Below are 115,343 nucleotides of genomic sequence, written 5' to 3'. Positions count from 1 at the left end.
TGGGCGGTGCATTACTGAGTCATTTTTGGTGGGGTTCGGTATTTTTAATTAATGTTCCCGTGGTTTTGCTGGTGCTACCATTTGCTTATTACTTAATCCCTAAATGTGGAGAAGCTAGCCAGAAAAAAGTTGACTATATTGGCTCGATACTTGTACTGATCGGTTTAATCAGCTCTATCTATGCATTAAAAGAGCTAGGTAAACCTTATACAGATTGGTTAACGGTGATAGTTTCTGGTGTTGTCGGTGTCTTCTTTTTGGCTATTTTTAGTCGTCGGCAAATAATGTCTGAATCACCCATGATTGATTTTGCACTTTTGGGAAATCCAAGATTTAGTGCGGGGATTATCATGGCGATATTGTCTGTGGTGATAATTGTTGGTGTTGAATTATTATTAAGTCAAAGGTTACAACTGGTTTTAGGTTATTCACCGCTTGAAGCTGCCTTATATATTATTCCAATTCCAATTGCATCCGTACTTGCATCACCCTTGGCTGGCGTGTTTTTACATAAAATCGGCGAACGTTGGCTGACTATTTTAGGCTTCTCTTTAACCCTACTGGGTGTGATTGGCTTAGCTTTTGTTTATCAAAACACCACCGGTATTTTGTTAATAATATTCTTGTTTTTCATTGGTTTTGGATTAGGCATGATTTTTACAACAGCATCAACGACAGTGATGTTAAGTGCGCCCGATGAAAAAACAGGTATGGCTGCATCGATTGAAGGCGTTGCCTATGAATTAGGTAGTGTGCTCGGAGTGACCTTTATGGGCGGCGTAATGAGCGCGATTTACACGTTAAAACTTTCGCTACCCGAAAGCCTAAATGTTTCTGATAAAGTTTATGACAGTATTGATGAAGCTTTAATTGTTGCAGAGAACTTACCTAAAGATAGTTCTAGCATATTGATTAATCAGGCTAATATTGCATTTGATCAGGCCTTTGGGGGCGTTATGGTGGCAACTGCGATTGTGATTATTGTCAGTTTAATTTTTATTCCGACACTTTTTCGTCAAAAATCAGCCTCTACAGTCCGTTAATTTATTTGGGGGGTAATTTAGCTCCCCCCTGTTTAAAAATTACGGATTGAGTGTGATAAGAGGAACTGCATGGTTAGGATCAGGTAACACTGATATATCGGCTTGATAAATGTCGCTTAGCATGGGTTTTGTTAGGATGTCGCAGGGTAATCCATTTGCCACAATTGTCCCTTTTTCCATGAGTATTATTCTATTGGCAAAACGTGCAGCAAGATTCAAATCATGTAATACACAACAAACATTTAATTCACGGGTCTCAACTAGATGTCGCAATAGTCTAAAAAGATGTTGTTGGTGATGAATATCAAGGGCAGAAGTCGGCTCATCAAGAAATAGCCATTTTGGTGAAGGGACTGGTTCCCAGAGTTGGGCGAGTAAACGCGCAAGCTGAACACGTTGCTGCTCCCCACCTGACAGACTCATATAATCTCGTTGGGCTAAGTCTTCGCAATCACAAAGTGCCATAATATGTTGTGTATCGTCAGCATTGTTTAACGATAGATGACCTGATGATGCATAAGGATGGCACCCCATTCGCACAATTTCATGAACCCGAAATGAAAAAGCCATATGGCTATTTTGCCGCATGACGGCTCGAACACGAGCGAGTGCATCGGGTTTCCATTCTGCGAGTTGTTTTCCTAATAAAGAACAACTCCCTGAATCCGAAGGTAGATAACCCGTTAGCTGACGCAGTAACGTGGATTTCCCCGCACCATTAGGACCAAGGATCGCCACTATTTCATTTCCCGGTAACGTGAGCGAGACATTATTGGTGATTAACCGGCCGCCTGCACGGTAGTTTAAGTTTTTTGCCTCAATCATTATTTTTTCCGTATGCGTAAAATTAACCACAGAAAATAAGGACCACCAATAAGGCTGGTGAGTAAGCCAACAGGCATTTCTGCGGGTTGCACTAATGTTCTTGCGAGAGTATCCGCACCTAATAATAAACAAGCGCCTGCGAGGGTAGAACAAGGCAGTAGCCAGCGATGATCGGCACCGATGGTCATACGCACTAGATGAGGAATCACTAAACCAACAAAGCCAATCACTCCACTCACGGCAACTGAAGCGCCAACAAGTAGTGAGCTTATTAATAATAATTGCTGACGAGTTCGACGGACGTTTACGCCAAGGTAATGCGCTTCCTCATCGCCCAATTGCAGTAAATTAAGAGATTTGCTCAGATAGTTTGCTGCAATAATGGCAGGAAAAATAATTGAGGCACAAACGAGTAATGTTGGCCATTGGGCTTGCCCCAAATTGCCCATCATCCAAAGAGTGAGCTGACGCAATTGTTGTTCATCACCAATATAACTGAGTACGCCAATCGCTGCGCCACATAGTGCATTGATGGCGATACCTGCAAGTAATAATTGCATCACTCCGCCTGATGAATGGCGACGACTGATGAGATAAATAATAGTACAAATGACTAAGCTACCTGCGATGGCATAAATCATTTGTTCATATAGCAGCAAAATAGCAGGAAAAGAAAACGGAAATACGATTGCAATGCCAACCATTAAAGCGGAACCACTACTGACTCCAAGTAGCGCAGGGTCGGCCATTGGGTTTCTAAATAAACCCTGCATGATGACACCAGACGTTGCGAGTGCGCCACCCACTAAAACCGCGAGCAATACGCGGGGCAGTCGAATATTTAACCATATATCAAGATATTGCTCATCTTGTAATGATGAAAAGGTAAGCTTGATAGCGCCTTGTCCTGAAGCAAAAAATGTTAAAATAGCCAAAGCAACAAGAAGGGTTATTAGTACATGTGGTGACGACCGTAAATCGCGCATATTCCATTATCTCAATCAAAATAATGCGGGCACTTTTTAGGGTGACCGCAATGTTTTTAAGCTGGAGTTAACCCCGGCTGGATCAGGCTGTAAATTTGTTGTTTAAGGGATGGTTCTAAATCTAATTGATTAATATGTGCAGCAACATCTTCTCGCATCACAAAGCCGTGCGCTTCCTTGTCTTGTTCGCGTATTGCTTGACCTGTGGCTTTGCCGTTGAGCAGTCCACCTGGACGCAAAATGGCGAAATCAAGTAAACTGGTTTGTAGCCATGATTCAGCTAATGATTTTTCTCGAACGGCTTGACCAAATGCAGCGCGAGCGCGCGGTGACAAATATTGCCATGAATCACCGCATCCTAATGAAGTGACTAAGATCATACGCGATATATTAGCCTGTTGAGCGCAGTCAATTACCGTGCGATGAGCTAAGTAATCTTGTGAGCCTCCCATGGTGGAAATAATGGTGGCGTTTGTTCCTGCTGCTTCACAAGCGGCTGCGACAATTGAAGCATCGCAAGCGTCACCGATAAATACTGTAGCCCCCAGAGCTGTGAGTCTATCTGCGGCTTGTTGATTTCGGACTAGGGCAATAACAGGGCGTTGTTGCGATAAGGCCAGATTGGCTGTCATCGCGCCAATACCTTTTCCTCCAGCCCCATAAATGAGCCATGGGTTCATTGCGTCGCCTCAGTGAGTTGTGTTTTTTCAATAAATCTTTGTGCTAGAGAGCGAAAAGCATTTAGTTGCTCTGGGAGTAATTGGCGATGATCATCACGGCCTAAAAATATTTTGAACATAGCGTTGCCTGATTGGTTAAAAAACAAAATTGAGGCAGTATCCATCCCCATAAACTTACGTTCAACCAGCGCGATATGTGTGCAATTTTCAGCTTTGATATGACCTGTCATGCCCTTTTTACCGCGTAAGTTAAAGTAGCCATGGCGATGGAAACCAGAAGGGAGTTCACCTGAGAACTCTAAAATCACATCATTAGTATGCACTAAGGTCGTGACATTTCCCCATTCTTGTACACTATCCCAAACCAAATCAAAAGACTCACCCTCGGTTAATGCATGGGTCGGAAGGTTTTTAACGACTTCAAATAACGTTGTATCATACTGTTTTGCGATAGCTTCTAACGTACCATCTGGTTCAGTTTTCAAAAAGTCAGACAAAGAAACATTGCTCATTAAAGGCTCCTTTAAATTATTTTCTCAGCAGTAGGTTGCGGTAAATTAAGTTCGGTAATCAGCTCTTGAAGAGACTGTAAAATATTGCTCGCCCAGAAACGCCCTTCATTGGTTAGCCGAAGGCAGCTAGAGGCATCTAAGGTCAGCCCTGCTTGGTACCATTGTTGTAATAACGGGGCGAGTTGTTGTGCATGGGGGGTAAATTTATCAAGAGTGACACGCGCCGTTTCAATTCCGGCCTGCAACTGATGACGCCATTGATATTGTGGGTCTGTCGTTTGCATCATCATCATTAACGGCTTTTTGCCTGCATCAATGGCGTTATAGTAAGCTTCTAAGCTACGTTCCCCCATCCATGAAAAGCCGTCGACTGAGCCGCCAGCGCCTGAGCCAAAAGCCAGACAATCAGCGCCTTGCTTAATCAATAAGTTATACAGATTTCGCTCTCGAGTGGTGCGCGCCCAATGGCTATTGCTGATGCAATGCCAACCTTCTTTATCCATAAAATCACAACCTTGTAGATAGAGGTCGCGACGTTCAGCGGGGGATGGAATGGTTGTTCGGCCATTTTCAACGGCTTTACCCAGTGGTGTATTGGGAATAAGGTTCAATGCGTATAAATCGACACCATCTAGACCGATATCTCGTGCAATTTCCAGATCTTCCCCCCAAAGTTTGGCATCTTGTTCTGGTAAACCAAATAATAAATCGCACACAACGGCGGCATTGTCGCGGCGGCACAATTTTTCCATGAAGATTCTGGCTTCTTCACCTGTTGAGGTGCGCGCCATTTTTTTACGAATTCTACTGTTAAAAGATTGAATTCCAATTGAAAAACGATTGGCTCCAGAATCCAAACATGCGTCGATGCGCTGGTCGTCAAAATTTAAAACACGTCCCTCGATAGTAATTTCGCAGTCAGGAGCAAGGGGTAAGCGACGTCTAAGTGTTGTAATAATGCGAGAAAGATCATGGGCACTCAGCGCTGATGGCGTACCACCACCAAAGTAAACTGCATGAATGGGTGCCGATTGATGTAACTGGCTATCGGCCTCGGCTTCAATTTCACGTAATAGCATATCGGTATAGTGATGGCTTTGGTCTGCGTCATCACGGTTTTGATAAAACCCACAAAAAGTACAGTGGGTGGCACAAAAAGGGATATGTAAATAGACTAATCGCTTACGAGCCGCTGTCGTTGAGGTGATTAATTTTTGCCATGTTTGTTCACGTTTATCGGGACTAATCGGCATCGCGCTGCGCCATGGCATAGTTGCGTGTCGGTCTTTAAAAGGTTGATGACCGTCTAGTGCGTAATGAGGGGCTAAATTGAGTTCAGGTTTCATAATAATTGCTCACTATTGGTCAGTATTAGGCCACATTTGTTGATGTAATTGTTCCACTGCATCGGCAATACGTGGTCCCATGCCTAAGATAAGGGCTTGATCAATGGCGATAATGCGTTTGTTTTTCCATGCCGCTGTTCGAGTGATCCCCGGAATATGGCTAAGTTTCTGGATATCCCCATCAACCATTTGTGTGGTAACAATTATGACGTCAGGATTTGCTGCAATAATTGCTTCGGCACTATAACTTTTGTACTGTTGATGCTTCGCGAGGTTATTTGCTCCTGCTAAGGTTAAAATAGTATCGGCAACGCTACCTTGCCCTGCGACTTGAGGTGCGCTACTTCCTGCGGATAAGATGAATAACACCTCGACAGGCTTAGCCTTGGTTGCGTTTTTTTGTGCGATGGCAGCTAAGCGATCACGCAGGTTATTAACTAGTTTTTTACCGTTATCAGGGCGTTGCAGTGTTTGTGCGAGTGACTCTATATTGTTGTACATCTGTTCAACCGTTGCTGGAATTCGCGGTAATGTCAGAACTTGAAGCTTTTGTGGCTTTAATTGCTCAAAAATAATCTGTGGGCCAGCATCCTGCCAAGTGATAAACAGCGTTGGTTTTAGAGATAAAATGCCTTCTGCGCTCAGTTGTTTCCAATAGCCAATGTGCGGTAAATCTTTTGTTTCAGGGGGCCATGTTGTAGTTTCATCAACCGCAATAACCTGCTCACCAGCACCGAGCGCATAGACTAGTTCGCTAATTGAACCTCCTGCGATAACGATACGTTCTTTAGCTTGAATGAAGAATGAGCAGCTTAATGCTAACAGGCCGATTACGATTTTTTTCATCATTAAAATTTCCATACAAAGCCAGTTGCAGCATTAAAGCCCGCAGCAGGAATGGATTCATGGGCTGTTTGATACTTTTTATTGGTCAAATTATTGAGTGATAAATTGACTTGATATTGGTCTTCTTGACCAAATTCCGCATTGAAAGCCAGATTGAGTGTCGCCCATCCCGCTGAATTTAGTGGTTTATCGCCAGTGTTGTCTTTTGCCTGAGATGCTACACGTACAAAGAGATCAGATGTTAGGTTCATTTGATTGAATAATAAGGTGTTTTTCGCACCGATACGTCCGTTTAAGGTCGGTTCGCCGGTATCCCATGTTTTAATCGTCGCACCATCGTATTGACGGCGAATATAGTTACCGATGACATATGGTCTGATTTCCCAACCTTGATACTCCCCTGATAGCTCAAGGCCATAGGTTTTAGCGCGGTCAACATTGTCATAGTAGTAATAACCGGTGCGAGAGGAATTGCTATTTCCGTTACAAATGGATTGCCCAGCACATGCGACGGAGGCTATATAATCTTTCGCTTCGGAATAATAGACAGCACTGTCGACGTACCATTGGTTGCCTTGGTAGCGGGCGCCAATTTCGTAGTTATTTGAACGTTCAGCCTTTAGGTCTGCATTGCCATAATTGATGCCACCACCCGCTGAGGTTTGCATAAATTGCTGGCTAAGTGTTGGGAATACATAGCCTTGAGCAAAAGCTAGGCGTAACTCTGTGTTTTCAAAACCCGAATAACGCAAGCTACTGGAGGTGATAAATTGATTATCATGAGTTTTGGCTTGGCCTAAATCACGATAGCTATCACCGGTTTTTGAGTGATGGGTATTTTCAGAGCCGCTTTTGAGTTCAGATGTTAGCCAATACTGGCGAGCGCCTAGGCTCCAAGCCCAGTTATCGGCAAAGGTAAATTCATTTTGGGCAAATAACGACCAATTTGATTGCTCGGTACGGTTATGGCTTTGAGTCTCTTTGGTATAGTTAACAGCCGATGGAAAACCCGTTGTACTGTTTGATGTTGTATTACTGTCGGATGTTTGTTTAACGCGATCTCGCTGATATTGTGCGCCCAACACGAGTTCATTGTTGGCGGGAAGCGTTAAGTTAGATTGTAAGATAATTCCTTGGGTATATTGCTTATCGTTGGATTGTGTTTGGTTAGCAACCCGCAAATTACCAATCATTGGACTGCCTGATGGAGTATTTACCGCGACTTTATTAGCAAAATCACGTTCGATAGTTTGCTCGTAGGCATCAAAATGTAAGTTTTTTAGATACTGCCCATCAAGGTTATAATCATAAAACACCCCGATTTTTTCTCGAGTTAGATCAGGGATTTTAACGCTAAAGTGTTCATAAGATGGGTCATTGTGCCAAGTTTGGGTTGATAACTTATATCTGTCTAACGATAAACCGAATTTGTGTTTATCCAAAGTATAACCTAGCCACATACCTTGGCTGTTATTGCGGTAATTAGTGTTATTAAGGCGGCCGTCAGGGGTATCACGATTGCCTTGATCTGAATAGCTGCCATTGAGACGATAATCAAAATTTTCAATGCTTCCCCAAGCCGCCGCGGACTCTTGCCAACCCGCAGTTGCCGAGCTATATACTGCTTTGAGTGTGCCGCCAAAGGGTTTATCTCCCCCTTTTTTGGTAATGAAATTAACTATACCGCCAATTGCTCGTGAGCCATAAAGTACCGAATAAGGGCCTTTGACCACTTCGATTCGTTCTAAAGAAGACTCATCAATTAGTAAACCTGCACCGTAGTCTTGCCCTGCACGCTGATAGGTGACTTCTTGTCCATCAATCAAGATTAATACACGAGAAGAGGCTTCCCCTCGAATACGAATTTGTTTGCGTCCTGCTAATGCAGAATCTGTAATTTCGACACCGGGAATATCCTGTAAATCATCGGCTAAAGCGGGGCTTGTAGAGTTATCGAGTGTTTGTTTATCAATTACTTGGATAGTTGTAGGGCTATTCCATAAACTGGTTTCACCACGATTAGAGGTAACCACAATTGTGTCATTAGCATCACTATTAATTTTTGCTGGTGGTGCCTGTGCGGCAATAACCGCTTGGCTGACAAATAGCGCTAATGTTGAGAGTAACCATTTTCCTCTAATGACCGTTTGCATAACTATCCTTTATGAGAATGATAATTCGTATCATTCCGATTTATAATTAAAGGCTGGTTAATGGTCAATCATTAAAGTTGTAAATCATCTGCATCTTTGATTTGTATCAAGCAAGCTTTTAAAGTGGGCTTTTTTTTCGTGATGAGTGTCACTTATTAAAAATAAGCCTCACTATAGCTATGAAGTGGATGAAAAGTGGTTTTATATACTATTGGGCATCCTTGCCCAAGGGAATTATTTTACTTTTCGGATTAATATCGCACCAAATAATGGGAAAATTGCAAATAAGGCGAACAGCCAAATCGAGGCTTGTTGTGCACCTTCAATTCCACCGGGACTAATTAATCCACTGTTGTTTACAACGACACCGACCAGTGCGGCCGATAACGCAGTGGCATACAGTTGAATGGTAATGACAGATGAAGAAGCCAGATTTTCTTCCCCTTTTGGAGCTGCATTGAATACACGCAGCACAAGATGAGGCCAACAAATACCGATACCAAAACCCACTCCGGTCATCGCAATTAAGTAAATAATGAATAATGGGATTGAATTAACGAGTGCTAAATTTGGCGTTAAAATCGCAAGAATAATTAGCGAAATAAATATGATGACCGGTCCTGCTCGTAGAATACGTAAAACAATATCACCTGTTTTATTGGCGCTAAATAGTGCCCCAATTGTCCAACCGGCTGCCATGACTGCGGTGAGGTAGCCTGCGACAAGCGGTGAAAATTGATGAATAGTTTGTAAGAAATAAGGTACATAAATTTCGGTTGTCATTCCACCTACGAGTAGTGTCATTGTTAGGAATAACACACCGAGAGTACTTTTTAGAGAATAAGATCCTGTCGGAAGTAGACGTTTTCCGTTTTTACCATCAATAAAAATAATGGTGATTAGAATGGCAATACCGATCAATAAACCAACAAGGTTATTGATAAGATTTTCGGACAAACTACCAATAGAAATCGCTAAAACAGAAGCCACTAGCAATGAGATAGCCAGAAATGGAATTTTGTTGTTTTGTTGCTGCTGTGATTTTTTTCCCGGTAATTGACCGAGTACGATAATAGCCAGTAAAACCGCGACTGGTAATAGTGCCCAAAAAGCCCAGCGCCAATGACCACCTTGAGCGAAAATGCCACCAATAGCAGGACCACATAAGGTGGCAATACCCCACATACCGGAAACAACTCCCATTGCTCGCGACCATAAATTAGGTGTGAAAACCACACGGATCAACGCATAACTTAGTGCGAATAGAATACCGCCACCAAATCCTTGAAGTGCTCGTCCACCGAGTAAGGTCAGCATTGAAGGTGATGCTGCACACCAAATTGAGCCAAGTGAAAATAGAATTAATGCGGTTAAATACGCAAACTTAGGTCCTAGGCTATCAAGCACTTTACTCGAAAGTGCCGACCCAACAATCGAGGTAGCAACAAATACGGTGGTATTCCACGCATAATATTCGAGTCCACCAATATCATTGACAACACTGGGTAAGATTGTGGTGACGATGTAAATATTAATTGCATGTAGTGCAACACCACCGGTGAGAGCGATTGTCAGTAACGCATTGGTGCCGCTAAGTAAATCAGCCCATCTAGCTTGTGGTTGGGTAGAAGGATCATTGCTCATAGAAGACCTGCTGGACTATGTGGTTAGAAAAAAGGTAATATCCAAGTATCGACTTGGATATTAGAGTGACATAATGATTAATGCAAGTAATTACTTTGATAATCTAAATCTAACTCAGGCTGTTGATAAGGTACTTTTTTGCATAAAGACAAAAGGACCGATATCAACGGCAGTGATTGCGAAAGATTTAGACATGACGGGTGAGGCGGCAAGACAACACATTCAAAAGCTGACTTCACTGGGTTTGGTTGAGGGCGTCCAATGTGCATCCCAAAGTGGAGCGGGTAGGCCAAGACAAAATTGGGTGTTGACTGAGCAAGGGCACCAACGTTTTCCAGATACACATGCACAATTAGCTCTACAGCTTATTGATTCTGTTCGTACTATTTTTGGTGACGAAGGGCTGGAGAAACTCATTAGCCAACGGGAAGAGGAAAGCCGAACTAAGTATTTAGCGCGTTGTGATAATTTGCCTTTTATTGAGCGACTGAATGCATTAGCGGATGTTCGTAGTGAAGAAGGCTATATGGTCAGAGTTGAAAAAGAAGACGATAGCTGGTTATTTATTGAGAACCATTGCCCGATTTGTGCGGCGGCAACAGCTTGTCAAAATTTTTGCCGTTCAGAATTGGCATTATTTCGTGATGTACTAGGTAATGATGCAACTGTCGAGCGTGAGCAATATTTACTTGATGGCGCAGGGCGCTGTGTTTATCGGGTTAAATTGAAGAATTAATTTTCTGACGTTTTTTCAGTAGCCAGGCGTATAGCACACCAGATAGCGCGCCAGTAATGTGGGATTCTGTCGAAATATATTGATGAACGGGTAATAATCCAGCCGCCATCGCGCCAAAATAAAAAAGCACTAATAAGGCGATGATGATATCGGATAAACGGCGGCGGAAAAAACCTTGGGCGATTAATAATCCCCATAAGCCAAAAATCCAACCACTGGCACCAACGTGTATGGCATCCCGACCGATAAGCCAAACAGCAAGACCACAAGTGATAATGATAAATAATGAGGCTTGGATGTACTCTTTGATAGCACGATGAAGTAGCAATGTACTTAGTATGATTAAAGGGGGGAGATTACTGAGTAAATGCCCCCAACTACCATGAATAAAAGGGGCTAAGGGAATACCTATTAATCCATTAATGGTACGAGGAATAATACCTAAGTGAATTAATCCACCTCCCGTAAGACTATTAACTAACTGAATAACCATGAGTAAACCCACTAATATGATTAGTAACTTAATCCGTGGGTTTAGCCAAAGTTTCATTTTATTGCCCTGAATTAGTTTTGTCCTAAAGTCTGAACACTTTCCACTAAATTTGCCAGTTGTGCCACGACTCGATCGCCAATATCTGCATTATCGCCACCGAGGGCTTTATTACGCAGAAAATCTTTTTTGATTTGCTGCCAACGAGCGGCATCTTTTGCTGTTAACGTTCCCCTTAATTCGGCGAGTTTCAATAAATTCTCTTCCGCGCCTGTTGTGAGCAGTTGCGCTTCACCTAAATAGTGGTCATCTAACAGTCTTTCAAGTTCTTCATCATTCATCACTGAAGAGACTTTTTCGCTCAGTTTATTCATATTACGGTAGCTACCTTGCAAGCGGAATGCAGGCTCAGTACGGTATTTATCAGATTGTGCAGCACTGGCAATATATTGCTGATTCACTTTTAATACAATATTACGCAAGGTTATTAAGTGGCTGATTACCGCAGTTATTTCATTAATTTCCGCATCGGAATAAGGGTAGCTTAGGGTATTTGTTGAGACTGATTTTCCCATTGCTTTATCCACTAAAAGATAAAGGTCGTTTAAATCACGTAGTGCAAGAGGGGCCAGTACAGCGTTGGATGTTAAACTATTTTCGATATAGCTTAGTGCAAACGCTTCATCCATTCCCCCGAGTACTTCACCTAAGTTATAAATATCGGCACGGTTAGCTAGCATATCAGGAATACGGAATACTTCCCCTGATTCGGTATACGGGTTACCCGCCATAACAACACAGAATTTCTTACCACGCATGTCATAGGTCTTAGTTTTGCCTTTCCAGATACCCTCAATTCGTCTTGTTCCATCACATAACGAAATGAATTTTTGTAAGAATTCAGGGTGAGTATGTTGGATATCATCCACATACAGCATGACATTATTCCCCATTTCTAAAGCTAGGTTGAGTTTTTCAAGCTCTTGCCTTGCTGTCGCGTTAGGGGCTTGTTCAGGATCAAGAGATAAAACATCATGGCCAAGTGCTGGGCCATTGATTTTCATAAAAATAAGACCTAAACGGTCGGCAACATATTCCATTAAGGTGGTTTTACCGTAACCTGGCGGGGAGATCATCAGTAATAATCCCATTAAATCAGTACGTTTATTTTCACCAAGCGCACCAATTTGCTTCGCCATATTGTCACCAATAATAGGCAGATAAACATTATTGATAAGTTTGTTACGGACAAATGAGCTTAATGGATGAGCTTTAAATTCATGTAGTTTTAGTCGATCACGTTCTTCGGTTACGATGCGTTGGCGTAGTGCTTGATATTGACGAAATGCAGGAATGAACTGCTTTCTTTGCTTGCGCATACGACCAAAGTAGCTATCTAAACTTAATGAAAGTGTTTGGTTTTCAATGGTCGGGTGTTCACCTAATAATCCACTGACTTTAAAGTAGAGATCAACCTCACTGTAGCGAGCTGATGCGACTTTATCTAAGATAATAATAGCTATTGCCCCCGGTACATAAGGCATGAGATGTGCAAATTCAGGCACAGAGCATAATCCTTGTAGCCAGTTTTGAATCAATGCCCAGCGCTGTGCATATCGTTCGCCAAGGTTTTGCTGTGAACGATTAAAATCTACCCACATATGGGCCGCTTCTAGGCGATTTTGTAATGCTGCCACAAGGTCTCTTGCATACTTACTATAAACCAAGTCAATAGATGGCCTTGCTAAGGCAAAACTTAAGTATTCAGCCGCTTGATTCTGTTCATAGCTTTGGCATTCAATTGGATTATCTTGTAAAAACAAGCTGATATCTGCTTCAATTTCTGCTTGTAGGTCGAGCAAGGCATCATCATTGTGAAATAGCTGTTGAATGTTCATCGCCGTTCTAGCGCGTTCAGGCCATAACGCAGGGTAGGTTGCATTTTGTACTTGATCCCAGAAAATCGCTGCAATTGCGCGTGATTTTGGGTTATAACGTAGCAAATCGGCACTTTCACCAATAGGAATTAATTTTTTTAATATGGCGATGGCATCATGGTCATGAATACCTTTTTCGTAGCCTTCTTTATAACGCGGTGCGGCAAAGTCTCTAACTAATTTGTCTAATTTATCCGGTGCAGATAACGCACTTTTTAACGAATCATAATCAAGGCCGTCTTGGCGTTTTGCCGCGGCATAGATAATAGAATAAGCAAGGTATTCAGCACGATAAACACTATCTGATTCAGATTCTAGGGTTGCAGACCAATAAGGTTGTAGCGCTGCCAGTTCTGTATTTTCGATTGGTTCTTGGTAGTCTGTACCGGTCAAATACAACCAAAGTTGGTTATTTTTAGGCAAGATAGTTAGATCAAGCTCTTGGGTATTTACACTAAAGCGGTGGCGAGGCCCCAATTTAATGATATTACCGCCATTTTCAAAAATATCTGTTTTATCGCGTAAAGTACGAATAGCTTGGTCACGAGATGATTTGAGCCGTGCATCAATATCATCAGCCTTAACGTTATCATTAATTTCCCGTAATTTTTCAATGATTTCACGGGTTTTTAAGGCTAACGGATCGGATGCGAAAAAGGCATTCAGCTCATCTTGAGACTGTAAACGAAGCGTTCTACGTTGTAGGCTTTCTAATAGGCGATCAGCGGCAGTTAATAGATTCTGTGAACGACGTTGGCGCTCATCAATTAATATTTGTTTATGAGACTCAAAGGTTTCGAATAATTCATCTCGCTTTGCCAGTATGTCATCAAGAAATTCATCGTGATTGCTAAATTGGCTTTCAAGCTCTTCTAATTGAACTAATAATCGAGATAACTGATCATCGCAACGTTCCGGTGACGTGGCAAGAGACAGCGCGTTGGTGATCCCTTGGCTAAATAAGCGAAACTGTGCGCCAAATTGTGCCACTGACTCAACGCTACTTTGTGATTTTCGTTTTTGCTGTAAGCGGGCACGAGATTGGTTGAGCTGCGCATAGATCTGCGAAATTGAATCAATGATATGAGTTTGTTGGGTCACATCGTTGAACGAGAGGGAAGCCATTAAGTTAGACAGCATATCCAAATCGGCTGACATTTTTTCCATGTCATTCATTGGCACATCTAACTGGGCACTATTTTGTGCGTTTTCAGTTTGTTCTTCGAAGGTGACTAGTTGAGCTTTAAAAGGCTGTAAAGCTTTATCGCTAGCAAGGAAAACGGCGGTAGCTTGAGAAACTTGTTGCTGAGCATCCGTAATCTCTGTTTCCATTTCACTGAGTTTGGTTAAATCCATATAACGGAATTCACGCAGTGAAATTAAGTGCCCACGCTGTGCACTTAGGGCATTGAGCCCATCGACAAATTGTTGAATATCGATCCAGCTTTCAGGCAGTGTGATGGCAAGTAATGATTTTTGGCGACTAATCGCCTCATTCATTGATTTGGCTGATTGCTGGCGAATACTCTCTACTTTTTCATATTCGTCGAGTACAAGTTCGCTAGTTTGGGTAATTTCTTTGAGTAATTTCCCAATATTTAGGCACTGTTCATCATTAAACCAGTAATAAATATCTAACAGACTTTTAGGTTGCTGACTAAGTTGTTCATAACGGGAAACAGAAACCTGATTACCTTCGATTTCTTTGGCAATATGTAATATTTCAGAAATACCACGAACTAAATCTGCATTACCGATACGACCAAAAAAGCCGCCACGGGGAGGTTGTTTATCCGCAAACTCTTCAGAGTAAAATGGTGTTTGCCAAACCTGCATCGGATGCACTCGCGTTGCTTCGTCACCTTCCCCTTCAAACAAGACCATTTTACCATCTTCTAACATGGCATAGCCGTGACCAATCAATGGGATAGCGAGTTTTCGTTCAATTAAATTATAATTGAAAAGCGCGAGCCGACCATGGTTGGGGGAATAGAAAACATACAGGACGTCCTCACCATTAGGTGAACGGCGCAGACGGCGAAAACGCATCCCATCCATAGGTTGTTCAAAGGTTTTGTATTCGCCGTTTTGTAGATAGTAGCCACCCGGAAAAATAATACCGTGATCTTCAGGTAATTGCACACAGGCTTGGCCGATGGCGTCGATACGTTGAACTGATTCGGTTAGCGTGTTGTAAACCAAGTAACGCCAGCTCTCTTCACGATAAGGTAGGATTTTTAACAGAATCAAACTGCCAGTATGGGCGTATTCTATTTGTGCATCATCGAGAGATTGGTTTTTATCCAGTACTGCTTCGCGATATATGCCTAATCCATCTTCGGTATTATTTTCACACTTGATGGTGAGGTCACCACCAATAGTCTCAACAAATACAGTGTCGAGTATATTGATATGAGGAAAACGACCGTTAACGGTATCCTCTCGAGTGGTTCTGGTCCAATCAAAATCGTAGGCAGGGGGAAGTTCAATATCTCGCTCGCCACGATTATCAATATAGTCGATTTTGTTTTTATCGCTGGAAATTGACCAACGGAAAACACGCACATCGGTGATACGGTCGCCAATTTGGAAACTGGCAAGAAGTTTGCCATCACGTTCTACAAGTTGAAGTAATTGTGTATTTTTATAGTAAGTATAGAGTTCAGTGAAGTCTTGAATAAAGCGGTTGTCATTGAGAAAAGTATCTTCATAAGGCATGGCTTCAACATCAAATTCACCCTCGTTTTCAATTAAACGATAAAGTGAAAAGACATCTTCAAGATGGGTCTCTTTTTTGAGGCCAAGAAAAACATTATAACCAAATAACAGCCATTCACCGACACGAACAATATCTCTTGCTTGGCAATTATTTTCAGTACGAATACGGATGCGGCCAATGATGTCCATTTGGCTTTGACCAAATTCATCTAACCGGCTTTGATTTAATTGCGCGGCTTTTTGATGGAGCTGTTGTCCTTGCTCGGTAAGACGCTTACGTAAGATTTCATAAGCGCCTCCTTCAGCTACAGCACTATCGAGTATTTCTTGTTCGCGGTTAGTATCCTGAATATCTGGCATGGTATAACGAATTTCCTTGGCTTTGAACGAGTCATACCCGTTAGTTGCAAGCTACATGTATTTAGTTATGTAGCTTGGATTGTTTTAGGTATAACTAAACATTAATACAAGGCATTCCCTAACGGGATATGCCTTTAAATATGCATTAATTAGAGTTGATCATCTGCCGGTGGAATTGGTTTTGCTGCCACCGTTTTTGCTAGCTGACCCACACCTTTTGCCGCCATAAATCCGTTGATTAAATCTTGAACCTCTGGATTTTTCAGTAATTCTGCAACGTCAATTTTTTTACCTTCGGTGCTGCGATTGACTAGTTTTTCAAAATTTTCTTTGGCAAAGCTGCTTTTATCCATAAAGCCATCTACCGCTTTTCCTAAGCTAAGTGCTTTAGAGAAGGTATTGAAGAAGCTGCCATCGCCACCCACAATTTCAATATTGGTTTTGGTCAGTGCTGCTGCCAATACATCCGCTTGCTCGCGAGCAATTTCTTTATTAGCTTCAATTGAAGCCATAGATTGTTCAAATTCTTTCTCAAGGCGCATACGGAACTCTTCGTGAGCGCGTGCGGTATCACTGAGGTGATCCATTGATTTGAATTTATCGGTTAAACCATCTGCCTCAGCTTTCAAGCGCTGGCGGATAACTTCGGCTTGCGCTGAACCTAACTGGCCTTCACCGCGTGCTTGTGCTGCAAGTTTCTCTTCTAGTACTTTAGCGTCAGCAAGACCCAATTTTTCTTTCGCATTGGCTTGTTGTTCGTCCCCTCGAGCTTGGGCAATGAGTTTTTCTTCTAAAATTTTCGCTTCCGCAAGACCTTGTTGCTGCTCGGCTTGCGCTTTGGCTTCCATGACTTGCGCTTCGGATAAGCCTTTCTCTTTTAATCCACGCGCTTCGGCAAGCAATTTTTCAGCGGTGATATTGGCTTGAACTAAACCTTCTTTTTCTTCAGCTTCGGCAGTGACTTGGCGAACGCGAGCTTCTGCAAGGCCTATTGCGGCATGTTCAGCTTCAATACCTTCTGCTAAGCGTTTTTTGGCTTCGGCTTGTTTAGCGGAAGCTTCAAGTTCAGCTTGAGCCATGGTGCTGATTTCTTCGGCTCTGTGTTTAGCACTAGCTTCGTCTGCCTCAGCTTTTTTCACTTGGCGAACCATTAACTCTTCTGCTTCAGCTTGGGCATTAATAACAGTGACTTGTCTTAAACGGTCAGCTTCTGAAATTTCACGAACTTCTTTAATACGTTCTTCTTCTTGTGCGACACTTTTTTCAACTACAACGCGCTCACGAATTACACTGGAAATATTTTTACGCTCTTCTTCCAATGCTTTTTCTTTTTCAATGCGTTGTAATTCGACTTCACGCTCACGTGCGACAATTTCAAGATCACGAGCACGAGTGACGCGTTCTTCTTCGATAGCGACAGCACGAGTCCGGTTTTGTTGAGCGACTTCAACCTCACGCATCCGATTTTCTTCACGAATATCAATTTCTTGTTGGGTTTGAATTCTAGCTTGCTCAGATTTTAAACGTTCTTCTTCTTGTACTCGTAACGTTTCTGCGGTTTCACGAGAACGAATATTGTCAATTTCACGTTTTTGACGCGCTTCTGCGTCTGCTTGTTGACGTTCTAATGCCAAGCTAGCTTCACGGGTCTCAACATTTTTCTTTTGAATAGCCAGTTCTTGGTCACGTTCTTTTTGGTTGGTTTCGATGTTATGAATAGCGGTAATTTCAGTAATCTTACGAATACCTTCAGAGTCAAAAATATTGTTTGGATCAAGCGCTGATTTTGGCGTTTGTTCTAAATAATCAATCGCCACATCTTCGAGCGCATAACCGTTTAAATCTTTACCGATGACATCGACAATACGGTCGCGAAAGTCTTGCCTATTTTCAAATAAGGTCGATAAATCAAGTTGTTTACCAACCGTTTTTAATGCCTCAGAGAATTTCGCACTAAATAGCGCGCTAACGGCATTGTGGTCTGATGCACGTTCAACACCAATGGCTTTGGCAACTTTAAGCACATCTTCAGTGGTTTCATTCACGCGCAAATAGAAGGCGACGGTGATATCTGCACGTAAGTTATCATGACAAATCAGGCCATCTTTGCCGCGGCGGTCAACTTCTAAAGTTAAAAGAGAAATGCGCATGAACTCTTTTTTATAGATAACCGGATAAACCAGCGCCCCTGTGAAGTGAACTTTGGGTTGCGATGACATATCGTTAACTATCAGCGCCGTGCCTTGTGGTACTTTAATATAGAAGGCTTTGAATAGACCAAAGAACCCTAAAATAACTAGGATTATCCCTCCAATAATGGTTAAAAAAGGCATTAAAGCAGCCAAATCCATGTTAATTCTCCGTAGGTTCTGACGAGATCGTCATTTTTAATATTATTTATGAGTGAGACGTTATTTCGTGTTTTATCAATGACGAAATTCATCTTCGGTCACAACTTGATAACTGTGAGATTGCGCGTCATAGCTAATGATAATGACGCGATCACCTCGTTTAATATTGTCTATTGATGAAGCGCGGATCTGTAAAATCAAACCTGCGCCTCCATCTTCTAAAATTGCTTCACCTTTGTGTTCAGTGACTTCTCCTGAGCGAACTGTGGCGAGTTGACCGATTAATTGATGGACGGTTTTAGGTTTGTTTAGGCTCTTCAATTTATTACGGACAGGTCTGAGGCAAAGTGCAGTCAGATGAAGAGCGATAAATAGCGTGATGGCAAAGACGGCGAAACCGACGAGATAGCGCAGCAAATTTGTATCAATAAATCGAATAAATAAATGCACACAGAAGTAGGTGATCGTCCAGCCAAAAAGCGTGAATAGCGTTAAAATAATGGTCACCGGGATACCGGCTAGCCCCAATTTAGTTAACCAACCAGCGAAGCCTGTGGCGTCTATGCTATTACCATCTAGTCCGCCATCGACTGCGGTATCGACGTTAAATAGGTCAATATCTAATAAGCCAAAGGCCGCACAAAGCCAGTAAAATAGGACAATAATTAGCAGGCCGCTAAAAATAATAGTGGGAAAAGCTAGGCTGTTTTGAAAAAACAAACTCATAGAATTTTTCTCTTAATTTAACGTGGACTTTATTTTATTAGGGCACCGTTAATTTAATCATATAACTTAATAATATCGTTTCTAATAATTTGCTGTATCGGACAAATCTCTAATGTTATCTCGATGATTTTAATCAATAATTAAAAGCTGCGATTTTGAGTTAAATGTTATGATTTAACGTGAGTGATTGGCGTGATGTTAACACTGATTTAGTGCAAATGATAATCACTATCAATAAAGAGGGGCGCTTTATTTTATTTTCAGACGAAATTTCGTTATAAAAAATTGCACTCTGGCATTAAAAAATAAAACAGAGTGCATACTTATTTATTGATTAATCAATTAAATTTAAAAAAGCAGCTCCTCTTGCACCACCTGAATCACCATAGCGCGCTTTTTCAATGGCTGGTAATGTCGCAATGCCATAGAGATATTGTGGCAGGACTTCAGGGAGCAGTTGATAGATAGCTTCGAATTGAGATAGCCCGCCACCAATAACGACTAAATCAGGGTCAAAGACAGTAACAACTTGTCCCATAAACATGCCTAGTACTGACATGTAACGTTCAACATGCTGTTTTGCTTGGGTCTCACCTTGCTTATAAAGCTGAATTATTTCGATGGCAGAGCGTTTTTCACCTGTAAATGCAGCATAAATACGTTCAAAGCCTGGGCCTGATAGATAGGTTTCAAAGCAGGCAGTTTGACCACAACCACAAGTGATTTCGGGTACAGTATCGCCTAACAGCTTTGAGGCGCGAACACTGAGGTTCATATGACCGATTTCACCAGCAATGCCATTTTTACCTGATAACACTTTACCATTGATGACAAAACCACCGCCTACACCAGTCCCTAAAATCAGGCCAAGCACGGTTGGGTAACGTTTAAATTCGGGGTCCCAAGCTTCAGATAACGCAAAGCAGTTAGCGTCATTTTCAACTTTAACAGGACGCTGCAATATATTGGCTAAATCATGAATCAAGGGTTTGTATTGAGCGGCGGGAACATTGGTTGTAAATACCGTACCTTCTGCTTGGTTTACGATGCCGGGAACGCCAACGCCAATTTTTCCTTGGCAATTGAATTTCTCATCTGCTTCCGCAGTTAAGTCACGAAAAGTATTAAGAAGGGCTTGATAGTCCTCTTTGGGTGTCGGTACGCGTTTTTGCCATACTTGATTTAGTGCTTGATCGAATACAGCAAGCTCAATTTTTGTTCCACCCATGTCAAAGCCGTAATACATTGTCATCTTCCCTTTATGGTTATATTTATCATGGATAGTTATCTATCTATTTGATAAATAATAAATGATGGTGTGCAATCCTTCAATTATACAAAAGTTTTCCGTGGGTTAAATTATCGTTTTGATATTTATTTTAGTTATATGACAAGACCACGCTTTAAAACACCTCTTTTTATTTATTTTCAGTGATTATCTTTTTATTGATACTCGTCATTTGCCAATCATTTAAAAACGATGTTAAATAAATAACAATTAACTTAAGTTAAATAGTGGTGATTTATGTCAAATGGTTTTTTTTATACGACTGAAAAGTATCGTCGTCGATATGGTGTGGCTTTTTTTGTCGGCATTATCGGGGGGATTGTTTCCGCTTTTGTGAAATGGGGAGCAGAGGTTCCTTTCCCACCAAGAACTTTTACCGGAGGAAGGGATGAATTTAATCCCCCGTTCCTTTTTTTGCGTGACTACCTTGGTATTGATCCAACTGCAACGGTTTATACTTTTTCAGAACACATTATTAACCCTGTGATGATAACGCATATTCTATTTTCATTGGTATTTGCCATTGGATATTGTTTAGTGGCTGAGATTTTTCCAAAGGTGAAAATGTGGCAAGGGGCGATGGCGGGGTTGCTGGCAACCGTCGCGGTTCACGGTGTGAGCTTCCCATTATTAAATTTAACGCCACCGTTATCTGAATTGCCATTCGATGAATATTTTTCTGAGATATTTGGACACGTTGTCTGGTTTTGGTCGATTGAAATTATTCGAAGAGATTTAAGAAATCGTATTACTCATCAGCCAGATCCTGAAGTATCGCTATCACAGAATTATCGATAATTTAAACGTTAGTCATGAAACTCATTAGCGCAAAAGGCTAGTTAATTGAAAAACTAGCCTTTTTTATTTTCTGTTTTGACCTCACCCAATATTATTTCATTATCTTTGACATAAAAAGATTGCGCCATCATTTTAAATTAGATATTGTTATATTATAACATTACATTTGGTGGTCATTATGAAACAAGGAATACATCCACAATATCGCACTGTTGTTTTTCACGACACCAGTGTTGATGCTTATTTTAAAGTCGGTTCAACGATTCAAACGCAAAGAACAATTGAGTATGAAGGGGAAACTTTTCCCTATGTGACACTAGATGTCTCTTCACAGTCACATCCGTTTTATACCGGTAAACAAAAAATGTTTTCTCAAGAAGGTAAGACGGCTCAGTTCCAGAAGCGTTTTGCTCGCTTTCTATCAAAAGGGGATAAATAAACGTGAAAGTATTGAGCTCATTGAAAACAGCAAAGCAACGCCATCCTGATTGCAAAGTCGTTCGCCGTCGTGGTCGCGTGTATGTTATTTGCAAAACGAATCCGCGTTTTAAAGCAGTGCAAGGCAGCAAGAAAAAACGTTAGTTTTTGTTTTTTCAATTGAATATACCCTACCTTTATATTTGTCCTGTTCAGCCATTACAGGTTATTGGTTCTGTAGTGGCTTTTTTTGTCAGTCAATAATTTGTTGCGGATTAATAAAAGCGGTGATGCCATTCTTAATTTGTTCTCTTAACCATTGTGTTTTCGAGTTATAAGAATTTCGTTTGTGCCAAAGCATTAAAAATGGAATTTCTAATTGTTTGTATAAAATTTCATCGATAGGTAGTGGGCGACAGACTAAATCCAAGTGGAATTCATTAACATAATGTTGGCAATAACCTGGAGAACAAGCAATTAATGAATGCCCTGAATGGGATGCCATTAATAACGATTGTTCAAATGATGAGTAAGATAAATGCACGTGGCGAGTTAATCCCATACTGTGTAATAAATCATCTAGAGCCCACGGAATGCGATTACCATATTCGGTACTAATATGCGGGTATTTCAATAGATTAGTTAAATTCCACTCTTCATCTAAAATGGGATGATCTTTTCGAATAAACGCCAAAGGTCTATCGATAAATAGCACTTCAAAGTTGAGAATATCAGGGATAGCATTGATGGATTCTTTCGATTTATGGTAGCTTTCTCGCCCTAAAACACCGATATCGGCATCCCCTGCCATAATACTGGCGAGAGAATTATATTCCCAATCCCGTACACTGACCGATGATTCAGGGTATTGATTCAAAATCTTCAATGATAAATCATGTAGCATAATGAGATTGAGCGGCGCTTCCATCATCAAGCGAAACTTGATCCCCCTCGGTTTTTCGGTATCACGAATGTCAGCAATATAATTCGATAAATTTAAAAATTCAGGCAATGATTTTTCAATACGGCTCATGAGTGGTGTTGGAACAAGTCCTTGCGGGCTTCGAATAAATAACGGGTCATCAAACCAATGGCGTAATTTTGCCAAAGATTTACTGACTGAAGACGGGGTAATTGAGAGGCGTTTTGCCGCTAAACTGACACTCTTTTCTTCAACCAGATATTGCAAAATAACCAGTAAATTTAAATCTAATCGATGCAATGACTTATTCACAGACGGCTACCTTTTCACTGGCTCGAGACGGTAATTTTAATAATGTGATACCGATAATACCTGTCGCAAGTAAGATAATGAACAGCATATTTACAGACTGTACCCCGACCCAGCCCATCAACCAAATATAAAATGACGCGAAGCTTAGTTGCGAAATGGCGAGCACCGAGCTGGCGATCCCCGCTCTTCTTGCAAAAGGGGATAGAGCTTGGCTCATGATGATGCCAAATTGCATCGAAAAGCCAACACCACAGAAAGCAAATACGATAAATAGCAGTCCAATATGGCTAAAGTAAAAAAGAAAAAGAAATAAAATAAAGGCATTAAGTAAAAAAAGGCTAAGCGCGAAATAGAGAATAGATTGACTGTTAAACAGCGAAATCAATTTTGGCATTAAGAACGACGTTGTCATACTGACCATCGCAAGCAAGGTCATTGCTGTAGAGTATTGGCCGGTCGTAAAATTGAGATTAGTCATTAGAATAATCGGCGACACGTTCACATAGGTCAGAATCACGGCCATCCCAAAACAAGAAATAACTAAGCGAGAGATAAAGAAATGACTCAATAAGCTTTCATTTGGTTCATCAATATTTATTTCTTCATTAATTGTCGTTTTATTAATAAGTGGTTTGGTTTCTTTAATTGCCGCTAAACAAAAAATAATACTCAGTACAGCATAAGCCGCCATAAAGTAGAACATGACGGACCAATGATAAAAAAGCAAAATGATAAAGCCAATGACTGGAGCTAAGACGGGAGCAATGCAGGTAATTCCATTCATTGCAGATAATACTTTGGTTCGCGTATTGGCTGATAAAACATCACGCAATAATGCGAATGTGACTACATAGCAGAATCCAGCCCCAATCCCCTGTAAGAAACGAGCCGCTAAAAATATCGTGGTGGTTGAGGATGAGCCTGCCATAACCGATGACAATGCAAATATCGCTGCACCGACTAAAGCTACAGGTTTGCGGCCAATGTGATCGGCACACCAACCAGCAATCAACATGGTGGAGGCCATACCCGCTAAATAGATAGAAAATGCCATATGAAGCTGACTTTCACTGGCATGTAATTCGGCAGCAATCAGGGGGATACCTGTTAAATGCAAATCAACCCCTAGAGGGTAAATTAGCACTATCCAAAAGCTAAAAAGGACATACTTGGTCATGGGGAAATTGCATCCTAAGAAGAGAAGATGTTAATTTTAATCACTATTAGTACATCAATATATTGAATAATCCCGAAAGGCATTTTTCCAATTTGGAAAACAGCATAGAACTGTTTTTCTATCATTATTAGCTTTATTACTAATCTTCTTACTATTAGTGATGAAATTCACTTGCACACTGGTTGATATTTTGTCAGTTTTAATACAGTTGAGAAATCTCCAGTGTCAATTTTAACGGTTGTCTAAAAGGTCAGTGACAATTGTCCCGAAGAAGGGCATAAAATTGAGTTTTGAGATTTTTTGGGTAAAAAATTTAATCAGACAGGGTGAATAGAATGAAAAATGTAGGTTTGATTGGCTGGCGTGGAATGGTTGGCTCCGTATTAATGCAAAGGATGGTTGAAGAAGGTGATTTTAATGTAATCCATCCGGTCTTTTTTTCTACGTCGCAACACGGTTCTGAAGCCCCTGTTTTTGGTGGGCATCGTAGTACATTGCAAGATGCATTTGATATTGATGCACTAAAAGCTCTGGATATCATTATTAGTTGCCAAGGTGGCGATTATACTAATGAAGTTTATCCTAAATTGCGAGAGTCAGGTTGGAATGGCTATTGGATTGATGCTGCATCTTCACTACGTATGAAAGATGATGCGATTATCATTCTTGACCCTGTTAACTATCAACATATTCAAGATGGATTAAATAAAGGTATTAAAACCTTTGTTGGTGGTAACTGCACAGTAAGCCTGATGTTGATGTCTTTAGGTGGTTTGTTTACTAACAATCTAGTTGAGTGGGCATCGGTTGCGACTTATCAAGCGGCTTCTGGTGCCGGTGCACGTAATATGCGTGAGTTATTATCACAAATGGGATCGTTGCATACCCAAGTGGTAAAAGAGCTACAAAATCCAGCTTCTGCAATATTAGACATTGAGAAAAAAGTCACTGACTTCACTCGTAGCGGTGCGATGCCAACAGATGCTTTTGGTGTTCCATTAGCGGGTAGCCTGATCCCATGGATTGATAAAGCACTTGAAAATGGCCAAAGTCGTGAAGAGTGGAAAGGGCAAGCAGAGAGCAACAAAATTTTAGCAACGGGAAGTAATATCATTCCCGTTGATGGCTTATGTGTCCGTATTGGCGCATTGCGTTGCCATAGCCAAGCGTTCACCTTGAAGCTGAAAAAAGATATCCCAATGAAGGATATTGAGCAGCTATTAGCCTCTCATAATGAATGGGTTAAAGTTGTACCAAATGACCGTGAAATCACCATGCGTGAGCTAACGCCAGCAGCAGTAACGGGTACTTTGAGTACACCAGTTGGTCGTTTGCGTAAGTTAAATATGGGTCCTGATTTCCTATCCGCCTTTACGGTTGGTGACCAACTCCTGTGGGGCGCGGCTGAACCTTTGCGCCGGATGTTAAGAATTTTATTGTAAACCCTTAAATTACGGTTTATTGAACCTGTGTTACCGTCTGGTGCACAGGTTTTTTATTGCTTTTTTGAGGCGCTGTTTTCTCTGATGGAAGCTGTTTAACTGATAGTGGGGCTCTATTACCATCAATGACTTTAATGTCCGACTGAGCTTGATAGCAGTTACGCAAAGGGGACTGACAAGCCGCTGATGTACGTTGTTGTATACCTAGCCAATCACTCATTAACCAATAATTGTTTACCGTTGAATAAGGTTCTCTGAGATTTTTTTCACTAAATACAGGCTTGGATGTTGTTGAGCTGTACCAAATAAACAGTGGAATTTCATAAGCTTCTTTTTTTGGACTATTAACGCCATGATGATAATGGACATTGTTATCGGCATCTAATCGTTGCAGTGCGTGGTCTGAGAAATACAAAAGAGTCGCAGGTTTATTGTCGAGTTGTCGTAATAGGCTTTCTAGAAACTTATCTGTGTAGGCGATAGAACTGTCATAACAATCATCATCTTCTTGTCCGCTAAATTTTTTAAATTGTTCTTCTGGGAAACGGTTACAGGCAGGCTCATGGCTACCATAAGTATGTAAGACGATAAGTTTTTTCTGGTTTGTTTTATCGTTAATTGCTTCAGTAAAATAATCGAATAACTCTTCATCATAACCAACAAACTCGTTCCATTTTTTATTGTTCGCCATATTGGCGATAGCTGAAATCACACTGGTTCTTTTGTTGGTTTTACCTTGATTACTGAGCCAATAGGTTTTAAACCCCGCATCATTTGCTAAAGAAATAATGTTATCGGCATAGTGTTTTTTGTCCTGCATTTGGTCAAAGCGAATATTTGCTAACGAAATAGGCACCGACAAAATGGTAACAGGTGCAGGTGAATAGGCATTATCAAAAACCAGCATTTGTGATTTACGGTTATTAAGATTTGGGGTCGTATCGTATTGATAGCCATACAAACTCATATGATCGCGGCGGAGCGATTCACCGATCACCAAGACATAAATTTCAGTGCCAACATCTTTTTTATCATAATTAAATGAAACCACTTCTGAGGAAATTTTCTTGATCCCACGATTCTCATAAAAAATCTTCACTAGTGCGCCAGCGTTATAAAATGGTGTATTGAGAAGATATTTTTCCCCGATCAGAAAATGACTGTCTGTTTTCTTTAATAATGATGTGTAATACAGTGGGATTGCGAGCAAGTAACCACACAGGAGCACTGAACTGACTAAGGTTGTTCGACGGCTAATATATTTGGCACATTTATGAATGCTTAAAAAATAAATAGCAAAGGCAATGATATAAAAGATCACATAGCCAATGTTGTAAGACAGCATTCCTACAGTTTCGCTGCTGTTGGTATTAATAAATGTTTCCGCAATAGAGGACGAAAAGCGGATATCGTGTTTCTGATAAAAGAAAAATGAAACGGATAAATTGAGTGCCCATAATATCGTGATACTGACAGTCAGTAATTTACCCAATAGTGACTGATAAGCCCCAGCACAGAGCACCATAATCAGTGCGCCAGAGAGCGTAATGACAATTTTAGCAATTAAACTGACATCACCACTGAATAAAGCGGGTATCACTGATACCAATAAAAAATAAAATATAATAATGAATACACGCATTATTGTTTTTCACTTTTTAATTTGAATACCATGAATTGGGCTATTAAAGCCTTGTTGGTTTTGCTTTCAAAAAAGCGCAGTTTTCTATTTATTGTGATTAGATGAGAAACTATCATAATGTGTTTATAACACGAAAAAAGGTAAGGTAATCAATTTAGTAGGGTAAAAAACTGTAAACTAGCGTGAGGTTAAGTCATCAAGAATAGAATATGCTATTTTAGTCTAGGTCGAAAAATGATTAACTTATTAATATATAACATAAACAAATGAGTAACCCTCATTAAGTATGAGGGTTTTAATTTAATTAAAACATAAGTGAAATTCTTGCGTCAATATTATTATCAGCGTAATTTTTAGCGGCGAGTTTGCTATAGTTTATCGATAACTTAGCATTATTATTTATATTAAGGTCTACCCCAGTCTTTATGATGGCACCGTTGCGAGCGGCTGACGAACCTTGCGAAATAAATGCAGGCTCAGCATCAGCAAACGTGAATTTCATACCTCGAGCTAAATTACCGTATTGGTGCTGCCAACCTAATTCACCATATAAATTAAGACTAGAGCGTGGATTCAATTTCCATTGATTATCCAGTCGAACGCCAAGCGTTGATAATATCCCGTTGATATGTTGTTTATCTGCTTTTAATGATGCGCGATTACCTTTCTCACGAATGGTATTATTGGTGGCGTTTATATAAGCGAGATTTGCAAATGGTTCGATGTTGATTATGCCTGCTTTGAGCGGATAAGCGGCTTCGACAAAGGCTTGGCGAGTCTGTGTCTGATAGTTCCCTATCGATTGGCTAACTGATCTATGGGTATTGATATGATGCCATGCGTGTCCTGCTCCAGCTCGAAGTGTAATCGGGTCTAACTGTATGCCACCATAAATAGCCAGATGGTAATTATCACTACTGCCACTATTATGATGACCGGACAAAGTGTTTTTCGTAAAACCGGTGGCAAGCCCTAGAGCAACTTTGTCGTTATAAAAACGTTGATCCGCACCTAAGAACACACCATAAGTTGAGGTGTTATAACTTTCTGCATTACTATCACTAGCGGTATGATCCCAATCATGGAGAACTTTAGCCCAAACGTTACCTTTATTGTCATGGTGCTCTTTAGTTCTATTTAGTGATTCTGAAAAGCGAAGTTGCTTGAAAATAGTTTCCCTTATATGGCGGCTATTATTGATTTGGTTTGATAATACATCGGTGTGTACTTGCCCTGTTAGCGCATTAAAAACAGAAATCGCCTCGTCTTTTGAATCACTTTTTAAGATACTTTTATAGAGCGAATTTTCTGTGGGGAGTTTATCGAGTGCTTGAGCGACTGACTTTTGATTCTGAGTCGTCGCAACGCTGTCAAAAGAGGTGTTATTGCGACCAATATTTAGTGTGACCGCATTTGGTGAGTAGTTTAACGTCGTCCCTATAAAGAGATAATTAGGTTGTATGGTCTCGAATTTACCGCTGATACCTTTTTCGGCGCTTAATATCGTATATTGAGTATCGAATAAACTGTTAACTTGTTGTTTAGATAGCTTATTTTTGTCATTTTCAAATGAAACAGTGACAGTGCCACCATTTAGAACAGCCGTACCTTGGCTCTTGATGGTATCGTGTTTCCCCTGTGCATTAATCTCTACTAAATAATGACTATCAGGCTTAAAAATAACAGAATCTGCGATATTGATTGTACCAATTGAATGCCCCGGCGACACCATGGCTTCCTGATTGACGGTTAAATGATTAATCTGACCATTACCTGTTAATAGTCCTGATTGATTAAGAGTGACTTGTGCGTTGATTTTTCCATTATCTAAAATTAATGCGCCTTTATTGACATCTAATGGCGAATTTAACTGACCTTTTATGAATAGTGAACCACCGTTTATTGATGACGGTTTTGAATAATGATTTTTTGCATTCAGTACTAAATTACCCTGATTAACTTCTATGCCAGCAAAGGTATTTTCGCCCGATAAAATGAGCGTGCCACTGCCTTTCTTGATTAATTGCCCTGTGCCTGTAATTGCATTTTTCCACTCATCAATTTCGCCAAAGTTTGCGAAATCAAATTCATTTGTTTTCTGAACAACGATAAAATTATCATATAAATGGGTAGGGCCTTGATAGGCTCTAGGTAAGTTAATGAGTCCCCAATAGGTCTCTGGTTTATCTTTTTTAACATCCCAACCGGCGAGAGAGTTAATCGGATAAGCGGTACTGGCTAAAATACTTTGCCGCTGTTCTTTATTTAAATAAGAAAAACGTAAACGCAGTAAATGAGCCGCAGTATTAGGTAGCTCATTAGGGGTAATCATAGGTTTTTCTTCAGGTTCTTTTTTGCCGTAGTATCCAACTTCATCATTGATATGATTACTCGAAGCTGTGAGGCAATCCTTTATGTTTTTTTGGCAAGTTATGGCTGTTTCTTTACGAACATTTCTGGCTAATGTCACAAATGATTTAGCAATTTTATCATCAGCAAGTAATTGAGATAATAGGTAATAGTTGCCAATGCGAGAAGCTATAGTATCTGTTGGGAAATGGGCACCAACAATCACTCGACTTTCACCATACTCAATCGCTCTTGCAAAGATTTCATCTCCTTTTTCAGGAAATAGGGTGGCTAAAACCGCTGCTTGTTTGAAACCATTCCAAGTATGTCCACTTGGAAAGGACGAACCCCGTATGGCAGTATAATTAGCAATATAGTTACCATCTTTATCGAGTACCTGATAGGGCCAGCCTCGTTGAAAATGCTCTTTAAGAATAAAGTCGATAGATCTAACTCGTTGGCGATTTTCGTCATAAGCCCGGGTACTGATGTCATACAAATCTTTAATCGTATGATAGTGATCATTCGCGGTTAAATCGATTTGATGATCACCAAAGAGTATTGTGTTGAAAGTACTAAAAACATAGTTTGAATTTTGTGACTTATCGGCTTTTGCTCTTTCTAGTCGCTCATCGGTTATTTGGGTATATTCATGACTGATTAGCCTATCCCACTGCGCTATTTTGGAGTCTTTTAAGGGGGAATTGCTAATGACATTATTTTTAATGTCGTTAAGCCAGCTATTTCGTTTATCAATAATATGTTTTTCAGTTGCCTCAATATCTATCTGAGCAAATGAAATATTTGTATACAATAAGGCGAGTAAACTTATCGCCGTAGGTATTATGACTGTTTTCATGACAGGCCTATAGGTTGCGTTAATTAATCTTGAATTTATGAGATGTTAATTACGCAATGTGACGTTTTTATGAAAAAACTCAGCCTTTATTTCGTTAACCTTATGATTTTTTTTATTTTGTTATTGATTGCATTTACGAATTCAACTTCATTTTTATTATTTTAAAATTCAGATTCATTGTTGTTAAATGCATGCCTCATTACTGTTAATAATAAATTTAATTATTTTTAGTAACCTGAACTAATAAAAAATCGGGTAGTAAATAATAGATGTTATTTTTTAAATAAAAAAATAATCAGATGTTTTAATTTAAGCGTAATGTAGGTGATTAAATAAAAAGGTGAGAGATATTCATAATGATACGCGTGATGACAACCGTTAAAAAAATAGCCTCATGCTTTCACATGAGGCTATTTCTACTAAGAAGCAACTAGCGATTAAATATCGATATTAGCGGCTTTTAGTGCGTTCTCTTCGATAAATGCACGGCGAGGTTCAACTGCATCACCCATGAGTGTGGTGAAGAGTAAATCTGTTGCGATAGCATCTTTTACTGTGACGCGTAGCATACGGCGTGTATCTGGGTTCATGGTGGTTTCCCAAAGTTGGTCTGGGTTCATCTCACCAAGACCTTTATAACGCTGTACGTATAGGCCACGACGTGATTCACGGGTTAACCAAGTTAGAGCATCTTCGAAGTTTTCGATATTCTGACGGCGTTCACCACGTTGGATGTAAGCACCTTCTTCGATAAGACCCCCGATTAAATCACCTAAGTGAGTAATACGGCGATATTCACTACCGTGAACAAAGTCAAAATCAAGGTTGTAGTCGGAATCAACACCATGAGTACGAATACGGATAGTTGGCTCAAATAGCTGACGTTCACGATTTTCTGTGATGATATAGCTATAAGTACTGCCCGCTTGTTCGTTATCAGTTAAGCGTTGGACTAATGATTTTGCCCACTCTTCAACTTGTTCGTTACTTTTTAGATCATCTTCTACTAAAGTAGGTTGATAAACTAAGCTATTCAGTAGCGCTTGTGGGTAAAGACGTTCAAGACGACGGATAATACGGTGAGCAGCATTATACTCAACAACGAGTTTTTCTAACTCTTCGCCTCTCATGGCCGGTGCATCTGCATTTAAATGCAGCTCAGCACCATCAAGTGCAATTGAGATCAGGTAATCATCCATGGCATCGTCATCTTTAATATATTGCTCTTGCTTACCTCTTTTCACTTTATACAGTGGTGGCTGAGCAATAAAGATATGACCACGTTCAACAATTTCAGGCATTTGACGATAGAAGAAGGTCAATAGTAAAGTACGAATGTGTGAACCATCGACGTCAGCATCCGTCATGATAATGATGCTGTGATAACGCAGTTTGTCTGGATTATATTCATCGCGGCCGATACCACAACCTAAAGCGGTGATCAGCGTGGCAACTTCTTGTGAAGAAAGCATTTTATCAAAACGGGCTTTCTCAACGTTTAAGATTTTACCTTTTAGCGGCAGGATGGCCTGATTTTTACGGTTACGGCCTTGTTTTGCAGAGCCGCCCGCTGAGTCCCCTTCCACGAGGTATAATTCGGATAATGCAGGGTCGCGTTCTTGGCAGTCAGCCAGTTTACCTGGTAGACCTGCTAAGTCTAAGGCACCTTTACGGCGAGTCATTTCACGTGCTTTACGTGCAGCTTCACGAGCACGTGCTGCATCAATAATTTTACCTACAACGATTTTAGCATCGCCCGGGTTTTCCAATAAATACTCAACCAATTTTTCATTCATCATGGTTTCAACTGCGGTTTTCACTTCAGATGAAACTAATTTTTCTTTGGTCTGAGAGGAGAACTTAGGATCTGGTACCTTAACCGAAATAACAGCAATCAGACCTTCACGTGCATCGTCACCGGTTGCACTGACTTTGGTTTTTTTCTGATAGCCTTCTTTTTCCATGTAGTTATTCATGGTTCGGGTCATTGCTGCACGGAAGCCGGCAAGGTGGGCACCACCATCACGCTGAGGGATATTGTTGGTGAAGCAGTAAACGTTTTCTTGGAAACCGTCATTCCACTGCATTGCAACTTCAACACCAATACCGTCTTTCTCAGTTGAGAAATAAAATACATTTGGATGAATCGGAGTTTTATTTTGGCTCAGATATTCAACAAAGGCTTTGATACCGCCTTCATAATGGAAGTGGTCTTCTTTACCTGTACGTTTGTCAATCAATCGAATTGAAACGCCAGAGTTCAGGAATGACAGTTCACGTAAACGTTTTGCCAAAATATCGTATTCGAATTCAGTGACACCTTTAAAGGTATCCATGCTTGGCCAAAAACGTACGCGTGTACCTGTCAGGTCAGTTTCACCCACGACAACTAAAGGCGCTTGAGGCTCACCATGTTTGTAGATTTGTTCGTGAACTTTACCGTCACGACGGATAACTAATTCAAGTTTTTCAGATAGGGCGTTAACGACTGAAACACCAACTCCGTGCAAACCACCGGAGACTTTGTAGGAGTTATCATCGAATTTACCGCCGGCGTGCAGAACAGTCATGATAACTTCTGCCGCAGATACGCCTTCTTCTTCATGGATACCCGTTGGGATACCACGCCCATCATCCTGAACGGAGACAGAATTATCAGCATGGATAGTGATAACGACGTCATCACAAAAACCTGCGAGGGCTTCGTCGATAGCGTTGTCGACAACCTCGAAGACCATGTGATGAAGACCTGTTCCATCGTCGGTATCACCGATATACATGCCCGGGCGCTTACGCACCGCATCCAGTCCTTTTAATACCTTGATACTTGAGGAGTCATATGTATTCGTCATCAACGTTTCCTGCTCTTTCTATTCCTGAGGTTGAACTTGTATTTTGCCATGTTCTACGCTAAACATCTTGCTGTTTACATCAATCATGTCATTTACTTGCTCGGATGTTATGGCACTAACAAACACCTGAGCTTGCGTAGCCTTGAGACGAGTCGCCAATAGTTGGCGGCGACCTGCATCAAGTTCTGAGGCAAAATCATCCAGTAGATACAGGCATCGTTGCCCGCTCTGTTGAGTGAAAAACTCACCCTGCGCTAACCTTAATGCACACATTAAAAGTTTCAGTTGACCGCGTGAAAGCATATCTTCAACAGGGGTGCCATTTGCCCTAATTCGCAAATCAGCTTTATGTGGCCCGGAGGCGGTATAGGTTAGTGCTCTATCACGCTCAAATTGGCGTTCTAGTTGCTCTGAATAATCAATTTCTTTATCCCAACCACGTTGAAAGGATACGGATAATGAAAATTCAGGTAAAAACTGTTGGCAAGTTTGCTCTATATTTTCAGCAATACCTGCAATATATTCATGACGCCATTGGCTTATTTGCTCTGAAAGTGGCGCTAATTGCTTATCCCAATGACGAATTTGGTCATAACGGGTAACTTGTCGTAATGCAGCATTTCGTTGTTTTAGTAAGCGTTTTAAGTCAGACCAAACTGAAAAAAATAATGGCTCACTGTGAAAACAGCCCCAGTCAATAAACGCGCGTCGGTATTTTGGACCACCGTTTAACAGTGTAAACCCTTCAGGGGTTATTAGCTGCATAGGTAATAATTTTGCAAGCTCTGCAATTTTATGACCATCGGTGCCATCAATCCTGACTTTACTTTCACCTTCTCTATTTTTACTTAATCCAAGAGAAAGGTCTTTACGTTGCTCATCGGCATGACTGAGTTTTCCATGCAGAATAAACTGTTCTTGCTCATGGCGGATAACGCGATTCGCTTGAATACTGCGAAATGCACGACCATGACCTAAAGTATATATTGCTTCCAGTATACTGGTTTTGCCGCTCCCATTTGGGCCAATTAAAAAATTGAACCCAATAGCAAGGGAGAGATCGGCGTCTTCAATGTTACGAAAGTCGCGGATCAATAAACGCGAAAGGATCATATAAAGTGATTACAAACGCATTGGCATGACAACATAAACAGCGGCGCTGCTCGCAGAGTCTTCAATTTGTACACTGGAAACGGCGTCAGTTAAAAGCAATTTAACATTTTCGCTTTTTAGTGTGTTTAAGACATCTAAGATATAACTGACGTTAAAGCCAATTTCCATTTCGGTACCTTGGTAACTGACATCAACAATTTCTTCTGCTTCTTCTTGTTCCGGGTTATTGGCGGTAATACGCAATTGATTTTCGCTAAAATATAAACGAACACCACGGAATTTTTCATTGGATAAAATCGCTGCGCGTGAAAATGCTTGTTTTAATAAATCGCAGCGCGCCTCTAAGGTTTTATCTGGGCTTTTCGGTAGCACTCGACGGTAATCAGGGAAACGGCCATCTACCAGTTTAGAGGTGAAAATAAAATCGCCAACGTGTGCTCGAATATTATTGCTACCGATTTGTAATTGCAAAGGCGCATCGCCGCCATCTAACAAACGCATGAGTTCCATGACCCCTTTACGCGGGACAATCACAGAATGCGATGGGAGCTCTTGACCGATATCCATTGCGCAAACAGCCAGTCGATGGCCATCAGTCGAAATGGTTCTTAGTAGTTGCCCCTCAGTTTCAAACAGCATTCCGTTGAGGTAATAACGGACATCTTGATGTGCCATTGAAAACTGGGTTGCTTCAATTAAGCGTTTCAGTATTGATTGTGGAAGTGAGAATTCAACTTCACTTTGCCAATCATCTAAATTTGGGAAATCAGTCGCCGGTAAAGTCGATAATGAAAAGCGGCTGCGACCCGAACGAACGAGTAACCGATCATCATCAAGTTCTACTCTAATTTCAGAACCTTCGGGCAAACCACGCCAGATATCAAAAAATTTGCGTGCGGGAACCGTCGTTGCGCCAACTTCATGTTCTTGAGTCAGAGGGACATTGGCCATCATCTCCATTTCTAGGTCGGTTCCGGTAAGTTGGAGTGCGCCTTCTTTTACCTGTAATAAAAGATTACCTAAAATAGGCAGAGTTGGACGACCACCTAAAGGGCCACTAACCTGCTGTAATGGTTTTAATAACTGCTCGCGTTCTATAGTAAATTTCATAGCAATTAAGATGATAATGTTCTGATTAGATTAGAAAAATCTTCTTTGATGTCATGGCTCTCTTCTCGTAATTGTTCAATTTTACGACAAGCATGAAGGACCGTTGTATGGTCGCGACCGCCAAAGGCATCCCCGATTTCAGGTAAACTGTGATTTGTCAGTTCTTTTGCGAGTGCCATTGCCATCTGACGCGGACGGGCGACAGAACGAGAACGACGCTTGGAAAGCAAATCAGCTACCTTAATTTTATAATATTCAGCCACTGTTTTCTGAATGTTATCAATAGTGACTAATTTTTCTTGTAGTGCCAGTAGATCACGCAGTGCTTCTCGAACAAAGTCGATAGTAATAGCACGACCGGTAAAATTAGCATTGGCAATAACACGGTTTAATGCGCCTTCAAGTTCACGCACATTAGAGCGTAAACGTTTAGCGATGAAAAAGGCAACTTCACCCGGCAGCTGAATTTCATTTTCATCTGCTTTTTTCATCAAAATGGCAACACGTGTTTCTAGCTCGGGCGGTTCTATCGCGACAGTCAAACCCCAACCAAAACGCGATTTTAAGCGATCTTCCACCCCATTGATCTCTTTAGGGTAGCGGTCTGAGGTCAAAATAATTTGTTGATTGCCTTCAAGTAATGCATTGAATGTATGAAAAAACTCTTCTTGTGAGCGTTCTTTGTTAGCAAAAAATTGAATGTCATCTATTAGTAAAGCATCAACAGAACGGTAATAGCGCTTGAACTCTTCAATCGCATTATTCTGTAAAGCTTTGACCATATCTTGAACAAATCGTTCAGAATGCATGTAAACCACACGGGCATTTGCTTTGTGTTGCATAATGCTGTTACCAACCGCATGCAGTAAATGCGTTTTACCTAAACCCGTACCACCATAAAGGAATAATGGATTATAGGCGCTACCTGGATTTTCTGCGACTTGTCTTGCCGCTGCACGGGCTAATTGGTTTGATTTACCTTCAACAAAGTTATCAAAAGTATGCTTAGGGTTCACATTTGAACGATAAACAACGTCTGGTAGTACTTTGTTTGAGTTGTCCCAACTTGGCCTAATGGGTGCGGATGGCATGACAAAAGCCGGTTTTTCGTGTGTGGGATTACGTGTCTGAGTGCTAGTCGGCGCCGCTGACATAGGCTTATTACCGACTTCAAAATGCAGTGCGGGTGCATTAGAGCCACAAAAATCATTCAATAATTCGTTGATATTATTGATGTACTTGTCCCTTACCCAGTCAAGGACAAAACGATTTGGGGCATAAAGTGCCAGAGTGTTACCGTTCAATTCAGCTTGAAGGGGGCGTATCCACATACTGAATTCGGTGGTAGGCAGTTCATCCTGCAATCGGGCAAGACATTGCTGCCAAAGCGAAAGTGACACGTTGGGCTCCCCTAAACAAGGTCAATGAAACAAGAATTACGGATTTAGCTCAGAATTTTTTACTGGCTGCTTTGTTTTACAAAGAAAGCCAGAGAAGTATTTTGGTTAACTTTATTATTTCTTTATTATTCATCTCTAATTCGCTATTACTGACTTAATACCAACAAAGCCAACGAAATAGTGGCGATCGTCGGATCAGCAACACGACCTAGGATCATACCGTAAAATTAATAAGAGATCTCACTCTTTTACACAGTTTTTATGCTTTTTATCCACAGGCAATTGTGTTAAGGATGCTCTTTGAGGGGTGAAGTCCTCTGGTTGATCCCGATTAGCTCTGTTTTTTCCACATGGCTGGGGATAACTTTAGACGATTTCTTGAAAAAATTCTGCACCCATAAAAAATATATTTAGATCGAGTTAAGATCCTTGCGCTTTAGGGTGGAGTCCGTATAATCTTCCTCCCTGTGTACAGTGCTAATGTGGTTTTTTAACAAGCTGCGATCCGTTAGCCTTGCATTGTGATTTTTGCCTATGCTCTAGTGAATGACGTAGAGTTCGCGTTTTTTACGGCTCAATGTTCAGGGCTAAAGTTAGCAATAATCTCAATCTAGGTCAGCCCACAGTCAGTTTGAAAATCGTGTCATTAGCAGATTGTCACGGTATATGTCAGCGAACCTGTCAGCCAGGCAATAAATAAAAGTGGTTTGATTGCGTCATCTTATTGACGTGACCCCCTATGTTTTATTACAATCCTGCTTCTTTCTATATTGTTGCGATAGAGGCACAGGTGTAAATCAGTTTTCACTGGTTGCCAACGCGTTTACTGAATCAGTAATAAATTTAAAAGTTAGGTAGAAATCGTTATGAAACGCACTTTTCAACCGTCCTTACTGAAGCGCAACCGTTCACACGGTTTCCGCGCTCGTATGGCTACTAAAAATGGTCGTCAAGTTCTGGCTCGCCGTCGTGCGAAAGGCCGCTCTAGTCTGACCGTTTCATCTAAGTAATAAAGCTAGCCCTCTATTAAAGTGGTTACGCTCGCTTTTACCCGGGAGTTACGTTTGTTAACTCCCAGGCATTTCGACAATGTCTTTAAGCAGCCGCAGAGGGCGAGTTCCCCAGAGATAACAATCCTTGGTCGCCTAAACGAGCTGGGGCATCCCCGCATCGGTCTTACCATCGCTAAAAAAAATGTTAAACGAGCTCATGAGCGAAATCGTATTAAACGATTAGCGCGTGAATACTTTCGTTTGCATCAACACGACTTGCCCCCAATGGATTTTGTGTTATTGGTAAGGAGAGGGGTCGCTAATCTCGACAATCGACAAATCACGGAAGCGTTGGATAAGTTATGGCGTCGTCATCGTCGCTTGGCTCAAAACTCCTGATTATGCTGATCAGAGGCTATCAACTGGCGATTAGTCCGTTGTTAGGACCTCGTTGTCGCTTCAATCCAACATGCTCTAATTACGGAATTGAGGCATTGCGCAGGTTTGGTATGTTAAAAGGTAGTTGGTTAACAGCGAAACGCATATTAAAATGCCACCCTTTACACGCTGGTGGAGACGATCCTGTTCCGCCTAAAAAAACTGATGATAATAGAGAATTATAACGATGGATTCGCAACGCAATCTTCTACTCATCGCTTTGTTGTTCGTATCGTTCTTAGTTTGGCAGGCCTGGGAGAGCGATAAAGTTGCTCAGGAAGTAAAAACTGTTCAGACTACGCAACAAGCGGATATGCCAAGCAGTGATGCTCAAGCTGTAACCAGCTCAGGGCAAGGTAAGCTCATTTCGGTAAAAACTGATGTATTAGATATTCGTATTAATACACGTGGTGGTGATATCGATGAGGCTGACCTGTTAGCCTACCCTGCGACCCTTCATTCGGAAGACCCTTTCCGTTTACTGGAAACTACACCAGGTTTTGTTTATCAGGCTCAAAGTGGTCTGATTGGTCCTCACGGTCCAGACAATCCAGCAAATAACAATGGCGTGCGTCCTCTTTATACTACTGAAGCGACAAGCTTTACGTTAGCACAAGGGCAAGATGAATTACGCGTACCAATGACGTTTACAGATAGCAACGGCGTTGTGTACCAAAAAACGTATATCATGAAACGTGGCCGCTATACTGTTGATGTTGAATACAGTATTCAAAACTCAACCGCTCAGCCGTTAAGCCTCGCTTTCTTTGGCCAGTTGAAACAGACTATCCAATTACCAAGCGATCGTGATACTGGTAGCAGCAACTTTGCATTGCACACTTATCGTGGTGCAGCATACTCTTCTGATGAAACTAACTATAAAAAATATAGTTTTGGTGACATTGAAGACAAAAATCTTAGCTTGACCACTAAAGGCGGCTGGATTGCAATGTTGCAGCAATATTTTGCAACAGCATGGGTGCCTGCAAGTTCTGAGAAAAGTACGTTCTATTCCATCGATTTAGATAAAAACTCCGCTATCATTGGTTATAAGAGTGAACCAATGACTATCGCTGCTAATGGTGTGGGCACGTATTCATCAACTCTCTGGATTGGGCCTGAAATCCAATCTGAAATGGTTGAAGTTGCACCTCATTTAGATTTAACCGTTGATTACGGTTGGTTATGGTTTATCTCTCAGCCACTGTTTAAATTACTGAAATTTATTCATGATTATGTTGGCAACTGGGGCTTCTCCATCATCGTTATCACCTTTATCGTTCGTGGTATCATGTACCCGCTGACTAAAGCGCAGTATACCTCGATGGCGAAAATGCGTTTACTGCAACCTAAACTGGCTGCAATGCGTGAGCGTATTGGTGATGATAAACAACGCATGAGCCAAGAAATGATGGCAATGTATAAAGCAGAGAAAGTAAACCCACTCGGTGGTTGTTTACCTCTGGTTATCCAAATGCCAATCTTCCTTGCACTTTATTATATGTTGATGGGTTCTGTTGAACTACGTCATGCGCCGTTTATTGGTTGGATTCAGGACTTGTCAGCACAAGACCCGTACTACATCCTGCCAGTGCTAATGGGTGTGACCATGTTTGTTATTCAGAAGATGTCGCCAACGGCGGTGACAGACCCAATGCAGCAGAAGATTATGACTTACATGCCAGTCGTGTTCACTATCTTCTTCCTGTGGTTCCCATCAGGTCTGGTTCTGTATTATATCGTGAGTAACTTAGTGACCATCATCCAACAACAGGTTATTTACCGTGGATTGGAAAAACGTGGTCTACATAGTCGCGATAAGAAAGAAAAAAAATAATAAAGTCTTAGGGTAACCTAAGAGGATATCCCCAAAATAAGTCGAGTTGCTAGGCGAAGCTAGCACGGGTAACTTGAAGTATGATGGGGATATGCATAATATTAAGGCGACCAATTAGGTCGCCTTATTCTTTTCAAAAAAGTGTTCCAGTCAAAGACAGAGAAACATCATGCAAATTAACGATACGATAGTCGCACAGGCAACACCTCCCGGACGTGGTGGTGTCGGTATTTTACGTGTATCAGGCCCGAAAGCTGCTTTGATTGCAGAAACGGTGCTTGGTAAACAGCCAAAGCCACGTTATGCCGATTATCTGCCGTTTCGTGATGTAGATGGCTCTGTTATTGATCAGGGTATTGCGATTTACTTTCCGGGACCAAATTCTTTTACGGGTGAAGATGTTCTTGAACTTCAAGGGCATGGCGGTCCTGTTATTCTTGATCTATTACTGAGAAGAATTTTAACCGTTGATGGTATTCGTATCGCCAATCCGGGTGAGTTTTCTGAGCGTGCATTTTTAAATGATAAATTGGATTTAGCTCAAGCTGAAGCCATTGCTGATTTAATTGATGCCAGTTCTGAACAAGCAGCTCGCTCAGCGATGAACTCATTGCAAGGAGCGTTTTCTGCCCATATCAATCAATTAGTGGAAGCACTCACTCACTTACGGATCTATGTGGAAGCTGCGATTGATTTTCCAGATGAAGAAATTGATTTCCTTTCTGACGGAAAAATTGAAGCCAAATTAGATGAAGTGGTTGCGGATTTAGAACAAGTTCGCTCACAGGCTCGTCAAGGAAGTCTGTTACGCGAAGGCATGAAAGTGGTTATCGCGGGTCGACCAAATGCGGGCAAATCAAGCCTATTAAATGCATTAGCAGGTCGAGAAGCTGCGATTGTAACGGATATTGCGGGCACAACCCGTGATGTTTTACGTGAACATATCCACATTGATGGTATGCCATTGCATATTATTGATACCGCAGGCCTGCGTGAAGCTAGTGATGAAGTTGAACGTATTGGTATTGAACGTGCTTGGAAAGAGATTGAGCAGGCAGACCGCGTGCTATTTATGGTGGATAGCACGACAACAGATGCTACCGAACCTCAAGCAATATGGCCCGAATTTATGGCGCGTTTACCTGAAACGCTGCCAGTTACGGTGATCCGTAATAAAGCAGATATGACTGGCGAGCAAATCGAGCTTGTTGAAGATACTCGTCATCCGGTTATTCGTATTTCAGCTCGTGAAGAAAAAGGGATTGATTTGCTGCGCGATCACCTGAAAGAAGCTATGGGGTTTAGTGGTAATACCGAAGGTGGTTTTCTTGCTCGTCGTCGTCACTTACAAGCCTTGAATGCAGCAGCAATACATTTAGCACAAGGCCATGAGCAGTTAGTAGGTGCTCGCTCCGGTGAGCTATTGGCTGAAGAGTTACGCTTAGCTCAGCAAGCACTGAGTGAAATCACCGGTGAATTCACCTCCGATGATTTATTAGGTCGAATTTTCTCGAGCTTTTGTATTGGGAAATAAATAAACTTCATCTACTGAGTATTGCGATGGTGTTCTATACTCAACGTCAATGTTTGAAGGGTATGTAAAACAAACTGATAAAGGTATTGAGTATTTTTATCATTCTATGGTGATAATGTTATCGCTGCTCTTCGTTAAAAAATTGATGAGGTTTGCTGAAGTTCCTCTCTTCGTGCAATAAATGCCCTGTCGTTACCAAGCAGCGGCTGGCATAATCAGAGGGCGGGGTGGATGTTCACTTTGGGTTACATATGAACCATGTAACCCAAATTAATATTTAATAAGCTTGTCCTACACGATTACGACCCACTAACATGCAACCTTCTCTATTGCCCATATCACAGGCCTTATCGAATAGAAAATTCGCTTTATTGAGATCATGAGAAACACCTAGACCGGCTTTATACATTCGTCCTAGTGCAACCATAGAGTTATCACCTCCTTGTATGGCGGCTTTTTCATACCATTTTGCGGCTTGAGTATAATCTATAGGGACACCCTGCCCTAAAAAGTAAATCACGCCCATCGCTTGCTGAGCATTGGGGTCTCCCTGTAATGCTGCCTTTTCTAACCAATATTTGGCTTTCTGTTTATCTGCTGAAATTTGGTCGCCATTAAAATAGAGCATACCCAGTCGTAGTTGCGCTATCACCGAACCATTATTCGCCGCTTTTTCTAACCACTCGACACCCTTATCAAAAGATTTTGCCATCGATACTGATTCACCTGACTCGTCACGTAAATAAAGTTCTGCCACAGCAGTTTGAGAAAGTGTATCTCCTTTATTTGATGCTTTAATAAACGCATTTTTTGCTTTTGTCTGCCATTGAGCTCGGTCAGGGTCATTAAACATAATCTCAGAGGCTTTTTCCAGATACATATATCCTAGCGCGCGATCCACTTTTGGGGATGGAGTTGCATCCATCTGGCTAAAATATTTTATTGCTTTATCAATATCCTGCGTACCCTCAATACTCAAGTAGCTCATGACACCGAGTAAAAATAAGGCTTGCTGGTCACCTTTCTCAGCTGCTTTTTCATAGTCTGCTTTGGCTAAGGTAAGGTCTTCTTTAGCTTTAAGATCAAAGATGGTAAACCACTTTAACCACTGATTGGCAATTTGGGGCGATTTGGCATTAGCCGCTTTCAAATGTGTAATAGATTTAGCGAGGTCACGGTGTTTTAGATCGGAGGTGAGGTAGATAATTCCTAAAAGATAATCACTGTTATTATTGCCATTTTTTACTGCCTTTTTATGCCACTCGATGGTTTTATCTAAACTTTTTTCAACCTCATCACCTGATCGGTATTTCTCAGCAAGATAAAATTGATATTCTGCATCACCTTGGTCAGCTTTGGTCATCACTTCATCAAGGGAAGGCTTAGCAAATGCCGAAGAACACACTGACAATAGAAACACTATTAAGATCCGTTTTATCATTTTCATCTCCTTGATGAAGGGGCTCAGTAAAAAATATTAGCAGTGCCTCTAATCCCTCACTCTACTCGCATGGGTAAACACGGTCGCTTTTCCTTGTCGGCAGAATCCGACTAGCGTTAAGTTAGCTTTCTCGGCGACTTCGATAGCTAAAGAGGTGGCTGCTGAAACGGCAAATAAAATTTCTGCTCCGCAGCTCGCGGCTTTTTGGACCATTTCATAACTTGCACGACTTGAAACCAATACTGCACCTTGCTGCCAATCGTTGCGGTGTTTCATTCCTAACAGTTTATCTAGCGCTACGTGACGGCCGACATCTTCACAACCGCCGACTAATATGCCCTCAGGGGAAATCCATGCAGCCGCATGGGTACAGCCAGTTAATGCACCGATTTCTTGTACTTTTTTAAGTTCATGCAAGGCGTTATCGAGATATGACAGAGAAAAAGTCTGGGTAAACGGCAGTGGTGCGATGGGTTTAAAGATTTCATCAAGTTGCTCAGTGCCACAAATACCACAACCTGTGCGACCGGCTAAATTACGTCTGCGTTCTTTTAATCCACTAAAACGGCGGCTAGATAATTCAACATGAACTTCAATGCCTCGGTGGCAACCTTGGACAATATCAATTCCACGAATTTCATCGCCCGATTGTATTATTCCTTCAGATAAAGAAAATCCAAGGGCAAAATCCTCTAAATCTTTCGGTGTAGCCATCATTACTACATGGGATATACCGTTAAAAACTAAAGCGACAGGTATTTCTTCTGCAACCCAGTCATCAATGGGCTCACCAAGGTTGCTTTTTTGTTGCACGCTTGTGTGATTTGCGCCGATCATTTTGATTAATCTCGCTTCATTTGTAGCATTTGTTTCATACATTAGATGAATTCCTAGCGCTAATGATACATAATATTGATTATGGGTAAAAAGAATTTACACCATTTGCCGGGCAATGAACCTGGATACGATAGGGAAGACGTTAAATAAAAACAGTTTACCTGATTATCAATATTGAAGTTAGGTAAACATGAGCAATGTAAATGAGGAGATCCCCATGCAAGTCAGCAGAAGGCGGTTCTTTAAGATCTGCGCTGGCGGTATGGCAGGTACGACGGTAGCGGCGTTAGGTTTTGCACCTTCCATCGCGTTAGCGTCAACACGTCAGTATAAGTTACTGCGTGCTAAGGAAACCAGAAATACCTGTACCTACTGTTCTGTCGGCTGTGGGCTGTTAATGTACAGTCTTGGCGATGGCGCGAAAAATGCAAAAGAGAGTATTTTTCACATTGAAGGGGACCCGGATCATCCGGTAAACCGTGGTGCACTTTGTCCTAAAGGTGCAGGCCTTATCGACTTCATTCACAGTGAAAGTCGCCTAAAATATCCTGAAGTACGCGAACCCGGTACCAATGAGTGGAAACGTATTTCTTGGGATAACGCGTTTGACCGTATTGCTAAGCTAATGAAAGAAGACCGTGATGCTAACTTTATTCCAAAAAATAAAGATGGTGTGACAGTCAATCGTTGGCTAACTACCGGTATGCTTTGTGCATCAGCAGGTAGTAATGAATCAGGTTTTGTTACTCAAAAATTCACCCGCGCCCTCGGCATGCTTGCCGTTGATAACCAAGCGCGTGTCTGACACGGACCAACGGTAGCAAGTCTTGCTCCAACATTTGGTCGCGGTGCGATGACCAACCACTGGGTTGACATTAAAAATGCAAACCTAGTCGTCGTTATGGGTGGTAATGCAGCAGAAGCGCATCCAGTCGGTTTCCGATGGGCGATGGAAGCTAAAATCCATAATAAAGCCAAACTAATTGTGATTGACCCACGCTTTACCCGTACAGCGGCAGTGGCGGATTTTTACACGCCTATTCGTTCTGGTACTGATATCGCATTTTTATCTGGCGTCATTAAATATTTACTGGATAACGAAAAAATTCAACGTGAATATGTTGAAGCTTATACCAATGCAAGTTTGGTTATCCGTGAAGACTATGGGTTTGATGATGGTTTATTTACAGGCTACGATGCTGAAAAACGTCAATATGACAAAACCACGTGGAATTATGAGTTGGATGAAAACGGCCTTGCGCTGCGCGATCCTACGCTGAAAAACCCGCGTTGTGTCATGAATTTATTGAAAGAGCACGTTAGTCGTTATACACCAGAAGTGGTTAATAACATCTGCGGTACGCCAATTGAAGACTTTTTACAAGTCTGTGAGCTGCTAGCAGAAACCAGTGTTAAAGATAAAACAGCAACATTCCTGTATGCGCTCGGTTGGACACAACATACCGTCGGTGCACAAAATATTCGTACTATGGCAATGATCCAGTTATTGCTAGGTAACATGGGAATGCTAGGTGGTGGGGTTAACGCACTTCGTGGTCACTCAAATATCCAAGGTTTGACTGACTTAGGTTTGTTGTCACAAAGTCTGCCGGGTTATATGACTTTGCCATCAGAAAAGCAAACCACACTTGAAAGTTATTTAGCGGCTAATACGCCAAAAGCCACCGTCGAAGGCCAGGTGAACTATTGGGGTAATTACCCGAAATTCTTTGTCAGTATGATGAAGACTTTCTTTGGTGATAAAGCGCAAAAAGAAAATGATTGGGGCTTTGATTTATTACCTAAATGGGATCAGGGCTACGACGTACTGCGCTATTTCGAAATGATGGATAAAGGAGAAGTGAATGGCTATATCTGCCAAGGCTTCAACCCATTAGCCTCATTCCCGAATAAAAATAAAGTTTCTAAATCGCTCTCTAAGCTTAAATTCTTAGTAACGATTGACCCGCTGAATACAGAAACTGCAAATTTCTGGCAAAACCACGGTGAAATGAATGATGTGAAACCGGAAGATATCCAAACTACTGTGTTCCGTCTGCCATCTTGCTGTTTTGCTGAAGAAAATGGTTCGATTGTAAACTCTGCGCGTTGGTTACAGTGGCATTGGAAAGGTGCGGATGCCCCGGGTGAAGCTATCAGTGATGGTGAAATCTTATCGGGTATTTATCATCGCCTACGCCAAATGTATGAAACCGAAGGCGGTGCAGTACCTGAGCAGGTTCTGAGTATGACTTGGAACTACTTTGACCGTGATAATCCAACTCCGGAAGAAGTGGCTCAAGAAAACAATGGCTATGCGCTGGTTGATCTTAAAGACGCCGATGGCAATATTATCGCGAAAAAAGGTGAACTGCTTAGTTCGTTTGCACAACTACGCGATGACGGCACAACCTCAAGTGGTTGCTGGATTTTTGCTGGTAGCTGGACGCCGAAAGGTAACCAGATGGCTAACCGTGATAACTCTGACCCAACAGGTCTTGGTAATACACTTGGTTGGGCATGGGCATGGCCGCTGAACCGTCGTGTTATTTATAACCGCGCATCAGCTGACCCAATGGGTAAACCATGGGATCCGAAGCGTCAAATTCTTGAGTGGAATGGCAGCAAGTGGATTGGTATGGATATACCAGACTATAGCAATGCCGCACCAGGAAGTGGCGTAGGGCCGTTTATCATGCAGCCAGAAGGTATGGGGCGTTTGTTTGCTTTGGATAAAATGGCCGAAGGCCCATTCCCTGAGCACTACGAGCCAATCGAAACGCCGCTTGATACTAACCCACTGCATCCAAACGTGGTGTCTAACCCTGCTGCTCGCGTCTTTAAAGATGATTGGGCTCAAATGGGTAAAGCGACAGAATTCCCTTATGTGGGAACGACTTATCGCCTGACAGAGCATTTCCACTATTGGACAAAACACGCATTGTTAAATGCCATCATTCAGCCACAGCAATTTATCGAAATTGGTGATCGCTTGGCGAAAGAGAAAGGTATTGAGCAAGGTGATACGGTAAAAGTCAGTTCGAAACGAGGTTATATCAAAGCGAAAGCCGTGGTAACCAAGCGTATTAGAACCCTGAAAGTGGCTGGAAAAGATGTCGATACTATCGGTATTCCTATTCACTGGGGCTTTGAAGGTTTGGCGGTGAAAGGCTTTATTGCAAATACGCTAACGCCATATGTGGGTGATGCGAATACTCAGACGCCGGAATTTAAGTCATTCCTTGTCAATGTGGAAAAGGTGTAAGGAGATAAATTATGTCAATGCAATCACAGGACATTATTCGTCGCTCTGCCACCAATTCCCTGACCCCCGCACCTCAGGTGCGGGATTATAAGGAAGAGGTTGCAAAGCTTATTGATGTGACGACCTGTATTGGCTGTAAAGCCTGTCAGGTCGCATGTTCAGAATGGAACGATATTCGTGACAAAATCGGTACTAACGTTGGGGTATATGATAACCCAACGGATTTAACCGCTAAGTCATGGACGGTGATGCGTTTCTCTGAAGTTGAAGAGAACGATAAATTCGAATGGTTGATCCGTAAAGATGGCTGCATGCACTGTGCTGACCCCGGTTGCTTGAAGGCTTGCCCTTCTGAAGGCGCAATCGTGCAGTACAAAAATGGTATCGTGGATTTCCAATCAGAGCATTGTATTGGTTGTGGTTACTGTATTGCAGGTTGCCCATTTGATGTGCCACGTATCAATAAAGATGATAATCGCGCATACAAATGTACGCTTTGTGTTGACCGCGTTGAAGTGGGTCAAGAGCCTGCCTGTGTAAAAACATGTCCAACGGGTGCTATTCATTTTGGTAGCAAGGAAGACATGATTAACTTGGCGGGTGAGCGTGTTGATGAGTTGAAAACGCGTGGTTATGACAATGCGGGTTTATATGACCCAGAAGGTGTGGGTGGTACGCACGTGATGTATGTTTTACATCACGCAGATAAACCTCAGTTGTACCATGGGTTGCCAGAAAATCCGACTATCAGCCCAACAGTTACTTTCTGGAAAGGTATCTGGAAGCCGTTAGCAGCGGTAGGTTTTGCTGCAACATTTGCGGCGGCCATCTTCCACTATGTGGGTATTGGTCCGAACCGCGTCTCCAAAAAAGATGAAGAAGAGGCTCTGGAAGATTTGCATAACGCAATGTCATCTGACACTTCGAAATCAAAAGAAGGGGAGGATCAGAAATGATACCAGATGATAATGACAAAATTATTCGCCACAAGCCAATAGAAAGGATTAATCATTGGGCGGTTGTGATTTGCTTTTTGTTCACTGCAATCAGCGGATTGGGCTTCTTTTTCCCGTCGCTAAATTGGTTTATGAATATTTTAGGCACGCCACAACTGTCTCGGATTTTACATCCATTCGTGGGTACGGCAATGTTTTTGCTGTTTGTCTTTATGTTCTTCCGTTATTTCCACCATAACTTCGTTAACAAAGAAGATATCAAGTGGGCAAAAAATATCGGTAAAGTACTTAAAAATGAAGAAGCTGGAGATGTTGGCCAATATAACCTCGGTCAGAAAGGGGTGTACTGGGTCGTCTCTATCTGCTTACTGCTATTGGTTGTTAGCGGCGTGATAATGTGGCGCCCATTCTTTGCCGATTATTTCCCAATTCCGCTATACCGCGCCGCTATTTTGGTGCATTCACTTTCTGCTATTGCGCTGATCATTATGATTATTGTACATGCTTATGCGGCAATGTGGGTGAAAGGTTCTGTGCGTGCGATGGTTGAAGGATGGGTAACACGTGGTTGGGCGAAAAAGCATCACCCACTGTGGTACCGTGAGCTTGTCGAAAAAGAGAAGCAGCAGCAACAACAGAAACAAGATAAAAGTTAGTTTTTTGGGTTGCTGAAATCTAGCCCATCATCAATAAATATTGGTGGTGGGCTTTTTTGTTTTTAGTGATTAATTACGTACTTTTAAGCTATAAATGAAAGCAATAAACAGCAAAATTAATACAAATGAGAACCCAGCAAAGTGGTATTTAACGGATAAAATACTGCCTGTAAGACCACCTAGAATAAAAAAGAGTACAGCAAGAAATAATACTTTTTTGCTGTTATCACCTTTAACATTTTTAAGAAATGCATTAATACAAGATGTTGTCATTCCTGTTACATAGGTTGAGTGAATGCCTACGCTTCCCACCTTATTAAAAAATCCATTCTGAATTCCCATTGATAAACTAATAATAAAAATAACAAGATTAGGGGAATAGAGGGCATGTAGCAGGAAATAAAGTATGAAAACACTACTAAATAAAAGAAAAACTAAGCCAATAACTAAACGATAGCATGATAACTGATTGTTTTTTATCCTAAACCATGACCCCGAAAGTGTACCCGTGAAAAATCCGGCAATTGAAATTGCGGATAAAAGCAACATGGAGAAGTCCATCTGTGCCAGATAGACCATGCTTAAAATACTGTTTCCGGTGAGGTGCCCCGTAAAAACTTCAAAAATAACAAATGAGCTCGCATCAACGAAGCCACCAATAAAGGCTAATAAGAGAAAGAAAGGAGTATGCGAATTAGGTTCAAATTTAAATAATGATGTCATTTTTTAGCCTTTATTGGAGATAATTCTTTTAATCAATATAGATAATAACAAAAAACCTGATACCAGAGTTACAGTATCAGGTTTTGTGATTAAATGAATCGGGTAAAAATTGAACCGTTATAAGGAATGAAGATTGTTGAGTGTTTCAATCGTCTTTTTAGCACCATTATCTCTGAGTGACAGATAGAAATTTGTCACTTTTTCAGTAAATAATGCATTGTTAACAAGCTCTGCACAGAAGAGTGAGTCTAATGATAGCAATGAAGTTACTCGGCTTTCATCATCTTCACTTTGTGCTACAAGCTCAGCGAGTTTAGTTGCTAGTGGGTCACTAATTTGAATTTGAGCTTGATTATCATCTTTACCGCTGACATACCTCATCCAGCCTGCAACAGCTAATGCTAAATAATCAAATGAGTTTCCATTATTGAGATGGATTTGAATGGAATCAAGTAATCGCTGGGAAAGCTTTAATGTGCCATCCATAGCGATTTGCCATGTACGATGTTTGAGACCGGTATTTTTAAAGCGTTCAATCAATGCATTGGCGTATTGAGGTAAATCGACATTTTTGATTGATAAAGTCGGTGCTTGCTCATTCACCATTAGATAATAAGCGGCTTTTTCATAAGCGCTATCTTGCATACATTCATTAATGTATTGATACCCGGCGAGATACCCTAAGTAAGCCAGAAATGAATGGCTACCATTTAACATGCGCAGTTTCATTTCTTCAAAAGGAATAACATTGCTAACAAGTTGAGCTCCCGCTTTTTCCCATTCAGGACGACCTGCAACAAAATTATCTTCAATCACCCATTGTTTAAAAGGTTCACAGGCTATTGCGACGTTATCGACGATTTGGCCTAGTTGTGACTGAATTTTAACTGCGGTCTCAGGCGTCATAGCGGGCACAATTCTATCCACCATCGTTGATGGAAAAGTCACGTTGTCTGCTATCCATTTCGCTAGTTCGGGATCACGCTTATTTGCCATTGCGAGGATAACATTTTTAGTAATATGGCCATTTTCAGGCATATTATCGCAAGACATCACCGTAAAGGGCGCAATACCTTGTTCTTTGCGACGTTTGAGCGTTTCAACAATCAAACCGGGCAGTGACTTGGGTGTTTCTGGTGATTGTAAATCATGAGCAATGGCTGCATTTTCAAAGTCGATAGAGCCTGTTGCCGGTACATAGCAATAGCCTTTTTCAGTCACTGTCATTGAAACAATCGCGATATTGGGGTCTAACATGCGATTAATTACAGCATCTATCCCATGAATTTCAGGATGTAAGGCTTCCTTTACTACCCCAACAGTCCGAGTTTGCCAGTTATCACCTTGCATCTCACAGACATTGTATAAATAATCTTGTGCAATTAAGTCATTAATTTGCTGCTCACCACCGACTAAATTAACTTCACAAAATCCCCAATCACTTTGATGTTCCGATGCTAATATTTCGGCAAAGATGGCTTGGTGGGCGCGATGAAACGCACCGAATCCAAGGTGCAGCATCCTGGTTTTAACCTGATTTCTATCATAGCTCGGTACTTTGATAGATTTTGGTAATTGATTTAGGTTATTCGTTGACAGTTGCATATTTGACTTTACCTTTTTGTTGCTCAAGTTCTTCAACGGCATCTAATGGGCTAGTTAAATCACGATCTTTGACTTCAGGCATAATGATTGCAGTAATTAAAGAGATTGCAGAGTAGACAATAATCATGATAGCAATTGGCCACCAACTGCCTGTAATACTACAGAAAATACCTGCTAATACCGGACCTAATCCAGAAGCAATTAATCCGCCAATCTCTTTTGCGACAGCCATACCTGTAAAGCGATTACGTGAATTAAACATCTCAGCCATCGTAATATTTTCTAAGGCAAATAATCCAAGTACCGCACTATTATGAATGACAATGATACAGATGGTGATCATATGGACACTGTTTGCGCCATTAACAATAACGGACAGCATCGGGTAGGCAAGTAACATGGCTGATAAGCTGAGGATAATATAAGGAATACGGCGACCAAATTTATCCGAGAGTAAGCCAATTAATGGGATGGTTAAGAAGCCAACAGCAGAACTTATCATGATGGCATCTGTTGGAATGCTTTTATCAAATAATAAGCTTTGTACTAAATAACCGGCTAAGAATGTTTGAATTAACCCTGAGTTACCAGCTTGACCAAAACGAATACCAGTGGCTAACCAGAAAGCTTTGGTTTTAAACATCGCGAAAAAGCTTTCTTTTGCTGGTGTTTGAGTAGAGGCCTTACTTTCTTGCTCTTCAATATTTTGTACTTTTTCAAATACTGGGCTTTCTTTTAAGTTCAGTCGTAACCATACAGCAAAAAGCATGACGACAAAGCTTGCTAAGAAAGGCACACGCCATCCCCAAGCCAGTAACTCTTCTTTATCTAACCAAAAGAACATGACAGCCCAAATTGCAGTTGCACTTAGTGTCCCACAGTTAGTACCTAGACCAACTAAGGATGCCACGATACCTCTGCGACCTTTTGGCGCGTATTCAGCAAGCATAGTACCCGCACCCGAAATCTCAGCACCAGCGCCTAGCCCTTGAATAATCCGCAACAATACTAAGAGTAGTGGTGCGAGTATCCCTACTTGGGCATAGGTTGGGAGGAAACCGATTAGCGTGGTACAAATTCCCATCATGGTGATGGTAATAAACAAAACTTTTTTACGGCCAATCCTGTCACCCATTTGGCCAAAGAAGACGGCACCAACGATACGCGCGACATAGCCTGCACCGTAGGTTCCCATCGCTAAAATTAAAGCCATCGATGCGGACTGTTCTGGAAAAAATACCTGATGAAAAACAAGTGCTGCGCCTAATGAATAGAGCTGAAAATCCATAAATTCTAGAGCGGTTCCAAGCCAACCTGAAACCGCAGCTTTGGTTAAATCACCAGAGCTGCGTTCAACCTTCCCTGTAGGGTCTATCGACTGAGTGTTCATATTATTATCCTATTAATCGCGTAGGGTACTGTGTAAGGTGTTGTTATATTTTTAATTAAATCAAAATGTTAAAAGAATTTTACAGCAGGTTTTTTGGTCTTTCTCAAAGGTTAAAATGGCGTCTTGTGCATCAGTAAATGCAAACTGATGTGTTAGTATTTTGCTTGGATCAATTTTTTTATTGGCAATCCAATCAATAACCTCTGGGAATTTTTTAGCATTCAAGCGCGAAGAAAATAAGGAGATTTCTTTGCTGGTAATGCTTTGTTGTGTTACTGAACTTGCCTCACTCGAGAATCCCATAATAGAGACTCTTGCAGCAGGAGATGCAATAAGAATTGCCTCTTGCATGATAGAAGGATGACAAGCAGCATCTAACACGAGTGTTGGCCGAATATTTAATGCTTTGAGCTGTTCTGGAAGTGGAATTTGTGAATTATCAATGACGATATCAGCGCCGCAAGCTGTTGCTCTTGCTAAGCGTTCAGCAACACGGTCAACGACAATCAAAGTCTTAACTTGATAGACACCTTTTAATACTTGAGCACAGGTCAAACCAATGGTTCCTGCTCCATAGACAAGTGCAATATCCGCATTATTTGGTTTAACGTGCGAAGTGACATTTGCTGCGATTGAGTAAGGTTCAACAGTCACCGCATGTTCATCAGGGATATTATCTGGGATGGTATAGGCATTATCAGCAGGAACAGTCACATATTCAGTAAAGCCACCATCCGTATGAACGCCTAATACTTCGAGTGTTTCACACACATTTGGTTTACCAATTGAACATGGATAACAGTGACCACAGCTTAGTACTGGGTCAATCGATACACGTTCACCTATGCGTTTACTATCTACAGCATTGCCTACTTTATCGATGACGCCAAAAAACTCATGTCCAATGATCCGTGGATATTTGGCAAAAGGGTTGTGTCCACGGTAAATATGGCTATCTGAGCCACAAATACCCGCTAGACGTACTTTGATTCTAACTTGATGCGCTTGCGGTTCTGGGATAGCACGTTCTTCAATGAGTAATGTATTTGGTTCTTTAATTACGACAGCTTTCATGTTGAACTCCAAAAATTAAATAATATTTACCAATTCCACAAAGTCCCGTCTTCTAAACGAGCGACAGGCAGGTATGCAGGTTTGTAGGGATATTTTGCTGCGAGCTTTTCATCAAAATCGATACCAAGACCCGGCTTATTTCCTGGATGCATGTAGCCATCTTTAAATGTCCAGTTAATTGAGAACACCGAGAGCATCTCTTCTGAGTATCCCATAAACTCTTGTACTCCAAAGTTAGGTACCCAGAGGTCAAAATGCAGCGCCGCAGCATGGCAAATAGGCGAGAGGTCAGAAGGGCCATGTGAACCTGTTCTAACTTGATAAAGTGAGGCGAAATCAGCGATACGACGCATACCTGTAATACCGCCAGCATGAGTAATCGTTGTGCGGATATAATCGATAAGTTGTTCTTCGATGAGTTGCTTACAGTCCCAAATGCTATTAAAAACTTCGCCAACCGCAATAGGGGTGACTGTGTGTTGGCGTATTAATCTAAAGCAAGCTTGGTTTTCTGCGGGCGTCGGGTCTTCCATCCAAAATAGACGAGCATCTTCAATACTTTTACCAAAGCGCGCAGCTTCAATAGGGGTTAAGCGGTGATGAACATCATGCAGAAGATGTTCATTGAAACCATATTTGTCTCGCACAGCGTCAAACAGTTTCGGCATAAAATCGAGATATTTTTCGGTTGACCAAAGTTGTTCTTCGGGGTGATGGCCTTTAGTTGCAGGCTCATAAGCGAGGTTCTGTCCTTTGCTTTGGCCATAAGTGGTTGCCATTCCTGGAATACCGCATTGAACACGAATTGCTTTGAAGCCCTTTTCTTTGTACTTCGCGTAGTTATCAAGCGCTTCAGGAATATCTTTACCCGTGGTATGACAGTAGACCATCACGCCTTCGCGAGAGGCACCACCGAGCAACTGGTAGACCGGAAGATTGGCAATTTTCCCTTTGATGTCCCATAGCGCCATATCTATCGCTGAGATAGCCGACATCGTCACGGGGCCTCTTCGCCAATAAGCTCCTTTGTAAAAAAATTGATGAATATCTTCAATTTTATGCGGATCTCTACCTATTAATTGTGGGCAAAGATGATCTTGCAGATATGAGGCTACCGCGCATTCTCTACCGTTTAGTGTGGCATCGCCTAGCCCATAAACACCTTCATCTGTTGTAATTTTCAGTGTGACAAAATTACGACCGGGACTACAGATGAAGACTTCCGCTTTTATTATTTTCATTGTTTACTCCAATGTTTGGATACTCAACTGATCAACCAAAACCGACATATTTAGCTTAATTGGTTTATCTATTGGTTGACCAGATTTGCTTTTTTTCACTCTACCAATCAAAAAAATAAAAGACAATGGCTAAAAAGCCGGCAATAAGTGAAGGTGATCACAAATTGGTTAACTTGTTAGCGGAGAATATTCAATAAATTGGTTGACCATTGTGATTTAGGAAGATAGTCTAGAGTGGAAGAAATAAATTTAATTCGACAACGCGTTGTACATATATATGAAAACTCAATACCGCTCGTACCAGTACCTAGGTCAGCAGTTAAAAGAGCTCATCGCCTCTGGTGAATATCCGATAGGAAGTCGGTTAATGCCTGAGCGTGAGATCGCTAAAAAATATGATGTTAGTCGCTCATTGGTACGTGAAGCGCTCATCATGCTTGAAATTGAAAAGCTGGTTTCTATCAAAAAAGGCTCAGGTGTTTATGTTATTAATCACCCTGACTTATTGATTGATGAAGTCAAAAACTTGGATCATGGTCCTTTTGAAATCCTGCAAGCTCGTCAGGTAATTGAAAGTGCAATTGCGGCATGTGCAGCACAATATGCGACAAAAGCCGATATACAAGAGATCCGAGCGCTATTAGAAGATGAACGAATTAAAGTCGCTAATAATGAAAGTGACGATGCAAATGATCATAAATTCCATGTGTTAATAGCTCGCGCAAGCAAAAACGACATGATGGCAAAGATCATTGATGATATTTGGGCTGTTCGACGAAATAGCCCGATGTGGGACAAGTTGCATGAGCACATCGATAACACAACTTACAGAAAGAAGTGGTTGATTGATCATGAAAATATTTTAAATGCACTACAAAAACGTGATCCAGAATTGGCCAAAAAAGAGATGTGGCAACATTTAGAGAATGTTAAAAATACTTTAATGGAGCTTTCTGATTTTGATGATCCCAATTTTGATGGTTACTTATTTGAAACAATTCCTTATCAGACTATTTTTGAATAATCGAAGGAGAAGTACCCATGGAGCATACGTGGCGTTGGTATGGACCTAATGACCCAGTTTCTTTGAGCGATGCAAGACAAGCAGAGGCGACAGGCATTGTCTCTGCACTTCATCACATTCCAAACGGTGTAATTTGGAGTGTTGATGAGATTCTTAAACGCAAAGCTATTATTGAAGAAGCGGGCTTAGTTTGGTCTGTTGTAGAAAGTATTCCGGTTCACGAAGATATTAAAACTCAGCAAGGTAATTTTGAGCAATATATTCAAAACTATCAGCAAAGTATTCGTAATTTGGCATCATGTGGTATTAGAACGATTTGCTACAATTTTATGCCTATTCTGGATTGGACACGTACTGACTTAGCTTATACGTTAGCGGATGGTTCCAAAGCACTACGTTTTGATAATATTGCTTTTGCAGCATTTGAGATCCACATATTAAAACGTACTAATGCCCAAGCAAGTTATTCTACTGATGAAGTTAAACAAGCCGATGCATATTATGCACAGATGACATCGGACGATATTGATAAACTGATTAAAAATATTATTGCTGGCTTACCAGGCGCAGAAGAAGGATATACGTTAGAACAATTTCGCCAGCGTTTAGCCATATATAATAATGTTGATAAAAATCAGCTACGCGAAAATTTACGTTATTTCTTGCAGAAAATCGTACCTGTTTGTGAAGAAGAAAATGTCGTCTTGGCTATTCATCCAGATGATCCACCTCGTCCAATACTCGGCTTGCCACGTATTGTATCCACTATCGAGGATATGCAGTTTATTAAAGAGAGCTGCGATAGCATTCATAATGGTTTTACTATGTGCACAGGGTCTTATGGGGTAAGAGCAGATAACGACCTCGTGAAAATGATAGAAACATTTGGTGATCGCATTCACTTTACCCATTTACGTTCAACAGTAAGAGAAGATAACCCAAATACTTTCCATGAAGGAAATCATATTGCGGGTGATGTTGATATGTTTGCCGTGGTTAAAGCTATTTTAGGAATTGAACAAAAACGTTATTCAGCAGGGTTGCCACCAATACCGATGAGACCTGATCATGGACATCAAATACTTGATGACCTGAAAAAAGTAACCAATCCAGGTTATTCTGCTATTGGTCGTCTTAAAGGTTTAGCTGAGGTTAGAGGCTTAGAACTCGCTATTAAGCGTATTTATTATCCTGACCTTTTGAAAGTTTAAATAAGTATATAAACAATATTATATTTGGTATTCACTGTTATGTCAAAGGTACGGTTGTATCTTTAAGAATAATATAATGATTATGGCGGGTTATTTGTGATGGGTATTTTTTTAAAATATCCCATCACAGAACCCGCCTTTTATTTATTGCGTTTTATTTGGAATAAAAATTAATTAGATTGCTTCAACAGGGACATAAACTGGCCACCATGCTGATGTTCTAACAATTTCAATTTCAGATGCTTTAGGATCTACTTTTGCAACACCTTGTGATTTTGCAACTCTCATGACTTCTAACGCAACAATACTTGAGGTAATACGTAAATCTTCGTTAGACGGTAACAAAGATGCCCCTTCAGAGCCTAAGGTTGCTTGGCTAGCAACAGCTTGTACTGCCGCAAAAATCATTTCGTCTGTAATTTGCTCTGCTTTTGCCACAATCGCGCCAAAACCAAGTCCTGGATATAATGCGGCATTATTAGCTTGGCCAATTTTGTAATTCACATTTTTATACAGCACGTCAGCAAATGGTGCACCTGTTGCGACGAAAACACGACCATCAGTCCACTCAATGAGGTGCTGTGGAGTAGCCTCATGTAGCAACGTTGGGTTTGATAATGGGAAAATAATTGGGCGTTCAACATGGCTGGCCATATTACGCACAACATCTTCTGTAAATGCGCCAGGTGTTGTTGATGTGCCAATTAAAATGGTTGGTTTAACTTGATCAACGACTGATGCTAAGTCAATAATTCCTTTATCTTTATTAAGATTCGCTAGTATGTTAGCCATATCTGGCCAGCGTGTTTGTGCTTCTACAGAGACATCCACTTTCGTTCTTTTGTAGTTTGCAACTTCTTGGCTGCTTCTTGCGTAATCTTTTTGGAAATAAAGTAAATTATCGGTCATATCTGCGGTCAGCAAGCCCGGTAAATCAATTAACCAGATACGGGATATCGCTTCTTCGCGAGAAAGACCGCTGCGGATCATTTGGTCACGAATTTGGTCTGCAATACCACAACCTGCTGTACCTGAACCAAATATAACTACGCGTTGTTCCGTCCAAGGGGTTTTACTTAATTTAACCGCATTGAGTAAGCCTGCAAGTACAATGGCGCCTGTACCTTGAACATCATCGTTAAAGGTTGCAAAGTTTTTACGATATTTATCGAGAATACGGCGTGCATTAGTTGAGCCAAAATCTTCCCAGTGCAACACGGCGTTAGGAAAGAGTTTTCTTGCAGCTTTAACATAAGCGTCAACAAAATCATCGTAGACTTTACCTTGAATGCGTTCATGGCGATTTCCGACATACGATGGGTCATTTAACAATTTCTCATTATTGGTACCAACATCTAACACAACAGGAATGACACTGTGCGGATCAACACCAGCTGCCGCAGTATAAACCGCCAGTTTACCCACAGAAATATCAATGCCGTTAGAACCCCAGTCACCGATACCTAGTATTTCTTCTGCATCTGTCGTGACGATTAAGCGAATATCTCCGCCTTCAGCGCCAAACGCGCGTAGTTTTTCTTCTATCAATTCAGGTTCATTAATACTTAAGAATATTCCACGTGGTCGAGTAATGATTTCACTGTAGTTTTCAATGGCATCACCTACTACTGGGTCATAAACGACAGGCAGCATTTCTAACATATGACGTTGTAATAAGGCATAAAATAAAGTCACATTATTATCATGTAGACGCCACATATAAATATGTTTATCAAGATCTGTTCGGCATGAACTATAGGCACGGTAAGCGCGATTTAATTGTGTTTCCATATCCTCTGTGACAACGGGAGGTAAAATACCATTTAAATCTAATGCTTTTCTTTCTTCTGCGGTAAATGCAGTACCTTTATTTAGAGAAGGATCTCTTAATACTTGATACCCTCTTGCAGTTGTTTTTATTTTTCGAATATTATTTTCAATAATAACTTTAGCTTGGCGACTATACATAAACTTCACCTATTCAATTTAAGATGTTCAATTTAAGATATATACTTTAATTAATCTGAATTGGATTAATTAAGCTCCCGATAATCCATTTCCGGTCATATCAATAGGATTAACATATTTATTAAAATCTTCTTCAGATATTTTTCCTGAAGAAATTGCAGACTCTTTTAATGTGATATTTTTGGCAATTGCGTTTTCTGCAATATGCGCTGAATTTTGATAGCCAATAATAGGCGATAATGCGGTGACTAACATTACGCTGTTATCAACGTATTGTTTTATTTTTTCATTATTTAATTCAGTTCCTTCAACAGAAAACTCTCTAAACTTATGGCAACCATCAGCTAAGATACGAATAGAGTGAAGTAAATTATTAATAATAATAGGACGCATCGCATTTAATTCAAAATTACCTTGGCTACCCGCTATCGCAATTGTGGAGTCATTGCCCATTACTTGAATGCCAATCATAACAATCGCTTCACATTGTGTTGGATTGACTTTACCGGGCATAATTGAAGAACCTGGTTCATTCGAAGGCAGTATCAGTTCACTGAAGCCACAACGAGGTCCGGATGCTAACCAACGCATATCATTGGCTATTTTTATTAATGCGACAGCAAGACCACGAATAGCTGCATGCCCACGTACTAATGCATCAAGTGACCCTTGAGCAGTAAATTTATTAGGGGCAGTAATAAAAGGTTTTTGTGTTAATTCAGCTATTTTATCTGCAACATCTTTTGAAAAGCCTTTTGGCGCATTTAAGCCTGTTCCTACGGCAGTGCCCCCGACGGCAAGTTTATAAAGATCAGTTTTACTACGGATAATGTCATCTAAAGAATCGCGGAGTTGACCTGCCCAACCATGCCATTCTTGGCCTACGGTGAGCGGTACGGCATCTTCTAAGTGAGTACGACCAATTTTAACGACATTCATCCATGAGTCTGCTTTTTTTTCAATTACTTGAATAAGTTTTTCAATGCTTGGAATTAATTGCTCATCAAGTGCAAAAATAGCTGCGATATGCATTGCAGTAGGGAATGTATCGTTCGAAGACTGCCCCATATTAACATCATCATTAGGCCCCACGGGTATTTGAGAACCTAATTGACCACCTAATAATTGGATAGCCCGATTCGATATAACCTCATTCACATTCATATTTGATTGTGTGCCTGAGCCCGTTTGCCAAACGTAAAGAGGGAAATGTTCGTCAAGTTTTCCACTAATGACTTCATCAGTGGCAAAAATAATTGCCTCTTTTTTCCAATCGGGAAGTCTATTTGCATTAAAATTCACTAAAGCGCAGGACTTTTTAATATAACCGTAGGCATGATATATTTCTTTTGGCATTAAATCATTGCCAATATTAAAATGTTGTAATGAGCGTTGTGTTTGTGCTCCCCAATAATATTGGGCAGGGACATCCACTTTACCCATACTATCAAATTCTTCTCGAGATCCTTTTTCATTAATGCCAATTTTGATGTTTGTATTTAGAGTATACAATTTAGAATCTGTATTAGAGTTGGGCATGAATTTTAACCTCAAATATATCTGAAAAATATAATAATGTTAGCCATCTAATTCAGTGTAGATTAAATATATGGAAATAGACAAGTGTTAATTCAGTGAATTTTTATTTTTATTTATAATGAATATTAATGTGATTATCTCTTTTTGATTTGTTTTTATTTATTATATTAATACATAGGGTTACAATGCTCGTAATTAGATTTTCTCTTAAATTTAAAATATTAAATTTTTAATACAAAATAATATAAATAAAATAGAGCCATACTATGACTTAAATGTCATTCCTACTATAACTGACTGAATGCCATGTTAAACTTATAATTATTTATACTTTAGTTATGACTTGGAATTTTTTAAGCTTGATTTTCATTACATATGAAATAGCTTTGGTTTCTATTCATTTAATTTATTTAAAATCAACTTAACTGATATTTAATTTTGATTTAGCACTTTCGGCCATTATTATTACTTTTTTTAATTTATCGTTATATTTTATTACAAATTTATTGTGTAATACTTAGAATCGAGAAAAATTTGATCTGGTTAGCTTTATTACCCGTACCTACGCAAGGGTTACAGTAGCCTATCTGCTGCTTTTGTTTTATCCTAAGTGCTAGATAAGACGCTTTTTCGCTGATTAAAAATTATGAACTTAGACACCTCAATAGAGTATAGAAAGTGATTTACTCGGGCGAGTTGTTATGAAAAATATAAAAGAGAGAACGCAATGGGTATTCGTATCGTTCCTAAAGAAGAGCTAGGACAAGAAAGATTGAAAGAAAAAGGAATAGGTTTTATTCCTCCTGTTCTATTTCCTAACCTAAAAAGTCTGTATCAACGACGAGCTGAAAGACTCAAAGAACTGGGTATCGGAGAACATCCTTTTGCAGATTATCTTAATTTTGCCGCTGAAGTCGCAACCGCACAAAATAATGCGCAACATGATAATCCGTTAGATGTCGATATGACGGAAGTGCTTGAGCGTGCAATTAATTCAAACAATCCACCGTTAGATATCAAAACGTTTCCACGTACAGCACATTGGCATAAATTGTTGAGATCAATTATTGCTGAGTTAATGCCAGTAGTCCCCGAGTCTGTTCGCCCTGCATTAGAAAATATCGAAAAAGCGTCAGAGACTGAACTTGAAGAAATGGCAACAGCGTTATTAAACCAACAGTTTGAGAAGGTTCCTGCCGATAAATCTATGTTTATTTGGGCTGCATTGTCTGTGTATTGGGCTCAAATGGCCGCCAATATTCCAGGTAAAGCTCGTGCAGAACATGGTGATCATCGTCATTTTTGCCCTGTTTGTAACAGTATGCCGGTTTCAAGCATTGTACAAATCGGAACATCTCAAGGTTTACGCTATTTACACTGTAATTTATGTGAAACCGAATGGCATATGGTGCGTGTGAAATGCAGTAACTGCGAGCAAACTCGAGACTTAAATTACTGGTCTCTCGATGATAAAAATGCGGCAGTGAAAGCTGAAAGTTGTGGTGACTGTGGTAGCTATCTGAAAATCTTATATCAAGAAAAAGAGTCTAAGGTTGAAGCCGTCGCAGATGATTTAGCCTCAATTATACTAGATGCACGGATGGAAGAAGAAGGATTTGCACGTAGTAGTATTAATCCATTCTTATTTCCGGGTGAAAAATAAAAAGCAGTAGATAAGAGAGAATAGTGACTATGGCACAATCGCATCTTGCTTTGTATCGTCAACTTCCGGCTATTGATAAATTGCTACAGTTCGATGAAGCTCAAATTTTGGTTGAACAATCGGGGCTGCATTGGGTAACGGAATGTTTACGTGAAATGCAGGAACAAGCTCGAACTTGTATTGCTCAAGAAGAACGACTGCCTTCATGGCATGACGATTGGTTAAATGAGCTATCAGTGCGCCATGATGCATTAAAACAAAGTGCCTTAAAGAATGTGTTTAATCTCACGGGGACTGTTTTGCACACCAATCTTGGGCGAGCTGTTATGTCGAAAGCTGCGATTGATGCGGTGAGTCAGGTCATGGGATCGCCAGTTACATTAGAATATTCTCTCGATGGTGCGATGCGAGGTCATCGTGATCGTGCTATTGCTGACTTACTTTGTGCATTAACTGGGGCGGAAGATGCTTGCATTGTAAATAATAACGCCGCCGCTGTTTTATTATTATTAGCAACAGTCGCACCAAATCAGCAAGTGATCGTTTCCCGTGGAGAGCTCGTTGAAATTGGCGGCGCTTTTCGGGTTCCTGATGTTATGGCGCAAGCGGGTTGTCAGTTAGTTGAAGTGGGTACAACAAATCGTACTCATTTACGTGATTATGAAAATGCCATTAATCAGCAAACTGCATTATTAATGAAAGTTCATACCAGTAACTACAGTATTGAAGGTTTTACCGCTGAGGTTGAAGGTGACGAACTCGCTGCGCTAGGTAAAAAATACCAATTGCCCACTGCGATTGATTTAGGCAGCGGTTCAATGATTGATATGACCGCTTATGGTTTGCCTGCTGAACCAATGCCCCAGATGTATTTATCTCAAGGTATTGATTTGGTTTCAATTTCTGGGGATAAGCTGCTTGGTGGTCCGCAAGCGGGTATTATTTTAGGTAAGAAAAAGTGGATTGATGCAATTCAAAAACATCCCCTTAAACGCGCTTTACGTGTTGATAAAATGGTATTAGCGGCGTTAGAAGCCACGTTAAAAATGTACCTCACACCAGAAAAACTCACGACTGATTTACCAACATTGCGCTGGTTAACTCGTTCCCCTGAAACCATCAAAAATAGTGCTGATAATGTATTAGTGACATTGCAGGCATTTTACGGGGATAAGTTTATTGTTGAAATAGAGCCGTGTCTTTCCCAAATTGGGAGTGGGTCATTACCGATTGATAGGTTACCGAGTTTTGCAATTACCTTTGCGCCTTTAGATGGAAAAGGGGGCTCATTAGAGCGTCTGGCGGCAAATTGGCGACAATTACCACAACCTGTTATTGGGCGCTTTAAAGAGGGAAAACTCTGGTTAGACTTACGTTGTCTTGATGATGAACACGCATTATTACAGGTTTTACTTTCATGATTTTTGCGACCGCAGGCCATGTAGATCATGGTAAAACATCCCTAATTCAAGCAATTTCAGGGATAAATACCGCGCACCTTCCAGAAGAAAAAAAACGAGGAATGACCATTGACCTTGGCTATGCTTACTGGCCACAGCAAGATGGTAGTGCAATTGGTTTTATTGATGTGCCTGGTCACGAAAAGTTTTTAGCCAATATGCTTGCGGGAATTGGTGGTATTAATCATGCCCTGTTAGTTGTGGCATGTGATGATGGTGTAATGGCCCAAACACGCGAACATCTTGCCATATTAAGACTTGCTGGTTGTCGAAACATTACTGCTATTTTAACTAAAGCGGATCGTGTGGATGCTGAGCAAATCTCATTTGTTACTGAGCAGGTTAAATTAGAATTACGTCAACAAGGCTGGACTGATACAGCCTTGTTTGTCACATCGGTGAGTGATGAACGTGGTATCGAACCGTTACGGCTTTACCTTCAACAGCTTCATCAACAAAGTGAAACTAATGAAAATAGGCAACGTCGCTTTCGCTTAGCGATCGACCGTGTTTTTCACGTTAAAGGTGCAGGCATTGTGGTGACCGGAACTGCATTGGCTGGCAAGATAGATGTGGGTGAAACCTTGTGGGTGACTGGCGCGCAGAAGCCGGTGAGAGTAAGAGGCATTCATCGCCAAAATCAAGCCGCGCAGTTTGCGCAAGCAGGGGATCGTGTTGCATTAAATCTCACGGGTGACATTGATAAAGAAGACATTACTCGAGGTGATTGGTTGCTCGCAGAACAGCCTGCTTTTGAGGCTACACGTGTCATTGTGGAGCTTACTTGCGATTTGCCAATTAAACATTGGCAGCCAGTGCATTTATATCATGGTGCTAGTCATATTACTGGGCGAGTTTCTTTGCTGGTGGATCATGGTGAAACGCCTGTTTTAGCTGAATTGATTTTGGATACGCCACTTTGGTTGGCTGATAATGACCGCGTGATTATTCGTGATATCAGTGCAAGGCAAACGTTGGGAGGCGCTAGGGTCATTCGCTTAGTTTCACCTCGTCGAGGTAAAAGACTTCCTGAATTTCTAGATTGGTTATCTCGTCTTTGTGTTGCAGATGATGAATTAGCGCAATTTAAGCTGCAATTACCTCAGGGTGAGTTGAATCTGCGTAACTATAGTTGGGCTCGACAATTCACCCACCTCCAATTAGAAACATTATTAGCGCAAATTGATATTGAACGTGTTGGTGATAGCGTTTTATCTCTATTTAAAGCGCAAGTTGCCAAAACGCGCTTAGTGGATGTTCTTGAAAACTTCAATGAAATTCACAGCGACCAAATTGGGGTAGGTAAAGCGCGGTTAAAACGTATGGCGCTACCAACCATGAGTGAAGATTTGGTATTTAAATTTATTAACGATCTTATTAATGATGAGTCTATCAAGCAAACCCGTGGCTGGTTGCATATGCCACAACATGGGTTGGTGTTTGATACTCAACAACAGCAGATATGGTTGCAAATTCAGTCACTCTTTCCTCGTTTAGAAGCCTGGTGGGTGCGCGACCTTGCCGCAGAAATTGGACACAGTGAAGATGTTGTAAGACGTGTGTTAAAAAAAGCCGCTCAGATGGGGCTAGTCACGGCCATTGTACGAGATAGGTATTATAGTAGTGAACAAATGCATCAATTTGCTGAGTTAATACTTCGTTACTGCATTGAAAAAGATGTTATCTTTGCTGCGGATTTTCGTAATGAACTTGGAATTGGCCGTAAATTAGCCATTCAAATCCTTGAGTTTTTTGATAAAAGTGGATTTACCCGTCGTAAAGGTGATGGTCATCATTTACGTGATAAAGGCATTTTTATTGAATAAACAGATAGATTAGATCCATTACAATACAACTTTGCATCAACCCTTATATCTATATTGGATTTGTGGTCACGCTAATGAAGAAAAAAATATTTGCAGGCGTCTATCTGGCGCTAATTTTTATTGGATCGCTTTTTTTAGTTTTTGAAAAAAGTGAGGTGATTTATCCAGCGCTGATTTCTATTAGTGTCTATGCCATTTTCTTTGGCGCGTTATTTGCACTCACCACCCGTTGGCTATTTTCTGCAATTGTTACTAGTACTCTGTTCATTGTTATTAAATTTTTTAATCAGTTAAAAGTACATTATTATAAAGAACAGCTCTTTTTTTCTGATATTAATCTTATGACAGATACCTCGAATATGGGGACATTAGGTCACTATTGGTTAGCAGGAATAGCACTGATTGGGCTTCTCATTTTACTGGTTGTCAATGCAATCATTAGTTGGCGCTTACTTCGTCCTTGTAAATCCTTTGCTTTGCGTATTGTGAGTTTGTTGCTCGTGGTAGGCGGATATTATGGCGCAAATTGGTCAAGTACACATTATTATGATGAATGGACACAAACGCTGCCAAAAGGGCGTGGTACAGTCACAAATTTAGTCATGTCCGCGAAAAATTCTACGTATAAATCCCCGCAATTTGCCAGCTCTTCTGATTATTTTATACAACAAGCAGCGGCAGTATCCCTCGCAAATAATAAAACCGAAGTAACAGAAAAACCTGATATTGTCCTGTTATTACAAGAGTCTACCGTTAACCCTAATATTTATGATTTACCGGCTGGAACAAAACTGCCTGAACTGTTTATGTTTCAGCAAGATAAAAATGTGGTTGCTTATAGCCCGATGCGCGTGCAAACCTTTGGTGGTGGGACATGGTTGTCTGAGTTTTCTGCGTTAACAGGCCTGAATAGTGATGATTTTGGTTCTCAAAAAAGCGGTGTATTTTATTTCATTGTTGATCATCTCAATAATAGCTTATTTAAAGAAATGAAAGCCAATGGCTATTATACCGTTGTGCTGACGCCATTTAATAAAGGGGCATACCATTCAGGACACGCTTATGAAACACTCGGTGTTGATAGAATTATTCAACCGCAAGAGCTAGGTTATCCAGGGAAATTACAAGATAATTTATGGACAATAAGCACTGAAGATATGCTCAAGTATGCAAAGGAAATATTGGCAACGGAGACAGATAAACCGGTATTTATTTTCTCTTTAACCATGTATGAGCACGGCCCATATAAAGAAAGTCACAGTGATGATTACGGTATAAAAGATAAAATCAGTAATAAAGATGCGGCAGGCGAATTTAGTCACTATATGGAAAAAATAGTGGCATCAGATAATGCAATGCGTGATTTTGCTGATTTTATTGAAAAACGCGATCGTCCGCTGATGTTCTTGTATTTTGGTGATCATCAGCCAGGTATTAGCTTAAATAAATATAACTCATCGTTTTCATCACCATCTTATATAACCCAATTTACATTGCGTGATAATTTGAAATCAGGCACGAGTGTCAAAACAGGTGAGTTGACGGATATTTCATTTTTAGGGGGTTTGCTACTCGAGCGTGCAAATCTGAAAATATCGCCATTTTATGAGGCGAACATTAAAATGCGTCACTTATGTGATGGAAAGCTAAATGATTGCGAAGATAAGCAGTTACTTGATAGTTATCGCCATTATATTTATCAGACACTTCAAGTGGCAGATAAAGCTGTAGCCGAATAAATAATCGCGGGGGAGACCCCGCAATTATTCGATTTTGGTATAGTTGGCTATTTTCTAGTGGCTAAAATAACGCTTGATGCCTTAATTAATGCGGTAATACCGGCACCCTTCACGAGATTCATTTCTTTAAGACTTTCATTAGTAATAATGGCAGTCAGCTCAATACCTTTACTTGTCACTAAATGAATAGTGCTGTTGACCGCACCCTTAACAATTTGACTAATTTTACCGTTAAATTGATTTCTTGCTGAAAACTGTAAGTCACATTCAGGTTTGATTAAAACAACCCATGGTGCTTTGATAATTGCGATAGCTTCTTTACCGATTTTGAGGCCAAGAGAGTGGCAACTTTCACGTGTAATAACAGTTGTTAATTCTTCACCATTTCCTAAAGATAAAATAATCTCATTATTGACAGCTCCTTCTTTGATTTGGCTAACTGTACCTGTGAGTTGATTACGTGCTGAAATTTGCATGATTTACCTCATTGAGCTTCATAGAATAAAGAATTAAAAATAGAATAAATGTAAATTGCTATTTTAACGCAATTAAACACTAGGTTCGTGGGCGTGATCACGTAATAATAGGGTTTGAACTTATGATTATTATTCTGTTTAATTGACGAAAATGGATAAAATTGTGTGTAATTATTTAAATTTTTTACTTTATTTTTATTAATAATAAAACCAATGAGTAAAATCTCTGTCTTAAGTTCAAGTCAATTATTCTATATGACATCATCGCAGGCTCAAAATAGAGCTTTGAGAACGGTTTAACACTAGAAAGACAATTAATATGAAATATTTAGTCACTGGAAGTGCCGGTTTTATTGGTTTTAGGCTGTGCCAGCGTTTGTTAGAAAGTGGGCATGAGGTTGTTGGAATAGACAACATGAATGCTTATTACGATCAGGGGCTTAAACAGTCTCGATTGCATCTTCTTGAGCAGCATCCTCAATTTCGTTTTATTCCTCTTGATATCACTGACCGAGAAAAGGTCTTAGTCTTGTGTACTCAAGAAGGTTTCGACCGTGTGATTCACCTTGCGGCACAAGCTGGCGTGCGTTATTCACTGCAAAACCCTTTTGCTTATGCAGATAGTAATCTTAATGGCCATCTTGCCATTTTAGAAGGGTGCCGTCAGGCAAAAGTAAAACACTTAGTTTATGCGTCTTCCAGTTCGGTATATGGCATCAATGATAAAACGCCATTTACCACTGACATGCCAACAGATCATCCAATTTCACTGTACGCAGCAACTAAGAAAGCCAATGAATTGATGGCTCACTCTTATTCACATCTTTATCAGTTACCAACAACCGGTTTGCGTTTTTTCACGGTGTATGGCCCTTGGGGTCGCCCAGATATGGCGCTCTTTAAATTTACCAAAGCGATTTTGGCGGGTGAACCGATAGATGTTTATAATAACGGCGATCTCAGTCGTGATTTCACTTTCATTGATGATATTGTCGAAGGGGTTATACGTATTTCGGATATAATTCCACAGGCAGACCCGCAAAATGACTCAAGCTCCCCTGCGCAAAGTAGCGCGCCTTACCGTATATACAATATTGGTAATGGGAAACCCGTTAAATTAATTGAGTTTATTTCGGCATTGGAAAAATCGTTAGGCAAAGAAGCGATTAAAAACTTTTTACCGATGCAAGCAGGGGATGTTTATACCACTTGGGCTGACACGGAAGACTTATTTAAAGCTACCGGCTATCGTCCACAAGTTTCGATTGAACAAGGTGTGCAGGCATTTGTTGATTGGTATCGTGAATATTATCATCAATAATATCCCCATCATGGTCATCTCCGTTGAAAGATTTGAGAGGCAAGTTTGAAAATAGCAATTGCAGGTACAGGTTATGTGGGGTTATCTAACGCCATGTTACTGTCACAAAATCATGAAGTTGTCGCTATCGATATCATCCCTGAAAAAGTGGCGATGTTGAATAATAAGCAATCACCGATTATCGATACTGAAATTGAACAGTTTTTGGCTGAAAAAAAACTAAATTTCCGTGCAACACAAGATAAAGTCGAAGCCTATACCGGTGCTGATTATGTCATCGTTGCGACGCCGACTGACTATGACCCAAAAACCAACTATTTCAATACTAATTCGGTCGAATCGGTTATTCACGACGCTAATAAAATCAATCCGAATGCGACAATTATTGTGAAGTCGACTATTCCGGTTGGTTTTACTGAGCGTTTACGTGAAGAGTTCGGTTATACCAATGTGATTTTCTCCCCTGAGTTTTTACGTGAAGGCCGTGCGTTATGGGATAACCTTTATCCATCACGGATTGTGGTCGGTGAGCGTTCAGAACGTGCACAAGTTTTTGCGAATTTATTACTTGAAGGCGCGATAAAAAAAGATGTGCCGGTATTGTTCACCGATGGTACGGAAGCGGAAGCGGTTAAATTATTTGCTAATACTTATTTAGCAATGCGTGTGGCTTATTTTAATGAGCTCGATACCTATGCCGAAAGTCGCGGTTTAAATGCACGTCAAATTATTGAAGGTGTTTCGTTAGACCCACGTATTGGCGGCCATTATAACAATCCGTCATTCGGTTACGGGGGTTATTGTTTACCGAAAGATACCAAGCAATTGCTAGCGAATTATGATGATGTGCCTAACAATCTGATTAATGCTATCGTCGAATCTAACCGGACTCGTAAAGACTTTATCTCTGATGCCATTATTGCTAAAGCGCCGCGTAAAGTGGGCGTTTATCGCTTAGTGATGAAAGCGGGCTCTGATAATTTCCGCGCCTCGGCAGTGCAAGGCATCATGAAACGCATTAAAGCCAAAGGCATTGAAGTGGTGGTGTATGAGCCCGTGCTCACTGAAGACGAGTTTTTCCGCTCTAAAGTCATCCGTGATTTAGAGGCTTTCAAAGCACAAAGCGATATTATTTTAGCTAACCGTATGGTACCAGAGCTAGAAGATGTGGCGGATAAAGTCTACACCCGTGATTTATTTGGTAGTGACTAATTAGTTATTATTAAATTGATAATTATTAGGCGTCGTAATGCTTAATAATCGGCTTGGTCAGTGAATAATTGCTGACCAATTATCGCTGTTTTATCTTTTTATTTTTATTTAATTCCCTAAAATTTACCTCTTTGTGTTATTTATTCCTCTCCATCGGCTCTTAAGTCTCATTCTGCAAGAATCGCTAAGAAATACGCTTACTCATTTGTTAGCATTTAAAATTATGCGCAATAATCGGCTTAAAAATTATGCAGAAAATAATAAAAACACAAAAAGGTGGATTTAATTTTTATCAAAAAGATCAGGATATTGATTACTGGCAGGTTATTGATGATTATATTCACGGGCGGATCGTTAGCAAAGATTTAGGTAGCGGAAACATTGACCGTAGTGTTGCTATGTTAAATATTGATGGCCGACATTTGATTATTAAGTGTGAAAAAGAGCGCGATAAACGATTAGAAAAACGTCTCATGAGAATGATTTCAGGACCTTATTATTCGCGTTTGCTCCATCGATTAGTTAAAGCACAAAATCAAGGCTGTATGATCACGAATGATATTTATTTTATTGCAGAAAAAGTAAAATGCCGAGAATCTGTCGAAACATGGATCATTGCTGAATTTGTAGAGGGCAGAGTATTAACAGAGCTTGAGGATATCACGCCTTATTATTTTGAAATAGAAACCATTATTAATCAATTGCATGCTTATGGCTTATCTTCAAATGATATCCATGCAGGTAATTTTGTCTTAACTGATAATGGCTTAAAAGTTATCGACCTGTCTGACTATGGCAATTTAACTATCTGTAAAGTGAATGATTTGATTGCGTTAAAACGCTTCTATGGTATTGAACCTACGAAAAAAAGCCTAATCTATCGTCTTATCATGTTCAGAGATAATTTTCGCCATTGGTCACGAAAAATGAGAGGCAAGAAAACACGATTATAATTAGCTTATTATTTAATTTTTAGTTCGTTAGCGACGAATTATTGCTTTAATTGGCATAAAGCATCTAAAAATTCAGGAGTAAAACTTCCAGTTCCTCGACATCTTTGGGTCGCAATTTCTCCAGCTTGTTTCATTATGGCGCAAACACTCGCGATATTGATTAATTTGTCACCTGATAATGCACAACTTGCAGTGACAACTGCAGATAGTGCACATCCCGTCCCGACAACTCGAGTCATCAGAGGATCTCCACCAGTAACCGCAAAAGTGCGTTCACCATCAGTGACATAATCGATTTCACCACTAATCGCGACAATGGTATTGGTTGCTTTAGCTAAATGTTGAGCAGCAGGTAGTGCATCGTGAGTTGTATTGAGTGAATCAACTCCTTTTCCACCTCGGCCGACTCCCACGAGTGCCATAATTTCTGAAGCATTACCGCGAATTGCGGTCGGTTTCAACATGAGTAATTCGTGGCAGAAACGAGTACGAAAAGTTAATGCGCCAGCAGCCACAGGATCAAGTACCCAGGGTTTACCTGCTTTATTAGCACTATTTACAGCTAAGCGCATGGCATGTTGTCTGTCAGTGGTTAAGGTACCGACATTAATTAATAGCCCACTCGCCATAGCGGCAAATTGTTCTGCTTCTTCTGGCTCAATCACCATGGCAGGCGAACAACCTAGTGCTAATAATACATTGGCAGTAAATGTTTGAACGACATCATTAGTCATGCAGTGTATGAGAGGGGATTTTGCATGTAACTGCTGAATAGTTTTTGTATTTATGATGGCATTAATAGTTTCAAATCCTGACATGTTTCCTCTCATTAACCGTAGCTATGCGTAGAATAACAAATTCCATTCTACGCATTTTATTGAGACTGTTAATGTTAATTAGCTAATCAGATAAATAATTTTCCATGACCATACCCCCTGCTCCTTGAGCTACTATCTCGTAAGAGTCATTGGCGGCATAAACTTTTGTTTTGATATGGGGAAAAGCGGCTAATTTATTTTCTATCGATTTTTTTGTGACTGCAAAAAAGTGGTTCTTTGGCGTTAGTGTTCCACCACAAACAACAACATCAGCTTGTGTTGTGAGTATGGCATTGGCGATAGCGATACCATAGTAATACGCAGCCTCCTCTAATGCCTCTAAACACAAAGAGTCATTTTGGGTGAGTGCTTGGAAAATAGTATGGTAATTAATTTCTGATTCTGATTGAACGAGATCATTAATAATTGAAGTTTTACCGAGTCTTAATTGTTGGATGACTCGGGATTTAATCGCAGAAAGCGAACTATATTGTTTCAAGCAACCAAAAGAGCCACAGTCACAGCGCTGGCCATTAATATCGATGGTAGTATGACCAAACGCTTGTGCGGTACTGATTGGCGCAGGGGCTAGTTGGTTATTGATGATGGTGCTACTACGAATATCGGTGTCGCAAGTGGTAAATAAAAAACGTTGGCTATCAGAGATATATCGCAACCGGTATTCAGCAAAGGCGGCAAAATTAATGCCACTGCCGAGTAAGACGAAGCAGGGGACTTTTTGGGTGATATAGTTATATAGCGCTTTTATTCTTGTGCTATAGAGGTGATAAGATAGTTTGTCTCGTTCTAAGATATGGTCGATTGCAATCCCCATCCCCAGAATTTCTTTTGTTGTTAATTGGTGCTCTGCGAGAAGCTCATCTACTTTGACTAATAAATGGTCGAGCATATTTTCGGCAGTTTCAAGATGCTCATATTTGATTTTTACTCGACCTAAAATATCGAGTTTTAGGTTCTGTAAGACGATAGTTGAGTAAATATCACTCATTTCTATTCCAATAAGATAACCATCATCAGGGTTGATGCTATATAGAATAGGTTTCCGCCCACCGGTTGATTCCCCTAGCTCAGAAGTTGAAATTAGCTGACATTTGCTGAGTTCATCGAGTAATCGCGCGCAGGTTGCAGATTTCATACTTGCAAGGGACGCTAATGTTTCTGCCCTTATTGGTCCATGGTTAAGGATGAGCCGATAGAGCATTTTAAGTTTCTGAGTTTTTGAATTTTTTGAGGTGCGAAATTCATTTAATAGTGTGTGTAACAAGCAACCTCTCCCTTTGTGTTTCTGCCACTGCATCAAAGATTAGCAGATTTACGCATTGAGTACTGCACCATGATTCACACATCATACCGAGAATCTTTTTCTTAAAATGAGATTAAGATCGCGGTTCGGTTTTTAAATTGCTTTATGATGGCTTTTAACAATCCTTATTCAGTGTTAATTCGGAGATAGCCATGCATAACACGAAAGATATTTTAGAATGCTTGAATTTTATTCAGTCACGCACTGACCTTAAACCAACAGTTGGTATCATTTTAGGTTCTGGTTTGGGCCCTTTCGCGGATACATTAGAAAATGCGGTTCATATTCCTTACAGCGAAATTCCTCATTTTGCTAAATCTGAAGCCGTCGGTCACGCTAATGAGCTTGTCATCGGAACTATAGCGGGTAAGAGCGTTGTTGCGATGAAAGGTCGCTTCCACTATTACGAAGGTTTTTCGCTGGATCAAGTCACTTTCCCTGTACGTTTAATGAAGGCGCTTGGCGTTGAAAAATTGATTATCACGAACGCATGTGGCGCTGTGAATACCGATTTTAATCCAGGTGATTTGATGATCATCACTGACCACATCAATTTGACGGCTAACAACCCATTAATGGGACCAAATAACCCTGAATTGGGTGTTCGCTTCCTTGATGTGAGTGAAGTTTATAATAAAGAATTACGTCAAACTATTAAAGATGTAGCGAAAGAACAAGGCGTTAGTGTACGCGAAGGTGTGTATGCATGGTGGACGGGTCCAACTTATGAAACACCAGCAGAAATTCGTATGATCAGAACACTAGGCGCAGATGCAGTGGGTATGTCTACAGTACCAGAAGCGCTTGTGGCTCATCATTCACAAATCAAAACAGTGGGTATCTCCTGCTTGACCAATATGGCTTGCGGAATTTTAGAACAGCCATTAAGCCATGACGAAGTGATCGAAACCGCTGAAAGAGTGAAGGCGACCTTCTTAAACTTAGTGACCGGTGTGATTCAGCGCTTCTAGCTTTTTCTCAAAATAATATAAAGAATGTCATAGGCATACAGTAGGTAATTATTGAAATGAAATTTAAAGGTCTGATTTTAGTTTCTTTAGGGGCTTGCAGCTATGGCATTCTTTCTACGCTTGTTGTTTTAGCATATCGAGCTGGTTTTTCTTTAAGTGACGTCATCGGCAGTCAAACAGTCTTAGGTGCTTTTTTATTGTGGCTGTTTGTGGTTCTTGGCGCGGCCATGAGAAAGAAACGCTTAGCCTGGCCGTCACGTAAGCAGACGTTAATGATGTTATTAACAGGAACAACAACCGGTCTGACGGGGTTATTGTATTATGCCTCATTACAGCATTTATCCCCTGCACTAGGTGTTGTTTTATTTTTGCAATTTACGTGGATGGGAGTGGCGATTAATGCTGTTGTTACTCGACGTATGCCGCCAGTTATGACACTAATTTCTGTTTTCGTAATTTTAGTGGGGACGGTGTTGGCGACAGGGTTATTGAATAATGGCAGTATCTCGTTTCATTGGAGCGGAGTCGCTTTAGGGCTGTGCGCCGCATTATCGAACGCGATACGTGTTTATGTGAGTGGTGCATTGGCGGTAAAAACTGATCCAATGATGCGCTCTGCGATTATGGTGACCGGTGGAGCAATTTTAACCTCTATTGTAGTTCCTCCTACATTTTTACTCGATTTATCAACGTTTCAATCGCTCTTTTTATCTTATGGGTTACCGCTGGCTTTTTTTGGTTCTTTCTTTGGAATGTGGATGTTTGCAAAAGGCACTCCGCTGATCGGAACAAGTTTGGCAACTATCGTCAGCTCCATGCAGCTTCCTGTAACCATATTACTTTCAGTTACCGTATTACATTTACCTCTCGAATTCATTCAGTTAGTTGGCGTTGTCGTTATTCTAATGGGTGTCGCTATTGCTGAGTTGAAGATAAAAACAAATAAATATAACTCCAAACGGAGCTTAGTATGAATATAAAATCTCGCTTAAAAGTAATGCTTTTTCTGCAATATTTTGTCTGGGGAAGTTGGTTAGTTACACTCGGTTCCTACATGATCAAAACACTAAGTTTTTCAGGTGCTGAAGTAGGGATGGTATATAGTTCGAAAGGTATTGCAGCCATTTTAATGCCGGGAATTATCGGTATTATTGCAGATAAGTATATCCCAGCAAATCGTTTATACATGATTTGTCATTTAATTGGCGCGGCTTCATTGTTTTATGCAACGACAGTGACTGACTCGACAACTATGTTTTGGATTATGTTAATTAATGCGATGGCATTTATGCCTACGATTGCATTATCTAACTCAATTAGTTATTCATCATTGAGCCAATATCAGCTTGATTCAGTTGTTAATTTCCCATCGATTCGTGTGTTTGGTACTGTGGGTTTTATCATTGCGATGTGGAGTATTAGCTTACTGAAATTTGAGCTAAGCAGTATGCAGCTTTATATTGCGGCGGGTTGTTCTCTCGTATTGGCTGCATATTCGGTAACATTACCGAAAATCCCTGTGAATAAAACCGCGATTTCAACGAGTTGGATGAGCAAGCTAGGGTTGGATGCACTGGTATTATTTAAAAAACCTATCATGGCAGTTTTCTTTTTATTCGCGATGCTACTTGGCGCGGTGCTACAAATTACTAATACCTTTGGTAATCCGTTCATTCATGATTTTGGCCTTAATCCTTTGTACCAAGATAGTTTTATTGTGCAATATCCATCGATTCTATTATCGATTTCTCAAATGGCAGAAGTGTGCTTTATTCTTGCAATTCCATTTGTGTTAAAGCGCTACGGTATTAAGACTGTCATGCTATTGAGTATGTTCGCATGGACATTAAGATTTGGTTTCTTTGCCTTCGGTGACCCTTCAGCAATTGGTTTGATGTTCTTAATCATGTCAATGATTGTGTATGGTTGTGCGTTTGACTTCTTTAATATCTCAGGTTCAATTTTCATTGAAAAAGAAGTGGATACAAGAATGCGGGCCAGTGCTCAAGGCTTATTTATGACGATGGTTAATGGGGTTGGTGCTTATTTTGGTGCCATACTCAGTGGACAAGTTGTCGATTACTTTACATTTGATGGTATTAAAGATTGGCAAATGATTTGGTTAGTCTTTGCATCATATACCGTTATCTTAGCCATTATTTTCCAATTCACTTTCCATTATCACCACGATAAAAACGCGGCTTTGAAAAAAGTGAAAGCGAGTTAAAACGAAAGCAACGTTAAATTAAAGCTAAATTAAGAGAGAAAACTGATATAAAGGTTTTCTCTTTTTTTTTGCAAACCACGATTAAACAAAATTACGTTTTCCACGTAAAATATGTTCAGTTAAGGTTTCTTCAGCCTGACTATATTGCTTCGTTTTCAATTGTTCAATTAGCTGGCTGTGCTGCTTGGTTGATTCCGCATAATATTCATTACGGTAAATAGGGTCTGGTTGGAAATAGACACGTTGGCGAATGTTATCAGCTAAATCTAAAAACACCGTGTTATCGAGTAATTCGAGAAAGAAACGGTGAAAGCGTTCATCTTCTTTAATCCATTCATAATAATCATTGTTTTCTAGCAAGCTATATTGGCGTTCTACTATTTTCTCTAAAATAACAAAATGCTCTGTGGTTAAATAATCTCTCACTAGTTTAATGGCATGAGATTCAATGGCTAATCTCAAGTCATAGTTATCTCGAGTTTCCTTTAAAGAGAGCTTTTGGATGAAAACTCCCTTGCGTGGAATTATTTTGACTAAACCTTCATTTTGTAATTGGTAAAGTGCCTCACGTATCGGTGTGCGACTCATACCGAGTTCATCAACTAAACTATTCTCTGAGGTATAACTTTCTTCACCAAATTGTTTGGTGAGGATTTTTGTTTTAATCGCGGTGTAAGCTTGTTGGCTTAATGGTTTATCTTTCATGTGAATATCATACAGAAGTAGGGTTTTTAGTGAGTATAGAAAGGAACCTACTGGTATACAAGCTATACACCAACTTTATATCTATTGGTTATGATGATGTTGTTAATATGAAAAATCAGCATCCATGCTGATTTTGGCAGTAAATTAGTACAATTCAGGGCGTCTATTTTGTATACAAGGTAATTTTTGACGAGTTTCTGCGGTATGTTGTGTTGATATCTCTGCAAAAAAGACAGTTTCATCATAACCTGCGGAGGCAATCGTGACGCCCATCGCATCACAAATGAGGCTACGGCCAATAAAGATATTACCTGTTTGGTCGCAGGCACATACTGGTATTGTATTTTCCAACGCTCTTATTTTAACCAACCCTTGGTAGTGCTCTTCTTTTAATGGGCCACTGACCCATGCTGTTGGTACGAGTAGTAAATCTGCACCCGCTAATGCGAGTTTTCGAGCAACTTCAGGGAAACGTAATTCGTAGCAAACTAAGATACCTATTTTGCCAAATTCAGTTTCTACGGGTTCAAGTTTATTATTACTTTGAATAATATTGAGTGATTCTTGATAAGAAAATGCGTCGTAGAGATGCGTTTTTTGATAGTGATAAACCAACTCGCCTTGTCGGTTTAACATAATTGTCGTATTAAATGCGCGTTTAGGCTCATTCAGTGCACTTTCATAAATACCACAAGTGACATAGATACCATTTTCCTTTGCGGTTTTTGCGAGTTGGGAAACAAAAGGCCCATTGATTGGCTCGGCAATATCAGCATAAGAAATACCTGTATCAGGCGGAACAAAAGCCATAAACATTTCAGGTAATAACACCATATCTGCGCCACCTTGCGCGGCTTTTTGTATGGCTTCACAGGCTTTGTTTAAATTTTGTTGTTTATTAGGACTGCTAGCAAGTTGAGCAATTGCGATTTTCATGGGAGCTCCTTATTCAAAGAATTTTGCTGCGCCAGAGATAGCTGCCAAGGTTTCCCCTGCATCTATACGCTTTTTAACATCAATTTCAGCATGTTGCGCGTTAAGTGCTCGTTGGCTGTATTCTTTAATGAAGGCTTCATCTGCAACTAGCACGCCGTCACCATCTGCAATAATGAGATTGCCAGGATAAATTGTGACGCCATCAACGCTAATTGGTACGTTGATGGCTCCCTCTATACCTAAAATACGAGTGGTAAGTGGGCTAACTTTACGCGCGAAAATAGGTATGCCAATTTCACGTAATGCTTTGATATCGGTAACGCAGCCATCAATAATTGCACCTGCAATTTTTTTCTCTCGTGCCATATAGGAAACCATTTCTCCCCAGCAAGCTCTATCGAAATCGCCTGACATATCAATACAAATAACATCACCTTCTTGCACAATATCAAATACTTTATGTACTGCACTAGAATCCATGTGCGGAATACGAACGGTGACGGCATGGCCAATAAATTGGCATTTTTCAATTTGTGGACGTAATGTTTTAATAAAACCAAAATCGGTCATATGGCCGATGGTTGAAGGACAAACATGACGGCAGCTTTCAATAGTTTCTTGAGTAAAATGAGCAATGCGAGGATTGAGAGTAAACATAAAGGCACCTTTTAGTTAATCGTTTTTAAAATTATGGATATGAGTGATAACTAGCTATTATTAGTTGCACTGATTAATGGTTTATCCGGTTGAATAAAAAACCAGCAGATGATGGCTAAACTGATTGGAATAACATTAAAAAGTAATGCTACAGTCCATCCAAAATGTTGAGCTAACCAACCGCAAAGGATTGGCGAGATAACCCCTCCAAGATTTCCCCATAAATTCATCCAACCACTGACTGAACCTGCAAATTGACGGCCTTTATCTGCGGCAATTGCCCATGAGGTCACAACCGGAAGCCCTAAAGAACCAAGTGCTAAAGTTAGCCACGCTACACTTGTAACCGCACTTTCTGTTTGGGCTGCCCCACAGATACCAATAATAAATAAGATGAAACCGAAGATGGCGATATAGCCGCGAGCGACGAGTTGAGAATAACCTTTATTTAAGAGCCAATCTGAAATTGAACCGGCGCTAAGTACAGCAATACAGATAGCGAGCCAAGGAAAACTGGCTGCAACACCCATTTGGGTGAGTGAGAAACCACGTGCTTCTTGCAGATAGGTGGGTAACCAAATCATGAAAAGAGTGGTCATGTAGGCAACAAAGAAATATTGGAAACCGACTGCCCAAAAAGAGCGTTCCTTCATAAAGAGTCGCCAAGGGGCTTTTACATTTTCAGCGCCTTGTTCGCCAATGCTCCGTCCATCTTTGATAAACTCAATTTCTTCTGGGGTAATATTGGGATGTTCTTCAGGCCGATTGCGTGCAAAGAAATACCAAATTGCACCCATGACGATGCCGACAACGCCAAAAATCCAAAATACGGCGTGCCAACCGAATGAAATCATAATGAATACTGTTAGTGTTGGCGCAATAACGGGGCCAAAATAGGAACCTGCGAGCAAGAAGCTTGCTGCGCGTGCTTTTTCATTTTGACGAAACCACCAAGTATTGAATACCGCATTAGAGGGATATAACGGCGCTTCACCGACACCAAATAAGAAACGCACAATACACAGCCAAACATAAGTTGGTGCGACTACTGTTAGGATCGTGAAAGCAGACCAAACATACAGACTGATTGTAGCAATTAGGCGACTACCAAAACGTTCTGCAAGTATGCCACTTGGAATTTGTGCGAGAGCATAACCAAGAGAAAATAGTGCACCAAGAAAACCAAATTGGACCTTACTCATCCCTAAATCGGTCATCATAGACTCCGCCACAATAGAAATATTGGCGCGATCCATATAAGCAACTAAGCCGATAGCAAAAAATATTGCCGCTAATCCCCAACGTAAACGTCCCGGTGGATTTTTCGCCACTGGAGCTGTAATAGAGTCTTTATTTGACATAGCCTTACCTTTTTTATTGGTCTGTAGAGGTAATAAACTGAGTTATATTTTATTGTATTTATATTGAATTCAACTTGTATACAAGATGGATGTTAATGACGAGTTATTGCCATGTCAAAGATATGTTTTGCTATTTGTGATTTGACTCAAAATATCTGATGATTTTATGAACAACATCAAACTTTGAGATATAACGAAGGCTAGCTTTATTTATTGCTTAATAAACAATGGATTATGAAAAGGTTGGTTTGATTGAAAATGAATTTTGCTTTATAGCTAAAATGATATCGTTGGGTTTCGTCATCAACCTGAGTGATCGCGAAGGTATTCTAAGCATGGTGTGACTAGTTTGTATTGTAGGTCAGCTATTTTTATCAATTAATTCACGTAGGCACTGTGCTAATTGATCAACAGTTTTTTCGCCTGTTGCCGCTTCTACGGTTAGATTTTCAAGTGTACAGTCATTATCGCGGATTTTAATACCATTGCGATAAAGAAAAGTCATTGTCACAAAAAATGCAGTACGTTTATTGCCGTCATGAAAAATATGACCACGGGCAATGGCAACCCAATAGGTTGCTGCTAATTCAATAATATCTGTGATATTTTCATAGTGAGTACGATTTTGTACTCGATAAATTAGTGCTTCAGCTCTGCCGACATCTGACATACCGCTAACGCCGGGAAAACGTTGTAATATGCGGTCATGGAAAGCAATAACTTCTTGTGCACTAATCCATATCATCGATTCGTTAGCGCCTCTACAGTGTGTCCATGACGTTGCATTATGGTATCAAACTCTGCATCTAGTTTAGCGTTTTGATACGCCTCGAATTCAGTTTTACTGATAACTATTGCTGAACTACCATCTCTACGAGTAATTTCAATGGGCTCGCCATGGACTGCTGCATCTAGCACTTCAGAAATATTGGCACGAGCTTGAGTTGAAGTATATGTACGCATAATATGCCTCCTTAAATGTACATTTCTATTGTACATTTAATAGGTGATTCTTTCAAATATAGAGATAGAGTTTATTTTTAGAGGAATATTCAAATTTGCACTTTTGATTATTCACTAAAAGTAAAAAAGCCAGCTAATACAACGTATCGGCTGGCTTAATGAGCTACTCTAAAATGCTGAGAAAGGTTATTCGATGTTCTGAATTTGTTCTCGCATTTGTTCAATCAATACTTTTAACTCAACGGCAGAGTTAGTGACTTCACTATTAATCGATTTAGAGGCTAAGGTATTTGATTCACGGTTAAATTCTTGCATCATAAAATCAAGACGGCGGCCATTAGCCTCTTTCTTCTTAAGAATATTGCGCGTTTCTTTAACGTGAGATTCTAATCTGTCCAATTCTTCAGCCACATCGACACGCTGAGCCAGTAAAATTAGCTCTTGTTCAAGGCGGTTATTATCAACTTGGATGTCAGCCTCTTCTAATTTAGACTGCAAACGTTCACGTTGCCATTTTAAAATTTCAGGCATGTGCTGACGTACTTTTGCAACTTCAACTAATACACCATCGAGGCGCTGTTCAATTAATGTCTGTAATGAAGCACCTTCAGATTCGCGACTTTGGATAAAGGCATTGATAGCTTCATCAAGTCCTGCCATGAGTTGCTCACTAATCGTATCTAAATCTTGCTCACCAGCAGACATTACACCCGGCCAACGCAAAATTTCCAGAGGATTGATTTCCCCTTCGTGGCTGTAATTTTTGACCCAATTGGCAGCGGTAATCAGCTGACGAGCGAGTTTTTCATTAAGGATTAACTCACCACGATTAGCATCATCTAACTCAATACGTAAGTTACATTCTACTTTTCCACGCGTCAGACGTGAACGAAGACGCTCACGGATCACGGGTTCAAGGCTTCTAAATTGTTCAGGTAAACGGATATACGTTTCTAAATAACGTTGGTTTACGGAACGCAGCTCCCAAGCCGCATTCCCCCATTCACCCTTGATATCACGACGGGCAAAAGCAGTCATACTACGGATCATAATTCGTTCCTATCATCATCAAGATGAAGATATTATAGCGCTATGGAGAATGACAGGATAGGCATTATCTATTTAACGACGTATAATGCGTTCCAATTTGAGTTGATAATGGAGATAACACCATGCGCCCATCAGATAGATTAGCAGACCAAATGCGTCCGATAAAAATTACGCGTAACTATACAAAGCATGCGGAAGGCTCTGTTCTTATTGAGTTTGGCGACACCAAGGTGTTATGTAATGCAACAGTGGAAGAAGGCGTTCCACGTTTTCTAAAAGGGCAAGGCCAAGGTTGGGTTACCGCAGAATATGGTATGTTGCCTCGTGCAACTAACTCGCGTAATCAACGTGAAGCCGCTCGTGGAAAACAAACTGGCCGTACAATGGAGATTCAACGACTGATTGCTCGCTCATTGCGTGCTGCCGTTGATCTGAAAAAACTGGGTGAATATACCATTACATTAGACTGTGATGTTATTCAGGCAGATGGTGGTACGCGTACTGCTGCAATTTCTGGTGCTTGCGTTGCATTGGTTGATGCGCTGAATAATATGGTTGAGCAAGGGAAATTAAAGAAAAGCCCATTAAAATCAATGGTTGCCGCAGTTTCTGTGGGAATTGTTAAGCAAGAAGCTTTGTGTGACCTTGAATATGTTGAAGATTCAGCCGCTGAAACCGATATGAATGTGGTGATGATGGACGATGGACGTATGATTGAAGTTCAAGGCACAGCAGAAGGCGAGCCTTTCAGTCATGAAGAGTTGCTTGCTTTACTTGCTCTGGCGAAAACGGGGCTAGACACCATTTTCGAAGCTCAGCGAGAAGCGCTGAAATAAACGTATTATTGAATAGGCGACTGATTAGTCGCCTTTTTTATGTCTAACGGTTTGTTGAACATGAATAACTGAATATGAATTATATATTCTGAAATTATATAAATATTAATCAATGAGGAGAATGACTAATGAAAGCCTATCAGCGCGATTTTATTGAACTAGCCATGAAAAAACAGGTACTTAAATTTGGTGAGTTCACACTGAAATCAGGCCGTAAAAGCCCATACTTTTTTAATGCGGGGCTATTTAATACGGGGCGTGACCTGGCTCTTATCGGTCGTTTCTACGCGCAGGCACTACAAGAAAGTACGATTGAGTGCGATGTTATCTTTGGCCCTGCTTATAAAGGCATCCCAATCGCAACGACAATGGCGGTTGCATTAGCTGAGCATCATGATATCGATATGCCATATTGCTTTAACCGTAAAGAAGCAAAAGATCATGGGGAAGGTGGCGTTTTGGTTGGCAGTCCTTTACAAGGTCGCGTTGTGGTCGTTGATGATGTTATTACGGCAGGTACGGCTATTCGTGAATCAATGGAAATCATTAAACAGCAAAAAGCCATATTGAGTGGCGTACTTTTGTCTTTAGATCGTCAAGAGAAAGGTAAAGGTGAAATTTCAGCGGTACAAGAAATAGAACGTGACTATGGCTGTAAGGTTTATTCGATTATTACTATGAGTGATTTAATTACTTATCTTACTGAACAAGATGATATGCATGAACACTTAGCTGCAATGAAAGCATATCGTGAACAATATGGGATCTAGTTAAAAGCAGATAAAAAAAGCCCTCGCCCAATAACGGGCGGGGTGAGTAGTATAAATAATCGTTTGCTGGAATAATTGATTATTGTAGCTGAGCTAAAATTAAAGGCCAGCGAGCTTCGAATTCGACGGTTGGTCGGTAACGAAATTCAGATCGTACAAAGCGCGAAAGCATACCTTCACAATAGGCTAATAGTTGAGAAGCAAGTAGTGATTCATCATGCAGAAAACCATGACCATCACGTATTTTTTTCTCTTTCAGTACTTGTCGCAGTTGCGATTCAATACGTTCAAATAATTGATTAATGCGTCCTTGGAGCCTATCTTGCTCGAACATGAGCGCATGGCCTGTCATTATACGCGTTAAGCCAGGGTTTTTCTCTGAAAAACCTAAGACCAACGCTAAAATTAATTTTACTCTGATAATAGTATCTTTTTCATCAGTTAAAATGAGATTAATACGTGAAACCAATGAGTCTTCAATAAACTCAATCAAGCTATCGAACATTTTCATTTTGCTAGGAAAATGACGATAGAGTGCGGCTTCGGATACGCCGACTGTAGCAGCCAGTTTTGCGGTTGTAATACGCTGGCTACCATCACTACTTTCTAACATCAACGCGAGAGCCTGTAAAATTTCTTCACGTCTGTTACGCTTTTTTGTTATCGCTTTTTCTGCCATGTCTGATAAGACCCCTGCTAAAACAGCAAAACAAACTATCCAAAATTTTGCGCTGAGTAAATAGCTATACAGAGCAAAAGAGTATTAAAAATTATAGATACGTTGATTAAATCTAAGTTATTTTTCTTTAATAAGTGCGTAATGATTATTTTTATACAAAAGATATATCCCTCTGATAGGCACTATTACGCACTTTAACGAAAGATAAATAGGCTTATTGGCGACCTGAGTGACCAAAACCACCTTCGCCACGCTCTGTTGCATCAAAACTATCTACAATATTAAATTCAGCTTGGACAACAGGGACAAAAACCATTTGAGCCAGACGTTCGCCAGGTTCAATGGTAAATGTTTTATCACCACGGTTCCAAGCTGATACCATCAGGGGGCCTTGATAGTCAGAGTCAATCAAACCGACTAAGTTACCGAGTACGACACCATGTTTATGACCAAGGCCTGAACGCGGTAATATCACCGCAGCGAGTTGCTCATCAGCGATATGGATAGCTAAGCCAGTAGGAATAAGGACTGTTTGGCCAGGAGCCAAATCAATCGATGCGTCAAGGCATGCACGTAAATCTAAACCTGCAGAACCCGTAGTTGCATAAGTGGGTAGTGGAAATTCATTACCGATGCGCGGATCAAGAATTTTCAGATCAATTTTTTTCATAACGTTGGAGTATCTCGTCAAGTAAATAGTGGCTTAATTCAATTTTACTACAATGTGGCAATCTGACATCACCTGATGCATCAAATAGATGTAATGCGTTGTTATCACTATTAAATCCGTTATCTGCAAGAGATACGTCATTGGCACAAATTAAGTCTAGTTGTTTTTGTTGTCGTTTTTGGCGTGCATAATCCTCAATATTTTGAGTTTCTGCTGCAAAGCCAACGACGTATGGTCGATTTTGCTTCATTTTTCCGACACTGGCAACAATATCTGGGTTTTTAACCAGTATAATTGTTACTTCATCACCTTGTTTCTTGATTTTATTTTCGGCGACAGTTTTTGCTCGATAATCTGCTACTGCGGCACAACCGATAAAAATATCTTGTTGTTCAATGGTTTGATGTACTTTTTCATACATTTCTAAACCACTGGTAACATTCATGCGATTAACACCAATAGGCGTTTCAATATTTACAGGGCCAGAAATTAATGTCACTTGAGCACCCCGCTCGCTTGCGGCTTGTGCGATAGCAAATCCCATTTTTCCTGAACTATGATTACTGATAAAGCGGACAGGATCTAAGTCTTCACGGGTTGGACCCGCAGTAATCATCAGCTTAATGCCTTGTAAATCTATTTTGGAATTGAAGTGTTCACGAGTTAGGCGAACAATTTCTAATGGGTCAATCATGCGGCCGGGACCAATATCACCACAAGCTTGGCTGCCATTATCAGGCCCCCAGATTTTATACTGCCGTTGTTTCAGTTTGATTAAATTATCTTGTGTTGCAGCGGCACGATACATTTGTTGGTTCATTGCAGGGACTATTGCAATAGGCGCGGCTGAGGCAAGACAAACCGTGGTGAGCAAATCATTGGCCATTCCTGCGTTTAATCGTGCAAGTAAGTCAGCTGTTGCTGGTGCTAAAATAATGATATCAGCCCATTTTGCTAATTCAATATGCCCCATTGCAGCTTCTGCCGCGGGATCAAGTAAATCATCAGCGACAGGGTATCCTGAAACTGCTTGTAATGTTAAAGGGGTAATAAACGCTTTGGCCGCAGATGTCATGACGACACGAACAAGAGCGCCTTCATCCCGTAAACGACGGGTTAATTCAGGAATTTTATAAGCGGCAATACCACCACTAATGCCAAGAACAACGTGTTTACCTGATAGTTGAGTCATTGTTTTTATCCGATTGACCAATATGGCTGGCATATTATCACATCAACAGATTAGGTGAGAGCGCTTGATTTCGCATCATGGTGTTATTTTTGCGAAGTGTTACGCAAAGCCCTGCCTGCTTTATTGTTGTTACGCATTTAACTATGTAGAAAAGTGAGAAAGAAAGTGGGGCATGAAAGGACGCAGTAATGAATGAACATTTGGCATTGTTGCCACGAGAAAAAATATTGGCGTATGGTGCTGCTGCGCTATCAAATGCAGAATTACTCGCTATTTTTCTAAGAACAGGCAGTCAAGGAGAACCTGTTTTGCAATTGGCAGAGCGCTTACTTAAGGAATTCGGTTCGCTATATCTATTACTACAAGCGGATTATACTAAGTTGGCGCAATGTAAAGGGATGGGGGCATGTAAATTTACGCAATTACAAGCGGTTAGTGAGTTAGCTCGTCGTTTTTTTTCTGAACAATTCCTACATGAAGATGTAATGTCGGGACCTGAATTATTAAAAACTCGGCTTTTAGAGTTGTTTGCAGGACAAGAGCGAGAGGTCTTTATGGTGCTATTTTTAAATAATCAGCATCAGATTATTTGTCAGGAAGAAATGTTTAAAGGAACTTTGAATCGAGTTGAAGTTCATCCACGTGAAATTATTCGCTTTGCTATTAAAATGAATGCTAGCGCTATTATTTTAGCCCATAACCATCCTTCAGGTAATCCCGAACCTAGTGTTGCAGATAGGCAGGTTACTGAGCGTATTCACAGTGCTTGTTCAATAATGGGGATTAAATTACTCGACCATTTTGTGGTCGGACACAAAAGTTGCGTATCATTTACTGAGCGAGGATGGCTATAAATTCATTTTTTTGACTAAAAAATGACAACTTTCGTTGTGTTGGGCTTGAGTGGAAACGATTGAAAGCGTATACTACGGCACCTTTAAGGATCTCGGGTTTGGCGAGAAGAGCCTATCTCAGTAAATTTTTACTTAGGTAATGACGGTTTTTTTAGTCACTTAAAGTTTGCTGAGATGGGCTCCAAAGCCTGACGAGGCGGCCATACCCAGAACATAAAGCTCGAGCTGATTAGATTTTTGGAGAATAGACATGTCACGAGTCTGCCAAGTTACCGGCAAGCGTCCAATGAGCGGTAACAATCGTTCACACGCATTAAACGCGACTAAACGTCGTTTTTTGCCAAACCTGCACTCTCACCGTTTCTGGATTGAGTCTGAGAAACGTTTCGTAACACTGCGTGTATCTGCTAACGGTATGCGTGTTATCGATAAAAAGGGTATTGATGCTGTTCTTGCTGAACTGCGTGCCCGTGGTGAGAAGTACTAAGGAGCTAAAAAATGGCTAAAGGTATTCGCGAGAAAATTAAGCTAGTCTCTTCAGAAGGTACAGGTCATTTCTATACCACTACGAAGAACAAGCGCACTATGCCGGAAAAACTGGAATTGAAAAAATTTGATCCAGTTGTTCGTAAGCATGTGATCTACAAAGAAGCAAAAATCAAGTAGTTTTGCTTTCTGCGTAAAAAACCCAGCCTCGGCTGGGTTTTTTTATTTCTTAAATTATTATTAATAAGCGCTATAAGCACTCAATGTGATAGTGATTAAAAGCTATAACCGTTATCCTGAAAGTAGTAACATACTAAGTATTCATTGAATTAATAATGTTATTTATTGTCAAATAACATTATTGTTAAGTAATTTTTCATTTTACCTATAAAATTGATTAAGAGTGCCTGGTGAAAAAACAGTTTAAAAAAATTCTTATTATCAAGATGAGGTTTCATGGGGACATGTTGCTGACGACGCCCGTTATCAGCTCATTAAAGCACCAATATCCAGATGCCGAAATTGATGTTCTGCTTTATCAGGATACGATCCCCATTTTATCGGAAAATAGCGAGATAAATGCCTTATATGGAATAGCAGGCAGAAAAAGTGGTGCGATTAATAAAGCATGCAATTTTATCAAATTGCTGCTGAAGTTACGCAAAAATAAATATGATTTAGTGGTAAATTTAGCCGATCAGTGGATGGTATCTCTACTTGTGCGAGCCATCCCTGCTGAAATGAAAATTTCTCATCAATTTAACCATCGAAATACCCAATATTGGCGTAATAGCTTTACGCACCTTAGTGTTCCCGAAGGTGAACATGTGGTCATGAATAATCTCTCTGTGCTTGAACCGTTAGAAATCAAAGAACTCAAAACACATTTAACGATGTCATATACAGAGCAAGATTGGAAAAATATTGACCAAAAGTTATTAGAACTAGGTGTACACAGTAGTTATGTTGTTATCCAACCGACCGCTCGCCAAATGTTTAAATGCTGGGATGATGAAAAATTTTCAGAAGTGATTGATGCGTTACAATCTCGCGGCTACCAAGTGGTGCTCACTTCTGGCCCGAGTAAAGAAGATATTGAATGTATCAATAATATTGCCTCTGGCTGCAAAGTTAAGCCAATAACCGAGTTAGCGGGTAAGACCTCATTTCCTGAACTTGGCGCACTTATTGCTCATGCGGCATTATTTATTGGAGTCGATTCTGCCCCAATGCACATTGCCGCAGCGGTAAAAACACCGATTGTTTGTCTCTTTGGTGCAACAAATTATGTGTTTTGGCGTCCATGGAGTGATAATGCAGAGCTATTTTGGGCCGGTGATTATGAGCCAATGCCACCAAGAGATGAGCTAGATAGAAGTAAAAAATATTTGTCTATCATCCCTGCATCTGATGTGATTAAAGCGACAGAAAAATTGTTACCGATGAATATCCGCTCAATGATGAAAAGATATTAATATGTGGGGTATTAAATGACAGTGGCATTTTGTCTGTATAAATATTTCCCTTTTGGCGGTTTACAGCGTGATTTTTTACGTATTGCGATGGCTTGCCAAAATCGCGGCTATCATATTCGCGTCTATACCCAATCTTGGGAAGGTGAAATACCTGAAGGACTTGAAGTGATTATTGTCCCCGTGACTTCAAGCACCAATCATGGGCGAAATACCCAATACTGTGAGTGGGTACTAACACACCTTAAACAACATCCGGTTAGCCGAGTTGTCGGTTTTAATAAAATGCCAGGTTTAGATATTTATTATGCCGCTGATGTTTGTTACGCAGAAAAAGTAGCTAATGAAAAAGGTTTTTTTTATAAGTTAACACCACGTTATAAGCATTATATAGCTTTTGAAAAGGCTGTTTTTGAGCAAGGTAAATCGACTCAATTATTGATGCTTACTCCACATCAAATTACACATTTCAAAAAACATTATTCTACTGAATCTGAGCGCTTTCATATGTTACCGCCTGGCATTGCACAGGATAGAAAATATGATAAGCAGATTGCAGGGGCAAAACGCGTTTACCGTGAAAAAAATCAAATTCCCCAATCGGCGTTTTTATTACTGCAAGTTGGTTCTGATTTTAAACGTAAAGGGGTTGATAGAACGCTTCAGGCGATGGCATCTTTACCTGAAAATATCAGAAAAAATACGTTATTGATGGTCGTGGGACAAGATAAACCCGCTAAGTATCAGCGTCTCGCTAAAACACTCGGTATTGCTGAACAAGTTTCTTTTTTCAGTGGGCGTGATGATATTGCACAATTGATGGCAGCAGCAGATATTTTAATGCATCCCGCATATCAAGAAGCTGCTGGAATTGTCTTATTGGAAGCGATAACGGCGGGTTTACCTGTTATTGTGACTGAAGTGTGTGGTTACGCGTCATTTATTGATCAAGCCCAATGCGGTATTGTAATTAAAGAGCCTTTTGAGCAAGTTAAATTGAATAGAGCGTTATCGGAGAGTTTGCAAAATAAACAACAGCTAACTCAGTGGATGAATAATGCGCAATATTTTGCAGATACGGAAGACTTATATAGTTTACCGGAGAAGGCGGCTGATATTATTTTAGGATGCCAAAATGATTGAATTAAAAACGCCTTTTAGTGAATTATGGAAAAATAAAGACCCTTTTGTCGAAGCCGATAAATTGCATGGTGAAGTTTTTCGTGCATTAGAAAGCCGCAGAACATTACGTTTTGAGCTTGAAGGTCGAAGCTATTTTATTAAAATTCATTATGGCACCTCATTGAAAGAAGTTTTTAAGAATTTGATTTCATTTCGCTTGCCTGTTTTAGGTGCCGATAGAGAATGGAATGCGATTCATCAATTGTCTAAAGTGGGTGTTGATACAATGAATGGCCGAGCATTTGGCCAAAGAGGTTTGAATCCTTTACGGCGTCATTCTTTTATTGTCACTGAAGACTTAACGCCAACAATAAGTTTAGAAGATTACTGCGCAAATTGGTTAACGGAGCCGCCTAAGTTTAATGTTAAGCAGATGATTATTCATCGAGTGGCAGAGATGGTACGCAAAATGCACGCCACTGGTATTAACCATCGTGATTGTTATATCTGTCATTTTTTACTTCATTTACCTTTCACGGGTAATCAAAGTGAATTAAAAATATCGGTCATTGACTTACATCGCGCACAATTAAGAACGGTAGTTCCTACTCGCTGGCGTGATAAAGACTTAATTGGTTTATATTATTCATCATTGAACATTGGTTTAACCCAACGGGATATTTTTCGTTTTATAAAAATTTATTTTGGTTTATCTTTAAAAGAAATTTTACTTCAAGAAAAGCGGTTGATAGCAAAGGCTGAAAGTAAAGCCGAGCGGATTGAAGAACGAACAGCTAGAAAATCATTATAAATTAAATAGAAAGAAGAGAGAAAAAAGAAATGTTTTTTGATAAGCAAAATGCGGTAATTAAACAGATTGATGTATCATCATCTGACATTATTGATAGTAGTGATAGCTTACATATTTCTTACGGTATCGATCGTAATTTTCTATATGGCTGTGGTATATCAATTGCTTCAATACTTAAAAATAATTCGAATATTTCTTTTTCTTTCCATGTGTTTACCGATTATTTTGATGAAGAACAATCTCAGCTTTTTCATGACCTTGCATTACAATATAAAACAAGCATCCAAATTTATGTAGTTGACTGTGAACAATTAAAATCATTACCAAGTACTAAAAACTGGTCATATGCTACGTATTTTCGTTTTATTATTGCTGATTACTTTTCTGACCACCTAGAGCGTCTGATTTATATGGATGCAGATATCATGTGTCAAGGGTCGCTGAAAGAGCTATTAGATATCAAATTTGGTCAAAATGAAATTGCAGCAGTTGTACCCGAAAGAGACAGTGTATGGTGGAAAAAAAGAGCTGATGCGTTAAGTATCCCAAGTATTGCAACAGGGTATTTTAATGCAGGCTTCTTAGTTATTAATTTAGTCAATTGGGCTAAAGATAATATATCAACAAAAGCAATGGCGCTATTATCTCAAGAGGAAGTGAAAGCAAAGCTTTCTTATCTTGATCAAGATATTTTAAATATGCTTTTGACTGAGAAAGTGATTTATCTTGATCAAAAATACAATACGCAATATAGCCTAAATTATGAGCTTCAAAAGGGTAAAAAAGAGAATCCAATCACCGAGAATACTATTCTTATTCATTATATTGGACCGACAAAACCATGGCATGAATGGGCTAATTATGCGACATCTCAGCCTTTTATTGATGCTAAAAATGCATCTCCGTGGAAAAACATTCCTTTATTAAAGGCTAAAAGTAGTAATCATTTAAGGTATTGCGCTAAGCATCAAACTAATCAAGGACTATATTGCCAAGGCATAAAAACACACTTTCAATATTTTCTAGCTAAACTGAATAAATAATTGGGCTGACTATGTCTTTTTTAGAAAAAAATGAAATACTTCTTTCGAAGTATAATAGATTTTTAATTTTTTTATTTGTTGCTCTTTTTTTTGTAGAAAATGTGACAAGATATAAGCATATTTTGTTTTATTTGATGATAGCGACCGCACTCATTTATCTATGTATTGACACTAAAAATGTTTTAAAAACGCTTAATAATAAAGTGTTGTACTTAGTTTTGTTGTTCTCTGTTATTTTGTATATAACCATAAGTTACTCTTCAATACCTAGTGTATCGATAAAGGCAATCAATAATAACTTATTGAATTATGGAATATTATCGTTATCGGTATTATTTCCTATTTTGTTGTATAAAGAAAATCAGAAAAGTATATCTAGCTTATTGCTTATTAGTTTTACAGTATCATTAATCGTGATTTTACTAATTGAATTATATCGATATTATGTCGCTTATCATAATGGAGTTCTTCCGTTTACGACGTATGATTTTAGACATGTTTCTGATGCTTTAGTCTTCTTCTTTCCCATTATTCCTATTCTCTGGTATTTACTTCCAAAATCAAAGTTAGTTTATTTTTACTTGCTAAGCGTTGTTTTTTTATTTGTTTTACTAGGCACTTTATCTCGAGGCGCTTGGGTGGCTGTTGCTGCTGCTGCAATTATTTTTTTATGTTTTAAGCGTCCTTGGAAACTCATCGGGATTGGGTTGGGGATAATGGTGATTTCCTTGGTGGTATTAAAAACAACTTATCCAGATGTGACCAAAAAACTATTTTATAAACTAGAGCAAACAGATAGTACACATCGATATCAAAATGGAACTCAAGGCACTGCTTTTGAACTCATCATGGATAAGCCTATCGTAGGTTATGGATTTGGCGATAAGATATATCATGAGAAATATAATAGTGTTGTTAAAAATAACCCAACATGGACATTTAGAACGTCTATAGGCCCGCACAATATTTGGTTATATACTTGGTTTGGTGCCGGCATTATGGGACTTATATCCTTTGGATTTGTATTTTTCGCAATGTGTTATTCCTCCTTAAGGGGAATATGCCATAGTACCTCTCAATCAAAAATTTACTTTTCTTTTATGGCGTTGTTGATCAGTTTAGTTAGCTTCTACCTTGTGAGAGGAATGTTTGAACAAATTGATCTAAAGCCATTAGGAATTTTGCTCGGGTTTTTAATTGCAATGATGGGGCATAACCCTAATGAGCAAAAGGAAAAGACTAGCCATGAATAGTATTGTTACACATAAACAAGTGTTAAAAGCTAAAAGCAATAGCTCTCAAGTTAATTGTATAGATATTATTTATGGTTCTGATGAGAACTATCAATTCGGCGCGGGTGTTTCAGCAGTATCTTTGCTGATTAATAATCCACACGTTTTTTTTAGATTTCATTTTTTCTTTAATACAGTTGACACTCAATTTTTAGATAAGCTCAGACAAATAACGGAACAATTTTCAGCTGAAATTATTGTGTATGAATTAGATAATGCGTTATTAAAGAAATTACCATCTTCAGATGTTTGGTCATCTGCAATGTATTTTCGTTTAATAGCTTTCGATTGTTTATCAAGCGATTATGACTATGCATTATATTTAGATGCTGATGTTATATGTAATGGTTCGTTAGGTTTAGCAACAAGTCTAATCGAAAATAGTGTTTGTGGTGTTATTGCTGATGATTTAGGGGTGAGAACTAAAAGTGGATCTCGTTTACGTACACCTGAATTAGTTGACACTTATTTTAACTCTGGCGTCATGTTTGTTAATTTAAAAAAATGGCATGAAGAGCAAATAACAACGAAATGTTTTGAACTGTTATCTGCTGATAATGCGAAAGTGTTATATAAATATCCAGATCAGGATGTATTAAATCTTCTTTTGAAAGATAAACTCGTGTTACTTGATAAGCGATTTAATACGATTTATACCTTAAAAAATGAGCTTTATGACTCTACACATCAAAAATATAGCGACATAATCACAATAGATACAGTGCTAATTCATTACACTGGGGTAACAAAACCTTGGCATACATGGGCGAATTATCCGGCTTCACAACCTTTTTATCGTGCACTAGAACAATCTCCATGGGCAATTACAGATTTAAAACCAGCAACAAAGTTTGTGGAAAGGAAGAAAGAATATAAGCATTTATTTAAGCAGGGTGCTTTAGTTGCAGGTTGTATTTCAGGTATAAAATACCTTTTTGAAAAACTTAATGGTAAAAAAAGATAATATCATGATTAAAAAAGCTATATTTACTGTTACTCCTATTTTTTCTATACCGCCTAAAAGTGCTGCCGCTGTTGAGTCCTGGATGTATAACGTCGCTAAAAGATTAGATATAGAAAATCGGATTATTTGTATACAAAATGAAGGCTATACAAGTCATAGTGATGTAAATGACAACTGTGCGATTGAGCGTATTAAATTCGGTAAAATTTATACGCGACTTTTTAAAAAATGGACAAGATTAGACCCTTATTCATACGCGGATAGGATTGTTAAAATAAAAAGACAATTTGCCCAAAATACAGATGAAAGTGTTATATTTGTTCATAATAATATTAAGTTATTCAAAAAAATAATTAAAAAAGAAGGGCATAGCAATGTTGTATTACATATGCACAACTGCTTTGAACCTGAAAATCTTCCTGAAGACATAAAGTTAATCGTACCTAGTCGTTTCATGCAAAATTGGTTTCGTGAACGTTTACCTCATGCGCTAATTGAAGTTGTTCGTAATGGCTTTGATGGCGAAATTTATGCTTTACCTCCTGAAGTTCAGCGCGAAAATTTTGGCTTAAATGCAAAAGATAAAATCGTATTATTTGCCGGAAGAATTGCTAGAGATAAAGGATTGCTTGAGCTAATGCAAGCTTGTAATACCTTTTTTAGTGATGATAAGCATTATAAGCTAGTGATTGTTGGCGATCCAAATGCAGCATCGAAAGGTGAATTAGCAAAATATCAAGATGAAGTAAAAAGCTATGCTAAAAACTTAGGAGATCAATGTATTTTTTTGGGCGGTGTTCATCCCGATAAAATTAGACATTATTACTCTATTGCGGATGTTATTGCCGTACCTTCGATAACTAATGAGCCATTTTGTATGGTTGCTCTCGAAGCAATGGCCTCTGGTCGCCCTGTTATTGCAAGTCAGCGAGGCGCGATGATTGAATTCGTTACTCATAATGAAACAGGTTTTATTTTTAGGGAACCACTTTCACCTATAATGATGGCAGAAGACATTCATCATGCTTTAAATCATCCAAATGCCTTTAATATAGCCAGAAATGCGAAAGAGTATGCTTATCATAATTTCACGTGGGAAATTGTGAAAGACGAGCTTCAAAGTGTGATCCATAAATGGTACTCATAATCTGAAAGAAGAGTTTTAACATGCCAGAACTACCTGAAGTTGAAACCAGCCGCAGGGGAATAGAACCTCATTTAGTCGGTAACATCATTTCATATGCGATTGTGCGTAATGGCCGTTTGCGTTGGCCTGTGAGTGAGCAAATTGAGCGTCTATCGGATGAACCTGTGCTCAGCGTACAGCGACGTGCAAAATATCTACTCATTGAGCTTACCAAAGGTTGGATTATTGTTCACTTGGGAATGTCGGGCAGTATTCGAATATTGACTGAAGAACTACCTGAAGAAAAACATGACCATGTCGACTTGATAATGAAAGATGGAAAAGTACTTAGATATACTGACCCTCGACGTTTTGGTGCTTGGCTATGGTGTGACGATTTAGAAACGAGTTCGGTACTTGCTCATCTAGGACCTGAACCTTTATCTGATGAGTTTAATGCCGAGTATTTGTTTGAGCTTGCCGCCAAAAGAAAAACAGCGATAAAACCGTGGCTGATGGACAATAAAATTGTGGTTGGTGTCGGCAATATTTACGCGAACGAGGCACTGTTTGTGGCTAAAATTTCGCCTGAGAAAATTACCAATACATTGACTTTAGTCGATGCAACGGAACTCGTCACTCAGATAAAAAAAGTATTACAACGTTCAATAGAGCAAGGTGGTACCACATTAAAAGATTTTCTTCAGTCTGATGGTAAGCCGGGTTATTTTGCGCAAGAACTTTTTGTTTACGGTAAGAAAGGTGAGCCCTGCTCAATATGTGGGACACCCATCGAAACTATCAAGCAGGGGCAACGCAGTACATTTTTTTGTCGTCAGTGCCAAAAGTGATAATTTAATATCGTAAAATTTTACGCTTTATTGAGTTTTTTCAGCATTGCCTCTGAGACGATAGGCGGCAAAAATGAAGAGACATCGCCATCATGTAGTGCAACATCTTTGATTAAAGATGAAGAAACAAACGATAAGCTTTGTGATGGTAATAAAAAGACCGTTTCAAGATCAGGCACAAAATGGCGATTCATATTAGCCAGCTGCCACTCATATTCAAAATCAGCAACTGAGCGAACGCCTCGAATTAAAATATTTGCGTTGTGTTTTTGAGCAAACGTTGCCATAAGCTCCGAAAATCCAACAACTTCAACGTTATCTAGGTGAGAAGTTACTTGTTTTGCTAGCTCAACACGCTCATCAAGGGTAAACATTGGGCTTTTTCGTTGGCTATTGGCAATGGCTAATAGCACATGATCAAACATGGCCGCAGCGCGAGTGACAATATCAACATGCCCTGAAGTAATGGGGTCGAATGTACCGGGGTAGATAGCTTTATGTTTCATGTTCATATTATCTCATTGTTTATTATTACTTATTCGAAAATTTAGTATGAATAAGCGATATTTATCATCAACATTATCGGCTATTACGTATTGTTGCAACATGAGATGATACCCTTCAATAAATTTTAAGCCCTATTTTAGCTGCATATTCTGCACACTTTCATCAAAGGTTTATGGTAAGATAGCGCCAATTTTGGTAAGTGAATTAGAACGAATGTTACTGCGTTTATATCAAGTACTCCTTTATCTCATCCAGCCATTTATTTGGGTTCGCCTGTTGCTGCGTGGTCGTAAAGCGCCTGCGTATCGCAAACGTTGGGGTGAACGCTATGGTTTTTGCGCTGGAAAAGTCGTACCTCAAGGTATTTTACTGCATTCAGTCTCTGTAGGTGAAACGCTGGCAGCGGTACCATTAGTTCGAGCACTTCGTCATCACTATCCTTCATTGCCGATCACTGTGACAACTATGACTCCAACTGGGTCTGAACGGGTTCTTTCTGCTTTTGGCGATGATGTTTATCATGTTTACCTTCCTTATGATTTACCGGGCTCTATGCGTCGTTTCCTTAAACAAGTTGATCCAAAACTAGTGATTATTATGGAAACCGAACTATGGCCGAACATGATCAACCAGTTGCATAAACGTAATATTCCCTTAGTGATTGCAAATGCACGTTTGTCAGCGCGTTCAGCTGCTGGTTATCAAAAACTCGGAAATTTTGTCAAGCGAATGCTGCGAAATGTCACTATGGTCGCAGCACAGCATCAAGAAGATGGTGAGCGATTTGTTCAGTTAGGTTTAAGACGTATGCAACTGAATGTCACTGGTAGCTTGAAGTTTGATATTTCAGTCACGCCAGAGCTTGCGGTAAGGGCAATAACTTTACGCAGGCAGTGGGCCGCACATCGTCCTGTGTGGATTGCGACGAGTACTCACGAAGGTGAGGAAGCGATTGTGTTGGAAAGTCATCAGAAATTACTTAAACGTTTTCCGAATCTATTGTTGATTTTAGTGCCTCGCCATCCAGAGCGTTTTGCCAAGGCGGAAGAGCTGACACAAAAAGCTGGATTACGCTTTATCCGTCGTAGTAGCAATATGATCCCTTCTGCTGATGTTCAGGTTGTAATCGGCGATACCATGGGTGAACTGATGTTATTGTACGGAATTGCTGATATTGCGTTTGTTGGTGGTAGCTTAGTTGAAACTGGTGGGCATAATCCGCTAGAGGCTGCGGCTCATGCTTTGCCTGTATTAATGGGGCCACATACGTTTAATTTTAAAGATATTTGTGGCAAGCTATTACAAGCGGATGGTTTGATCACCGTCACTGATAGTGAATCGATGGCTCAAGCCGTTACTAGTTTATTATCAGATGAAGATTATCGCTTATATTATGGGCGACATGCTGCTGAAGTTCTGCATGAGAACCAGGGTGCTTTACAACGGTTGTTAACATTATTACAGCCTTATTTACCGCCAAAAGAGCAATAATATTGTTGGATTGTTTTTTTTAGTTAACTGAACTTGAACAAGACAACAATGAATGCTGACTATTTCAGACTAATCCTTATTATTCCAGATAAACTATAGTAGACTTCACAGCTAATTTTCCTTTCATTCTATTGAGTATTTTATTATGGGTTATTGATACTCGAATAGAGCTGTGGATATTTTACGTTAGATTTTTTAACTATTTTAAAAAACAACCTTTAGATGCCGAGTATGCCAGCAATCAATCAACCAATATCAAACAAATATGTTTACTTATGGATCATCGGGTATGCCATTGCGTGGATATTCGCTAGCTTCTATTTTGATCCAACGGTTCCTTATGACACGGTTGAAGCCGTTAACTGGGGAATGAATGGAGAGTGGGGATCGCCTAAAAACCCGTGGTTTGTTGGGGTGATGATGTGGCCCGCTATTCATTTAGGTATCTCTTACAGTTTTTATTGGTATTTTATTCATTTTGTTGGCATTGCTTTTGGGTTATTGGGTGTTTGGAAATTAGCGTACCGTTTAACTGAACGTCGAGACCTTGCTTGGTTTGCGATGCTAATGTTGAACCTATCCGGTATTATTAATTTCGATATTATTCCCTATAATGATAATTATATTTTAGTGACTTTCTGGGCATGGATAATTTATTTCTTTTTACGTGCTGTGTATGAAAACCCGGCATGGTGGCTACTTTTTGCCTTATTTTCTGGGCTGGCTACCATGGGGAAATATTCCACGCTTGCTTTGGTAGGTTCAGTTTTTTTATTAACTCTATTGGTAAAACAAGCTCGTCAAAGCTATCGATATCCAGTCTTTTATCTTGCTATAGCACTATGGTTTGCTTTGGTATTACCAAATTTCTTTTGGTTGATGGCCAGTGATTTTTCTGCCTTTAAGTGGGTAGACTCACAGATTGCTCCTGGTTTTAACCTTCATACGACAGAAGCCGCATTGAGTGTATTTTATCCCTTAGTGATTGCCACGATTATTTTATATTGTTGTGGTGGTAAATTAGGTTGGCCAAAAGCATTAGCTAACCGAATGACTAATTTTATTGTTTTATTTCCTTTGATTGTTATCTATGGTTGGTTTTCCTTCCATGATGGCGGTCGAATTACGGAATGGCTACAGCCTTTTATGGCCGTTTGTGCGCCTTTATTTGTTGGTTCTATTAGTGTGATGCCGAAAAAGCCATTAAGAAAATCATTGATTGGATTGGCTATTTTCGGTGTTTTGGTTTTATTGGGGTATATGACCGTGCAAGGGGCGAATATTCAAGGTGCTGGGCAGAAATTTATTGGTGTGAAAACATTGATTGCAGAAGGTGAGCAGCGTTGGTATCAGCGTTATGGTACTCCAGTAAAATACGTCGGTGGTGAAGATAACCTGCATCAGTGGTTTATTATTTATGCGAAAGATAAGCCCCATGTGATTCAACCATGGACATTAGAAAACCATATGCCACCGAATGTGTATAATCGTTATATTACCGAAAGTGAAATTCGTAAACATGGCGCTATATTACTAGGTCGTAAATATGATGATTGTGCCCATGAAAACTTTAACAAAGTACGTCAGTATTGGCCGCAATTCACTATCGAAAAAGAAGATGTGATATATCGTTCTGAGCCAGATGCTAAACCTGAAACTATGTGTTTTGGATTTATTGCGCCGGAGAAGTAATTAAATTATTGTGCTATATCTTGTTTATTTAAAAATAAGATATAGCTCTAATTATAATTAATATTATTTAATAATCCTTAAAAGGATTGCTAGACGAGTAAAATAGTTAGCTTTTGATTTTTGATGAAATAATTTAAAAACAGAAAACCACTTCATATAACCTAAATAATTTAGTTTAAATAAATCAGGGTGCTTACTAGCACAAATCAAAAAAATACCTTGGTCATCATCAATGATCCCTGAGAGTAATAGTTTTTTCTGTATTTGAGTGACTAGTTTGTAAAACTCAATCCATTTATCTTTAGCTGCAACAATAACGCCGCCAATAATATATGTTTCATTATTAATGACTTTATCCATAACACTTTGTTCATCTTCTAGATTTAAGCCATCTTGAATGGAAAAAAGATGAACATAATTTTTATCAAAAGGATGATTCCATTCTTTTATTCCATAAAGTACTTTATCTTTTCGAACATAACCAAAATCAACCCAAGAAATTAATTCACTATCAGCTAAGCCTAAATTTATCGCAGTATTAACAAAATAAGGTTTTAAATTATTGATTAAGACATACTCTGCTGACCAGTACTCTGGGTTTTTTAATTGTTCTGGTTTAATTAATTTTTTAAATGAATCACTATGTTGTATAGCTGAAATTTTGTTTATCGTGTATTTAAACTTGTGGTGTAGATCCAGAGTGATGACATGAGTTGGTTTTCCCTCTCTTATTTTGAGAATCTGTTCTTTCAAGTCAGGAGAAGTAAATACGATAATTTTATTATCAATACCTGATAACTTATTGAAATAATTAAAATAAGTTTCAGCCGTTCTCTCTAGTCTATCAGAACGACCACTTTTAGCATTCCAATTTCCCCTGCCGATATCAAAGAATGCTGTAATTAATGTTATTGATTTGTTCATTATAATTAAGGTGTTTTCTGGATAAAGAAAAAAGAACACAGATCATAATATATGTATTAACTGTGAGGTTAAAAAAAGAAAATTTCTTTAGCAAAGATACCTTTCTATAAGAAATGTTTCAACTGCTTATAAATGTCATCAGCATTAATATACACCATTGTGCTATTAGCCGACTTAATGCTGTGCTGTGCTTGTCCATAACCACCAATCAAACCGGGATCTGTGGGGCCAAAAAGGGTAAAGTTGGTTTTATCCAAAGCGGCGGTTAAATGGCTCAGGCCTGTATCGACAGAGACAACTGCTTTTGCATTCGCAATTTGCTGCGCAACTTGCGCGAGAGTTAGTTTCGGTAATACTTCTACAAAATCAAATCCCTCGGCTAGGCGTAATGCCCTTTGCTGCTCATGCTCCGTTCCCCACGGTAATCTGACCTGTACTCCGGTATTTGCCATCAACGTTATTAACTCGCGCCAGTTTTCTTCTGGCCAATGTTTGTCATCACGCGTGGTGGAGTGTAGAAAAATAACATAAGGGTTCATTGCTTCAGGGGAAGATTGTAAAAATTGATGAGCAATAGCATAGTCCCCTTGGGTCGTGGGACATGAATAGCCAAGGCTTGCGGCAAATAATTGGCGAATACGCTCTACCGCATGTTGCTGCTTACTAATTGCATAGCGATAATTATAAAAAAAGCTAGCGAGAGGCTCGCGAATACTGTGGCGGTCATAACCATGTTTTGGACCATGAGCTAACCGAGTGACCAAAAAGGCGCTTTTTAATAATCCTTGTGCATCGATGATTGCATCATATTGATTAGCCTGGATTTGATTGCGAAATTTGGCACGTTCGGCTCTAATCGGTGCAGAAAACCAGTTTTTCCGCCAGCGACGAATAGCCACAGGGATCACTTGGTTAACCGCGCTATGCCATGTTGGAATTTGAGCAAAACCTTCTTCAACTACCCAATCGAATTGAATATTCGGTATGGCTTTCTGCGCGTCGGTTAAAGCGGGTAAGGAATGTAAAACGTCGCCCATAGAGGATGTTTTGACTAAAAGCACGCGCATATTATTCAATACCTATATTTAAACGTGCCAAGGCATCGATAACTAATTGAGGCTGAATATCAATCAAGCTTTGATGATAGCCGCTATCCCCATCGCCTTTGCGAACTTTATGATAGCCACTAATTAAGCGAATAACTTCTGCTTTATTGGACAGTGGAGGCGTAAAGTCAGGGCTACTTGGTCCATAAAGCGCAACTAATGGTTTATCGAGTGCGGCAGCGACATGCATAAGACCAGAGTCATTACTCACAATTGCTTGGCAGGCATCAATCAGGTTTACAGCTTGATCTAATGATGTTTTTCCAGCGAAATTGTGGCAGTGCTGCTGTGCATTTTTAGTTAAACTGCGGCGAATGTCTTCCCCTGCATCATTGTCTTTTTGGGAACCAAAGAGCAAGACTTGATAACCTTTCTCACTAATCATTTTTTCCGCTAAGGCCGCATAATGATAGTGTGGCCAACGTTTAGCGGGACCAAACTCAGCACCCGGACAAAAACCAATAATTGGGCGTGAATGTTCAATATTAAACGTATCCATTACATGAGTGACATCTTGTTTATTTGTCACTAATTTCGGCCAGAGTATTGGTGTTGGGATATCAGTTGCAGATTTAATGATTTGCTTATCATAAGCTAATGCAACATAGCGTTGCACCATCAGTGGAAAAGCGACTTTATTTAATGGGCGAATATCATTGAGTAAACCATAACGCATTTCGCCTCGCCAGCCGGTTCTTTTGGCTATTTTGGCAAAGAAAGGCACCAAGGCAGATTTGAATGAATTAGGTAAAACAATCCCTTGGTCATAGCCATTTTTTCGCAAATTGACGCCTAATCGGCGACGTTCACCAATATCAAGCTTGCCATGACCTAGAGGCATTGGGATTGCTTGGCTGACTTCTGGCATTTTAGCTAATAGTGGACGGCACCACTCAGGCGCCATCACATCAATTTGAGCATGGGGATGCAGTGCTTTTATCGTGCGATATAGGCTTTGCGACATCATCATATCCCCTACCCATGAGGGGCCGACCACTAATATTTTCATAAAACCACTATCGTTATAAAATCGCTAGTTTGATAAAACTAATGCATTTATCAATGAGAATTAATCTTCTTTATTTAGCCAATGCATATATTCGGTGACGCCTTCGGCAACGGTTTTAAACGGCGCGGTATAACCTGCTGCACGTAACTTAGTGAGATCTGCTTGCGTAAAGCTTTGGTAGCGACCTTTTAGTTTTTCAGGGAATTCAATGTATTCAATAGCGACATTTTTGTCTTTATGGAAGCTTGTCACGGCATCAGCAACTGCTTGGAAAGATTCGGCGCGGCCGGTACCACAGTTAAAAATCCCCGAAACATTGTTTTGCCAGAGCCACAGGTTCATTGCGGCTACATCACCGACATAGATAAAGTCACGGCGGAAAGTATCGCTACCTGCAAATAGTTTTGGGCTTTGACCTTCATTAATCTGTTTGTTTAAGTGGTAAGCCACGCTTGCCATGCTACCTTTATGTTCTTCATTAGGACCATATACATTGAAGTAACGGAAGCCACACACGGTTGAATTTGCTTCTGGTAGAATCTCACGAACATATTGGTCAAATTGGAATTTTGAATAACCATAAACATTAAGTGGTTTTTCAAATTCACGTTCTTCAATAAAATTATCGCTACGGCCGCCATAGGTGGCAGCGGATGAAGCATAGAGGAATGGTACTTCACGTTCTAAGCAGTAGTGTAGTAACTCTTTAGAGTATTGATAATTATTATCCATCATATACTTACCATCCCACTCTGTGGTTGATGAGCAAGCACCTTCATGGAAAACCGCATCAATATCGCCAAAATCATCGCCAGAAAGAATACTGACTAGAAAATCTTCTTTATCTGCGTAGTCTGCAATATCAAGGTCAACAAGGTTGGCAAACTTAGTGCCGTCTTTCAGGTTATCTACAACGAGGATATCAGTACGGCCTATATTATTTAGGGCTCTAACAATATTGCTGCCAATAAAACCTGCTCCACCAGTGACTATGATCATTGGGTATACCTCTAATGAGTTAAGAATAAATTGAATAATGTCTTGGCGCGTATAATAACACCTCTTTGCATTGACGACAGTATTAACCCGCCATACTTTGAGTTCCCATTCAATGACTAACAATTCGAATAATTTAGGGTAAAACAACTTCAATGCAGTCAATTATCGTGATCTTGGCTACAAACTTAACTTATTTGCTCACAGATTGTCGCCAGTTGTAGAGACTATTATTAAACTCTGCAAATAGTCACTCTATAGGAATAAATTATGTCGGATCAATTTTATCAGCAGATTAAAGACCAGTTAGTGCAAACTCAGGCGGACGGGTTATTTAAAAATGAGCGAATTATTACCACCTCACAAGATGCGGATATTGGAATTGCTGGGGGAAAGCGGGTCGTTAATTTTTGTGCTAACAACTACCTTGGTTTGGCTAATCATCCAGCGTTGATTGAAGCTGCGAAGCAGGGAATGGATAGCCACGGCTTTGGTATGGCTTCTGTTCGATTTATCTGCGGTACACAGGATAATCATAAAATTCTTGAAAAAAAACTTGCTGATTTTTTAGGCTTTGAAGATGCCATTCTTTATTCATCTTGTTTTGATGCCAACGGTGGCTTATTTGAAACCTTAATGGGGCCTGAAGACGCTATTATTTCAGATGCGCTTAATCATGCTTCAATTATTGATGGTGTTCGGCTTTGCAAAGCTAAGCGGTATCGCTACAGCAATAATGACATGATTGAACTCAAACAGCGTCTGGAAGAGGCGAAAGCCGCAGGTGCTCGCCATATCATGATCGCCACCGATGGTGTTTTTTCGATGGATGGGGTGATTGCAGATTTAAAATCAATTTGTGATCTTGCAGATGAATACCAAGCATTGGTGATGGTTGATGATTCTCATGCAGTGGGTTTTGTTGGTCAAAATGGTCGCGGGAGTCATGAATATTGTGAAGTGATGGGACGAGTCGATATTATCACCGGTACCTTAGGTAAAGCTCTTGGTGGCGCTTCTGGTGGTTATACGGCAGCTAAAAAAGAGGTGGTTGAATGGCTACGTCAACGCTCTCGTCCTTATTTATTTTCTAATTCACTTGCACCCGCGATTGTCGCTGCATCCATTAAAGTCATTGATATGATGGGTGAAGGTCAGGCTTTACGTGAAAAATTATGGCGCAATGCTGTGTTATTTAGAGAAAAAATGACGGCTGCGGGCTTTACTCTTGCAGGTGCCGATCACGCCATTATCCCTGTCATGTTAGGGGATGCCAAAGTTGCTCAAACATTTGCAACTGAGTTACTTAATGAAAATATTTATGTGACAGGATTTTTCTACCCAGTTGTTCCTCAAGGACAAGCGCGTATTCGCACGCAAATGTCCGCTGCACACTCTGAGGAAGATATTTTACGCGCTGTTGATGCATTCACCCGTATTGGCAAAAAACTCAACATAATTAAATAAAGAGAGAATAAGGTCGCCTATGAAAGCACTGTCCAAATTAAAAGCAGAACCAGGTATATGGATGACGGAAGTTCCTAAACCGGAACTTGGACACAATGATGTGATGATTAAAATTCGTAAAACGGCTATATGTGGAACGGATGTACATATCTATAACTGGGATGAATGGTCGCAAAAAACGATCCCAGTGCCGATGGTGGTCGGTCATGAATATATTGGGGAAATTGTTGCTATTGGACAGGAAGTCAAAGGATTTTCTATTGGTGATAGAGTCTCTGGGGAAGGGCACATAACTTGTGGTCACTGCCGTAATTGCCGGGGTGGGAGAACCCATCTTTGCCGCAATACCATCGGTGTTGGGGTTAACCGTCAAGGATGCTTTGCCGAGTATTTAGTTATTCCTGCCTTCAATGCATTTAAAATACCAGATAATATCCCCGATGAAATCGCTGCGATTTTTGACCCGTTTGGTAATGCGGTTCATACGGCACTTTCCTTTGATTTAGTTGGGGAAGATGTTCTAGTTTCAGGGGCCGGCCCAATTGGTATTATGGCGGCAGCCGTGTGTCGCCACGTGGGCGCCCGTCACGTTGTTATCACTGATGTTAATGATTATCGGCTTGAATTAGCTAAGAAAATGGGTGTTTCACGCGCAGTGAATGTTAGTCGTGAAAATCTCAAAGATGTGATGAACGAGCTAGGTATGAAAGAAGGTTTTGATGTGGCTCTTGAAGTTTCAGGTTCTCCGGCTGCTTTTCAAACTATGTTAGAAACCATGAACCATGGTGGCCGCATTGCATTGTTAGGTATTCCACCTGCATCAATGGTGACTGATTGGAACCAAGTTATCTTTAAGGGCTTATTTATCAAAGGTATTTATGGCCGAGAGATGTTTGAGACTTGGTATAAGATGGCGACTTTGGTTCAATCAGGTCTCGATTTATCACCGATTATCACTCATCAATTTTCTATTGATGACTTCCAACAAGGTTTTGACCTGATGCGTTCAGGCCAGTCGGGTAAAGTGATATTGAATTGGGATTAATTTTTATCTTAATTTAACTTAGCAGTTAGTTTCCAGTTACCTCGGTGGTAACTGGAAATGTTTTATATTTATTTTTGTGTGAATAGGGGCGGTTTTTTCTTCCCTAATTTTTCCGTTACCTTTTCGGCTAATAACGGCTGCAATGTTTTATCGTGACAAATTGCCTCAACCACAAACATCAAAAAATTGATCCCTTGCAAGCGTTCGGGTGTTTGTTCAAACTCACAAACGCCGATTTCTAGTGGTACTAATGGGGTTACGACTACTTTAGATTCATTTGACGCAGGGGCAATCGGTTTCTGTGACTGCTCTGGTTTATGGGTAGGTTTATTATTAATATTTTTTTCCGGTAGCATTTTTAATGGTTTATCGGGTTGATTATTACCTGACTGGTTGTTACTTGATGGGTTACCCGTAGATTGTTGTCCAACTAATGCGCTGACAGCAACTAACTCAATGTCCGCAGGTAGCTGAGGAAGATATTTTTGTAAGGCTCTTACAGTTGAAGGGTGAGGGTGACCAATCGCCACCGCACTGCCGTGTTTGCGTGCATAGGCAACCGCTTTATTCAACTGAGTTCGCGTTTCTTCTTCTGACTGATTATTATCAATAAAAATATTGCGTCTGGCGGTTGGTACACCAAACTCTTTTGCCGCATTGACGGCTTGGGTATTGCCAATAGTCACGCTGTCTAAGAAGAATAGATTAGAATGAGATAATGAACGCATCACATTTTTCATCCCTGCTAAGCTCGATGTCATCTCACTGCCCATATGATTATTCATTCCTTTGGCATAAGGCACTCGGCTGATGGCGTTTTTAATGATGCGATCAATCTCGCCAGCACTCATTGATGGCGCTAATGTATCTTTTTCAAGCGGTTGCTTGCTTAATGGTTTCATGGGCATGTGGATCAAAATTTCACGCCCTTGTTGATGTGCTTTTTCAGCCACTTCACGACCATGGGGAGAGCTCGGTAAAATCGCAATTGTGACTGCGGTTGGCAGCGCTAATATTTGGTTATCTTCTTTGACTCGATAGCCAAAATCATCGATAACAATAGCTAATTTTGCTGCACTCGCCTGTAAACATATGATTAATAGTGATAGACCAACAAATAATCTCAGTGGCGAGTGCTTTAACATAATTATTTTCCTAACTTTTTATAGTTGGCTAGGTTACTTTCCTAACCAAGGGCGTGGGTTAACAGTTTTACCCTGCCGGCGAATTTCGAAGTATAGTGAAGGCCGTTCTTGACCTCCGCTACTTCCTACTAATGCAATTGGCTGTCCTGCTCGTACTTCTTGGCCAACATTAACCAAGGCACTTTGGTTATAACCGTACAGGCTCATATCGCCTTTACCATGCTCAACGACTACTACTAATCCGTAACCCTGTAGCCAGTCAGCAAGTAAGACGCGGCCATCTGCGATTGCTTTAACTTGTGTTCCTTCATTGGCGGCAATTACCATGCCTTTCCAACGTAGTTCGCTGGAAATGACATCGCCATAATTATGTAAAGTAGAGCCACGCACAGGCCAAAAAGCTTGGCCCGCAGGGCGACCTAATCCACCTGTTCTCGACATTAGTGAACGTTCACTTTCGGACGGCTTATACGTCGCGCCTTTTTGTTTAGCCTGACGTTCTTTTTGAGCGACTTCAGCGCGGATACGGGCTGCTTCTTTGGCTTCACGTTCTGCTCGTGCTTTGGCTTCACGTTCAGCGCGTACAATTTTATCTCGTAACCTTGCTTCATTTTGTTTCAAAACAGCAAGATTCTTTTGGTCTTCTTTTAAAGTACTTTCAAGGACAGTCAGTGTTTTTTGGCGATCAACTTTTGCAGTATCTAATTTATTTTTTTCTTGTTGCTGCCGTGTAAGCGTCGTTTTTTGCTCTACTAATTTTTTCTGTTCAAGTTGTTTTTGTTGGTTGAGTTCTAAAGTGGTTTCTTCAAGTTCAATAATATTTTTTTCACGAGCTTGATTTAAATAGCTGTAATAAGCCAGTATGCGTTCCTCTCGTTGGCCTTCTTCCCCTTTTAATAATAGGGTGAGGCCTTGATGTTTACCTAAGCGAAAGGCGGCATCCAGTTGTTCAGACAACAATTTTTCTTGTTCAGTTTTCTTTTTTTGTAATCGATTAATATTGCTATTGAGAGAGGTAATTTCACTACCAAGCTGCTTTAATTGAGTTTGAGTTTCATGTAATCCACGGCTTGCAGCAGAAATATTTTTTTCTTGTAGCTTAAGCTGTTCGAGAAGAGCTGATCGTTTAGCTTTTTGTTCTTGAACACTTTTTTCTTTATCCGCAATACTCTTGAGTAGGTCATTTAGTTGACCTTTATTTTCAGTGATCTGATTTGCCATTGCCGTCGGGATAGGCGCGATAGCCAATAAACCCACGCAAAGTAGGGCAGAAGTAATAGCCTGACGAATAAATAATATTTTCATTCGATAATGTGTGTTGGCCATTGTGATAGAACACCTCAATTAAATGCAATAACAGATTATTTCATCTGCAAGTTTTGGTTTCCAGTGTTCTCTTGTAAAAAGGGCTGAAAACATGGGCTAATTAGGATTATTGCTATTTTGACAGATCATCATTAAGTTAAATAATATCCTTTCATTATCAACGATTTTACAGGTATAGCCAGTGTTGATGTGCTTTTTATTACAGAGCGGTCATTTAGCTTACCGTTTAACTTATGTTAAAATACCAGCGCTGAATTTTAAAAGAAAAAGCCTATTTTTTAGAAAACAAAGCTAATTTTGCATACTTTATTATAAAAAAAAACGTGTAGTTTGCGCGAACTGGCTGTAATTAGCTCAACACAAAGGTATACTCTGAACCCTTTGATATTCGTTTTTAACTAACGGGAGTAATTGCCCCCCATGATCCAAGAAATCATGCAATTTGTAAGCCGGAACATGTTATTGAGTCTGGTTTGGATAGCGCTATTAGTTGCCGTGGTCGTAATGACCTTTAAAGGCCTTTTCTCAAAATCTAAAGTGATTGCTCGCTCTCAGGCGATCACACTTATTAATAAAGAAGAGGCAGTTATTGTAGACTTACGGACTCGTGAAGATTTCCGCAAAGGACACATTATTGATTCTATCAATTTAACGCCGTCTGAAATTAAAGATAATAATTTAGGTGAGTTGGAAAAACATAAACAAAAACCTATTATTATTGTTTCAGGTAGTGGTATGGAATCAGCAAAACCTGCGGAACAATTAGCACAATACGGTTTTGAAAAAGTTTTTGTCCTGAAAGAAGGGATCGCTGGTTGGGCAGGTGATAACCTCCCACTAGCTCGTGGCAAGAAGTAGCTACTGCGCATAGTGGTTCTCAAGTTGTATGTGCAACTTGGGTAGCGCAATGCAGAGAACCCCTCTGTAGCTCAAAATGACAGGTATTCCCTTAAATTATTTGAGTTACAGGTAGGCAGCAAATTAAGATATCCAAGGAGCATACACCAGTATGTGACTTGGGTAGCGCAATGCAGAGAATTCCTCTGTAGCTCAAAATGATAGGATTTCCCTTAAATTATTTGAGTTACAGGTAGGCAGCAAATTAAGATATCCAAGGAGCATACACTAGTATGTGACTTGGGTAGCGCAATGCAGCGAACACCCCTGTAGCTCAAAGAATAACAGGGAAAAATCATATGGAAGTTAAAAGGTACTATAACTATGTCAGAACAAAACAACTCAGAAATGGTATTTCAAATTCAACGCATCTATGCAAAAGACGTTTCATTTGAAGCACCTGGCGCACCACATATTTTTCAACACGAATGGCAGCCAGAAATTAAATTAGATTTAGACACTTCTTCAAACCAACTGTCAGAAGGTGTTTATGAAGTTGTTTTGCGTGTGACAACTACGGCAACATTGGGCGAAGAAACCGCTTTCCTGTGTGAAGTTCAACAAGCAGGCGTTTTCTCTATCGAAGGTATTGATGGCACTCAAATGGCACATTGCTTAGGTGCGTACTGCCCGAACATCCTGTTCCCATATGCACGTGAAGCAATCACTAGCTTAGTGGGTCGTGGTACATTCCCACAATTGAACTTAGCGCCAGTAAACTTTGATGCATTGTTCATGAACTATTTGCAACAGCAACAAGGCGAACAAGCGCAGAACTCAGAAGCCCAACAGGACGCTTAATGAAGACTGCTTCAATGACAGTAATCGGTGCCGGCTCGTACGGCACCGCTTTAGCCATCACTCTTGCGCGTAATGCGCACCAAGTGGTGCTATGGGGACATGATCCCGCTCATATCCGTAAATTAGAACAAGATCGCAGCAATCAGGCATTTTTGCCGGGCGTTTCTTTCCCTGATAGTTTATCCCTCGAAACGGACTTAAAACAGGCTGTTGAGGCGAGTCTGAATATCTTGATAGTCGTACCTAGCCATGTTTTCGGTGATGTACTCAAACAAATCCAACCTTATCTTCGAACCGGCGCGCGTATTATTTGGGCGACCAAAGGTTTAGAAAGAGATACCGGGCGTTTGTTGCAGGATGTGGCACGTGAGGTATTAGGCAATGAAATTCCGTTAGCTGTATTATCTGGACCGACTTTTGCTAAAGAGCTTGCCGCAGGTTTACCGACGGCGATTTCAGTCGCGGCGAGTAACAGCCAATTTGGCGACGAGCTACAGCAGTTATTCCATTGTGGTAAAAGCTTTCGTGTTTACAAAAATCCCGATATGGTTGGTGTTCAGCTTGGTGGTGCCGTGAAGAACGTCATTGCCATTGGCGCCGGTATTTCAGATGGTATGGGATTTGGTGCCAATGCACGTACTGCTTTGATTACCCGAGGATTAGCTGAAATGAGTCGTCTTGGCGCTGCCCTCGGCGCAGACCCGTCTACTTTTATGGGAATGGCTGGGTTGGGTGATTTAGTGTTAACTTGTACCGACAACCAATCTCGTAATCGTCGATTTGGTATGATGCTTGGGGATGGCATTAGTGTGGCCGATGCCGAAAAAGAAATTGGTCAAGTGGTTGAAGGTTACCGCAACACTAAGGAAGTGAAAGCGCTTGCTGAGCGTGCGGGTGTTGAAATGCCAATCACTGAGCAGATTTATCAAATCCTCTACTGCCATAAGAATGTACTTGAAGCTGCGCAGGCGCTACTTGGCCGAGCAACCAAAGATGAAATTGCGGATGTACCAAAATAAATATAACTGTGAGTGAGTGATTATGTCGCGTGAAGAACTAGATAGAATTTGGGGGTTCATTAAAGATGAAGCGAAGTCGCTCGCTGATTGTGAACCTTTGCTAGCCAGTTTTTTCAATGCGACATTACTTAAGCACGATAACTTAGGCAGTGCTCTGAGTTATATGTTGGCGAATAAATTAAGCTCACCCATCATGCCTGCAATGGAAGTTCGTGAAATTGTTGAAGAAGCTTATCGCAACGATGAACAAATGATTTTTTCTGCCGCCATGGACTTAGCGGCAGTCCGTTTGCGTGACCCGGCTGTTGATAAGTATTCGACACCGCTTTTATATCTTAAAGGTTTCCATGCACTACAAGCTTATCGTATAGGACATTGGCTCTGGAATGAAGGTCGCCAAGCGTTAGCGGTTTATTTACAAAATCAGATTTCAGTGACTTTTGCGGTAGATATTCATCCCGCAGCTAAAATTGGTTGTGGCATCATGCTTGACCACGCAACGGGTATTGTTATCGGTGAAACCGCAATTGTCGAAAACGATGTGTCGATTTTGCAATCAGTGACATTAGGCGGTACCGGAAAGACTTGTGGCGATCGTCATCCAAAAGTTAGAGAAGGGGTGATGATTGGTGCAGGGGCTAAAATCCTCGGTAATATTGAAATCGGCCGCGGCGCAAAAATTGGCGCAGGCTCAGTCGTACTTCACCCCGTGCCACCTCATACCACTGTTGCCGGTGTTCCAGCGCGTATTGTCGGTAAACCAACCAGCGACAAACCTTCTTTCGAAATGGATCAAAACTTTAATGGCAGTATTTATGGTTTTGAAAATGGCGATGGGATTTGAGTTGTGGGAAGGAATAAAAGGTAGATGGAGTATTCACTATCGATGTTATTTTTTAAAAGTGTGTCTTCTGAATACATTCCCCAATTTAAACTGAGTAATCGATTTATTTAAATGTTCGGCACAGACAGTCTCCTATCCCTCTAAATAATTTGAGCGGTATGTAGGCGACAAACGGGGCTATTTCAAGGAGCATACACGAGTATGTGACTTGGGTAGCGGAGTGAAGTCAACACCCATACCGCTTGAAGTATGACGAGGGATTCTAGTCCTTTAACAAAGCCCCTGCATACCCCAACTGCCGCCATGCTTCAAATACCACGACCGCTACTGAATTAGACAAATTCATGCTACGGCTATCAGCTAGCATTGGAATACGAATTTTTTGCTCCATTGGCATATTATCAAGCACATAAGGCGGCAAGCCGCGGGTCTCAGGCCCAAACATCAAATAATCATCTTGTTGATAGCTGACATTGCTGTGGCTAGGCTTACCTTTGGTGGTTAACGCAAACACACGAGCGCCAGTAGCTGACTGATTATTATCAGGATTCAAACCTTCGCTTTCTAAAAAAGCAAAGTAATCATGATGATGTTTGATATCAGCAAACTCACTGTAATCCAAGCCTGCGCGGCGTAGGCGTTTATCATCCCATGTGAAACCTAATGGATGGATAAGATGTAAACTAAAGCCCGTATTGGCACAGAGACGAATAATATTGCCCGTATTTGGCGGTATTTCTGGTTCGAACAAAACAATATGTGGCATAACGTTAGATAAACTTTTAGCTAGAAAGTGAATAAATGATAACGCAGAGTTTACGCGCAAATTTCACAAGTTGCATTAATAGAGGCAAATAAAAAAGCGAGCTAATATAAATTGAGCTCGCTTTTAGATGACTGTACTTTGGGATACTTAACTTGCTTTAAGCTTTATATCCATTTGGATTTTGGGACTGCCAGCGCCAACTATCATCTACCATATCTTGCACTGAATATTGTGCTTTCCAACCTAAATCTTTATAGGCTTTATCAGGGCTAGACCAACATTCAGCAATATCACCAGGGCGACGCGCGACAATCTCATATTTAATTGGTTTATCTGACGCTTTTTCAAATGCGGATATGATTTCTAATACGCTAGTACCTGTGCCAGTTCCCAGATTATAGGTATGCAATCCCGCTTTTGTGCTTACTTTATTTAAAGCGGCAATGTGACCATCAGCTAAATCCATCACGTGAATATAGTCACGAACGCCAGTACCATCGGGTGTTGGATAATCATTACCAAACACCATAACTTTAGGATGGCGACCAACAGCAACTTGGGCAACATAAGGCGCTAAGTTATTTGGGATGCCTTGAGGGTCTTCTCCCATAGTGCCCGATGGATGTGCGCCAACAGGGTTAAAATAACGCAATAGTGTTAATGACCAATCATTTTGGGCAATATATAGGTCGGAGAGAATACGCTCAACCATATACTTGCTTGTTCCATATGGATTAGTTGTTCCACCAACTTTGGATGCTTCAGTTAATGGAACTTCTTCTGGATCGCCATAAACTGTCGCCGAAGAGCTAAAAATTAAGCTTTTCACACCCGCTTTTTTCATACTTTCGACTAGCACCAAAGTACCGTTAACATTAACGTCATAATACTCAATCGGTTTTTGTACTGACTCACCCACTGCCTTTAGCCCAGCAAAGTGGATCACTGAACTGATTTGATGCTGAGCAAAAATAGTATCAAGAATGCGGCTGTCGCGTACATCTCCCTGATAAAAGGTTGGTCTAGTACCCGTGATAGCTTCAATTCGGTTGAGTACTTCAAGGTTCGCGTTATGTAGATTATCTAAGATAATCGGTTGCATACCTTGCTCAATCATTTGTACACAGGTATGGCTGCCAATGTAGCCCAGACCGCCAGTCACTAAAACTTGAGGGTTATTCATCATAACGTCCTTATTTGATTAATATTCATAAACATAGTTATAGTCATCTGAACGCGCATCAATACCATTGAGGATCACACCAGTGATTTCAATATCATTTTGTTTGAAACGTTTGATTGATAGCTCAACATCTTTAACTGTATTCACACCATAGAAAGCAATCAGTAATGAAGTACCGACGTATTTACCGATAATGGCTGAGTCAGTAATGGCTAAGATAGGAGCAGTATCAATCACTACAATGTCATACTGACTTTTCACTTTGTCGAGCAGTTGTTTAAAACGCTCACCCATTAGTAATTCAGAGGAGTGGGAAACATTTTTACCGCGACAAATCACATCAAGGTTTTCAATCACGTTTTCATGAATTGTCGGAGAAGTCATATCCTTTTGAGATAGATATTCAGACAGCCCTATTTTATTATTTAAACTAAAGGCTTTGTGAATACGACCTTTACGTAAGTCGGTATCAATCAATAAGACTTTTTTACCTGCATTGGCTAATACCACTGCCATATTTGAGGTAACAA

The 115,343-nt window shown here is 40.2% G+C and carries 100 protein-coding genes (1 of these 100 running past the window's edge); 47 read left to right on the top strand and 53 right to left on the bottom strand.

The features are described from left to right. Positions 1–1,043, top strand: partial view of an MFS transporter gene (locus ACTH6U_RS08105; RefSeq protein ID WP_441831977.1) — the 3' portion only. The gene continues 457 nt to the left of window position 1, outside the view; only the last 1,043 of its 1,500 coding nucleotides appear in the window; its start codon lies off the left edge, out of view; it ends in the stop codon at positions 1,041–1,043. A gap of 39 nt (positions 1,044–1,082) precedes the next feature. Here the strand turns inward: ACTH6U_RS08105 and ACTH6U_RS08100 are convergent, their stop codons facing one another. From ACTH6U_RS08100 to ACTH6U_RS08065, 8 genes are all read right to left on the bottom strand, one after another. Next, positions 1,083–1,868 (bottom strand): heme ABC transporter ATP-binding protein, encoded by a 786-nt coding sequence (locus ACTH6U_RS08100; protein WP_441831976.1) that lies wholly within the window; start codon positions 1,866–1,868, stop codon positions 1,083–1,085. Continuing rightward, on the bottom strand, positions 1,868–2,854 hold the full coding sequence (locus ACTH6U_RS08095) for a FecCD family ABC transporter permease (RefSeq protein ID WP_441831975.1): 987 nt from the start codon (positions 2,852–2,854) through the stop codon (positions 1,868–1,870). Before ACTH6U_RS08095 ends, ACTH6U_RS08100 begins: the two co-directional genes overlap by 1 nt. 56 nt (positions 2,855–2,910) lie before the next feature. Next, entirely contained in the window at positions 2,911–3,534 is a 624-nt protein-coding gene (locus ACTH6U_RS08090; protein WP_441831974.1) for an SDR family oxidoreductase, read from the bottom strand. Further along, positions 3,531–4,046, bottom strand: a complete 516-nt coding sequence (hutX, locus tag ACTH6U_RS08085; RefSeq protein ID WP_434720520.1) for a heme utilization cystosolic carrier protein HutX — start codon at positions 4,044–4,046, stop codon at positions 3,531–3,533. The genes ACTH6U_RS08090 and hutX overlap by 4 nt, the downstream gene beginning before the upstream one ends. A gap of 11 nt (positions 4,047–4,057) precedes the next feature. Next, a complete protein-coding gene (gene hutW / locus ACTH6U_RS08080) occupies positions 4,058–5,392 on the bottom strand; it encodes a heme anaerobic degradation radical SAM methyltransferase ChuW/HutW (RefSeq protein WP_441831973.1) in 1,335 nt (444 codons plus the stop codon). A 12-nt stretch (positions 5,393–5,404) separates the two neighbouring features. Further along, entirely contained in the window at positions 5,405–6,238 is an 834-nt protein-coding gene (locus tag ACTH6U_RS08075; RefSeq protein WP_441831997.1) for a heme/hemin ABC transporter substrate-binding protein, read from the bottom strand. Positions 6,239–6,240: 2 nt separating this feature from the next. Further along, positions 6,241–8,391, bottom strand: a complete 2,151-nt coding sequence (locus ACTH6U_RS08070) for a TonB-dependent receptor plug domain-containing protein (protein WP_441831972.1) — start codon at positions 8,389–8,391, stop codon at positions 6,241–6,243. 234 nt (positions 8,392–8,625) lie between these two features. Then, positions 8,626–10,035, bottom strand: a complete 1,410-nt coding sequence (locus ACTH6U_RS08065) for an MFS transporter (RefSeq protein WP_441831971.1) — start codon at positions 10,033–10,035, stop codon at positions 8,626–8,628. A 73-nt stretch (positions 10,036–10,108) separates the two neighbouring features. On the opposite strand from ACTH6U_RS08065, the gene ACTH6U_RS08060 reads away from it, so the two are divergent. Continuing rightward, the gene (locus ACTH6U_RS08060) at positions 10,109–10,771 is read left to right on the top strand and encodes a helix-turn-helix transcriptional regulator (RefSeq protein WP_441831970.1); all 663 of its coding nucleotides are present in this window, start codon (positions 10,109–10,111) and stop codon (positions 10,769–10,771) included. On the opposite strand, the gene ACTH6U_RS08055 is transcribed toward ACTH6U_RS08060, so the two are convergent. The 5 genes from ACTH6U_RS08055 to nagK all read right to left on the bottom strand — a co-directional run bounded on the left by ACTH6U_RS08055 (position 10,755) and on the right by nagK (position 20,599). Further along, on the bottom strand, positions 10,755–11,321 hold the full coding sequence (locus tag ACTH6U_RS08055) for a rhomboid family intramembrane serine protease (protein WP_294101578.1): 567 nt from the start codon (positions 11,319–11,321) through the stop codon (positions 10,755–10,757). The two genes, ACTH6U_RS08060 and ACTH6U_RS08055, sit on opposite strands and share 17 nt — an antisense overlap. Positions 11,322–11,335: 14 nt before the next feature. Then, a complete protein-coding gene (locus tag ACTH6U_RS08050; RefSeq protein ID WP_441831969.1) occupies positions 11,336–16,276 on the bottom strand; it encodes a DNA repair ATPase in 4,941 nt (1,646 codons plus the stop codon). 149 nt (positions 16,277–16,425) lie between these two features. Beyond that, positions 16,426–18,627, bottom strand: a complete 2,202-nt coding sequence (locus tag ACTH6U_RS08045) for a hypothetical protein (protein WP_294101572.1) — start codon at positions 18,625–18,627, stop codon at positions 16,426–16,428. A gap of 75 nt (positions 18,628–18,702) precedes the next feature. Continuing rightward, entirely contained in the window at positions 18,703–19,353 is a 651-nt protein-coding gene (locus tag ACTH6U_RS08040; protein ID WP_441831968.1) for a ubiquinone biosynthesis protein UbiH, read from the bottom strand. A gap of 334 nt (positions 19,354–19,687) precedes the next feature. Further along, complete coding sequence (gene nagK, locus ACTH6U_RS08035) at positions 19,688–20,599, bottom strand: N-acetylglucosamine kinase (protein WP_441831967.1); 912 nt, start codon at positions 20,597–20,599, stop codon at positions 19,688–19,690. 279 nt (positions 20,600–20,878) lie between these two features. On the opposite strand from nagK, the gene ACTH6U_RS08030 reads away from it, so the two are divergent. The 3 genes from ACTH6U_RS08030 to ykgO all read left to right on the top strand — a co-directional run bounded on the left by ACTH6U_RS08030 (position 20,879) and on the right by ykgO (position 22,021). Beyond that, positions 20,879–21,439 (top strand): YagU family protein, encoded by a 561-nt coding sequence (locus ACTH6U_RS08030; protein ID WP_441831966.1) that lies wholly within the window; start codon positions 20,879–20,881, stop codon positions 21,437–21,439. A gap of 178 nt (positions 21,440–21,617) precedes the next feature. Then, complete coding sequence (locus ACTH6U_RS08025) at positions 21,618–21,878, top strand: type B 50S ribosomal protein L31 (protein ID WP_294351437.1); 261 nt, start codon at positions 21,618–21,620, stop codon at positions 21,876–21,878. A 2-nt stretch (positions 21,879–21,880) separates the two neighbouring features. Beyond that, positions 21,881–22,021, top strand: coding sequence for a type B 50S ribosomal protein L36 (gene ykgO / locus ACTH6U_RS08020; RefSeq protein WP_294101561.1), 141 nt, complete (start codon positions 21,881–21,883; stop codon positions 22,019–22,021). Positions 22,022–22,109: 88 nt separating this feature from the next. Here ykgO and yidZ read toward each other — a convergent pair whose 3' ends face one another. Together yidZ and ACTH6U_RS08010 are read right to left on the bottom strand one after the other, a co-directional pair. After that, positions 22,110–23,090, bottom strand: a complete 981-nt coding sequence (yidZ, locus tag ACTH6U_RS08015; protein ID WP_336428645.1) for an HTH-type transcriptional regulator YidZ — start codon at positions 23,088–23,090, stop codon at positions 22,110–22,112. Beyond that, positions 23,083–24,267 (bottom strand): MdtL family multidrug efflux MFS transporter, encoded by a 1,185-nt coding sequence (locus tag ACTH6U_RS08010; protein ID WP_294101556.1) that lies wholly within the window; start codon positions 24,265–24,267, stop codon positions 23,083–23,085. The genes yidZ and ACTH6U_RS08010 overlap by 8 nt, the downstream gene beginning before the upstream one ends. A 335-nt stretch (positions 24,268–24,602) precedes the next feature. On the opposite strand from ACTH6U_RS08010, the gene asd reads away from it, so the two are divergent. Beyond that, on the top strand, positions 24,603–25,709 hold the full coding sequence (gene asd / locus ACTH6U_RS08005; RefSeq protein ID WP_294101554.1) for an aspartate-semialdehyde dehydrogenase: 1,107 nt from the start codon (positions 24,603–24,605) through the stop codon (positions 25,707–25,709). A 16-nt stretch (positions 25,710–25,725) separates the two neighbouring features. Here the strand turns inward: asd and ACTH6U_RS08000 are convergent, their stop codons facing one another. From ACTH6U_RS08000 to dnaA, 6 genes are all read right to left on the bottom strand, one after another. After that, a complete protein-coding gene (locus ACTH6U_RS08000) occupies positions 25,726–27,351 on the bottom strand; it encodes a phosphoethanolamine transferase (RefSeq protein ID WP_441831965.1) in 1,626 nt (541 codons plus the stop codon). 304 nt (positions 27,352–27,655) lie between these two features. Further along, positions 27,656–30,559, bottom strand: a complete 2,904-nt coding sequence (locus ACTH6U_RS07995; RefSeq protein ID WP_441831964.1) for an autotransporter domain-containing protein — start codon at positions 30,557–30,559, stop codon at positions 27,656–27,658. 437 nt (positions 30,560–30,996) lie between these two features. Further along, positions 30,997–33,411, bottom strand: coding sequence for a DNA topoisomerase (ATP-hydrolyzing) subunit B (gene gyrB, locus ACTH6U_RS07990; protein WP_441831963.1), 2,415 nt, complete (start codon positions 33,409–33,411; stop codon positions 30,997–30,999). An 18-nt stretch (positions 33,412–33,429) separates the two neighbouring features. Continuing rightward, complete coding sequence (gene recF / locus ACTH6U_RS07985) at positions 33,430–34,524, bottom strand: DNA replication/repair protein RecF (protein WP_294101545.1); 1,095 nt, start codon at positions 34,522–34,524, stop codon at positions 33,430–33,432. 9 nt (positions 34,525–34,533) lie between these two features. Continuing rightward, complete coding sequence (gene dnaN, locus ACTH6U_RS07980) at positions 34,534–35,634, bottom strand: DNA polymerase III subunit beta (RefSeq protein WP_294101543.1); 1,101 nt, start codon at positions 35,632–35,634, stop codon at positions 34,534–34,536. A gap of 5 nt (positions 35,635–35,639) precedes the next feature. After that, the gene (dnaA, locus tag ACTH6U_RS07975; RefSeq protein WP_294101540.1) at positions 35,640–37,034 is read right to left on the bottom strand and encodes a chromosomal replication initiator protein DnaA; all 1,395 of its coding nucleotides are present in this window, start codon (positions 37,032–37,034) and stop codon (positions 35,640–35,642) included. Positions 37,035–37,900: 866 nt separating this feature from the next. On the opposite strand from dnaA, the gene rpmH reads away from it, so the two are divergent. The 5 genes from rpmH to mnmE all read left to right on the top strand — a co-directional run bounded on the left by rpmH (position 37,901) and on the right by mnmE (position 41,835). Continuing rightward, positions 37,901–38,044, top strand: coding sequence for a 50S ribosomal protein L34 (rpmH, locus tag ACTH6U_RS07970; RefSeq protein WP_068437925.1), 144 nt, complete (start codon positions 37,901–37,903; stop codon positions 38,042–38,044). 21 nt (positions 38,045–38,065) lie between these two features. After that, entirely contained in the window at positions 38,066–38,425 is a 360-nt protein-coding gene (rnpA, locus tag ACTH6U_RS07965) for a ribonuclease P protein component (protein ID WP_336428639.1), read from the top strand. After that, positions 38,389–38,649 (top strand): membrane protein insertion efficiency factor YidD, encoded by a 261-nt coding sequence (gene yidD / locus ACTH6U_RS07960; RefSeq protein ID WP_294101523.1) that lies wholly within the window; start codon positions 38,389–38,391, stop codon positions 38,647–38,649. The genes rnpA and yidD overlap by 37 nt, the downstream gene beginning before the upstream one ends. Before the next feature lie 2 nt (positions 38,650–38,651). Continuing rightward, entirely contained in the window at positions 38,652–40,301 is a 1,650-nt protein-coding gene (yidC, locus tag ACTH6U_RS07955) for a membrane protein insertase YidC (protein WP_294101520.1), read from the top strand. Positions 40,302–40,470: 169 nt separating this feature from the next. After that, positions 40,471–41,835, top strand: a complete 1,365-nt coding sequence (gene mnmE, locus ACTH6U_RS07950) for a tRNA uridine-5-carboxymethylaminomethyl(34) synthesis GTPase MnmE (RefSeq protein WP_294101517.1) — start codon at positions 40,471–40,473, stop codon at positions 41,833–41,835. Positions 41,836–42,112: 277 nt separating this feature from the next. Here mnmE and ACTH6U_RS07945 read toward each other — a convergent pair whose 3' ends face one another. Both ACTH6U_RS07945 and fdhD read right to left on the bottom strand, forming a co-directional pair. Continuing rightward, a complete protein-coding gene (locus tag ACTH6U_RS07945; RefSeq protein ID WP_441831962.1) occupies positions 42,113–43,276 on the bottom strand; it encodes a tetratricopeptide repeat protein in 1,164 nt (387 codons plus the stop codon). A gap of 48 nt (positions 43,277–43,324) precedes the next feature. Continuing rightward, the gene (gene fdhD, locus ACTH6U_RS07940) at positions 43,325–44,155 is read right to left on the bottom strand and encodes a formate dehydrogenase accessory sulfurtransferase FdhD (RefSeq protein WP_441831961.1); all 831 of its coding nucleotides are present in this window, start codon (positions 44,153–44,155) and stop codon (positions 43,325–43,327) included. Between the two features lie 175 nt (positions 44,156–44,330). Between fdhD and fdnG the strand changes: the two genes are divergently transcribed. Genes fdnG through fdoI form a run of 3 tightly spaced genes read left to right on the top strand, consistent with a single transcriptional unit; the run spans position 44,331 to position 48,990 of the window. After that, the gene (fdnG, locus tag ACTH6U_RS07935) at positions 44,331–47,378 is read left to right on the top strand and encodes a formate dehydrogenase-N subunit alpha (RefSeq protein WP_434720504.1); all 3,048 of its coding nucleotides are present in this window, start codon (positions 44,331–44,333) and stop codon (positions 47,376–47,378) included. 11 nt (positions 47,379–47,389) lie between these two features. Beyond that, positions 47,390–48,334, top strand: coding sequence for a formate dehydrogenase subunit beta (fdxH, locus tag ACTH6U_RS07930; RefSeq protein ID WP_336428634.1), 945 nt, complete (start codon positions 47,390–47,392; stop codon positions 48,332–48,334). Beyond that, positions 48,331–48,990, top strand: a complete 660-nt coding sequence (fdoI, locus tag ACTH6U_RS07925) for a formate dehydrogenase cytochrome b556 subunit (protein WP_434720503.1) — start codon at positions 48,331–48,333, stop codon at positions 48,988–48,990. Before fdxH ends, fdoI begins: the two co-directional genes overlap by 4 nt. A gap of 69 nt (positions 48,991–49,059) precedes the next feature. On the opposite strand, the gene ACTH6U_RS07920 is transcribed toward fdoI, so the two are convergent. The 5 genes from ACTH6U_RS07920 to manD all read right to left on the bottom strand — a co-directional run bounded on the left by ACTH6U_RS07920 (position 49,060) and on the right by manD (position 55,023). Then, entirely contained in the window at positions 49,060–49,713 is a 654-nt protein-coding gene (locus ACTH6U_RS07920; RefSeq protein ID WP_294101498.1) for a YoaK family protein, read from the bottom strand. Between the two features lie 117 nt (positions 49,714–49,830). Continuing rightward, complete coding sequence (locus ACTH6U_RS07915) at positions 49,831–51,318, bottom strand: mannitol dehydrogenase family protein (protein WP_441831960.1); 1,488 nt, start codon at positions 51,316–51,318, stop codon at positions 49,831–49,833. Continuing rightward, positions 51,299–52,708 (bottom strand): MFS transporter, encoded by a 1,410-nt coding sequence (locus ACTH6U_RS07910; protein ID WP_434720500.1) that lies wholly within the window; start codon positions 52,706–52,708, stop codon positions 51,299–51,301. The genes ACTH6U_RS07915 and ACTH6U_RS07910 overlap by 20 nt, the downstream gene beginning before the upstream one ends. A 60-nt stretch (positions 52,709–52,768) precedes the next feature. Continuing rightward, positions 52,769–53,782, bottom strand: a complete 1,014-nt coding sequence (locus tag ACTH6U_RS07905; protein ID WP_441831959.1) for a Zn-dependent oxidoreductase — start codon at positions 53,780–53,782, stop codon at positions 52,769–52,771. Positions 53,783–53,808: 26 nt separating this feature from the next. Beyond that, positions 53,809–55,023, bottom strand: coding sequence for a D-mannonate dehydratase ManD (manD, locus tag ACTH6U_RS07900; RefSeq protein WP_294101487.1), 1,215 nt, complete (start codon positions 55,021–55,023; stop codon positions 53,809–53,811). A gap of 277 nt (positions 55,024–55,300) precedes the next feature. Between manD and ACTH6U_RS07895 the strand changes: the two genes are divergently transcribed. Next, positions 55,301–56,047, top strand: coding sequence for an FCD domain-containing protein (locus ACTH6U_RS07895; protein WP_294101486.1), 747 nt, complete (start codon positions 55,301–55,303; stop codon positions 56,045–56,047). A gap of 17 nt (positions 56,048–56,064) precedes the next feature. Further along, positions 56,065–57,258, top strand: coding sequence for a mannonate dehydratase (gene uxuA / locus ACTH6U_RS07890; protein ID WP_294101483.1), 1,194 nt, complete (start codon positions 56,065–56,067; stop codon positions 57,256–57,258). Between the two features lie 174 nt (positions 57,259–57,432). Here the strand turns inward: uxuA and ACTH6U_RS07885 are convergent, their stop codons facing one another. Together ACTH6U_RS07885 and fumC are read right to left on the bottom strand one after the other, a co-directional pair. Further along, a complete protein-coding gene (locus tag ACTH6U_RS07885) occupies positions 57,433–59,226 on the bottom strand; it encodes an NAD-dependent malic enzyme (RefSeq protein ID WP_441831958.1) in 1,794 nt (597 codons plus the stop codon). Positions 59,227–59,295: 69 nt separating this feature from the next. Beyond that, positions 59,296–60,765, bottom strand: coding sequence for a class II fumarate hydratase (fumC, locus tag ACTH6U_RS07880; RefSeq protein WP_441831957.1), 1,470 nt, complete (start codon positions 60,763–60,765; stop codon positions 59,296–59,298). A gap of 727 nt (positions 60,766–61,492) precedes the next feature. Here fumC and fdhE point away from each other — a divergent pair. The 4 genes from fdhE to ACTH6U_RS07860 all read left to right on the top strand — a co-directional run bounded on the left by fdhE (position 61,493) and on the right by ACTH6U_RS07860 (position 67,453). Continuing rightward, the gene (fdhE, locus tag ACTH6U_RS07875) at positions 61,493–62,428 is read left to right on the top strand and encodes a formate dehydrogenase accessory protein FdhE (protein ID WP_294101472.1); all 936 of its coding nucleotides are present in this window, start codon (positions 61,493–61,495) and stop codon (positions 62,426–62,428) included. 29 nt (positions 62,429–62,457) lie between these two features. Then, entirely contained in the window at positions 62,458–63,849 is a 1,392-nt protein-coding gene (gene selA, locus ACTH6U_RS07870) for an L-seryl-tRNA(Sec) selenium transferase (protein ID WP_441831956.1), read from the top strand. Then, entirely contained in the window at positions 63,846–65,714 is a 1,869-nt protein-coding gene (gene selB, locus ACTH6U_RS07865; RefSeq protein WP_441831955.1) for a selenocysteine-specific translation elongation factor, read from the top strand. The genes selA and selB overlap by 4 nt, the downstream gene beginning before the upstream one ends. 74 nt (positions 65,715–65,788) lie before the next feature. Then, positions 65,789–67,453, top strand: coding sequence for an LTA synthase family protein (locus ACTH6U_RS07860; RefSeq protein ID WP_441831954.1), 1,665 nt, complete (start codon positions 65,789–65,791; stop codon positions 67,451–67,453). 47 nt (positions 67,454–67,500) lie between these two features. Here the strand turns inward: ACTH6U_RS07860 and ACTH6U_RS07855 are convergent, their stop codons facing one another. Continuing rightward, complete coding sequence (locus tag ACTH6U_RS07855; protein ID WP_441831953.1) at positions 67,501–67,929, bottom strand: TOBE domain-containing protein; 429 nt, start codon at positions 67,927–67,929, stop codon at positions 67,501–67,503. Between the two features lie 319 nt (positions 67,930–68,248). Here ACTH6U_RS07855 and ACTH6U_RS07850 point away from each other — a divergent pair, with 319 nt between their 5' ends. The 3 genes from ACTH6U_RS07850 (at position 68,249) to ACTH6U_RS07840 (ending at position 71,415) form a co-directional block, all read left to right on the top strand. Next, positions 68,249–69,250 (top strand): NAD-dependent epimerase, encoded by a 1,002-nt coding sequence (locus ACTH6U_RS07850; RefSeq protein WP_294101458.1) that lies wholly within the window; start codon positions 68,249–68,251, stop codon positions 69,248–69,250. Positions 69,251–69,295: 45 nt separating this feature from the next. Beyond that, positions 69,296–70,462 (top strand): nucleotide sugar dehydrogenase, encoded by a 1,167-nt coding sequence (locus ACTH6U_RS07845; protein WP_434720492.1) that lies wholly within the window; start codon positions 69,296–69,298, stop codon positions 70,460–70,462. A 248-nt stretch (positions 70,463–70,710) separates the two neighbouring features. After that, a complete protein-coding gene (locus ACTH6U_RS07840; protein WP_294110006.1) occupies positions 70,711–71,415 on the top strand; it encodes a lipopolysaccharide core heptose(II) kinase RfaY in 705 nt (234 codons plus the stop codon). 38 nt (positions 71,416–71,453) lie between these two features. Here the strand turns inward: ACTH6U_RS07840 and thiM are convergent, their stop codons facing one another. Then, positions 71,454–72,233, bottom strand: a complete 780-nt coding sequence (thiM, locus tag ACTH6U_RS07835) for a hydroxyethylthiazole kinase (protein WP_441831952.1) — start codon at positions 72,231–72,233, stop codon at positions 71,454–71,456. Positions 72,234–72,315: 82 nt separating this feature from the next. Further along, a complete protein-coding gene (locus ACTH6U_RS07830; protein WP_294110009.1) occupies positions 72,316–73,455 on the bottom strand; it encodes an ROK family protein in 1,140 nt (379 codons plus the stop codon). A 254-nt stretch (positions 73,456–73,709) separates the two neighbouring features. On the opposite strand from ACTH6U_RS07830, the gene ACTH6U_RS07825 reads away from it, so the two are divergent. The 3 genes from ACTH6U_RS07825 to ACTH6U_RS07815 are packed head-to-tail and all read left to right on the top strand — an operon-like array spanning position 73,710 to position 76,755. Next, on the top strand, positions 73,710–74,528 hold the full coding sequence (locus ACTH6U_RS07825; protein WP_294110011.1) for a purine-nucleoside phosphorylase: 819 nt from the start codon (positions 73,710–73,712) through the stop codon (positions 74,526–74,528). Between the two features lie 56 nt (positions 74,529–74,584). Next, on the top strand, positions 74,585–75,502 hold the full coding sequence (locus ACTH6U_RS07820; protein WP_336431007.1) for a DMT family transporter: 918 nt from the start codon (positions 74,585–74,587) through the stop codon (positions 75,500–75,502). Then, positions 75,499–76,755 (top strand): nucleoside permease, encoded by a 1,257-nt coding sequence (locus ACTH6U_RS07815; RefSeq protein WP_294110014.1) that lies wholly within the window; start codon positions 75,499–75,501, stop codon positions 76,753–76,755. The genes ACTH6U_RS07820 and ACTH6U_RS07815 overlap by 4 nt, the downstream gene beginning before the upstream one ends. Before the next feature lie 81 nt (positions 76,756–76,836). Here the strand turns inward: ACTH6U_RS07815 and ACTH6U_RS07810 are convergent, their stop codons facing one another. From ACTH6U_RS07810 to ACTH6U_RS07780, 7 genes are all read right to left on the bottom strand, one after another. Continuing rightward, positions 76,837–77,460: a GntR family transcriptional regulator gene (locus ACTH6U_RS07810; RefSeq protein ID WP_294350948.1), complete on the bottom strand. Its 624-nt coding sequence runs from the start codon at positions 77,458–77,460 to the stop codon at positions 76,837–76,839. 144 nt (positions 77,461–77,604) lie between these two features. Then, positions 77,605–78,396 carry a carbon-nitrogen hydrolase family protein gene (locus ACTH6U_RS07805; protein WP_441831951.1) on the bottom strand — a complete coding sequence of 264 codons (792 nt, stop codon included), beginning with the start codon at positions 78,394–78,396 and terminating at the stop codon, positions 77,605–77,607. A 9-nt stretch (positions 78,397–78,405) separates the two neighbouring features. Continuing rightward, entirely contained in the window at positions 78,406–79,053 is a 648-nt protein-coding gene (locus ACTH6U_RS07800) for an RraA family protein (protein WP_434720487.1), read from the bottom strand. A 50-nt stretch (positions 79,054–79,103) separates the two neighbouring features. Beyond that, positions 79,104–80,414 (bottom strand): MFS transporter, encoded by a 1,311-nt coding sequence (locus tag ACTH6U_RS07795; RefSeq protein WP_434720486.1) that lies wholly within the window; start codon positions 80,412–80,414, stop codon positions 79,104–79,106. Positions 80,415–80,775: 361 nt separating this feature from the next. Further along, entirely contained in the window at positions 80,776–81,159 is a 384-nt protein-coding gene (locus tag ACTH6U_RS07790) for a type II toxin-antitoxin system death-on-curing family toxin (protein ID WP_336431008.1), read from the bottom strand. Further along, entirely contained in the window at positions 81,156–81,377 is a 222-nt protein-coding gene (locus ACTH6U_RS07785) for a type II toxin-antitoxin system Phd/YefM family antitoxin (protein ID WP_336431009.1), read from the bottom strand. Before ACTH6U_RS07785 ends, ACTH6U_RS07790 begins: the two co-directional genes overlap by 4 nt. Before the next feature lie 186 nt (positions 81,378–81,563). Beyond that, positions 81,564–82,427, bottom strand: a complete 864-nt coding sequence (locus ACTH6U_RS07780; protein WP_294110024.1) for a YicC/YloC family endoribonuclease — start codon at positions 82,425–82,427, stop codon at positions 81,564–81,566. A 122-nt stretch (positions 82,428–82,549) separates the two neighbouring features. On the opposite strand from ACTH6U_RS07780, the gene rph reads away from it, so the two are divergent. Together rph and pyrE are read left to right on the top strand one after the other, a co-directional pair. After that, a complete protein-coding gene (gene rph / locus ACTH6U_RS07775; RefSeq protein ID WP_294110026.1) occupies positions 82,550–83,263 on the top strand; it encodes a ribonuclease PH in 714 nt (237 codons plus the stop codon). Between the two features lie 128 nt (positions 83,264–83,391). Continuing rightward, entirely contained in the window at positions 83,392–84,033 is a 642-nt protein-coding gene (gene pyrE / locus ACTH6U_RS07770; RefSeq protein ID WP_294110028.1) for an orotate phosphoribosyltransferase, read from the top strand. A 79-nt stretch (positions 84,034–84,112) separates the two neighbouring features. Here pyrE and slmA read toward each other — a convergent pair whose 3' ends face one another. The 3 genes from slmA to coaBC form a co-directional block, all read right to left on the bottom strand. Beyond that, positions 84,113–84,712, bottom strand: coding sequence for a nucleoid occlusion factor SlmA (gene slmA, locus ACTH6U_RS07765; protein WP_294110030.1), 600 nt, complete (start codon positions 84,710–84,712; stop codon positions 84,113–84,115). A 214-nt stretch (positions 84,713–84,926) separates the two neighbouring features. Continuing rightward, entirely contained in the window at positions 84,927–85,382 is a 456-nt protein-coding gene (dut, locus tag ACTH6U_RS07760; RefSeq protein WP_294110032.1) for a dUTP diphosphatase, read from the bottom strand. Next, entirely contained in the window at positions 85,369–86,574 is a 1,206-nt protein-coding gene (gene coaBC / locus ACTH6U_RS07755; RefSeq protein ID WP_441831950.1) for a bifunctional phosphopantothenoylcysteine decarboxylase/phosphopantothenate--cysteine ligase CoaBC, read from the bottom strand. The genes dut and coaBC overlap by 14 nt, the downstream gene beginning before the upstream one ends. Before the next feature lie 188 nt (positions 86,575–86,762). On the opposite strand from coaBC, the gene radC reads away from it, so the two are divergent. The 11 genes from radC to mutM all read left to right on the top strand — a co-directional run bounded on the left by radC (position 86,763) and on the right by mutM (position 96,595). Continuing rightward, complete coding sequence (radC, locus tag ACTH6U_RS07750) at positions 86,763–87,428, top strand: RadC family protein (RefSeq protein ID WP_294110038.1); 666 nt, start codon at positions 86,763–86,765, stop codon at positions 87,426–87,428. A 250-nt stretch (positions 87,429–87,678) separates the two neighbouring features. Further along, positions 87,679–87,915: a 50S ribosomal protein L28 gene (rpmB, locus tag ACTH6U_RS07745; protein WP_294110040.1), complete on the top strand. Its 237-nt coding sequence runs from the start codon at positions 87,679–87,681 to the stop codon at positions 87,913–87,915. 11 nt (positions 87,916–87,926) lie between these two features. Continuing rightward, the gene (rpmG, locus tag ACTH6U_RS07740) at positions 87,927–88,094 is read left to right on the top strand and encodes a 50S ribosomal protein L33 (RefSeq protein ID WP_004265124.1); all 168 of its coding nucleotides are present in this window, start codon (positions 87,927–87,929) and stop codon (positions 88,092–88,094) included. Between the two features lie 230 nt (positions 88,095–88,324). Then, positions 88,325–89,389 (top strand): lipopolysaccharide core heptosyltransferase RfaQ, encoded by a 1,065-nt coding sequence (gene rfaQ / locus ACTH6U_RS07735; RefSeq protein WP_294110105.1) that lies wholly within the window; start codon positions 88,325–88,327, stop codon positions 89,387–89,389. A 15-nt stretch (positions 89,390–89,404) separates the two neighbouring features. Then, on the top strand, positions 89,405–90,529 hold the full coding sequence (locus ACTH6U_RS07730) for a glycosyltransferase family 4 protein (RefSeq protein WP_441831949.1): 1,125 nt from the start codon (positions 89,405–89,407) through the stop codon (positions 90,527–90,529). After that, a complete protein-coding gene (rfaP, locus tag ACTH6U_RS07725) occupies positions 90,522–91,319 on the top strand; it encodes a lipopolysaccharide core heptose(I) kinase RfaP (protein WP_294110109.1) in 798 nt (265 codons plus the stop codon). Before ACTH6U_RS07730 ends, rfaP begins: the two co-directional genes overlap by 8 nt. A gap of 29 nt (positions 91,320–91,348) precedes the next feature. Next, positions 91,349–92,362 carry a lipopolysaccharide 3-alpha-galactosyltransferase gene (waaO, locus tag ACTH6U_RS07720; protein WP_441831948.1) on the top strand — a complete coding sequence of 338 codons (1,014 nt, stop codon included), beginning with the start codon at positions 91,349–91,351 and terminating at the stop codon, positions 92,360–92,362. An 11-nt stretch (positions 92,363–92,373) separates the two neighbouring features. Continuing rightward, on the top strand, positions 92,374–93,615 hold the full coding sequence (gene rfaL / locus ACTH6U_RS07715) for an O-antigen ligase RfaL (protein WP_441831947.1): 1,242 nt from the start codon (positions 92,374–92,376) through the stop codon (positions 93,613–93,615). After that, positions 93,608–94,618: a glycosyltransferase family 8 protein gene (locus ACTH6U_RS07710; RefSeq protein WP_441831946.1), complete on the top strand. Its 1,011-nt coding sequence runs from the start codon at positions 93,608–93,610 to the stop codon at positions 94,616–94,618. Before rfaL ends, ACTH6U_RS07710 begins: the two co-directional genes overlap by 8 nt. Further along, entirely contained in the window at positions 94,602–95,765 is a 1,164-nt protein-coding gene (locus tag ACTH6U_RS07705) for a glycosyltransferase (protein ID WP_294110117.1), read from the top strand. The genes ACTH6U_RS07710 and ACTH6U_RS07705 overlap by 17 nt, the downstream gene beginning before the upstream one ends. Positions 95,766–95,785: 20 nt before the next feature. Next, the gene (gene mutM, locus ACTH6U_RS07700) at positions 95,786–96,595 is read left to right on the top strand and encodes a bifunctional DNA-formamidopyrimidine glycosylase/DNA-(apurinic or apyrimidinic site) lyase (protein ID WP_441831945.1); all 810 of its coding nucleotides are present in this window, start codon (positions 95,786–95,788) and stop codon (positions 96,593–96,595) included. Between the two features lie 20 nt (positions 96,596–96,615). On the opposite strand, the gene coaD is transcribed toward mutM, so the two are convergent. After that, positions 96,616–97,101, bottom strand: coding sequence for a pantetheine-phosphate adenylyltransferase (coaD, locus tag ACTH6U_RS07695; RefSeq protein WP_294110165.1), 486 nt, complete (start codon positions 97,099–97,101; stop codon positions 96,616–96,618). Positions 97,102–97,315: 214 nt separating this feature from the next. On the opposite strand from coaD, the gene waaA reads away from it, so the two are divergent. Together waaA and ACTH6U_RS07685 are read left to right on the top strand one after the other, a co-directional pair. Beyond that, entirely contained in the window at positions 97,316–98,593 is a 1,278-nt protein-coding gene (gene waaA / locus ACTH6U_RS07690) for a lipid IV(A) 3-deoxy-D-manno-octulosonic acid transferase (protein ID WP_294110122.1), read from the top strand. 231 nt (positions 98,594–98,824) lie between these two features. Beyond that, positions 98,825–100,285 carry an ArnT family glycosyltransferase gene (locus ACTH6U_RS07685; protein ID WP_441831944.1) on the top strand — a complete coding sequence of 487 codons (1,461 nt, stop codon included), beginning with the start codon at positions 98,825–98,827 and terminating at the stop codon, positions 100,283–100,285. A gap of 63 nt (positions 100,286–100,348) precedes the next feature. Here ACTH6U_RS07685 and yibB read toward each other — a convergent pair whose 3' ends face one another. The 4 genes from yibB to rfaD form a co-directional block, all read right to left on the bottom strand. Next, positions 100,349–101,209, bottom strand: a complete 861-nt coding sequence (gene yibB / locus ACTH6U_RS07680) for a protein YibB (RefSeq protein ID WP_441831943.1) — start codon at positions 101,207–101,209, stop codon at positions 100,349–100,351. A 104-nt stretch (positions 101,210–101,313) separates the two neighbouring features. Then, positions 101,314–102,276, bottom strand: coding sequence for a lipopolysaccharide heptosyltransferase RfaC (gene rfaC, locus ACTH6U_RS07675; protein WP_294110128.1), 963 nt, complete (start codon positions 102,274–102,276; stop codon positions 101,314–101,316). Position 102,277: 1 nt separating this feature from the next. Further along, positions 102,278–103,324: an ADP-heptose--LPS heptosyltransferase RfaF gene (rfaF, locus tag ACTH6U_RS07670; protein WP_294110129.1), complete on the bottom strand. Its 1,047-nt coding sequence runs from the start codon at positions 103,322–103,324 to the stop codon at positions 102,278–102,280. Between the two features lie 60 nt (positions 103,325–103,384). Then, entirely contained in the window at positions 103,385–104,323 is a 939-nt protein-coding gene (gene rfaD, locus ACTH6U_RS07665; RefSeq protein WP_441831942.1) for an ADP-glyceromanno-heptose 6-epimerase, read from the bottom strand. Positions 104,324–104,590: 267 nt separating this feature from the next. Between rfaD and ACTH6U_RS07660 the strand changes: the two genes are divergently transcribed. Together ACTH6U_RS07660 and tdh are read left to right on the top strand one after the other, a co-directional pair. Then, positions 104,591–105,787: a glycine C-acetyltransferase gene (locus ACTH6U_RS07660; RefSeq protein ID WP_441831941.1), complete on the top strand. Its 1,197-nt coding sequence runs from the start codon at positions 104,591–104,593 to the stop codon at positions 105,785–105,787. A 19-nt stretch (positions 105,788–105,806) separates the two neighbouring features. Next, the gene (tdh, locus tag ACTH6U_RS07655; protein ID WP_294110135.1) at positions 105,807–106,832 is read left to right on the top strand and encodes an L-threonine 3-dehydrogenase; all 1,026 of its coding nucleotides are present in this window, start codon (positions 105,807–105,809) and stop codon (positions 106,830–106,832) included. Positions 106,833–106,900: 68 nt separating this feature from the next. Here the strand turns inward: tdh and ACTH6U_RS07650 are convergent, their stop codons facing one another. Beyond that, a complete protein-coding gene (locus ACTH6U_RS07650; protein WP_441831940.1) occupies positions 106,901–107,977 on the bottom strand; it encodes a divergent polysaccharide deacetylase family protein in 1,077 nt (358 codons plus the stop codon). A gap of 33 nt (positions 107,978–108,010) precedes the next feature. Beyond that, a complete protein-coding gene (envC, locus tag ACTH6U_RS07645; protein WP_294110139.1) occupies positions 108,011–109,303 on the bottom strand; it encodes a murein hydrolase activator EnvC in 1,293 nt (430 codons plus the stop codon). Between the two features lie 420 nt (positions 109,304–109,723). On the opposite strand from envC, the gene ACTH6U_RS07640 reads away from it, so the two are divergent. The 4 genes from ACTH6U_RS07640 (at position 109,724) to cysE (ending at position 112,864) form a co-directional block, all read left to right on the top strand. Beyond that, positions 109,724–110,161 carry a rhodanese-like domain-containing protein gene (locus tag ACTH6U_RS07640; protein WP_294110140.1) on the top strand — a complete coding sequence of 146 codons (438 nt, stop codon included), beginning with the start codon at positions 109,724–109,726 and terminating at the stop codon, positions 110,159–110,161. A gap of 363 nt (positions 110,162–110,524) precedes the next feature. After that, positions 110,525–111,001, top strand: a complete 477-nt coding sequence (gene secB / locus ACTH6U_RS07635; RefSeq protein WP_294110142.1) for a protein-export chaperone SecB — start codon at positions 110,525–110,527, stop codon at positions 110,999–111,001. Next, positions 111,001–112,020 (top strand): NAD(P)H-dependent glycerol-3-phosphate dehydrogenase, encoded by a 1,020-nt coding sequence (gene gpsA, locus ACTH6U_RS07630; protein ID WP_294110147.1) that lies wholly within the window; start codon positions 111,001–111,003, stop codon positions 112,018–112,020. The genes secB and gpsA overlap by 1 nt, the downstream gene beginning before the upstream one ends. A 22-nt stretch (positions 112,021–112,042) precedes the next feature. Beyond that, positions 112,043–112,864 (top strand): serine O-acetyltransferase, encoded by an 822-nt coding sequence (cysE, locus tag ACTH6U_RS07625; RefSeq protein WP_336431013.1) that lies wholly within the window; start codon positions 112,043–112,045, stop codon positions 112,862–112,864. A 262-nt stretch (positions 112,865–113,126) separates the two neighbouring features. On the opposite strand, the gene trmL is transcribed toward cysE, so the two are convergent. The 3 genes from trmL to ACTH6U_RS07610 all read right to left on the bottom strand — a co-directional run. Then, positions 113,127–113,630 (bottom strand): tRNA (uridine(34)/cytosine(34)/5-carboxymethylaminomethyluridine(34)-2'-O)-methyltransferase TrmL, encoded by a 504-nt coding sequence (gene trmL / locus ACTH6U_RS07620; protein ID WP_294110151.1) that lies wholly within the window; start codon positions 113,628–113,630, stop codon positions 113,127–113,129. A gap of 157 nt (positions 113,631–113,787) precedes the next feature. Further along, positions 113,788–114,813, bottom strand: a complete 1,026-nt coding sequence (galE, locus tag ACTH6U_RS07615; protein WP_441831996.1) for a UDP-glucose 4-epimerase GalE — start codon at positions 114,811–114,813, stop codon at positions 113,788–113,790. A gap of 18 nt (positions 114,814–114,831) precedes the next feature. Beyond that, positions 114,832–115,343: polysaccharide biosynthesis tyrosine autokinase (locus ACTH6U_RS07610; RefSeq protein ID WP_441831939.1), on the bottom strand; the 512-nt coding region annotated here is incomplete at its 5' end.

This window comes from Providencia sp. (genome assembly GCF_052096715.1).
Lineage (GTDB): Bacteria > Pseudomonadota > Gammaproteobacteria > Enterobacterales > Enterobacteriaceae > Providencia.
The sequence above is the reverse complement of the archived record's forward strand: the minus strand, read 5'-3'. Positions and strand labels throughout refer to the sequence as shown.

Excerpts from the sequence above, each read along its gene's own strand:
- ACTH6U_RS07710 (WP_441831946.1), top strand. The coding sequence starts at position 93,608 with ATGAATAGTATTGTTACACATAAACAAGTGTTAAAAGCTAAAAGCAAT.
- rpmH (WP_068437925.1), top strand. The coding sequence starts at position 37,901 with ATGAAACGCACTTTTCAACCGTCCTTACTGAAGCGCAACCGTTCACAC.
- ACTH6U_RS07730 (WP_441831949.1), top strand. The coding sequence starts at position 89,405 with ATGACAGTGGCATTTTGTCTGTATAAATATTTCCCTTTTGGCGGTTTA.
- ACTH6U_RS08025 (WP_294351437.1), top strand. The coding sequence starts at position 21,618 with ATGAAACAAGGAATACATCCACAATATCGCACTGTTGTTTTTCACGAC.
- ACTH6U_RS07885 (WP_441831958.1), bottom strand. The coding sequence starts at position 59,226 with ATGTATAGTCGCCAAGCTAAAGTTATTATTGAAAATAATATTCGAAAA.
- ACTH6U_RS08055 (WP_294101578.1), bottom strand. The coding sequence starts at position 11,321 with ATGAAACTTTGGCTAAACCCACGGATTAAGTTACTAATCATATTAGTG.
- fdxH (WP_336428634.1), top strand. The coding sequence starts at position 47,390 with ATGTCAATGCAATCACAGGACATTATTCGTCGCTCTGCCACCAATTCC.
- nagK (WP_441831967.1), bottom strand. The coding sequence starts at position 20,599 with ATGTATTACGGCTTTGACATGGGTGGAACAAAAATTGAGCTTGCTGTA.
- yidC (WP_294101520.1), top strand. The coding sequence starts at position 38,652 with ATGGATTCGCAACGCAATCTTCTACTCATCGCTTTGTTGTTCGTATCG.
- ACTH6U_RS07810 (WP_294350948.1), bottom strand. The coding sequence starts at position 77,460 with ATGAAAGATAAACCATTAAGCCAACAAGCTTACACCGCGATTAAAACA.
- cysE (WP_336431013.1), top strand. The coding sequence starts at position 112,043 with ATGTCGCGTGAAGAACTAGATAGAATTTGGGGGTTCATTAAAGATGAA.
- mnmE (WP_294101517.1), top strand. The coding sequence starts at position 40,471 with ATGCAAATTAACGATACGATAGTCGCACAGGCAACACCTCCCGGACGT.
- ACTH6U_RS07685 (WP_441831944.1), top strand. The coding sequence starts at position 98,825 with ATGCCAGCAATCAATCAACCAATATCAAACAAATATGTTTACTTATGG.
- ACTH6U_RS07650 (WP_441831940.1), bottom strand. The coding sequence starts at position 107,977 with ATGTTAAAGCACTCGCCACTGAGATTATTTGTTGGTCTATCACTATTA.
- ACTH6U_RS07995 (WP_441831964.1), bottom strand. The coding sequence starts at position 30,559 with ATGAAAACAGTCATAATACCTACGGCGATAAGTTTACTCGCCTTATTG.
- waaO (WP_441831948.1), top strand. The coding sequence starts at position 91,349 with ATGTTTTTTGATAAGCAAAATGCGGTAATTAAACAGATTGATGTATCA.
- ACTH6U_RS08010 (WP_294101556.1), bottom strand. The coding sequence starts at position 24,267 with ATGACCAAGTATGTCCTTTTTAGCTTTTGGATAGTGCTAATTTACCCT.
- uxuA (WP_294101483.1), top strand. The coding sequence starts at position 56,065 with ATGGAGCATACGTGGCGTTGGTATGGACCTAATGACCCAGTTTCTTTG.
- ACTH6U_RS07815 (WP_294110014.1), top strand. The coding sequence starts at position 75,499 with ATGAATATAAAATCTCGCTTAAAAGTAATGCTTTTTCTGCAATATTTT.
- ACTH6U_RS07905 (WP_441831959.1), bottom strand. The coding sequence starts at position 53,782 with ATGAAAGCTGTCGTAATTAAAGAACCAAATACATTACTCATTGAAGAA.
- ACTH6U_RS08040 (WP_441831968.1), bottom strand. The coding sequence starts at position 19,353 with ATGAGTTTGTTTTTTCAAAACAGCCTAGCTTTTCCCACTATTATTTTT.
- ACTH6U_RS08060 (WP_441831970.1), top strand. The coding sequence starts at position 10,109 with ATGATTAATGCAAGTAATTACTTTGATAATCTAAATCTAACTCAGGCT.
- fdhD (WP_441831961.1), bottom strand. The coding sequence starts at position 44,155 with ATGTATGAAACAAATGCTACAAATGAAGCGAGATTAATCAAAATGATC.
- rfaP (WP_294110109.1), top strand. The coding sequence starts at position 90,522 with ATGATTGAATTAAAAACGCCTTTTAGTGAATTATGGAAAAATAAAGAC.
- rph (WP_294110026.1), top strand. The coding sequence starts at position 82,550 with ATGCGCCCATCAGATAGATTAGCAGACCAAATGCGTCCGATAAAAATT.
- ACTH6U_RS07790 (WP_336431008.1), bottom strand. The coding sequence starts at position 81,159 with ATGATATGGATTAGTGCACAAGAAGTTATTGCTTTCCATGACCGCATA.
- radC (WP_294110038.1), top strand. The coding sequence starts at position 86,763 with ATGAATGAACATTTGGCATTGTTGCCACGAGAAAAAATATTGGCGTAT.
- ACTH6U_RS08065 (WP_441831971.1), bottom strand. The coding sequence starts at position 10,035 with ATGAGCAATGATCCTTCTACCCAACCACAAGCTAGATGGGCTGATTTA.
- asd (WP_294101554.1), top strand. The coding sequence starts at position 24,603 with ATGAAAAATGTAGGTTTGATTGGCTGGCGTGGAATGGTTGGCTCCGTA.
- manD (WP_294101487.1), bottom strand. The coding sequence starts at position 55,023 with ATGAAAATAATAAAAGCGGAAGTCTTCATCTGTAGTCCCGGTCGTAAT.
- ACTH6U_RS07915 (WP_441831960.1), bottom strand. The coding sequence starts at position 51,318 with ATGCAACTGTCAACGAATAACCTAAATCAATTACCAAAATCTATCAAA.
- ACTH6U_RS07800 (WP_434720487.1), bottom strand. The coding sequence starts at position 79,053 with ATGTTTACTCTCAATCCTCGCATTGCTCATTTTACTCAAGAAACTATT.
- ACTH6U_RS07920 (WP_294101498.1), bottom strand. The coding sequence starts at position 49,713 with ATGACATCATTATTTAAATTTGAACCTAATTCGCATACTCCTTTCTTT.
- ACTH6U_RS07805 (WP_441831951.1), bottom strand. The coding sequence starts at position 78,396 with ATGAAAATCGCAATTGCTCAACTTGCTAGCAGTCCTAATAAACAACAA.
- ACTH6U_RS07850 (WP_294101458.1), top strand. The coding sequence starts at position 68,249 with ATGAAATATTTAGTCACTGGAAGTGCCGGTTTTATTGGTTTTAGGCTG.
- ACTH6U_RS07895 (WP_294101486.1), top strand. The coding sequence starts at position 55,301 with ATGAAAACTCAATACCGCTCGTACCAGTACCTAGGTCAGCAGTTAAAA.
- ACTH6U_RS08100 (WP_441831976.1), bottom strand. The coding sequence starts at position 1,868 with ATGATTGAGGCAAAAAACTTAAACTACCGTGCAGGCGGCCGGTTAATC.
- ACTH6U_RS08000 (WP_441831965.1), bottom strand. The coding sequence starts at position 27,351 with ATGCGTGTATTCATTATTATATTTTATTTTTTATTGGTATCAGTGATA.
- ACTH6U_RS07945 (WP_441831962.1), bottom strand. The coding sequence starts at position 43,276 with ATGATAAAACGGATCTTAATAGTGTTTCTATTGTCAGTGTGTTCTTCG.
- ACTH6U_RS07825 (WP_294110011.1), top strand. The coding sequence starts at position 73,710 with ATGCATAACACGAAAGATATTTTAGAATGCTTGAATTTTATTCAGTCA.
- hutW (WP_441831973.1), bottom strand. The coding sequence starts at position 5,392 with ATGAAACCTGAACTCAATTTAGCCCCTCATTACGCACTAGACGGTCAT.
- ACTH6U_RS07820 (WP_336431007.1), top strand. The coding sequence starts at position 74,585 with ATGAAATTTAAAGGTCTGATTTTAGTTTCTTTAGGGGCTTGCAGCTAT.
- dnaN (WP_294101543.1), bottom strand. The coding sequence starts at position 35,634 with ATGAAATTTACTATAGAACGCGAGCAGTTATTAAAACCATTACAGCAG.
- envC (WP_294110139.1), bottom strand. The coding sequence starts at position 109,303 with ATGGCCAACACACATTATCGAATGAAAATATTATTTATTCGTCAGGCT.
- ACTH6U_RS08045 (WP_294101572.1), bottom strand. The coding sequence starts at position 18,627 with ATGGATTTGGCTGCTTTAATGCCTTTTTTAACCATTATTGGAGGGATA.
- mutM (WP_441831945.1), top strand. The coding sequence starts at position 95,786 with ATGCCAGAACTACCTGAAGTTGAAACCAGCCGCAGGGGAATAGAACCT.
- coaBC (WP_441831950.1), bottom strand. The coding sequence starts at position 86,574 with ATGACTCAACTATCAGGTAAACACGTTGTTCTTGGCATTAGTGGTGGT.
- tdh (WP_294110135.1), top strand. The coding sequence starts at position 105,807 with ATGAAAGCACTGTCCAAATTAAAAGCAGAACCAGGTATATGGATGACG.
- ACTH6U_RS07785 (WP_336431009.1), bottom strand. The coding sequence starts at position 81,377 with ATGCGTACATATACTTCAACTCAAGCTCGTGCCAATATTTCTGAAGTG.
- ACTH6U_RS07840 (WP_294110006.1), top strand. The coding sequence starts at position 70,711 with ATGCAGAAAATAATAAAAACACAAAAAGGTGGATTTAATTTTTATCAA.
- ACTH6U_RS07860 (WP_441831954.1), top strand. The coding sequence starts at position 65,789 with ATGAAGAAAAAAATATTTGCAGGCGTCTATCTGGCGCTAATTTTTATT.
- rfaL (WP_441831947.1), top strand. The coding sequence starts at position 92,374 with ATGTCTTTTTTAGAAAAAAATGAAATACTTCTTTCGAAGTATAATAGA.
- ACTH6U_RS08030 (WP_441831966.1), top strand. The coding sequence starts at position 20,879 with ATGTCAAATGGTTTTTTTTATACGACTGAAAAGTATCGTCGTCGATAT.
- rpmB (WP_294110040.1), top strand. The coding sequence starts at position 87,679 with ATGTCACGAGTCTGCCAAGTTACCGGCAAGCGTCCAATGAGCGGTAAC.
- yidD (WP_294101523.1), top strand. The coding sequence starts at position 38,389 with ATGGCGTCGTCATCGTCGCTTGGCTCAAAACTCCTGATTATGCTGATC.
- gyrB (WP_441831963.1), bottom strand. The coding sequence starts at position 33,411 with ATGACGAATACATATGACTCCTCAAGTATCAAGGTATTAAAAGGACTG.
- galE (WP_441831996.1), bottom strand. The coding sequence starts at position 114,813 with ATGAATAACCCTCAAGTTTTAGTGACTGGCGGTCTGGGCTACATTGGC.
- yibB (WP_441831943.1), bottom strand. The coding sequence starts at position 101,209 with ATGAACAAATCAATAACATTAATTACAGCATTCTTTGATATCGGCAGG.
- recF (WP_294101545.1), bottom strand. The coding sequence starts at position 34,524 with ATGATCCTTTCGCGTTTATTGATCCGCGACTTTCGTAACATTGAAGAC.
- dut (WP_294110032.1), bottom strand. The coding sequence starts at position 85,382 with ATGAAAAAAATTGATCTGAAAATTCTTGATCCGCGCATCGGTAATGAA.
- ACTH6U_RS07830 (WP_294110009.1), bottom strand. The coding sequence starts at position 73,455 with ATGCTCTATCGGCTCATCCTTAACCATGGACCAATAAGGGCAGAAACA.
- ACTH6U_RS07705 (WP_294110117.1), top strand. The coding sequence starts at position 94,602 with ATGGTAAAAAAAGATAATATCATGATTAAAAAAGCTATATTTACTGTT.
- slmA (WP_294110030.1), bottom strand. The coding sequence starts at position 84,712 with ATGGCAGAAAAAGCGATAACAAAAAAGCGTAACAGACGTGAAGAAATT.
- fdoI (WP_434720503.1), top strand. The coding sequence starts at position 48,331 with ATGATACCAGATGATAATGACAAAATTATTCGCCACAAGCCAATAGAA.
- ACTH6U_RS08095 (WP_441831975.1), bottom strand. The coding sequence starts at position 2,854 with ATGCGCGATTTACGGTCGTCACCACATGTACTAATAACCCTTCTTGTT.
- rpmG (WP_004265124.1), top strand. The coding sequence starts at position 87,927 with ATGGCTAAAGGTATTCGCGAGAAAATTAAGCTAGTCTCTTCAGAAGGT.
- ACTH6U_RS07660 (WP_441831941.1), top strand. The coding sequence starts at position 104,591 with ATGTCGGATCAATTTTATCAGCAGATTAAAGACCAGTTAGTGCAAACT.
- rfaF (WP_294110129.1), bottom strand. The coding sequence starts at position 103,324 with ATGAAAATATTAGTGGTCGGCCCCTCATGGGTAGGGGATATGATGATG.
- ACTH6U_RS08075 (WP_441831997.1), bottom strand. The coding sequence starts at position 6,238 with ATGAAAAAAATCGTAATCGGCCTGTTAGCATTAAGCTGCTCATTCTTC.
- ACTH6U_RS08070 (WP_441831972.1), bottom strand. The coding sequence starts at position 8,391 with ATGCAAACGGTCATTAGAGGAAAATGGTTACTCTCAACATTAGCGCTA.
- selA (WP_441831956.1), top strand. The coding sequence starts at position 62,458 with ATGGCACAATCGCATCTTGCTTTGTATCGTCAACTTCCGGCTATTGAT.
- ACTH6U_RS07795 (WP_434720486.1), bottom strand. The coding sequence starts at position 80,414 with ATGTCAAATAAAGACTCTATTACAGCTCCAGTGGCGAAAAATCCACCG.
- trmL (WP_294110151.1), bottom strand. The coding sequence starts at position 113,630 with ATGCCACATATTGTTTTGTTCGAACCAGAAATACCGCCAAATACGGGC.
- thiM (WP_441831952.1), bottom strand. The coding sequence starts at position 72,233 with ATGTCAGGATTTGAAACTATTAATGCCATCATAAATACAAAAACTATT.
- secB (WP_294110142.1), top strand. The coding sequence starts at position 110,525 with ATGTCAGAACAAAACAACTCAGAAATGGTATTTCAAATTCAACGCATC.
- coaD (WP_294110165.1), bottom strand. The coding sequence starts at position 97,101 with ATGAAACATAAAGCTATCTACCCCGGTACATTCGACCCCATTACTTCA.
- ACTH6U_RS07640 (WP_294110140.1), top strand. The coding sequence starts at position 109,724 with ATGATCCAAGAAATCATGCAATTTGTAAGCCGGAACATGTTATTGAGT.
- ACTH6U_RS08050 (WP_441831969.1), bottom strand. The coding sequence starts at position 16,276 with ATGCCAGATATTCAGGATACTAACCGCGAACAAGAAATACTCGATAGT.
- fumC (WP_441831957.1), bottom strand. The coding sequence starts at position 60,765 with ATGCCCAACTCTAATACAGATTCTAAATTGTATACTCTAAATACAAAC.
- selB (WP_441831955.1), top strand. The coding sequence starts at position 63,846 with ATGATTTTTGCGACCGCAGGCCATGTAGATCATGGTAAAACATCCCTA.
- hutX (WP_434720520.1), bottom strand. The coding sequence starts at position 4,046 with ATGAGCAATGTTTCTTTGTCTGACTTTTTGAAAACTGAACCAGATGGT.
- ACTH6U_RS07910 (WP_434720500.1), bottom strand. The coding sequence starts at position 52,708 with ATGAACACTCAGTCGATAGACCCTACAGGGAAGGTTGAACGCAGCTCT.
- gpsA (WP_294110147.1), top strand. The coding sequence starts at position 111,001 with ATGAAGACTGCTTCAATGACAGTAATCGGTGCCGGCTCGTACGGCACC.
- waaA (WP_294110122.1), top strand. The coding sequence starts at position 97,316 with ATGTTACTGCGTTTATATCAAGTACTCCTTTATCTCATCCAGCCATTT.
- pyrE (WP_294110028.1), top strand. The coding sequence starts at position 83,392 with ATGAAAGCCTATCAGCGCGATTTTATTGAACTAGCCATGAAAAAACAG.
- rfaC (WP_294110128.1), bottom strand. The coding sequence starts at position 102,276 with ATGCGCGTGCTTTTAGTCAAAACATCCTCTATGGGCGACGTTTTACAT.
- ACTH6U_RS08090 (WP_441831974.1), bottom strand. The coding sequence starts at position 3,534 with ATGAACCCATGGCTCATTTATGGGGCTGGAGGAAAAGGTATTGGCGCG.
- ACTH6U_RS07780 (WP_294110024.1), bottom strand. The coding sequence starts at position 82,427 with ATGATCCGTAGTATGACTGCTTTTGCCCGTCGTGATATCAAGGGTGAA.
- fdhE (WP_294101472.1), top strand. The coding sequence starts at position 61,493 with ATGGGTATTCGTATCGTTCCTAAAGAAGAGCTAGGACAAGAAAGATTG.
- rfaD (WP_441831942.1), bottom strand. The coding sequence starts at position 104,323 with ATGATCATAGTCACTGGTGGAGCAGGTTTTATTGGCAGCAATATTGTT.
- ACTH6U_RS07855 (WP_441831953.1), bottom strand. The coding sequence starts at position 67,929 with ATGCAAATTTCAGCACGTAATCAACTCACAGGTACAGTTAGCCAAATC.